This is a genomic window from Nocardiopsis tropica (assembly GCF_042660575.1).
Taxonomy (GTDB): Bacteria; Actinomycetota; Actinomycetes; order Streptosporangiales; family Streptosporangiaceae; genus Nocardiopsis; species Nocardiopsis tropica.
Genome location: NZ_JBHSUF010000003.1, coordinates 109,779 through 222,229 on the forward strand (window position 1 = coordinate 109,779; position 112,451 = coordinate 222,229).

At 72.0% G+C, this 112,451-nt stretch carries 101 protein-coding genes and 3 pseudogenes (2 of these 104 cut by a window edge); 49 read left to right on the forward strand and 55 right to left on the reverse strand.

Going from position 1 to position 112,451, the window contains the following annotated elements; all coding sequences use genetic code 11:
* Both ACFQBR_RS06115 and ACFQBR_RS06120 read right to left on the reverse strand, forming a co-directional pair.
* Nucleotides 1-1,374, reverse strand: the 5' portion of a protein-coding gene (locus ACFQBR_RS06115) for an ABC transporter ATP-binding protein (protein WP_344184260.1). Its footprint begins 459 nt before the window's first position; 1,374 of the gene's 1,833 nt are visible here — the first part of the coding sequence; its start codon is at nt 1,372-1,374; its stop codon lies off the left edge, out of view.
* Entirely contained in the window at nt 1,371-3,158 is a 1,788-nt protein-coding gene (locus ACFQBR_RS06120; protein ID WP_378552356.1) for an ABC transporter transmembrane domain-containing protein, read from the reverse strand. Before ACFQBR_RS06120 ends, ACFQBR_RS06115 begins: the two co-directional genes overlap by 4 nt.
* Before the next feature lie 295 nt (nt 3,159-3,453).
* On the opposite strand from ACFQBR_RS06120, the gene ACFQBR_RS06125 reads away from it, so the two are divergent.
* Both ACFQBR_RS06125 and ACFQBR_RS06130 read left to right on the forward strand, forming a co-directional pair.
* Nucleotides 3,454-4,224 (forward strand): siderophore-interacting protein, encoded by a 771-nt coding sequence (locus ACFQBR_RS06125; RefSeq protein WP_344184261.1) that lies wholly within the window; start codon nt 3,454-3,456, stop codon nt 4,222-4,224.
* A gap of 211 nt (nt 4,225-4,435) precedes the next feature.
* Nucleotides 4,436-5,443, forward strand: a complete 1,008-nt coding sequence (locus tag ACFQBR_RS06130) for an ABC transporter substrate-binding protein (protein WP_267949555.1) — start codon at nt 4,436-4,438, stop codon at nt 5,441-5,443.
* Nucleotides 5,444-5,566: 123 nt separating this feature from the next.
* On the opposite strand, the gene ACFQBR_RS06135 is transcribed toward ACFQBR_RS06130, so the two are convergent.
* Nucleotides 5,567-6,751: an alcohol dehydrogenase catalytic domain-containing protein gene (locus ACFQBR_RS06135; RefSeq protein ID WP_267949554.1), complete on the reverse strand. Its 1,185-nt coding sequence runs from the start codon at nt 6,749-6,751 to the stop codon at nt 5,567-5,569.
* 178 nt (nt 6,752-6,929) lie between these two features.
* Between ACFQBR_RS06135 and ACFQBR_RS06140 the strand changes: the two genes are divergently transcribed.
* The 3 genes from ACFQBR_RS06140 (at nt 6,930) to ACFQBR_RS06150 (ending at nt 9,076) form a co-directional block, all read left to right on the forward strand.
* On the forward strand, nt 6,930-7,571 hold the full coding sequence (locus ACFQBR_RS06140; RefSeq protein ID WP_267949553.1) for a TetR/AcrR family transcriptional regulator: 642 nt from the start codon (nt 6,930-6,932) through the stop codon (nt 7,569-7,571).
* Entirely contained in the window at nt 7,568-8,320 is a 753-nt protein-coding gene (locus ACFQBR_RS06145) for a DUF4097 family beta strand repeat-containing protein (protein ID WP_344184263.1), read from the forward strand. The genes ACFQBR_RS06140 and ACFQBR_RS06145 overlap by 4 nt, the downstream gene beginning before the upstream one ends.
* Nucleotides 8,321-8,590: 270 nt before the next feature.
* Nucleotides 8,591-9,076, forward strand: a complete 486-nt coding sequence (locus ACFQBR_RS06150) for a CarD family transcriptional regulator (RefSeq protein WP_267949551.1) — start codon at nt 8,591-8,593, stop codon at nt 9,074-9,076.
* Nucleotides 9,077-9,206: 130 nt separating this feature from the next.
* Here ACFQBR_RS06150 and ACFQBR_RS06155 read toward each other — a convergent pair whose 3' ends face one another.
* The gene (locus ACFQBR_RS06155; protein ID WP_267949550.1) at nt 9,207-9,773 is read right to left on the reverse strand and encodes a dihydrofolate reductase family protein; all 567 of its coding nucleotides are present in this window, start codon (nt 9,771-9,773) and stop codon (nt 9,207-9,209) included.
* A 338-nt stretch (nt 9,774-10,111) separates the two neighbouring features.
* Here ACFQBR_RS06155 and ACFQBR_RS06160 point away from each other — a divergent pair, with 338 nt between their 5' ends.
* Nucleotides 10,112-11,827 (forward strand): DUF885 domain-containing protein, encoded by a 1,716-nt coding sequence (locus ACFQBR_RS06160; protein ID WP_344184264.1) that lies wholly within the window; start codon nt 10,112-10,114, stop codon nt 11,825-11,827.
* Nucleotides 11,828-11,869: 42 nt separating this feature from the next.
* On the opposite strand, the gene ACFQBR_RS06165 is transcribed toward ACFQBR_RS06160, so the two are convergent.
* The 4 genes from ACFQBR_RS06165 to ACFQBR_RS06180 all read right to left on the reverse strand — a co-directional run bounded on the left by ACFQBR_RS06165 (nt 11,870) and on the right by ACFQBR_RS06180 (nt 15,345).
* On the reverse strand, nt 11,870-12,259 hold the full coding sequence (locus tag ACFQBR_RS06165; protein ID WP_344184265.1) for a type II toxin-antitoxin system HicB family antitoxin: 390 nt from the start codon (nt 12,257-12,259) through the stop codon (nt 11,870-11,872).
* Entirely contained in the window at nt 12,228-12,446 is a 219-nt protein-coding gene (locus tag ACFQBR_RS06170; protein ID WP_344184266.1) for a type II toxin-antitoxin system HicA family toxin, read from the reverse strand. The genes ACFQBR_RS06165 and ACFQBR_RS06170 overlap by 32 nt, the downstream gene beginning before the upstream one ends.
* A 316-nt stretch (nt 12,447-12,762) precedes the next feature.
* Nucleotides 12,763-14,244, reverse strand: coding sequence for a serine hydrolase domain-containing protein (locus ACFQBR_RS06175; protein ID WP_344184267.1), 1,482 nt, complete (start codon nt 14,242-14,244; stop codon nt 12,763-12,765).
* A gap of 147 nt (nt 14,245-14,391) precedes the next feature.
* Nucleotides 14,392-15,345, reverse strand: a complete 954-nt coding sequence (locus ACFQBR_RS06180; RefSeq protein WP_344184268.1) for a GlxA family transcriptional regulator — start codon at nt 15,343-15,345, stop codon at nt 14,392-14,394.
* Between the two features lie 100 nt (nt 15,346-15,445).
* Between ACFQBR_RS06180 and ACFQBR_RS06185 the strand changes: the two genes are divergently transcribed.
* Nucleotides 15,446-16,519 (forward strand): saccharopine dehydrogenase family protein, encoded by a 1,074-nt coding sequence (locus ACFQBR_RS06185; protein WP_344184269.1) that lies wholly within the window; start codon nt 15,446-15,448, stop codon nt 16,517-16,519.
* 37 nt (nt 16,520-16,556) lie between these two features.
* On the opposite strand, the gene ACFQBR_RS06190 is transcribed toward ACFQBR_RS06185, so the two are convergent.
* The gene (locus ACFQBR_RS06190; RefSeq protein ID WP_344184270.1) at nt 16,557-17,054 is read right to left on the reverse strand and encodes a MarR family winged helix-turn-helix transcriptional regulator; all 498 of its coding nucleotides are present in this window, start codon (nt 17,052-17,054) and stop codon (nt 16,557-16,559) included.
* 39 nt (nt 17,055-17,093) lie between these two features.
* On the opposite strand from ACFQBR_RS06190, the gene ACFQBR_RS06195 reads away from it, so the two are divergent.
* The gene (locus ACFQBR_RS06195) at nt 17,094-17,288 is read left to right on the forward strand and encodes a hypothetical protein (protein ID WP_344184271.1); all 195 of its coding nucleotides are present in this window, start codon (nt 17,094-17,096) and stop codon (nt 17,286-17,288) included.
* Between the two features lie 83 nt (nt 17,289-17,371).
* Here the strand turns inward: ACFQBR_RS06195 and ACFQBR_RS06200 are convergent, their stop codons facing one another.
* Nucleotides 17,372-18,022: a CatB-related O-acetyltransferase gene (locus ACFQBR_RS06200; RefSeq protein ID WP_267949544.1), complete on the reverse strand. Its 651-nt coding sequence runs from the start codon at nt 18,020-18,022 to the stop codon at nt 17,372-17,374.
* A gap of 444 nt (nt 18,023-18,466) precedes the next feature.
* On the opposite strand from ACFQBR_RS06200, the gene ACFQBR_RS06205 reads away from it, so the two are divergent.
* Nucleotides 18,467-18,976 carry a DUF2255 family protein gene (locus ACFQBR_RS06205; protein WP_344184272.1) on the forward strand — a complete coding sequence of 170 codons (510 nt, stop codon included), beginning with the start codon at nt 18,467-18,469 and terminating at the stop codon, nt 18,974-18,976.
* 244 nt (nt 18,977-19,220) lie between these two features.
* Entirely contained in the window at nt 19,221-20,135 is a 915-nt protein-coding gene (gene bla, locus ACFQBR_RS06210) for a class A beta-lactamase (RefSeq protein ID WP_378552368.1), read from the forward strand.
* 292 nt (nt 20,136-20,427) lie between these two features.
* On the opposite strand, the gene ACFQBR_RS06215 is transcribed toward bla, so the two are convergent.
* Complete coding sequence (locus ACFQBR_RS06215; protein WP_344178508.1) at nt 20,428-21,618, reverse strand: MFS transporter; 1,191 nt, start codon at nt 21,616-21,618, stop codon at nt 20,428-20,430.
* 142 nt (nt 21,619-21,760) lie between these two features.
* Here ACFQBR_RS06215 and ACFQBR_RS06220 point away from each other — a divergent pair, with 142 nt between their 5' ends.
* Nucleotides 21,761-22,243 (forward strand): YbaK/EbsC family protein, encoded by a 483-nt coding sequence (locus tag ACFQBR_RS06220; RefSeq protein WP_344178511.1) that lies wholly within the window; start codon nt 21,761-21,763, stop codon nt 22,241-22,243.
* Between the two features lie 71 nt (nt 22,244-22,314).
* Here ACFQBR_RS06220 and ACFQBR_RS06225 read toward each other — a convergent pair whose 3' ends face one another.
* The 3 genes from ACFQBR_RS06225 to ACFQBR_RS06235 form a co-directional block, all read right to left on the reverse strand.
* Complete coding sequence (locus ACFQBR_RS06225) at nt 22,315-22,935, reverse strand: maleylpyruvate isomerase family mycothiol-dependent enzyme (RefSeq protein ID WP_344178513.1); 621 nt, start codon at nt 22,933-22,935, stop codon at nt 22,315-22,317.
* 107 nt (nt 22,936-23,042) lie between these two features.
* Complete coding sequence (locus ACFQBR_RS06230; protein WP_344178515.1) at nt 23,043-23,768, reverse strand: class I SAM-dependent methyltransferase; 726 nt, start codon at nt 23,766-23,768, stop codon at nt 23,043-23,045.
* 183 nt (nt 23,769-23,951) lie between these two features.
* Nucleotides 23,952-24,647, reverse strand: coding sequence for a tectonin domain-containing protein (locus ACFQBR_RS06235; protein ID WP_344178518.1), 696 nt, complete (start codon nt 24,645-24,647; stop codon nt 23,952-23,954).
* Nucleotides 24,648-25,135: 488 nt separating this feature from the next.
* On the opposite strand from ACFQBR_RS06235, the gene ACFQBR_RS06240 reads away from it, so the two are divergent.
* Nucleotides 25,136-27,451, forward strand: a complete 2,316-nt coding sequence (locus tag ACFQBR_RS06240) for an FdhF/YdeP family oxidoreductase (protein ID WP_267949536.1) — start codon at nt 25,136-25,138, stop codon at nt 27,449-27,451.
* Nucleotides 27,452-27,544: 93 nt separating this feature from the next.
* Here ACFQBR_RS06240 and ACFQBR_RS06245 read toward each other — a convergent pair whose 3' ends face one another.
* Nucleotides 27,545-28,891: a TIGR01777 family oxidoreductase gene (locus tag ACFQBR_RS06245; RefSeq protein WP_344178521.1), complete on the reverse strand. Its 1,347-nt coding sequence runs from the start codon at nt 28,889-28,891 to the stop codon at nt 27,545-27,547.
* Nucleotides 28,892-29,070: 179 nt separating this feature from the next.
* Between ACFQBR_RS06245 and ACFQBR_RS06250 the strand changes: the two genes are divergently transcribed.
* Complete coding sequence (locus tag ACFQBR_RS06250; protein ID WP_344178523.1) at nt 29,071-29,706, forward strand: histidine phosphatase family protein; 636 nt, start codon at nt 29,071-29,073, stop codon at nt 29,704-29,706.
* A 94-nt stretch (nt 29,707-29,800) separates the two neighbouring features.
* Here the strand turns inward: ACFQBR_RS06250 and aroQ are convergent, their stop codons facing one another.
* Nucleotides 29,801-30,265 carry a type II 3-dehydroquinate dehydratase gene (gene aroQ / locus ACFQBR_RS06255; RefSeq protein ID WP_344178526.1) on the reverse strand — a complete coding sequence of 155 codons (465 nt, stop codon included), beginning with the start codon at nt 30,263-30,265 and terminating at the stop codon, nt 29,801-29,803.
* Nucleotides 30,266-30,480: 215 nt separating this feature from the next.
* On the opposite strand from aroQ, the gene ACFQBR_RS06260 reads away from it, so the two are divergent.
* A complete protein-coding gene (locus ACFQBR_RS06260; protein ID WP_344178528.1) occupies nt 30,481-32,277 on the forward strand; it encodes an acyl-CoA dehydrogenase in 1,797 nt (598 codons plus the stop codon).
* A gap of 156 nt (nt 32,278-32,433) precedes the next feature.
* Here the strand turns inward: ACFQBR_RS06260 and ACFQBR_RS06265 are convergent, their stop codons facing one another.
* The 3 genes from ACFQBR_RS06265 to ACFQBR_RS06275 all read right to left on the reverse strand — a co-directional run bounded on the left by ACFQBR_RS06265 (nt 32,434) and on the right by ACFQBR_RS06275 (nt 34,109).
* Nucleotides 32,434-32,811: a hypothetical protein gene (locus tag ACFQBR_RS06265; RefSeq protein ID WP_344178531.1), complete on the reverse strand. Its 378-nt coding sequence runs from the start codon at nt 32,809-32,811 to the stop codon at nt 32,434-32,436.
* A 126-nt stretch (nt 32,812-32,937) separates the two neighbouring features.
* A complete protein-coding gene (locus tag ACFQBR_RS06270; RefSeq protein ID WP_344178533.1) occupies nt 32,938-33,300 on the reverse strand; it encodes a hypothetical protein in 363 nt (120 codons plus the stop codon).
* The gene (locus ACFQBR_RS06275; protein WP_267949529.1) at nt 33,297-34,109 is read right to left on the reverse strand and encodes a MerR family transcriptional regulator; all 813 of its coding nucleotides are present in this window, start codon (nt 34,107-34,109) and stop codon (nt 33,297-33,299) included. Before ACFQBR_RS06275 ends, ACFQBR_RS06270 begins: the two co-directional genes overlap by 4 nt.
* Nucleotides 34,110-34,725: 616 nt before the next feature.
* On the opposite strand from ACFQBR_RS06275, the gene ACFQBR_RS06280 reads away from it, so the two are divergent.
* Nucleotides 34,726-35,247, forward strand: a complete 522-nt coding sequence (locus ACFQBR_RS06280) for a DinB family protein (protein ID WP_344178535.1) — start codon at nt 34,726-34,728, stop codon at nt 35,245-35,247.
* Between the two features lie 255 nt (nt 35,248-35,502).
* Entirely contained in the window at nt 35,503-36,342 is an 840-nt protein-coding gene (locus ACFQBR_RS06285; protein WP_344178537.1) for a phosphotransferase enzyme family protein, read from the forward strand.
* A 38-nt stretch (nt 36,343-36,380) separates the two neighbouring features.
* Here ACFQBR_RS06285 and ACFQBR_RS06290 read toward each other — a convergent pair whose 3' ends face one another.
* The 3 genes from ACFQBR_RS06290 to ACFQBR_RS06300 form a co-directional block, all read right to left on the reverse strand.
* On the reverse strand, nt 36,381-36,881 hold the full coding sequence (locus ACFQBR_RS06290) for a metallophosphoesterase family protein (RefSeq protein ID WP_344178539.1): 501 nt from the start codon (nt 36,879-36,881) through the stop codon (nt 36,381-36,383).
* Between the two features lie 38 nt (nt 36,882-36,919).
* Nucleotides 36,920-37,687 carry an enoyl-CoA hydratase/isomerase family protein gene (locus ACFQBR_RS06295; RefSeq protein WP_344178541.1) on the reverse strand — a complete coding sequence of 256 codons (768 nt, stop codon included), beginning with the start codon at nt 37,685-37,687 and terminating at the stop codon, nt 36,920-36,922.
* A 79-nt stretch (nt 37,688-37,766) separates the two neighbouring features.
* On the reverse strand, nt 37,767-39,605 hold the full coding sequence (locus ACFQBR_RS06300) for a serine hydrolase domain-containing protein (RefSeq protein ID WP_344178543.1): 1,839 nt from the start codon (nt 39,603-39,605) through the stop codon (nt 37,767-37,769).
* Between the two features lie 194 nt (nt 39,606-39,799).
* On the opposite strand from ACFQBR_RS06300, the gene ACFQBR_RS06305 reads away from it, so the two are divergent.
* The 5 genes from ACFQBR_RS06305 to ACFQBR_RS06325 all read left to right on the forward strand — a co-directional run bounded on the left by ACFQBR_RS06305 (nt 39,800) and on the right by ACFQBR_RS06325 (nt 44,853).
* The gene (locus tag ACFQBR_RS06305; RefSeq protein WP_344178545.1) at nt 39,800-41,428 is read left to right on the forward strand and encodes a sensor histidine kinase; all 1,629 of its coding nucleotides are present in this window, start codon (nt 39,800-39,802) and stop codon (nt 41,426-41,428) included.
* Complete coding sequence (locus tag ACFQBR_RS06310) at nt 41,425-42,081, forward strand: response regulator transcription factor (protein WP_344178548.1); 657 nt, start codon at nt 41,425-41,427, stop codon at nt 42,079-42,081. The genes ACFQBR_RS06305 and ACFQBR_RS06310 overlap by 4 nt, the downstream gene beginning before the upstream one ends.
* Before the next feature lie 217 nt (nt 42,082-42,298).
* The gene (locus ACFQBR_RS06315) at nt 42,299-42,751 is read left to right on the forward strand and encodes a MarR family winged helix-turn-helix transcriptional regulator (protein ID WP_267949521.1); all 453 of its coding nucleotides are present in this window, start codon (nt 42,299-42,301) and stop codon (nt 42,749-42,751) included.
* 173 nt (nt 42,752-42,924) lie between these two features.
* Entirely contained in the window at nt 42,925-44,199 is a 1,275-nt protein-coding gene (locus tag ACFQBR_RS06320; protein WP_344178550.1) for an MFS transporter, read from the forward strand.
* A gap of 195 nt (nt 44,200-44,394) precedes the next feature.
* On the forward strand, nt 44,395-44,853 hold the full coding sequence (locus ACFQBR_RS06325; protein WP_344178552.1) for a hypothetical protein: 459 nt from the start codon (nt 44,395-44,397) through the stop codon (nt 44,851-44,853).
* Nucleotides 44,854-44,957: 104 nt separating this feature from the next.
* Here ACFQBR_RS06325 and ACFQBR_RS06330 read toward each other — a convergent pair whose 3' ends face one another.
* Both ACFQBR_RS06330 and ACFQBR_RS06335 read right to left on the reverse strand, forming a co-directional pair.
* Nucleotides 44,958-45,293 carry a hypothetical protein gene (locus ACFQBR_RS06330; protein ID WP_267949518.1) on the reverse strand — a complete coding sequence of 112 codons (336 nt, stop codon included), beginning with the start codon at nt 45,291-45,293 and terminating at the stop codon, nt 44,958-44,960.
* 175 nt (nt 45,294-45,468) lie between these two features.
* The gene (locus ACFQBR_RS06335) at nt 45,469-47,172 is read right to left on the reverse strand and encodes a RelA/SpoT family protein (protein WP_344178554.1); all 1,704 of its coding nucleotides are present in this window, start codon (nt 47,170-47,172) and stop codon (nt 45,469-45,471) included.
* A gap of 332 nt (nt 47,173-47,504) precedes the next feature.
* Here ACFQBR_RS06335 and ACFQBR_RS06340 point away from each other — a divergent pair, with 332 nt between their 5' ends.
* Nucleotides 47,505-47,753 carry a PLDc N-terminal domain-containing protein gene (locus ACFQBR_RS06340; protein ID WP_267949516.1) on the forward strand — a complete coding sequence of 83 codons (249 nt, stop codon included), beginning with the start codon at nt 47,505-47,507 and terminating at the stop codon, nt 47,751-47,753.
* Nucleotides 47,754-47,830: 77 nt separating this feature from the next.
* Here ACFQBR_RS06340 and ACFQBR_RS06345 read toward each other — a convergent pair whose 3' ends face one another.
* The 6 genes from ACFQBR_RS06345 to ACFQBR_RS06370 form a co-directional block, all read right to left on the reverse strand.
* A complete protein-coding gene (locus ACFQBR_RS06345; RefSeq protein ID WP_344178556.1) occupies nt 47,831-48,322 on the reverse strand; it encodes a hypothetical protein in 492 nt (163 codons plus the stop codon).
* Nucleotides 48,323-48,609: 287 nt separating this feature from the next.
* On the reverse strand, nt 48,610-49,170 hold the full coding sequence (locus ACFQBR_RS06350; RefSeq protein WP_378552384.1) for a hypothetical protein: 561 nt from the start codon (nt 49,168-49,170) through the stop codon (nt 48,610-48,612).
* Nucleotides 49,171-49,247: 77 nt separating this feature from the next.
* Complete coding sequence (locus ACFQBR_RS06355) at nt 49,248-50,309, reverse strand: polymorphic toxin-type HINT domain-containing protein (protein ID WP_344178561.1); 1,062 nt, start codon at nt 50,307-50,309, stop codon at nt 49,248-49,250.
* Between the two features lie 218 nt (nt 50,310-50,527).
* Complete coding sequence (locus tag ACFQBR_RS06360; RefSeq protein ID WP_344178563.1) at nt 50,528-50,890, reverse strand: hypothetical protein; 363 nt, start codon at nt 50,888-50,890, stop codon at nt 50,528-50,530.
* 126 nt (nt 50,891-51,016) lie between these two features.
* Nucleotides 51,017-57,988 carry a polymorphic toxin-type HINT domain-containing protein gene (locus ACFQBR_RS06365; protein ID WP_344178566.1) on the reverse strand — a complete coding sequence of 2,324 codons (6,972 nt, stop codon included), beginning with the start codon at nt 57,986-57,988 and terminating at the stop codon, nt 51,017-51,019.
* Nucleotides 57,989-58,200: 212 nt separating this feature from the next.
* Complete coding sequence (locus ACFQBR_RS06370; protein WP_344178568.1) at nt 58,201-61,686, reverse strand: LamG-like jellyroll fold domain-containing protein; 3,486 nt, start codon at nt 61,684-61,686, stop codon at nt 58,201-58,203.
* Between the two features lie 530 nt (nt 61,687-62,216).
* On the opposite strand from ACFQBR_RS06370, the gene ACFQBR_RS06375 reads away from it, so the two are divergent.
* Nucleotides 62,217-63,203 (forward strand): tyrosine-type recombinase/integrase, encoded by a 987-nt coding sequence (locus tag ACFQBR_RS06375; protein WP_344178570.1) that lies wholly within the window; start codon nt 62,217-62,219, stop codon nt 63,201-63,203.
* The gene (locus tag ACFQBR_RS06380; RefSeq protein WP_378552561.1) at nt 63,173-63,334 is read left to right on the forward strand and encodes a hypothetical protein; all 162 of its coding nucleotides are present in this window, start codon (nt 63,173-63,175) and stop codon (nt 63,332-63,334) included. The genes ACFQBR_RS06375 and ACFQBR_RS06380 overlap by 31 nt, the downstream gene beginning before the upstream one ends.
* A 70-nt stretch (nt 63,335-63,404) precedes the next feature.
* Here ACFQBR_RS06380 and ACFQBR_RS06385 read toward each other — a convergent pair whose 3' ends face one another.
* From ACFQBR_RS06385 to gntD, 5 genes are all read right to left on the reverse strand, one after another.
* Entirely contained in the window at nt 63,405-63,767 is a 363-nt protein-coding gene (locus tag ACFQBR_RS06385; protein ID WP_344178572.1) for a hypothetical protein, read from the reverse strand.
* Between the two features lie 1,027 nt (nt 63,768-64,794).
* Complete coding sequence (locus ACFQBR_RS06390; protein WP_344178575.1) at nt 64,795-64,902, reverse strand: DUF5959 family protein; 108 nt, start codon at nt 64,900-64,902, stop codon at nt 64,795-64,797.
* An 11-nt stretch (nt 64,903-64,913) separates the two neighbouring features.
* Nucleotides 64,914-65,213 carry a DUF5959 family protein gene (locus ACFQBR_RS06395; protein ID WP_344178577.1) on the reverse strand — a complete coding sequence of 100 codons (300 nt, stop codon included), beginning with the start codon at nt 65,211-65,213 and terminating at the stop codon, nt 64,914-64,916.
* A gap of 25 nt (nt 65,214-65,238) precedes the next feature.
* Nucleotides 65,239-65,394, reverse strand: a complete 156-nt coding sequence (locus ACFQBR_RS06400; protein WP_344178579.1) for a hypothetical protein — start codon at nt 65,392-65,394, stop codon at nt 65,239-65,241.
* A 234-nt stretch (nt 65,395-65,628) separates the two neighbouring features.
* The gene (gene gntD / locus ACFQBR_RS06405) at nt 65,629-66,657 is read right to left on the reverse strand and encodes a guanitoxin biosynthesis L-enduracididine beta-hydroxylase GntD (RefSeq protein ID WP_344178581.1); all 1,029 of its coding nucleotides are present in this window, start codon (nt 66,655-66,657) and stop codon (nt 65,629-65,631) included.
* A gap of 247 nt (nt 66,658-66,904) precedes the next feature.
* On the opposite strand from gntD, the gene ACFQBR_RS06410 reads away from it, so the two are divergent.
* Entirely contained in the window at nt 66,905-67,294 is a 390-nt protein-coding gene (locus ACFQBR_RS06410) for a DUF2267 domain-containing protein (RefSeq protein WP_267949507.1), read from the forward strand.
* A gap of 122 nt (nt 67,295-67,416) precedes the next feature.
* On the opposite strand, the gene pepE is transcribed toward ACFQBR_RS06410, so the two are convergent.
* Both pepE and ACFQBR_RS06420 read right to left on the reverse strand, forming a co-directional pair.
* Nucleotides 67,417-68,175, reverse strand: a complete 759-nt coding sequence (pepE, locus tag ACFQBR_RS06415) for a dipeptidase PepE (RefSeq protein ID WP_344178583.1) — start codon at nt 68,173-68,175, stop codon at nt 67,417-67,419.
* A 9-nt stretch (nt 68,176-68,184) separates the two neighbouring features.
* Nucleotides 68,185-69,036, reverse strand: coding sequence for an IclR family transcriptional regulator (locus tag ACFQBR_RS06420; RefSeq protein WP_344178586.1), 852 nt, complete (start codon nt 69,034-69,036; stop codon nt 68,185-68,187).
* 214 nt (nt 69,037-69,250) lie between these two features.
* On the opposite strand from ACFQBR_RS06420, the gene ACFQBR_RS06425 reads away from it, so the two are divergent.
* From ACFQBR_RS06425 to ACFQBR_RS06440, 4 genes are all read left to right on the forward strand, one after another.
* A complete protein-coding gene (locus tag ACFQBR_RS06425; RefSeq protein ID WP_344178589.1) occupies nt 69,251-70,900 on the forward strand; it encodes an OPT/YSL family transporter in 1,650 nt (549 codons plus the stop codon).
* 14 nt (nt 70,901-70,914) lie between these two features.
* Nucleotides 70,915-71,622 carry an AroM family protein gene (locus ACFQBR_RS06430; RefSeq protein WP_344178591.1) on the forward strand — a complete coding sequence of 236 codons (708 nt, stop codon included), beginning with the start codon at nt 70,915-70,917 and terminating at the stop codon, nt 71,620-71,622.
* The gene (locus tag ACFQBR_RS06435; protein WP_344178593.1) at nt 71,619-72,260 is read left to right on the forward strand and encodes an aspartate/glutamate racemase family protein; all 642 of its coding nucleotides are present in this window, start codon (nt 71,619-71,621) and stop codon (nt 72,258-72,260) included. The genes ACFQBR_RS06430 and ACFQBR_RS06435 overlap by 4 nt, the downstream gene beginning before the upstream one ends.
* 139 nt (nt 72,261-72,399) lie before the next feature.
* Nucleotides 72,400-73,350 (forward strand): DUF1177 domain-containing protein, encoded by a 951-nt coding sequence (locus ACFQBR_RS06440; protein WP_267949501.1) that lies wholly within the window; start codon nt 72,400-72,402, stop codon nt 73,348-73,350.
* Nucleotides 73,351-73,504: 154 nt separating this feature from the next.
* Here the strand turns inward: ACFQBR_RS06440 and ACFQBR_RS06445 are convergent, their stop codons facing one another.
* Nucleotides 73,505-74,443, reverse strand: coding sequence for a serine hydrolase (locus ACFQBR_RS06445; protein ID WP_344178595.1), 939 nt, complete (start codon nt 74,441-74,443; stop codon nt 73,505-73,507).
* Nucleotides 74,444-75,155: 712 nt separating this feature from the next.
* Nucleotides 75,156-76,463: a pyroglutamyl peptidase gene (locus ACFQBR_RS06450; RefSeq protein WP_465264160.1), complete on the reverse strand. Its 1,308-nt coding sequence runs from the start codon at nt 76,461-76,463 to the stop codon at nt 75,156-75,158.
* A gap of 508 nt (nt 76,464-76,971) precedes the next feature.
* Here ACFQBR_RS06450 and ACFQBR_RS06455 point away from each other — a divergent pair.
* Complete coding sequence (locus ACFQBR_RS06455) at nt 76,972-77,241, forward strand: transposase (protein ID WP_378552398.1); 270 nt, start codon at nt 76,972-76,974, stop codon at nt 77,239-77,241.
* Nucleotides 77,223-77,705: a transposase gene (locus ACFQBR_RS06460; protein ID WP_378552401.1), complete on the forward strand. Its 483-nt coding sequence runs from the start codon at nt 77,223-77,225 to the stop codon at nt 77,703-77,705. Before ACFQBR_RS06455 ends, ACFQBR_RS06460 begins: the two co-directional genes overlap by 19 nt.
* Before the next feature lie 49 nt (nt 77,706-77,754).
* On the opposite strand, the pseudogene ACFQBR_RS06465 reads toward ACFQBR_RS06460, so the two are convergent.
* Nucleotides 77,755-78,902: pseudogene (locus tag ACFQBR_RS06465) on the reverse strand (IS3 family transposase).
* Nucleotides 78,903-79,182: 280 nt separating this feature from the next.
* On the opposite strand from ACFQBR_RS06465, the gene ACFQBR_RS06470 reads away from it, so the two are divergent.
* On the forward strand, nt 79,183-79,653 hold the full coding sequence (locus ACFQBR_RS06470) for a DoxX family protein (protein ID WP_378552403.1): 471 nt from the start codon (nt 79,183-79,185) through the stop codon (nt 79,651-79,653).
* Here ACFQBR_RS06470 and ACFQBR_RS06475 read toward each other — a convergent pair.
* Nucleotides 79,633-79,824, reverse strand: a pseudogene (locus ACFQBR_RS06475) (transposase); the annotation flags it as partial. The gene ACFQBR_RS06470 and the pseudogene ACFQBR_RS06475 sit on opposite strands and share 21 nt — an antisense overlap.
* A gap of 534 nt (nt 79,825-80,358) precedes the next feature.
* Between ACFQBR_RS06475 and ACFQBR_RS06480 the strand changes: the two are divergent.
* The 5 genes and pseudogenes from ACFQBR_RS06480 (at nt 80,359) to ACFQBR_RS06495 (ending at nt 83,963) form a co-directional block, all read left to right on the forward strand.
* The gene (locus ACFQBR_RS06480) at nt 80,359-80,586 is read left to right on the forward strand and encodes a hypothetical protein (RefSeq protein WP_267949494.1); all 228 of its coding nucleotides are present in this window, start codon (nt 80,359-80,361) and stop codon (nt 80,584-80,586) included.
* A gap of 246 nt (nt 80,587-80,832) precedes the next feature.
* Nucleotides 80,833-82,077 carry a serine/threonine-protein kinase gene (locus tag ACFQBR_RS06485; protein ID WP_267949493.1) on the forward strand — a complete coding sequence of 415 codons (1,245 nt, stop codon included), beginning with the start codon at nt 80,833-80,835 and terminating at the stop codon, nt 82,075-82,077.
* A gap of 256 nt (nt 82,078-82,333) precedes the next feature.
* Nucleotides 82,334-82,492: pseudogene (locus tag ACFQBR_RS33655) on the forward strand (transposase family protein); the annotation flags it as partial.
* A gap of 85 nt (nt 82,493-82,577) precedes the next feature.
* Complete coding sequence (locus ACFQBR_RS06490; RefSeq protein WP_344178600.1) at nt 82,578-83,147, forward strand: transposase family protein; 570 nt, start codon at nt 82,578-82,580, stop codon at nt 83,145-83,147.
* A 429-nt stretch (nt 83,148-83,576) separates the two neighbouring features.
* Complete coding sequence (locus tag ACFQBR_RS06495; RefSeq protein ID WP_344178602.1) at nt 83,577-83,963, forward strand: hypothetical protein; 387 nt, start codon at nt 83,577-83,579, stop codon at nt 83,961-83,963.
* A 139-nt stretch (nt 83,964-84,102) separates the two neighbouring features.
* Here ACFQBR_RS06495 and ACFQBR_RS06500 read toward each other — a convergent pair whose 3' ends face one another.
* Together ACFQBR_RS06500 and ACFQBR_RS06505 are read right to left on the reverse strand one after the other, a co-directional pair.
* Nucleotides 84,103-85,134 carry an SMP-30/gluconolactonase/LRE family protein gene (locus ACFQBR_RS06500; protein ID WP_344178603.1) on the reverse strand — a complete coding sequence of 344 codons (1,032 nt, stop codon included), beginning with the start codon at nt 85,132-85,134 and terminating at the stop codon, nt 84,103-84,105.
* A 29-nt stretch (nt 85,135-85,163) separates the two neighbouring features.
* Nucleotides 85,164-86,981, reverse strand: a complete 1,818-nt coding sequence (locus ACFQBR_RS06505) for a flavin-containing monooxygenase (protein WP_344178604.1) — start codon at nt 86,979-86,981, stop codon at nt 85,164-85,166.
* Nucleotides 86,982-87,205: 224 nt separating this feature from the next.
* Between ACFQBR_RS06505 and ACFQBR_RS06510 the strand changes: the two genes are divergently transcribed.
* The 6 genes from ACFQBR_RS06510 to folE all read left to right on the forward strand — a co-directional run bounded on the left by ACFQBR_RS06510 (nt 87,206) and on the right by folE (nt 95,122).
* Complete coding sequence (locus tag ACFQBR_RS06510; RefSeq protein WP_344178607.1) at nt 87,206-87,682, forward strand: MarR family winged helix-turn-helix transcriptional regulator; 477 nt, start codon at nt 87,206-87,208, stop codon at nt 87,680-87,682.
* 657 nt (nt 87,683-88,339) lie between these two features.
* Nucleotides 88,340-89,236 (forward strand): class I SAM-dependent methyltransferase, encoded by an 897-nt coding sequence (locus tag ACFQBR_RS06515; protein WP_344178610.1) that lies wholly within the window; start codon nt 88,340-88,342, stop codon nt 89,234-89,236.
* A gap of 104 nt (nt 89,237-89,340) precedes the next feature.
* Complete coding sequence (locus ACFQBR_RS06520; RefSeq protein ID WP_344178612.1) at nt 89,341-92,169, forward strand: AAA family ATPase; 2,829 nt, start codon at nt 89,341-89,343, stop codon at nt 92,167-92,169.
* 156 nt (nt 92,170-92,325) lie between these two features.
* Nucleotides 92,326-93,057, forward strand: a complete 732-nt coding sequence (gene queC / locus ACFQBR_RS06525; RefSeq protein ID WP_267949485.1) for a 7-cyano-7-deazaguanine synthase QueC — start codon at nt 92,326-92,328, stop codon at nt 93,055-93,057.
* Nucleotides 93,058-93,941: 884 nt separating this feature from the next.
* On the forward strand, nt 93,942-94,547 hold the full coding sequence (locus ACFQBR_RS06530; RefSeq protein WP_344178670.1) for a 7-carboxy-7-deazaguanine synthase QueE: 606 nt from the start codon (nt 93,942-93,944) through the stop codon (nt 94,545-94,547).
* Nucleotides 94,544-95,122 carry a GTP cyclohydrolase I gene (gene folE / locus ACFQBR_RS06535; RefSeq protein WP_344178613.1) on the forward strand — a complete coding sequence of 193 codons (579 nt, stop codon included), beginning with the start codon at nt 94,544-94,546 and terminating at the stop codon, nt 95,120-95,122. Before ACFQBR_RS06530 ends, folE begins: the two co-directional genes overlap by 4 nt.
* On the opposite strand, the gene ACFQBR_RS06540 is transcribed toward folE, so the two are convergent.
* The 4 genes from ACFQBR_RS06540 to ACFQBR_RS06555 all read right to left on the reverse strand — a co-directional run bounded on the left by ACFQBR_RS06540 (nt 95,097) and on the right by ACFQBR_RS06555 (nt 97,534).
* A complete protein-coding gene (locus ACFQBR_RS06540; RefSeq protein WP_344178615.1) occupies nt 95,097-95,408 on the reverse strand; it encodes a hypothetical protein in 312 nt (103 codons plus the stop codon). The genes folE and ACFQBR_RS06540 overlap by 26 nt on opposite strands.
* A gap of 433 nt (nt 95,409-95,841) precedes the next feature.
* The gene (locus tag ACFQBR_RS06545; RefSeq protein WP_344178617.1) at nt 95,842-96,114 is read right to left on the reverse strand and encodes a type II toxin-antitoxin system RelE family toxin; all 273 of its coding nucleotides are present in this window, start codon (nt 96,112-96,114) and stop codon (nt 95,842-95,844) included.
* Nucleotides 96,111-96,623 carry a type II toxin-antitoxin system Phd/YefM family antitoxin gene (locus ACFQBR_RS06550; RefSeq protein WP_344178619.1) on the reverse strand — a complete coding sequence of 171 codons (513 nt, stop codon included), beginning with the start codon at nt 96,621-96,623 and terminating at the stop codon, nt 96,111-96,113. The genes ACFQBR_RS06545 and ACFQBR_RS06550 overlap by 4 nt, the downstream gene beginning before the upstream one ends.
* 71 nt (nt 96,624-96,694) lie before the next feature.
* A complete protein-coding gene (locus ACFQBR_RS06555; protein WP_344178622.1) occupies nt 96,695-97,534 on the reverse strand; it encodes a helix-turn-helix transcriptional regulator in 840 nt (279 codons plus the stop codon).
* Between the two features lie 323 nt (nt 97,535-97,857).
* Between ACFQBR_RS06555 and ACFQBR_RS06560 the strand changes: the two genes are divergently transcribed.
* Together ACFQBR_RS06560 and ACFQBR_RS06565 are read left to right on the forward strand one after the other, a co-directional pair.
* On the forward strand, nt 97,858-98,802 hold the full coding sequence (locus tag ACFQBR_RS06560; protein WP_344178624.1) for an SDR family oxidoreductase: 945 nt from the start codon (nt 97,858-97,860) through the stop codon (nt 98,800-98,802).
* Nucleotides 98,803-98,842: 40 nt separating this feature from the next.
* Nucleotides 98,843-100,204 carry an MFS transporter gene (locus tag ACFQBR_RS06565; RefSeq protein ID WP_344178626.1) on the forward strand — a complete coding sequence of 454 codons (1,362 nt, stop codon included), beginning with the start codon at nt 98,843-98,845 and terminating at the stop codon, nt 100,202-100,204.
* A 229-nt stretch (nt 100,205-100,433) separates the two neighbouring features.
* Here ACFQBR_RS06565 and ACFQBR_RS06570 read toward each other — a convergent pair whose 3' ends face one another.
* The 6 genes from ACFQBR_RS06570 to ACFQBR_RS06595 all read right to left on the reverse strand — a co-directional run bounded on the left by ACFQBR_RS06570 (nt 100,434) and on the right by ACFQBR_RS06595 (nt 106,969).
* Nucleotides 100,434-101,852 (reverse strand): aspartate ammonia-lyase, encoded by a 1,419-nt coding sequence (locus tag ACFQBR_RS06570; RefSeq protein ID WP_344178628.1) that lies wholly within the window; start codon nt 101,850-101,852, stop codon nt 100,434-100,436.
* Nucleotides 101,849-103,048 carry a M20 family metallopeptidase gene (locus tag ACFQBR_RS06575; protein WP_344178630.1) on the reverse strand — a complete coding sequence of 400 codons (1,200 nt, stop codon included), beginning with the start codon at nt 103,046-103,048 and terminating at the stop codon, nt 101,849-101,851. Before ACFQBR_RS06575 ends, ACFQBR_RS06570 begins: the two co-directional genes overlap by 4 nt.
* Complete coding sequence (locus ACFQBR_RS06580) at nt 103,038-103,706, reverse strand: DUF1028 domain-containing protein (RefSeq protein WP_344178632.1); 669 nt, start codon at nt 103,704-103,706, stop codon at nt 103,038-103,040. Before ACFQBR_RS06580 ends, ACFQBR_RS06575 begins: the two co-directional genes overlap by 11 nt.
* Entirely contained in the window at nt 103,703-104,125 is a 423-nt protein-coding gene (locus ACFQBR_RS06585) for a RidA family protein (protein ID WP_267949475.1), read from the reverse strand. The genes ACFQBR_RS06580 and ACFQBR_RS06585 overlap by 4 nt, the downstream gene beginning before the upstream one ends.
* A gap of 7 nt (nt 104,126-104,132) precedes the next feature.
* Nucleotides 104,133-105,422 carry a flavin-containing monooxygenase gene (locus ACFQBR_RS06590; RefSeq protein WP_344178634.1) on the reverse strand — a complete coding sequence of 430 codons (1,290 nt, stop codon included), beginning with the start codon at nt 105,420-105,422 and terminating at the stop codon, nt 104,133-104,135.
* Nucleotides 105,423-105,652: 230 nt separating this feature from the next.
* The gene (locus ACFQBR_RS06595) at nt 105,653-106,969 is read right to left on the reverse strand and encodes an MFS transporter (protein WP_267949473.1); all 1,317 of its coding nucleotides are present in this window, start codon (nt 106,967-106,969) and stop codon (nt 105,653-105,655) included.
* Nucleotides 106,970-107,252: 283 nt separating this feature from the next.
* On the opposite strand from ACFQBR_RS06595, the gene ACFQBR_RS06600 reads away from it, so the two are divergent.
* Entirely contained in the window at nt 107,253-108,161 is a 909-nt protein-coding gene (locus ACFQBR_RS06600; RefSeq protein WP_344178636.1) for a LysR family transcriptional regulator, read from the forward strand.
* Between the two features lie 153 nt (nt 108,162-108,314).
* On the opposite strand, the gene ACFQBR_RS06605 is transcribed toward ACFQBR_RS06600, so the two are convergent.
* On the reverse strand, nt 108,315-109,136 hold the full coding sequence (locus ACFQBR_RS06605; protein WP_344178639.1) for an SDR family NAD(P)-dependent oxidoreductase: 822 nt from the start codon (nt 109,134-109,136) through the stop codon (nt 108,315-108,317).
* A 113-nt stretch (nt 109,137-109,249) separates the two neighbouring features.
* Here ACFQBR_RS06605 and ACFQBR_RS06610 point away from each other — a divergent pair, with 113 nt between their 5' ends.
* Both ACFQBR_RS06610 and ACFQBR_RS06615 read left to right on the forward strand, forming a co-directional pair.
* The gene (locus ACFQBR_RS06610; protein ID WP_344178642.1) at nt 109,250-109,858 is read left to right on the forward strand and encodes a TetR/AcrR family transcriptional regulator; all 609 of its coding nucleotides are present in this window, start codon (nt 109,250-109,252) and stop codon (nt 109,856-109,858) included.
* A gap of 616 nt (nt 109,859-110,474) precedes the next feature.
* Entirely contained in the window at nt 110,475-110,648 is a 174-nt protein-coding gene (locus tag ACFQBR_RS06615; protein ID WP_267949469.1) for a hypothetical protein, read from the forward strand.
* Between the two features lie 46 nt (nt 110,649-110,694).
* On the opposite strand, the gene ACFQBR_RS06620 is transcribed toward ACFQBR_RS06615, so the two are convergent.
* On the reverse strand, nt 110,695-112,098 hold the full coding sequence (locus tag ACFQBR_RS06620) for a GH1 family beta-glucosidase (protein ID WP_344178644.1): 1,404 nt from the start codon (nt 112,096-112,098) through the stop codon (nt 110,695-110,697).
* 217 nt (nt 112,099-112,315) lie between these two features.
* On the opposite strand from ACFQBR_RS06620, the gene ACFQBR_RS06625 reads away from it, so the two are divergent.
* Nucleotides 112,316-112,451: the 5' portion of a hypothetical protein gene (locus ACFQBR_RS06625; protein ID WP_344178646.1), read on the forward strand. The gene runs 38 nt beyond the window's last position; 136 of the gene's 174 nt are visible here — the first part of the coding sequence; its start codon is at nt 112,316-112,318; its stop codon lies beyond the right edge, outside the window.

Consider the following 112,451-nt stretch of genomic DNA (forward strand, 5'->3'; position numbering starts at 1 on the left):
CAGGCGCAGGTCCTCCAGGAGGGTTCCCGCGAACACGTGGGTCTCCTGGCTGACCAGGTAGACGTGCTCGCGCACCCGGCGCTCCCCGAGCTCGTCGAGGGGGACGCCGCCCAGGTACACCGTCCCCCGGCCGGGCGTGCGCAGCCCGCTCACGAGGGCGGCCAGCGTGGTCTTGCCCGCGCCGCTGGCCCCCACGAGGGCCACGCGCTCACCGGCCGCGACCTCCAGGGTCACGTCCTCCAGGGCTGGCGGGGCGCCGTTCCCGTAGGAGTGGGTGACGCCCTCGACGCGCACGGTGGAGCCCGCGGGCCCCTCCTCGGCGCCCGGGTCGCGCTCCTGCGGCAGGTCGACGACACCGGCGAGCCGGGCCAGGCTGGCCCCGGCGGACTGGACCTCGTTGAAGTTCATGACGAGGAAGATCATCGGACCGAACAGGCGGTGGAAGTACAGGGCCGCCGCCGTGACCATGCCGACCGTGGCGAGGTCGCCGCGCACCAGCCAGAACCCCGTGACCAGGACTGCGGTCAGCCCCACGCACTCGGCCCCGTTGAGGCGCGACCCGAAGCGGGTGAACAGGCGGAACACCTCGACGGTGATGTCCCTGGCCGCACGGGACCGCCGGGCGACCCGTTCCTCGTGCTCGTCCTCCAGGCGGTACGCGCGCACGGCGCCGCGCCCGCGCAGGGCGCCCATCATCGCGTGCGAGCGCTCGCCCATGGCGATCCGCTCACGGGCGTAGTAGGGGCCCGAGCGCGGCAGGTACCAGCGCAGGGCCATGGCGTACACGGGCAGCGCGCAGAGCCCGGCCAGGCCCAGGCGCCAGTCCAGGGCGGTCATGCCCGCGGCGGTGAGCACCACCGTGGCCAGGGCGATCACCACGTCGGGGCCGGTGCGCGCGATGCTGGCGGTGACCACGGCGACGTCGTCCCCGACCCGGGAGAGCAGGTCGCCGATGCGGACCCTCTCGAGCCGTGTGGCGGGCATGTGCAGCACCCGGTCCATGACCCGCTCGCGCAGCCGTGCCAGGACGGTCTCGCCGACCCTGCTGACCAGCCACGCGCCCAGGCCCACGAGCAGCCCGCCCACCACCGCGGCGGCGGCGATCAGCCCGGCCGAGCGCAGGACGGCGTCCAGGTCCGCCCCGGCGGAGATGTCGTCGACCATGGCGCCCAGCACCCAGGGGGCGACCAGTCCGGCGCCGCTGCCCGCGAGCACGGTCAGCAGGGCGAGGGGGGAGGCCCATCCGGTGGCGCGCACCCCCTCCCCGAGCACGGCCCAGGTCCTGCGTGCGCCGGCGGTGGGGAGCAGCTCCCCGCCCGCCGGGTCCTCGGCGGGCGGCGTGTCCGTCGCGCCCGTGGAAGTGGTCGCGCTCATCGGAGCACCGCCTCGCCGTAGTGCCGGTCTTCCTCGACCAGTCGTGCGTGTGTTCCGGTGCTGTGGACCCGGCCGCCGACGAGCACGACGACCCGGTCGGCGCGGGAGAGCAGGGCGGGGCTCGCGGCCACGACCAGGGTCGCCCCGGGGGCGGCGCGCCCGCTCCGCGCGGCGGCGACGCCGCGCGCGATGGCCTCCTCGGTGACCGCGTCCACCGCCGTGGTGGGGTCGTGCAGGACGAGCACGGGAGGGTCGGCGGCCAGGGCGCGGGCCAGGGCCACGCGCTGGCGCTGTCCGCCGGACAGGTTGGCGGCCTGGTCGGAGACGGGGCGGTCCAGGCCGTCGGGGTGGCCGAGGACCAGGTCCTCGGCGGAGGCCGCGCGCAGGGCGTCGAGCAGCCGCTCCTCGTCCGCGCCGGGGCCGGTGACCAGGTTGGAGCGCAGGGTGCCCTCGAACAGGGCCGAGCCGTGCTCCTCCACCAGGACCGCGGCCCGCAGGGCGTCCAGGTCCAGTTCGCCGACGGGCACCCCGCCCACGGTGACGGAACCCTCCACGCCCTCCGTGCCGGCCCTGCCCGAGAGCAGTTCCAGCAGTGCCTCGGCGTCGCGCGGGTCGGTGGCGAGCACTCCGACGAACTCGCCGGGGGCGAGCCTCAGGTCGACGTCGTCCAGTGTGCGGTGGGAGACCCCGGCCAGCTCGACGAGCGCGTTCCCGCCCGGGGAGCGGTCCCCGGGGGTGACGGCGTCGGGCGCGTTGAGCAGTCTGACCAACCGGTCGGCGGAGGCGCGGGCCGTGGCGAAGAGCTGCCCGACCATGCCCAGGCCCTGCACCGGCTCGGAGAGGAACTGGGCCAGGCCGATGACGATGACGAGTTCGCCGACGGTGAGCCGGCCCTCCAGCGCCATCCACCCGGCCGCGCCCGCGACGCAGGCGAGGAACACGGCGCCGGCCGCGGTGACCAGGCCCCGGTAGACACCGCTGCTGGCCGCGGCGCCGACCGAGGCGTCCAGGGCCCGCGCGCTGGCGGAGCGGTAGCGGAGGGCGGCGTTGTGGCGGGCGCCGATCCCCATGAGGACGCGCAGCCCGGTGACCAGGTCGGTGGCCAGGGCGGTCGCTCCGGCGGCCGTGGCCTGCTTGGCCTCGCTGCGCCGCGTGATGTGGGCCGCGGGGACGCGCAGGAGCAGCATGAGCAGGGGGACGCCGACGAGCACGCCGAGGCCGAGCGGGACGTCGACCGCCAGCAGGGCGACGGTGGTGACGACGATCGCGACCGTGACGGCGATCGCCGCCGACCAGGCGCGCACGTACACGGCCGCCTGCTCGGCGTCGGAGGTGGCCACGGACAGGACCTCGCCCGCGCGCAGCCCGCTGCGCTCGCCGCGCGGGTCGAGGGCGCGGCGCGCGGCCTCGACCCGGAGCAGGTGGGCCTCGTTCTCGACCGCCCGCAGGGTGAAGCGCGCCCCGGTGCGGTAGGCGAAGGCCAGGACGGTGAAGAGCAGGGCGATGCCCGCGACGCAGTAGGCCAGGGCGGTGACGTCCCCGGTGTCGACCGCCAGGTCGATGGTCAGGCCGATCGCGACGGGGACGAGGGCCTCGGCGACCTGGTGCAGGGAGAGGAGGACCACACCCAGGGAGACGTGGCGGCGGTTGCGCCGCAGGGTGCGCCGGCGCAGGGCCGGCGCGTTCCCGGGCGTCCCGTCGGCGAGGGGCCGCGGGGCGGGGGCCTCCGGAGCGGCGGGAGGAGCGGTGTCGGGGGCGCCGACCGTGCTGGTGGAGGCGCTCACCAGGTACTTCCTCTCTCTTCGGGGTGCGCGACCCCGTGCAGACGTGTACTCATCCGATGTCCTGTTCCCCCTGCTGTGTCGTGGCCTGGCCAGGCTAGTCAGGCCGGGCGCCCTCGCCGAACACGACCCCGGCCGCCCGGGCACACCCAACCTTGGTTAGGCTAACCTTCGCCCGCCGTGACGGCGACCCCGTCCGCCGCCGGAATCCCCGCAGCGGACCGGACGCGCCCGGCGAACCCCGCACCCCGAACGAGAGGCCTTTCCGTTGCGCATCAGGTATCCGAGTCGACGGAGCATGGTCCGGGTCAGGGTGGTGCGCACCGAGCGGACCACCGACAACTTCGTCACGGTGACGGTCGGGGGCGAGGAGCTGGCCGGGTTCGAGTTCATGGGCCTGGACCAGTGCACGCGGATCTTCTTCGCGCGGCCGGGCCAGGAGCGGCTGCACCTGCCCCACGCCTCCGCCGACGACGGCTGGGTGGCCGAGTTCCGCGCGATGCCCGAGGAGCGCCGGCCCCACGTGCGCAACTACACCGCCCGCCGGTTCGACCCCGAGGCCCTGGAGATGGACATCGAGTTCGTCGCCCACGGGGACGAGGGGCCCGCGTCCGCCTGGGCCCTGGGCGCGCGTCCCGGGGACGAGCTGGGGCTGCTGGCGGAGGGCATCTACCACCTGCCGCCCGAGGACGCCGACTGGCACCTGCTGGTCGGCGACGAGAGCGCGGTGCCCGCGATCCTCTCGATCCTGGAGCAGTCCCCGCGCGACCTGCGCGGGCTGGCGTTCCTGGAGGTGCCCTCCTCGGCCGACGTCCGCGAGGTCGACGCCCCCGCCGGGGTGGAGGTGCGCTGGCTGGCGCGTGACGGCGCGCACACGGTCCCCGGGCAGCTGGCGCTGGAGACGGTGAGCGGGGCCGCGCTGCCGGAGGGCCGCCCCTACTGCTTCGTGGCGGGCGAGAACGGGCTCCCCACCGGGCTGCGCCGGTTCCTGGTGAAGGAGAGGGGCGTGGCCAAGGAGGACATCGCGTTCATCGGGTACTGGCGCGCGGGCGCCGAGGCCTACGCCTGACCCGTCCCCGCGGCCGGGGGACGTGAACCCCGTCACCCGGCGCGCGGCACGGAGGCCTCCGGCGGCGCCGACACCCCCGCGCCGTCGGCGTCCTCCGCGGACCACACCTGCCCCCACCCGGGATGTCCGGTTTGCGCATCGGCTTCGCCTGCTCCACCATGAGACTTGCTTAGGTGAGCCTAAGCTCATCTCCTCGACCGAATGAGGCCCCATGAACCGCGGTCCGCTGACCCGCGGCGGCACGATCGCCGCCGGTGCGCTGTCCATCCTGATGCTCGCCGCCTGCGGCGGCCAGACCTCCGACGCCGGACAGGAGGGGACGGGCGAGGCCGCGGAGGGCTTCCCCGTCACCGTCGAGACCCTGTTCGGCGACGTGGAGATCGAGGACCGGCCGGCCAACGTCGCCGCCCTCGGCTGGTCCGACGCCGAGACGGCGCTGGCCCTGGGCGTCCAGCCCGTCGGCGTGGCCGACTGGCAGGGCTACGGCGGCGCCGGCGTGGGCCCCTGGGCCGCCGACCTGTTCGACGAGGAGCCGGTGCAGATCGGCACCATGGAGCCGAACCTGGAGGCGGTCGCCTCCCTGGAGCCCGACGTCGTCCTCGACACCCGCTCCGACCACACCCAGGAGCGCCACGACCTGCTCTCCCCCGTCGCTCCCGTGGTCGGCCCGCCGCCCGGCGTCGAGGTCACCTACGGCACCACCTGGCAGGAGCAGACCCGCCAGGTCGCCCGGGTGCTCGGCGAGGACGCTCGGGGCGAGGAGCTCATCGGGGAGCTGGAGGGCCGCTTCGCGCAGGCGCGCGAGGACAACCCCGACTTCGAGGGCACGACCATCGCGGTCGGCGCCTACTTCGACGGGCAGTACGGCGCCTACGTCCCCGGGGACGCGCGGGTCGACCTGCTGGAGGACCTGGGCTTCGAGAACAAGCCCGAGATCACCGAGATGGCCGAGGGCGCGTTCTACGTGGACCTGAGCCCGGAGCTGGTGGAGGTCCTGGACGCGGACCTGACCGTCGTCTTCCCCATCGGCGACGAGGAGACCACCCGCTTCCTGGAGGAGGACCCGGTGCTCCAGGGCATCCCGTCCGCCGAGGACGGCCGCCTGCTGATCATGGACGACCCGGAGCTGGCCAACGCCTTCTCCAGCGGCTCGACCCTGGGCGTCACCCACGCCCTGGAAGGGGTCGTCCCGCTGCTGCGGGAGGCCCTCGGGGGCTGACGCCCCCGGCGGTCGGCGCCCCGCCGGCCCCTCACCCCGAGGACCCCGCCGTGCGTTCGCACGGCGGGGTCCTCGGCGTTCGCGGGGACCCTCGTGCGGGCGCCGCGCCGCCGGTCCGCGCGGTCAGGGCCGGAAGACCACCTTGACCATGCCTTCCGCCTTCTTCTGGAACGCCTCGTACGCGTGCGGCGCGTCGTCCAGGGGCAGGTGGTGGGTGGCGAAGTCCTCCACCCCCAGCACGTCGGCGTCGTCCAGGAGCGGGAGGATCTCGGGCGCCCAGTGGCGCACGTTCGCCTGCCCCATCCGCAGCTGGATCTGCTTGTCGAAGAGGGTCAGCATCGGCATCGGGTCGGCCATGCCCCCGTACACGCCGATCAGCGAGACCGTACCCCCGCGCCGTACCAGGTCGATGGCGGTGTGCAGGGCGGAGAGCCGGTCCACCCCCGCCGTCTCCATCAGCTTCGCGCCCGCGCTCTGGGGCAGGAAGGAGGCCACCCTCTGGGCGAACCTCGCGGTCCCGTGCCCGGACGCCTCCATGCCCACCGCGTCGACGACCGCGTCCGGCCCCTCGCCGCGGGTGCGCTCGCGGATCTCCCCGATCAGGTCGTCGGTGCCGCCGGAGGAGTCGAACACCTCCACCCCCCGGGCGGCGGCGCGTGCGCGGCGCTCGGCCACCGGGTCCACGCCGAACACCTGTCCCGCCCCCAGGTGGCGGGCGACCCGGCAGCACATGTCGCCGATCGGCCCCAGCCCCAGGACCGCCACCGAGCCGCCCTGCGGCACGTCCGCGTAGCGGACGGCCTGCCAGGCCGTGGGCAGGACGTCGGACAGGAACACGTACCTGTCGTCGTCCCCCTGGGCGGGGACCGGGATGGCGTTGCTCTGCGCGCGGGGGACCCGCAGGTACTCGGCCTGCGCCCCGGGCACGGAACCGTACAGCGAGCTGTAGCCGTAGATCCGCGCGCCCATGCCCTGCTCCTCGACCCTGGTGTTCTCGCACTGGGTCTGGAGGCCGGTGCCGCACATGGAGCAGTGCCCGCAGGAGATCTGGAAGGGGACGACGACGCGGTCCCCCACCGACAGGGACGTGACCTGCGGCCCGACCTCCTCGACGACGCCCAGGGGTTCGTGGCCGAGCACGTCGCCCGGGTTCATGAAGGGGCCGAGCACCTCGTACAGGTGCAGGTCGGATCCGCACAGGCCCGAGCTGGTGACCCGGATGACGGCGTCACCGGGGTCCTCGATCCGCGGATCGGGGACGTTGACGGTGTTGACGTCCCTCGTGCCGTTCCACACGACTGCCTTCATGACTCCCCCTGGTGTCGCCTCCTGTGCGCCGGCGCCCGGGGCCCGTGCTGCCCCCGGGGGCGGCCGTGCCCGCCCACTACCCGTGGGCCCGCGCCGGAAAACGAGGGCGGACCGGAGGACACGGAAGTCTTCAGTACCTAAAGTATCCAATACTCATGGGTATGCTAACCTCGCTCCCATGGCCGACGACCCCGGGGGCCCGGTCCCCCGCACCCCCCGCGAAGAGGTACGGCGCCGCCTGCTGTCGGCCGCCGTGCGCGCGTTCGCCGAGCACGGCTACGCCGACAGCCGCCTGGAGGACATCGCGCACGCGGCGGGCTTCACCAAGGGGGCCGTCTACTCCAACTTCGGCGGCAAGCGCGACCTGTTCGGCGCGGTCCTGCGGGAGCGCTCCGACGCCGAGATCGACACCCTGCTCGCACGGATCGGCGAGTCCGCCGACCCCGCCGACGCCGTCGCGGACACCGTCCGCGGCGTGGCCCGGCGCATCACCGAGGACCCCGAGCGCGGCCGTCTGGGCCTGGAGTTCGCCGCCCGGGCGACCCGCGACGCGCAGACCCGCGACGTGGTCGGCCGGATGCGGCGCGCCCAGCGGGAGGCGGTCGCCGAGGCCGTCTCCCGGTTCGCCGCCCGGGGCGTGCCCCTGGGCGCCGACCCCGGCCTCACCGCCCTGATCCTGCACTGCCTGACCAACGGCCTGTCCATGGAGCACCTGGCCGACCCCGGGTCGGTCGACACGGAAACGATCGAGAGGGCGCTGGGCGCCGTCATCGCAGCCCTGGCCTCCGTGCCACCGCCCGACCGCGAGGAGCCGCAGTGAACACGAAACCGGCCGTCCTGGCCCCGGCGTGCGCCGCCGCGACCGTCCTGCTGCTGTCCGGATGCGCCTCCGCCGCGACGGTCGACGAGGCCGAGGCGCAGCACCGCAGCTTCTCACCGTCCTCCGACGTGCTCACCATCGCGGTCGGCCGGGGGGACCTGGAGGTTGTCCCCGCCGAGGTGGACGACATCCAGGTGACGCGGTGGGTGTCGGGCGGGGCGGTCGTCGGCCCGCCGCGCGCCACCTGGGAGCTGAACGGCGAGACCCTGTCGCTCCAGATCCGCTGCGGCCCGAGGGCCGGCTGCGACGCCCGCTACGAGGTGACCGTCCCCGAGGGGACCTCGCTCACGGTGGAGGGCGGCAGCGGCGACACCACGGCCACCGGCTTCGCGGAGCCGCTGGAGATCGGCACCGACAACGGGCAGGTGACGGTGGAGAACGTGTCCGGCCCGCTCGTCCTGCGCAGCGGGAACGGCGGGCTGCGCGCCCGCGGGATCGTCTCGCCCACCCTGGAGGCGCACACGGAGAACGGATCGATCGACGTGTCCTTCGCCAGGGCGCCCGACGACGTCCGGGTGAGCACGGCGAACGGGTCCGCGACGGTGGAGCTGCCGGAGGCGGGGTACGACGTGTCGTCCTCCTCCGACAACGGCGAGGTGGTGACCGACGTGGAGGTGGTGCCCGGAAGCGGCCACGTGATCGCCGCCGAGACGGAGAACGGCGACATCCGCCTGGTCCCCGCACGCTGACGCGCCGTGCCCGGCGCCCGGCACGGCGGGGCGTCCTCCCGCCGGGTCCGGCCCGTGGAACGGGAGGGGCGGACGCGTCCGGAGCGGGCTTTCCCGCATTTCACCTTGACCTGACGCGAGACTCCTATAGTCTCCGCCGGTGATCAACCGACTGAACGGGCACCATGAGGATGAATCGCGCCATTCTCGTGTTCCGGACGTGCGCGCGACAGTATTCCCCTCCGAACGGACGGCGGGCCGGGCCACGCTGGGAGAGGCGGTGGTGAACCGGTGGACCTGACCGTGGGACACGCCCTCATCCACCCCCGCCACGGGCTGGTGACCATCACCGGCCGCTCGACCCGGACCACCCCCGCCGGCGACGTCGAGTTCCTGACCCTGACCGTGCGCGCCTCGGCGATGGACATCCAGATCCCGGTGGCCAACGTCGAACTGGTGGGGCTGCGCAAGGTCGTCGACGACGAGGGGCTGCAGACGATCCTCGACACCCTGAGCCGGCCGCCGACGGACGACCCGCCCAACTGGTCGCGCCGGTTCAAGAACTACGAGACCAAGCTGGGCAGCGGGGACCCGCGCCAGATCGCCGAACTGGTCCGCAGCATCAGCGACCGGCAGCGCGCCAGGAAGGTCTCCGCGGGAGAGAAGCGCCTGTTCCTGAGCGGCAGGGAGATGCTCGTCAACGAGCTCTCGCAGCACCCCGGCGTCGGCGATGTCGAGAAGGCCGAGCGCCTGATCGAGGAGAAGCTCTCCTCGTAGCGCTCCGGCCCCGGCACGGGCCACCACGCGGTCGCCCGCGTCCGGGACGGCGGAGCGCCCGCCCCGCGTCCGGGGGCGTCCCCCGGCGGACGCTCCCGGACGCGGGGTACCGCGCCCTCCGGGCCCGGCCTCAGCGGACCACGTCGAAGACCTGCTTCTGGACGCCGTTGGAGTACGCCTCGTGCTCGACCAGCCTGAGCTTCTGGGCGTCCTTGTCCGTGTCGCTGAACAGCCGCTTGCCCGCGCCCAGCAGCACCGGGAAGACCAGCAGGTGGTAGCGGTCGACCAGCCCGGCGTCGGCCAGGGCCCGGCCCAGGGTGGCGCTGGCCTGGACGGAGATCGGCCCGCCCCCGGTCTCCTTCAGCGCGGCCACGTCCTCGACCGAGCGCAGGATCGTGGCGGGCCAGCGCGGGTCGTCCTTCTCCAGCGTGGTGGAGACCACGTACCGCGGCATGGCGTTGTAGCCGGCGAACTCCTCCACCATCGTCGGCCACACCGGGGCGAAGGCCTCGTAGCTGCGGCGGCCGACGAGCAGGGCGGTGGCCTCCTCCTGCTCGCGGGCCTTGATCCCGTAGGCGGCCTCGTCCATCTCGATGTCCTTGAAGGTCCAGCCCGCGTTGCGGTAGCCGGGCTCGCCGCCGGGGGCCTCCATGACTCCGTCGACGGACACGAACGCGGTGACGATCAGGGTGCGCACAGGTGACTCCAGGGTTGCTCGGTCTGCTTCCTCACCCACACGTCGATCGGGGCCGGCCCCGATCGACACCGGGGCGGAACTTTTTCCGGGAGGACCGGGCCGGTCCGGGAGGGGTCCCGGCCGGGTGCGGAGCACGCGGACGGCGGGGCGCGGGCCGCCCCCGGGCGGCCAGGGGAACACCCGGGAACTCGGTTGTGAGCGCGGCCTCCGCCCTCCGGTCGGACGAAGGCCGCCGCGCCCGGACCCGCACCGTGGTCCGCGCGGACCCGGGCCGTGCGCATGTGCTCCACCGCCGCGCCGGTGTAGCCTCCCCCACACACCGTCCCGGGGAGGACTCCATGGCCATCGACCGGCTCGCCGACGAACTCATGGACGCCCTGCTCGACACGGACCCGGTCAGGGCCTCGCTTCTGGGCGTACGCGACCGGGAGGACCGGCTGGGCGACCACACCGAAGCGGGCGAGCAGGCTTCGACGGCGAGAATCGCGGACGTCGCGGCGCGGGCTGCGGAAGTCGACCCGGACAGTCTCGGCGCCGATGACCGCGTCACCCGGGCCGTCCTCCTCCAGCAGGCGGGGGCCGAACTGGACCGCGTCGCCGCGCGCGGCGTCGAGTACACCGTCTCCGACTCCTTCTTCGACCCGGCCGTGGGCACGCTGTCCCGACTCGCGATGGTCGGCATCACCCGGCCGGAACACGCCGAGGGCTACCTGGCCCGTCTGGCCGGGCTGCCGAACCTGCTCGACACGATCGCGGAGAGGCTCCGCGCGGGCGTGGCCGCCGGGCGCACGCCCGTGCGGCGGTCGGCGGAGGCCGCCGTCTCCCACCTGACCCGCTACCTCGCCACGCCGGAGGAGGATCCGCTGCGCCGCCCCGGGCCGGTCGCCGACGGCTCCGCGGCCGCGGCCTTCCGGGCCGAGCGCGACCGGCTGCTCTCCGACGCCGTCTCCCCGGCTCTGGCACGCCACCGTGACACCCTCGCCGCAGACGCGGTACCGCACGGGCGTCCCGACACCAGGGCCGGACTGTGCTGGCTGCCCGACGGCGAGGGCCACTACGCCCGGCTGCTCCGGGGCCACACCACCACCGGACACACACCGGAGGAGCTGCACAGTGCCGGCCTCGACGTGCTGGAGGGGCTGGCGGCGGAGTTCGCGCCGGTCGGGATGAGGGTGTTCGGAACCGGCGAGCCGGGCGAGATCCTCGACCGGCTGCGCACCGATCCGGCGATGCGCTGGCGGGACGCCGCCGAACTGATCGGGGCGGCCCGGGCGGCCGTCCGCCGCGCCGAGCGGGCCGCACCCGGGTGGTTCGGACGGCTGCCGTCGCGGGGCTGTGCGGTGGAGGCGGTGCCGACGGCCGAGGCGCCGGGCGCCCCGGTGGCCTACTACATGCCGCCGGCCATGGACGGCAGCCGACCGGGCACCTACTTCGCCAACACCCACGAGGCCGACCGCCGCGACCGGTACAGCGCAGAGGCGATCGCGTTCCACGAGGCCGTCCCCGGCCACCACTTCCAGCTGGCCCTGGCACAGGAGCTGTCCGGTCTGCCGCTGCTGCGCAGGCTCGCATCGGTGACGGCGTTCGACGAGGGCTGGGGCCTCTACTCCGAACGCCTCGCCGACGAGATGGGCCTGTACGGCGACGACCTCTCCCGGCTGGGCATGCTCGGCGAGGACTCGCTGCGGGCCTGCCGCCTGGTCGTCGACACCGGGCTGCACGCCAGGGGGTGGAGCCGCCGACAGGCCGTCGACTTCATGGCCGCGCACACCGCCGCACCCCGGATGGAGATCGTGTCCGAGGTCGACCGGTACATCTCCTCGCCGGGACGGGCTCCCGCCTACATGGTCGGCCGGTGGGAGATCCAGCGCATCCGCGCGGAGGCGGAGACCGCCCTCGGCGACCGGTTCGACATCAGGGCCTTCCACGACGTGGTCCTGGGCAGCGGCCCACTGCCCCTGGGCGTGCTCGACGACGTGGTGCGGGCCTGGACCGCCAGCCGGAGCCGTCCCGGCCCCCGCCGGGACGCCCCTGGAGCCGGGCTCCGGCGCTGACGCGGCCCAGCGCGGACGGCCGGCAGGACGGGACGAGAGTTCTCAGGCGTCGACCGCGGAGGACCCGGCAGCCACCTGGGACACCCGCTGGTGCGACATGCCCAGCAGGCGGGCCGTGTCGCGCTGGCTGGCGCCCTTGGCCAGCAGCGCCTCGACCGCGCGGGCCTGGGCCGTACGCATGTGCTTCTCCGCCGCCGCGCGCTCGGAGCGGGCGGCGGCCAAGTCGGCCTGCAACTCCTCGGCTCCCTGGACCACCAGGTCCACACTCACCCTGTCGACTGGTACGTCCAGAACCCCGGCAATAGCGTCGCGCGCCATGTCCTCGGCATCGGCCAGCGTGGCGCCGAAGGTGTGCAGGCACAACTCCGGCACATCGACCGACCAGTGTCGGCCGTCCTTCTCACAGCGGGCCCGGTAGTGGTGTTCGCTCACGGTTCCTCCACTTCCCTGATGGCTTACGGGCCGTCATCTCGGGTATGTCGGCGTGTCGTGCGATGGGGAACCGGTAGTCGCCGACCTGGTAGATGTCGTGCCGTCCGCCCGAACGGACGAACTCCAGTTCCGTTCCCCGCTTGGCGGCGGCTTCGGCCAGCACCCTGAGGAGCGTGCGTCGCTTCATGAGCGTTTTTCTAGCGTACTAGACAGGCCTCGGCTAACTGAATAGACAAATTTTGCAGCCATGGTGACCTCCCCGGACTCCAGATGGACAGCCGATATCATTCCGGCCGTCCGCTTGTGGGGACAGATCCCGATCGACACCTGACTGCACGCCAGGTGGTGGAGCCGTCGGCAGGCCCTCGACTCCATGGCCGCGCACGCCGCACCCCGGATGGAGATCGTGTCCGAGGTCGACCGGTACATCTCCCCACCGGGACGTCCCTGGAGCCGGGCCCCGGCGCTGACGCGGCCCGGCGCGGACGGCCGGCGCCCCGGACTCAGGCCCCGCCCGCTCCCCGGGCGCCGTCGTCCAGGCGCGGGAGCGCGCGGGAGCCGTAGTGCGCGTAGCGCTCGCCCGTGGGCAGGGCGTAGAAGGTGACCGGGGCCCACGACCGCATACCGCCGGAGCGCACGACGTAGAACCCCTCCTCCACCGGGACCAGGACGTGCTCCTGCTCGGGCTCGGGGTCCACGTCGGCGAGGGGCCCCAGGACGGTGGTCCGCATCACGGTGTCGCCGTCCCTGGCGAACACCTCCATGCGCAGCGCGGCGTGCTCGTACGTCCCCAGGGCGGGGGCGGGGTCGACCTCGGCGGGGACCGGGGGCGGCGCCGGCCTGTCGGGAACCCCGATCCCGGCCAGGTCGCGGAAGACCTCGCGGTACAGATCGTGGTACAGATCGGACGCGTGGCCGCCGTTGGTGAGCAGGACCACGGCCAGGCCGGTCTCCGGGGACACGCGCAGGAACGCGGACTGCCCGATGGTGTTGCCGTCGTGGCCGACGAGCCGGTGCCCGTTCCAGTCGTGGCGGATCCAGCCCAGCCCCCAGGAGTCGCCCAGGGCGTGCGCGCCGGGCACGTCGACCTGGAACTCCGTCATGGCGCGCACGCCCTCCTCGCTCAGGACGCGTGTGCCGTCCTCGGCGAGTCCGCCGTCCAGGTGCATGCGGGCGAAGCGCAGCACGTCCCGCGCGGTGGAGGTGAGGAGCCCGGCCGGCCCCATCGACCGGGGCAGCCCCCACACCGGGGCGCGCACCGGGTCGGGGAGCCCCCGCACGTGTCCGACGGCCGCGCCGTGCAGCAGCGCGTCCTCCGGGAGCGTGCCGGTGTGCGTCAGGCCGAGGGGGGCGAACAGCGCCTCCCGCATCGCCGCGTCCCACGTGCCGCCGGTGAGCCTCTCGATGACGCGGCCCAGCACCGGGAACCCGGAGTTGCAGTAGGAGAAGGTCGCTCCGAGCGGGTGGATCAGCGCCGCGTCGGAGAGCAGGGCGACGTACCTCTCCAGGGTGTCGTCCCCCCTGCCGGTGTCGGTGAACAGGTCGCCGTCGATGCCGCTGGTGTGGGTCAGCAGGTGGCGCACCAGCACCCGCCCGGTCGTCGCGGGGTCGGAGAGCCGCAGTTCGGGCAGGACCTCCGCCACCGGGGTGTCGAGGGTGAGGCGCCCCTCGTCGACCAGCCGCATGATCGCGGTGGCGGTCCACACCTTGGTGATCGACCCGATCTGGAACACCGAACCCGTGTCCACGGGGTGGCCGGTCTCCGTGTTGAGCACGCCGCAGGCGGCGAGGGCGATCCGGTCGGGCTCCCGCCCCTCCCCCTCCGCGGAGGGGCGGCCCAGCGCCAGGATGCCGAGCTGGGCCCCGGGAACCCCGTGCTCGGCGGCGAGCACCCGGAGGCGTTCGCCCCAGTGCGCCTCGTCGACCGCGGTCAGGCGGGGTGCGGGGGTCGGCCTGTCATCCGGGCGCGGTGCCGTCGTCGTCACGGGTGCTCCTCCTGTGGTCGGGCGGGGACGCGGGCCCCGCCGCCGGTGCGGCGGCGGGGCCCGTGCTCGGATCCGGTCCTATCACCGGCCCGGCGGCGGGGGTCCGGCCGGGGGCCCGTTCGGGCAGGTCGGCGCCGGGCCTTCCCGTCAGCCGCGCCGGGGGACCCGGCCGCGGAAGGCGCGCCGGTAGGCGTCCGGGGGCACTCCCACGGTGCGGTGGAAGTGTCGGCGCAGCGTCGCGGCGGTGCCCATGCCCACGGCCGCCGCGATGGGCTCGACACCGTCGTCCGTGGTCTCCAGCAGTTCCTGGGCGCGGCGGATGCGCTGCTCCAGCAGCCAGCGCAGGGGCGTGGTGCCGGTCAGCGACCGGAAGTGGCGCGCCAGGTTGCGCGAGCTCATGTTCGCCCGGCGGGCCAGGTCCTCCACCGTCAGCGGTAGCTCCAGCCGTTCGGCCGCCCAGGGCAGCAGATCCGCGACCGGGTGGCCGTCCCGCACGGGGACCGGGGCGGCGACGAACTGGGCCTGGCCCCCGGGCCTGTGCGGGGGCACGACCAGGCGGCGGGCGGCGGCGTTGGCGACCGCCGAGCCGTGATCGACGCGGATCAGGTGCAGGCACAGGTCCACGGCCGCGGCCTTGCCCGCGGAGGTGAGCACCCTGCCGTTGTCGACGTAGAGCACGGCGGGGTCGACCTCCACCCGCGGGTACCGGGAGGCGAGCTCGCCGGTGTGGGCCCAGTGGGTGGTCGCGCGCAGCCCGTCGAGGAGGCCGGCCTCGGCCAGCACGAACGCGCCCGTGCAGAGGGAGACCACACGCGCTCCGGCCCTGTGGGCGGCGCGCACCGCGTCGACCAGCACGGCCGGCGGGCGCTCGTCCACGTCGGCCAGGGCGGGCACGACCACCGTCCCGGCACTCGCCAGCCGGTCGAGCCCGTGGTCCGGTTCCAACAGGAACCGTCCGGCCCGCACCGTTCCGGAGCCGCACAGGGCGATGTCGTACCAGGGGGCGGCCGTGCCCGGCGGCGCGGTGCCGAAGACCTCGCACGCGGCGGCGAGCTCGAAGTGCAGCATTCCGTCGGTGAGGGCGAACGCGATCGAGGGCATGTCCGAAAGTGTACGTATGGTGGCGTTCCGGACGCTGGCGGCGGTTCGCCGGCGCGGCCATGATCTTCCTGACGGACAGTTCGAGCCCCAGGGGGAACCGATGGGATCAGGATTCGCGGTGGCGGTGGTCGGCGCCTCCGGGCACACCGGGCGGTTCGTGGCGGCGGAGCTGCGCCGCCGCGGCCACACCCCCGTCCTCGTCGGGCGCGACGCGGGCAGGCTGCGGGACCTGCGGGCGTCCCACCCCGGGTCGCCCGCCCGGGCGGCGTCGATGGACGACCCGGCCTCCCTCGACCGGGCGCTGGAAGGCGCGGACGCCGTGGTCAACTGCGCCGGGCCCTTCGCCGTGACCGCGGCGCCGGTGGTCGGGGCGGCGCTGCGCGCGGGCGTCCCGTACGTGGACGTGGCGGCCGAGATCGAGGCGAACCGGGACACGTTCACGCACTTCGAGCAGGACGCCCGCGAAGCGGGGGTCGCGGTGGTGCCCGCCATGGCGTTCTTCGGCGGGCTCGGCGACCTGCTGGCCACGGCGGCGGCGGGTGGCTGGGGCGGGGCCGACGAGGTGCACGTCGCCTACGGGCTGAGCGGCTGGGCCCCCACGGAGGGGACCCGCGCCGCGGGACGGGTGTCCCGGCAGAGGAGGGACGGCCGGCGGGTCGTCTTCGCCAACGGAAGGCTGGAGTACCGCGACGGCGCCCCTCCGGCCGCCGAATGGGCGTTCCCCGAGCCGATGGGCACACGTGCGGTGGTCGGCGAGTTCACGATGGCCGAGGTCACCACGATCCCCCGCCACCTGGACGTCCGCGAGGTGCACACGTACATGACGGTCGAGGCGGCCACGGGCCTGTCGGCCCCGGCCGCGCGGACGCCGGCCGGGGCGGACGGTCCCGACCGGCCTGCGGAGACCTTCCTCGTGGACGTCCTCGTGCGCTCGGGCGGCGCCGAGCGGCGCGCGTTCGCCACCGGCCGGGACATCTACGCCGTGTCCGCGCCGCTCGCGGTGGAGGCGGTGGAGCGGATCCTCACCGGGCGGACCGGGGCCGCCGGTGTGGCCTCCGCGGGTGAGATGTTCGACGCGGCGGACTTCCTGCGCGCCCTGTCCCCGCACGTGGCGACGGGCCCGCTCCACGGAGAGCGGGCGCCCGGCGCGGAGCCCCCGGCCGCGGCGCCGTAGCGGCGGCCGGGGCCGGTGGCGGTCGCCCGGCGGGGACTCAGGTCCCCTCGATGCGCGACAACCAGGTGGCCAGCAGCGCTTCGAGCCGCTCGGCCTCCTCGGCGGTGAGGGTTTCCAGGAGGCGCCGCTCGTCCTGCATGTGCTCGGTGAAGGCCTGGTCGATGAGCGTCCTGCCCGCCTCGGTGAGCGTGACCGTCCGGCCCCGGCCGTCCCCCTCGGCCCGGCGGCGGGTGACGAGTCCGGCCTCCTCCAGCCGGTCGAGCCGCTTGGTCATGGCCCCGGTGGTGACCATCGTGAACCGGGCGAGTTCGCCGGGTGCCCGCTCGCAGGGCCCTCCCGCGCGGCGCAGCGCGGCGAGGACCTCGAACTCTCCCTCGCTCAGCCCGTGACGGCGGTAGACGACGCACAGGCGGTCGCTCAGGTGGGAGCCGATGCGGTGCAGCCTGCCGATCACCCCCTGCGGGGACACGTCCAGGTCGGGGCGCTCGCGTTCCCACTCGGCCTGGATACGTGTGACGCGGTCGTACTGCTCCATGCCCCCAGTGTAGCTTCCGAGGAAGCTACTATAGCTTCCATGGAAGCTATACGGCGGTGGGCCCTCGTGACGGCGGTCGCCCCCGTGGCCTGGGCGGACACGTCCCACGTGACGCGGCGCTTCCTCCCCGAGGGCCGCCCGCTGCACCGGTCGGCGCGCAGAGCCCTGCCCGCCGGGTCGCTGCTTCCCGCGGTGCGCCGAACGCTCCCGCACGCCCCGGCGGGGCGCCGGTGAACGGCGGTACCGGTGGGCCCCGGCCGTGCCCTGCCGCGGCACGGGGTCCGGCCCCCGACCGGCAGCGGCCCCCGTGCCGGGCCTCAACCGCCGGACCCGCCCGGCGCCGCGGCCTCCAGGTCGTCGACACTGCCCGACATGATCGTGCGCACGTGCTCGGTGATGTGCTCGGCGGGCCAGTCCCACCAGGCCACCGCCAGCAGGCGGTCCACGGTCCCGGCGTCGAAGCGGGTGCGGATGAGCCGGGCGGGGTTGCCGCCGACGATCCCGTAGTCGGGCACGTCGGAAGTGACGACTGCTCCGGAGGCGATGACCGCCCCGTGGCCGATCCGCACGCCGGGCATCACCGTCGACCCGTGGCCGAACCACACGTCGTGACCGACCACCGTGTCCCCCCGGCCCGGCAGCCCGGTGATCAGGTCGAAGTGCTCCGACCACGAGCCGCCCATCGTGGGGAAGGGGAAGGTCGAGGGGCCGTCCATACGGTGGTTGGCGCCGTTCATGATGAACCGGGTCCCGGTGCCCAGCGCGCAGAACCGGCCGATGACCAGCTTCTCCGGCCCGTAGTGGTAGAGCACGTTGCGCGTCTCGAACGCGGTCGGGTCGTCGGGGTCGTCGTAGTAGGAGTACTCCCCGACCTCGATGAGCGGGGACGTCACCAGGGGTTTGAGCAGGACCACACGCGGCTGCCCGGGCATCGGGTGGAGCACGGTCGGGTCGGCGGGCACGGGCATGGCGGGATATCCCTCGGGTCGTGGGGCGTCGGACCGCCCGATGATCCCAGCACGGGAAGCGCCGGTCCAGGCGTTTGCGACCTGCGGGTCCGCGCGGGCGCCCCCCGCGCGGGCGCCGCTCCGGGCCGGGACGGCGCAAGGGTGGGTGTGGCAGGGCCTCCCTCCGGAGGCCTCCGGATCCTAGCCTGGAGGGGCGCGGCCGGTCCGGGCGCCGTCAGCACCGCTCCCCCGGCGGGGAGCACGGCCCCCTGCCCCCGGGCGCCCTCCGGAACGCCGTACCGCACGCCCCCGCACCCGTCCGGCGCGGGGGACGGCGGCCGGCCGGGGAGCGGCCCCGCGGGGGCGCGGACCGTGCGCGGTCCACCGGATCTCGCCCCGCCACCGCGTACATGCGATTCCCCCCTGTAGGACACCTCGAACGGAAAGCGAGATGACGAGACGCCGATGACGTGGACTCCCGAAGAGTTGACGCTGTACTCCTCCACCGAGGAGATCGTCCTGACGGTCGCGCACGGCAGGCGTGTGCTGAGGCGCGGCCGGAGGGTCTGGGTGGTGCGCGAGGGGGACGACCTCTACGTCCGCTCCCTGGGCGGCCACGCCTCCGACTGGTACCGGAGCGCGCGGATCCACCGGAAGGGCACGGTCCGGGCCGCGGGCCTGCGCAGGAACGTCGTCTTCGAGCCCGCCGACCCCGGGACGCGTGAACGGGTCGACGCCGCCTACCGGCTCAAGTACGGCCACTACGCCGCGGCCTTCCTCGACACGGTGACCGGGGACCAGGCGGCCTCCACGACGCTCCGGCTCGTGCCGTGCGCCACGCGGACGCAGGCGCCGGTGTGCTCCGCGGCCGCGCTCCCGGCCGGCCGCGGCTCCCGGATCCGCTCCCCGCTGGGCCCGGCCGGGCGCTGGCACGCCCTGTTCGAACGTCCGCGCCGCCAGGAGGAGAAGGCCTGAGGCGGCCAGGACGGCCGAATCCGACCGCGGCCGACCGCCACAGGCTGGGTTCATGTCGTTTCCGCATGGGACTGGTCGTTTCCGTCTTGGACGGTATCGGCGTCCGGGCCCAGACTACGGACAGGGCCCGGAAAGGGGCAGGTCGCAGCGGGTCGTGTCCCGCCGTGTCCGCCCTTTCCGACCCTGTCCGTTCCGCGCCGCCCGGTCCTCCGGGCGGCGCGCACCAGACCACGAGGAGACGCACATGTTGTTCCCCACGGCCCGCAGGACCGGGCTCGCGGCCCTGGCCGCGCTCGCGCTCGTCCCCGCCGCGGCCTGCTCCGGCTCCGCCGCGCCCGCCGAGGCGGAGCCGGCGAGCGCGGAGGTGACGGCCGAGGACCTCTCCGGTGAGTTCGAGCGGCTGGAATCGGAGTTCGACGCCCGTCTCGGGGTCTACGCGGTGGACACCGGGACCGGGGAGGAGGTCTTCCACCGCGCCGACGAGCGGTTCGGCTACGCCTCCACCCACAAGGCGTTCACGGCGGCCCTGGTCCTGGGGCAGAACACCCCCGAGGAGCTGGAGGAGGTCGTCACCTACACCGAAGAGGACCTGGTCGACTACTCCCCCATCACCGAGCAGCACGTCGACACGGGGATGACCCTGCTGGAGGTGGCCGACGCCGCCGTCCGCCACAGCGACAACACCGCCGCGAACCTGCTGTTCGAGGAGCTGGGCGGACCCGAGGGGTTCGAGGAGGACATGCGGGAGCTCGGCGACGACGTGATCTCGGCGGACCGGATCGAGACCGAGCTCAACGAGGTGCCGCCCGGCGAGACCCGGGACACGAGCACGCCGCGCGCCATGGCCGGGAGCCTGGAGGCGTTCGTGCTCGGTGACGTCCTGGAGGAGGGCCCGCGCGACGTGCTCACCGAGATGCTCCTCAACAACACGACCGGTGACGAGCTGATCCGGGCGGGGGTCCCCGAGGACTGGCGTGTCGGTGACAAGACCGGCGGCGGCAGCCACGGTTCGCGCAACGACATCGCCGTCGTCTGGCCCCCCGAGGACGACCCCATCGTCATCGCGGTCATGTCCACCCGTGAGCAGGAGGACGCCGAATTCGACAACGCCCTGGTCTCGGGGGCGACCGAGGTCGTCGTGGAGGCACTGGCCCCGTAGGGCCCCGGCCCGCGCCCGGGCACGGCTCCCGGGCCGGGTCCGTCCTCCGCGAGGGGGTGCGGTCGGCGCCCGCGGGCGCCGACCGCACCCCCTCGCCCGTCGCGGAGCGCCGGCCCCGGCGCCGCCACGCGGGCTACGTCCCCCCGGCCCCTCGACCGCCCCGGGGCGCCCGGCACGCGGCGTGCGCGGGAGGGGTGGAACGCCGGGGAGTTCGCGGGCCGGGCCCTCCCGCGCCGGTTCCGTCGCGACACGGGCGGGCCCCCGGGCGGGACCTCCGGGCGGCCGGAGGGGATCACCCCCGGGTGCGCGAGCCCGGCGCCACCGCGACCGCGGCGGCCGAGAAGACCGCGCTCACCGCGAACACGGCGGGCAGCCCCGCGGTGGTGATCACCGCGGCCATGAGGACCGGCGTGAGCGTGGTGCTGACGGCCTGGAGCCAGTTCTGCACGGCCAGGGCCCGTCCGGCCCACGCGGTCCCGGCGATCTCGGCGACGGCGGTGAAGGTCAGGCCGTTGTGCCACATCGTCAGCACCAGGCAGGCCAGCAGCAGGGGCACGGCCGTCCTGTCCCAGACCCCGGGCAGGAGGGCGAGGAGGAGCAGGCAGACCCCGGAGACCGCCGCCAGCCACCGCACCGGCCGCATCCGGTCGCCGGTCCGGTCCGACCGGATCCCGAGCAGCAGGCGTCCCGCGGCGCCCGGCACCTGGGCCGCCGCGACCACCGCGCCCGCGGCGGGTGCGTCCCATCCCTGTTCCTGCACGAGGTAGACCACCGCGTACGTCATCAGCGCGACCTGTGGGACGCCGAGGAGCATGCTCACGCCGTGCACCCGCCAGATCGGGCGGCGCCGGTACGGCGACCCGGCGGCGGGAGGGGCCGCCTCCCCTCCTTCGGACGCGTGTCCGCGCGCGGGCCGGTGCGGGGGCGGGCCCGGCGCCACGGCCAGCAGGAGCGGCACCGCCAGGAGCGCGAGCACTGCCGGTAGCGTCATCGCCGCGACGAACCCCCACGCGTCGGCGGCGCCGGGCAGCACCAGGGCGGAGAGCCCCACGCCCAGCGGGAGCGCCGACTGGCGGATCCCCATGGCCAGGCCCCGCTCCCCCGCGTCGAACCGGGACAGGACCAGTCGGCCGCTGGCCGCGTTGACCGGGCCGCCGACCGCGCCCACGAGCACCAGGACCACTGCCGCGCCCCACACGTCCGTGACGAGCCGGAGCGCGCCGAGCGCAGCCGCCGTGAGGACCAGGCTCAGCGCCATCGTCGACCGCTCCCCGACCCGGTCGATCACCACGCCCCACAACAGGAGGGTGAGGAGCAGCCCCAGGGACGGGAGCCCCGCCAGCATCCCCGCCTGCGCGGTCGTGACCCCGAAGGCGTCCCTCAGCTGCGGGAGCACGAGGGGGACGCCGAACATGGCGGACACACTGGCCACCTGCGCCACCATGCTGACGGAGAGGACGGTCCAACGGTTCCGTACGCGCACCCCGACAGCCTAGGCGCGGGACGCCCGGGGCCGGGGTGTCCGGCGCCCCTTCACCGGTCGCCGGGACCGGCGGGGGCGCGCAGGCGTAGCCTGCCATCCTGGAGCACACCCTTTCCCACGGACCGAGTACGGGGAGATGCAGATGGCGGACGGGAAGAACCTGCCGGAGCGCAGTCGGCAGGTGGCCGAGGCGCTCGCCCGGTTCGGGGCGCGGGACCGGGTGCGGGAACTGCCCGCGTCGACCCGCACCGCGGCGGAGGCGGCCGAGGCGCTGGGCTGCGAGGTCGGGGCGATCGCCAACAGCCTGGTGTTCATGGCCGACGGGAGCCCGCTGCTGGTGATGACGAGCGGTCGGCACCGGGTGGACGTGGCCCTGCTGGCCGGGCGCCTGGGCAGGCAGGCCATCAGGCGGGCCGAGCCCGGGGAGGTGCGCGCCGCCACCGGCCAGGTGATCGGCGGGGTGGCCCCCGTGGGCCACCCGGCGCCCGTCGAGACGGTCGTGGACACCGCGCTGGAGGAGTACCCGCGGCTGTGGGCGGCCGGCGGCACCCCCAACACCATTTTCCCCACCGACTACGCGGAGCTGCTGAAGATGACGGACGGGACCCCGGTCGCCGTCAACTGACCGGGCGCGGAGCCTGGGCCGGTCCGGCAGCCGCCCGGCGACCCGGCCGACGCGGCTCGGGCGGGCCCGCCTCAGCAGCGTTCGCGCAGGACCGCGACGCCCTCGCCCTCCAGGTCGTCGCAGTACGCCGCGCGGCCGGTCATCGCCATGACGAGCGCCAGGGTCGGCCCGGAGACCGGGAGACCGGAGCCGGTGGCGAAGGGGCCGTCCGTGGCGGCCAGGCGCAGCCCGCCGATCCTCCCCTTGGCCACGACCACGAGATCGGTGCCGCTGTAGTACTCGGCCAGGCGCGTGAGCGTCTCGACGGGGTAGGCCCGGCCGATCCCCAGGGGGCGGCGGATGTCCTCCCCGTGGACGACGGTCTCGCCCAGGCACGCCACGACCGGGCCGACGGGGGTGGTCGTGTTGGCCGCCACGCGGCGGAAGTTCTCCAGGGTCTCGGCCGGACTCCCTCCGAGCTGTTCGGCCAGGCGCATCTCCACCTGCTTGTCGAAGTCGAACCGGCAGCGAATGACCCCCGCCATCCACCGGGCCCAGCTCAGCCCGGCGGCCGACGCCAGGTGGGCGAGGACCTCGCGGACGCTCAGCCCGGTGCACAGGGACTCCGTGGCCCACTGCCGGTCGGTGAGGTCCGCGAGGTCGGCGGCGAGTGCGGCCCGTTCGGTGTGCACGGTCGGCCAGAGTTCGTTCATGCGGGGAGCCTAGGATCCGGCACCGACATCCGGGCCGAGGCACGTCCCCGCGCAGCGGATCCTCCGGGCGGCCGTCCGGGCGCCGGGGGCGGGCCCGGGCGCGTTCCTCAGCCGCCGACCGCCCGGGCGACGGTGACGATGACGGTGCTCCCGACCGTGAACGGGCCCCGCGACCAGTCGCCGTGGCGCTCCTCGGCCTCCAGCCCGGCACCGCGCAGGAAGGCGTCGACGCCCTCCGGGCCGAGGAACCGCAGGCGTCCCCTGTCGACCCGGAGCGGCTCGCCCTCCCCGGTCGCGGTGGTCTCGGAGAACGTGACCACGTCGCCCTCCACGGACTCGACCCGGTGCGACACGCGCAGCGAGCGGCCCCGGTGGTCGACCACGTCGGCGGCGTTGTCCGGGGTCCAGCGCTCCCAGGCGCGGGCGAAGGGGTTGCGGGTGCCGAACACGAACCTCCCTCCGGGGACCAGCGCCCTCCGGATCGCGGCGAGCGAGGAGCGGAGTTCGCTGTCGGACACGAGCGTCTGGAAGGCGTTGCCGGCCATGACCGCGAGCTCGAACTCGCGGTCCCACGTCATGTCCTCGGCGCGGCCCCCGACCCAGGCGACGTCGTCGCGCACGCGCGCCCGGCCGAGCGCGGCGGGGTCGGGGTCCAGCCCGCAGAGCCGGCCGCCGTGCCCGTTCTCGCGGGCGCGGTGCAGCAGCGTTCCGGTGCCGCAGCCCACGTCCAGGACGGACGCGGAGGCCATGACGTGGGAGAGGTAGAAGTCGTCGCTCGGGTCCCAGGGGTTGAGGACGTCGTAGAGGGCGGCCGCGTCGGCGTCGGAGTACATCGCCGCAGTGTGCTGTCGGACGAGCCCGTTCCGCCAGGGGTTTTCGACCGGACCGGTCGCCGGAGCGGGAGCGTCCCCGCGTGCGCGGGGTGCGCGGCGTCCGGGCCGGTGGGGCCGCGGCGGCCCCGGGGTGTTCCCCGCGGCGGGCCGCCGCGGGGAACACCCGTCCGTCGCGCTCAGGCCCTAGGGCTGGTCACCGGTGTAGCGGTAGATGGCGCCGGCGGAGTTGACGCCCCACACCGTGCCGTCCGCGGCCGCGCTGATCTCCTTCAGCCCGCCGGGGATACCGACCCAGGGGTTGGCGTCGTCATTCGTGAAACGATAGATGCCACCGGCGGAGTTGACACCCCACACATTGCTCCGGGAACCGGCGGAGATTCCCGACAGGCCGCCCGAGATTCCCTTCCAGTGGGACGAACCCAGATCACCCGTGTAACGATAGATCTGGTTGTTCGCATTCACCCCCCACACCGTGCCGTCCGCAGCAGCACTGATGTCGACCAAACCCCCCGGAACATTGACCCAGGGGTTGGCGTCGTCATTCGTGAAACGATAGATGCCGCCAGCGGAGTTCACGCCCCACACATTACTCCGGGAACCGGCGGAAATCCTCGTCAGGCCGCCGGAGATACCCTTCCAGTGGGACGAACCCAGATCACCCGTGTAACGATAGATCTGGTTGTTCGCATTCACCCCCCACACCGTGCCGTCCGCAGCAGCACTGATGTCGACCAAACCCCCCGGAACATTGACCCAGGGGTTGGCGTCGTCATTCGTGAAACGATAGATGGCACCGGCGGAGTTGACACCCCACACATTGCTCCGGGATCCCACCGAGATCTTCGTGAGGTTACCGGGGATGTTCTTCCAGTGAGCCATGGAACTCATCTCTGTTCGCTTGGAATTCTACGACGAACCACTCGAGGAACTTCACTCCGCGACTGCCCGGAGCCCGGAGCGCATTTCGAATCCGCAGGGAGGGCGGCACATCCTCCGGAGGAACACAGGGGGCCGGAAACCTGCCTTTCCCTTCCCTTTTTCCTCCAGGCCCGGGACCGTCGCCCCACCGAGATGCCCGCCGCCGGGGAACCGCAATCCCCCCAGGCCCGTTCCGGCCAGTATCCCGAAAGGCACGGCCGGAGAAAAACAACCGTGATAGGGAGGCGACAAAAACACCGAACAAACAAAAACAGATGAAGAGCGAACTATATTGCCATGTCATGACAAATACTGCGGGCAGCACGTCCGCCCGGCGGCAGTACGGCCTCGCGGAGGCCCGTCTCCCCCTCGGGCTCGGAGGGCCGCACCGCCCCTGACCGGCCGGGCCGCTCCCCCGGCGTCACGGTGCCACGGGACGCGATGCCACAATGCGAAGTGTGAGACACCAGAACTCCGTACAGCACGATCCCGCCCAGGACTCCCCCACGGTGGGCCCGCCCAAGACCAGCGCGGCGGGCATGCCCGCCGTGCTCAACAGCGTCCGCCACGTCGGTGAACAGGCCGGGGTCCGGCGCGGGCTGCCGGCCATGCTCGCGATCAACCAGAAGCGCGGCTTCGACTGCCCCGGCTGCGCCTGGCCCGAGGGCGACAAGCGGCACACGGCGGAGTTCTGCGAGAACGGCGCCAAGGCGGTCGCCGAGGAGGCCACCTCCCGGGCCCTGACGCCCGAGTTCTTCGCCGAGCACCCGGTCGCCGAACTGGCCGAGCGCTCCGGCTACTGGCTGGGGCAGCAGGGCCGCCTCGCCCAGCCCATGTACCTGGCCGAGGGCGCCTCCCACTACGAGCCGGTGAGCTGGGACCGCGCCCTGGACCTGGTCGCCGAGGACCTGCGGGGGCTGTCCTCCCCCGACGAGGCGGTGTTCTACACCTCGGGCCGCACCAGCAACGAGGCCGCCTTCCTCTACCAGCTGTTCGCCCGGCAGCTCGGCACGAACAACATGCCGGACTGCTCCAACATGTGCCACGAGTCGTCGGGCTCCGCCCTCACCGAGACGCTGGGCGTGGGCAAGGGCAGTGTCTCCCTGGAGGACCTGCGCAAGGCCGACCTGATCATCGTCGCCGGGCAGAACCCCGGCACCAACCACCCCCGGATGCTCTCCGCCCTGGAGAAGGCCAAGCGCTCCGGGACCCGGATCATCACCGTCAACCCCCTGCCCGAGGCGGGCATGCGCGAGTTCCGCAACCCGCAGAAGGCGGGCGGCCTGCTCGGGCGCGGCACGGAGCTCACCGACCTGTTCGCGCAGATCCGCCTGGGCGGCGACCTCACCCTGTTCTCGGCGGTCAACCGGCTGCTGCTGCAGGCGCAGGAGCGCGGGGAGGAGGTCCTGGACCGCGACTTCATCGCCACCCACACGCACGGGTTCGAGGAGTTCTCCAAGGACCTGCTGGCCGAGCCGGACGAGGAGTTCTGGCCCCGGGTCGAGAGGGCCACCGGCCTGGAGCGGGAGCTCGTCGAGCGGATCGCGGAGATGGTCACCGGGTCGGAGCGGATCATCGTGTGCTGGGCGATGGGCCTGACCCAGCACAAGCACTCGGTGCCGACCATCCGCGAGGTCGTCAACTTCCTGCTGCTGCGCGGCAACGTGGGGCGCCCGGGCGCGGGCGTGTGCCCGGTGCGCGGCCACTCCAACGTGCAGGGCGACCGGACGATGGGGATCTTCGAGCGCCCCGCGGAGGCGTTCCTGGACGCCCTGGGCGCGGAGTTCGGGTTCGAGCCCCCGCGCGAGCACGGCCACGACACCGTCAACGCCATCCGCGCGATGGCCGACGGCGACGTGCGGGTGTTCTTCGCGATGGGCGGCAACTTCGTGGCGGCCACGCCCGACACCCTGGTCACCGAGGAAGCGATGCGCCGGGTGGGGTTGACGGTGCACGTGTCCACCAAGCTGAACCGCTCGCACGTGGTGACGGGGACGCGGGCGCTGATCCTGCCCGCGCTCGCGCGCACCGACCGCGACCTGCGCGACGGCGAGCCCCGGTGGGTGACCGTGGAGGACTCGATGGGCAAGGTGCACGCCTCCCACGGGGTGCTCCCGCCCCTGTCGGAGGGCATGCGCTCGGAGGTCGACATCATCTGCGACCTGGCCCGGCGGGTGCTGGGCGAGGAACCCGTGGCGTGGTCGGAGCTGTTCGACTACGACCGGGTCCGCGACCACGTGGCGGCGGTCGTGCCGGGGTTCGAGGACTTCAACGCCCGTGCGCGCAAGCCCGCGGGGTTCACCCTGCCGCACGCGCCGCGCGACGACCGGCGCTTCCCGACCGAGACGGGTCTGGCGAACTTCACGGTCAACGGCACGTACGCGCCGGAGGTGCCGGAGGGCCGGCTGCTGCTGCAGACGCTGCGCTCGCACGACCAGTACAACACCACCGTGTACGGCCTCGACGACCGGTACCGGGGCATCAAGGACGGCCGCCGGGTCGTGCTGGTCAACCCGGAGGACGCACGCGAGCTGGGGCTGGAGGACGGCTCCTACACCGACCTGGTGGGCGAGTGGCGGGACGGCCGGGAGCGGCGCGCGGCGCACTTCCGTGTGGTGCACTACCCGACGGCGCGCGGGTGCGCGGCCTCCTACTTCCCGGAGACCAACGTGCTGGTCCCGCTGGACTCCACGGCGGAGGTGAGCAACACCCCGACGTCGAAGTCGGTGGTGGTGCGCTTCGAGCCGGACTCCGGCGCCGCCTGAGGCGGAAAGGCTCCGGCACGGCGCGGGGGTGCGGCCCACGGGCCGCACCCCGCCCCCGGCGGGCGCCCGCCGGGGGGCGGCCGCGCCGCCGCCTCACACGGGGCGCTCCCGGCCGAAGAGGTGGGCGAGCGCCGCCTCCAGTCGCGGGTACCGGAAACGGTGCCCCGCCGCCTCCAGGCGGGCCGGGGCCACCCTCTGGTCCGCCAGCGCCACCTCGTCCGCGCCCTCCCGTCCCAGCAGGAGGGCCGGCCCCCAGCCCGGCACCGGCAGCGCCGCGGGACGGCGCAGGGTGCCGGCGAGCACGTCGGCGTGCTCGGCGCCGCGCACCGGGTTCGGCGCCACCCCGTTGACGGGGCCCGTCAGCGCCCCGTCCAGGACGGCGCGCACGTAGACGTCCGCGAGGTCGTCCACGCCGATCCACGACATCCACTGCCGGCCGTCGCCGATCCGGCCGCCCAGCCCCGCAGCGAACAGCGGGTACTGCAGCCCCAGCACTCCCCCGGCGGGGCTCTGCACGATGCCCGTACGCACCTGCACGCACCGGGCGCCGCCCCCGGCAGCGGGTTCGGCGGCCTCCTCCCAGTCCGCGACCAGGTCGGCCAGGAACCCCGTCCCGCGCGGACTGTCCTCCGTGAGGACCTCGTCCCCCCGGTCCGGCCCGTAGTAGCCGATCGCCGAGGCGGTCACGAACACGCGCGTCCCGCTGCGGGCCACCAGGCGGGCGAGGGCGCGCGTGGGGCCGACACGGCTGTCCCGCAGGGCCTCCTTGTGCTGCTCCGTGAACCGCCCGAACAGCGGCTCCCCCGCCAGGTGCACCAGGGCGTCGACGCCTTCGAGCAGGTCGGCGGCCGGTTCCCGGGGGTCCCAGCGCCGTTCGCCCGCGTGGGCGGGGTCCCCGCGCACCAGCCGGACCACCCGGTGCCCGCCCGTGGTGAGCAGCGAGCACAGGGAGCGCCCCACCAGCCCGCCCGATCCGGTGACCGCCACGGTCACCGGACGGTCGTGCCAGGCCCGCGCCCGGGCCCCGGCCGCCAGGTCGTCGGCGAGCTGGGCGTGGCGGTAGGCGAACATGGGCCGCAGCAGCGCCTCGGGGACGGAGGTGGCGACCCGGTCGACGACGCGGGTGCTCTCCCCTGTCTCCGCGACGAAGTCGTGGGCGTGCGTCCAGGACAGCAGCGCCGCCAGCGGCTGGGACACCAGCCGGTCCGCGAACCTGCGGGGCGGGTCGTACCGCTCCGGAAGGTGGCGGGCCTCCCAGCGCAGGCCGCCGGGGAACGAGAGCACGGCCACGCCGTCGGCGAGGGAGTCCGCCTCGGCGGTCAGGCGCACCGGCTGCCAGGGCGGGGCCAGCCGGGCGAACGCGCCCGGCCGCGCGTGCCAGTCGAAGACCTCGTCGCGCGGTGCGGGCACCACGCTCGAATACCGGAAGACCATGGTCATCCCTCCGTGTCGCGTGTGGCCACGGTAACGCGGAGGCGACCGGCTGCCGCGCGCCGCCGGGCCCGTCGCGGGTCGCTCCCGCGGTCGGCACCGCCCGCCACCACCCCGAACCGACCGGACGGTATGTCAACAGGGCCCCGGTGTGCCTGCGGTCCGGGGCCCGCTCGTACCCTGGGGCGATGCCAGCGATCTATCTCATCCGCCACGGGAAGGCCTCTCCGGAGGCCGAGGACTACGACGAGCTGAGCCCCACCGGCCACGAGCAGGCCCGGCTGCTCGGCGCCGAGCTCAAGCGGCGCGACCTCCGGATCGGCGCGGTCGCCACAGGGGCGCTGCGCCGCCAGCGCCAGACGGCGGCGGCCGCCCTCGCCGAGGCGGGCATCGACACCGCACCGGCCGTCGACCCCCGCTGGGACGAGTACGACCACCTCGGCCTGCTCGGCTCCCACCTCACGGGGACGGGCACGCTCCAGGAGCGCCTGGACGCGGCCCTGACCTCGTGGATGGGCGCCGGGGGGAGCGGGCCCGGCACCTGGGAGGGGTTCCGCGAGGGGGTGAACGCGGCCCTGTCCGATGTGGTCGCGGGGCTGGGGCGCGGGGAGACCGCGCTGGTGTTCACCTCGGCCGGGGTCGTCGCCGCGGTGTGCTCGACCCTGTTGGGCGCCTCTTCGGCCGGGTTCCTGGCGATGAACCGCGTGGTGGTCAACGGCTCGGTGAGCAAGCTGCTGCACGGGCGCGGCGGCACCCAGGTGCTGTCCTTCAACGACCACGCCCACCTGGAGCAGGGCGGTCCCGCTCTGATGACCTACCGCTGAGGTGCGCCCGTCCCGGCAGCGGGGCCGGTCGGCGCCGACCGGGTCCGCTGCCGGGGCCCCGCACCCTGCCGGGACGGGCGCACCGGGCGGAGCCTCAGGCGCGGCGCTCGGCGTCGCGCCGGAGCACCGCGCGCAGGGCGAGCTCGTAGCCGAACACCCCGCACCCCGCCACGTACCCGGCCGCGACGGGCGCGGTCACCGACGTGTGCCGGAACTCCTCGCGCGCGTAGATGTTGGAGATGTGCACCTCCACCACGGGGACCTCGACCGCGTCGATCGCGTCGCGCAGGGCGATGCCGTAGTGGGCGTAGGCGCCGGGGTTGAGCACCACGCCGGCCCAGTGGCGGGCGGCGTGGATCCGGTCCACCATGACGCCCTCGCTGTTGCTCTGCGCGCACACCACCTCCACCCCCAGCTCGACGCCGAGGGCGACCACCTGCCGCTCGACCTCGTCGAGGGTGACGGTGCCGTACTGCTCGGGGTCGCGGGTGCCCAACAGGTTGAGGTTGGGACCGTTGAGCAGCAGGACGGTGCGGGAGGGCTCGGCGACAGCGGACATGGGCCAGTGCTCCTTCTGGTTCGGTGGCCACCAGCCTAGGGCGTGTCCGGTGGATGCCCTCGGTGGACTCGGCGCTCACGCCGATCACCGCGGGCCCGGAACGACCCGCGGAACACGTCCCGGGACCCGGGCGGCCCCGTGACCCCGGTCACCGGGAAAGCCTCGGGAACGGATAGCATACCGACCAGTCGGTCAAACTTTCCGAGGAGGCGACCGTGGCGTCCACCCTGCTGTCCGCGCGTGACCTGCACTTCCTGCTCTACGAGTGGCTCGACACCGAGGCCCTCACCGCGCGCCCCCGCTACTCCGACCACTCGCGCGAGACCTTCGACGCCGCCCTGGAGCTGGCCGAGCGCGTGGCCACCGACCACTTCGCCCCGCACAACAAGGCCAGCGACGCCAACGAGCCGCACTTCGACGGCGAGCGCGTCCACGTCATCCCCGAGGTGCGCAAGGCCCTGGAGGTCTACGCCGAGACCGGCCTCGCCGCCGCCGGGATGCCCGCCTCCGTGGGCGGGGCCCAGATGCCGCAGGTCGTCTCCAGCGCGTGCGGCGCCTACTTCCAGGCCGCCAACCTGGGCACCTCCGCCTACCCCTTCCTCACCTCCGGCAACGCCCGCCTCCTCCTGGCGCACGGCAGCCCCGAGCAGGTCGACACGTGGGTGCTCCCCATGGTGGAGGGGCGCTTCACCGGCACCATGTGCCTGTCCGAGCCGCAGGCGGGCAGCTCCCTGGCCGACATCACCACCCGCGCCGAGGAGGACGGCGAGGGCGGCTACCGGGTGTTCGGCAACAAGATGTGGATCTCGGGCGGCGACCACGAGCTGACCGAGAACATCGTGCACCTGGTGCTCGCCAAGCTCCCCGGCGGTCCGCCCGGGGTCAAGGGCATCTCCCTGTTCGTCGTCCCCAAGTACCTGGTGGAGGCGGACGGGACGATCGGTGAGCGCAACGACGTCGTCCCCGCCGGGCTCAACCACAAGATGGGCTACCGGGGCACCGTCAACGCCCTGCTCAACTTCGGCGAGGGGGCGCACACGCCGGGCGGCCGGGCCGGCGCGGTCGGCTACCTGGTGGGCGAACCCCACCAGGGCCTGCGGTACATGTTCCACATGATGAACGGCGCACGGATCGGCGTGGGCGCCGGCGCCGCGGCCGTCGGCTACACCGGGTACCTGAAGTCGCTGGCCTACGCGCGCGAACGGCTCCAGGGGCGCCCGCTCGGCGACAAGGACCCCGCCCGGCCGCAGGTGCCGATCATCGGCCACACCGACGTGCGGCGGATGCTGCTCGCCCAGAAGAGCTACGTGGAGGGCGCCCTCGCCCTGGTGCTGTACTGCGCGCGGCTGGTCGACGAGGCGGCGAGCACCGACGACGACGCCGGGCGCGAGCGCGCGAACCTGCTCCTGGACGTCCTCACGCCGATCGCCAAGAGCTGGCCCTCCCAGTGGTGCGTGGAGGCCAACAGCCTGGCCATCCAGGTGCACGGCGGGTACGGGTACACGCGCGAGTACGACGTGGAGCAGCACTACCGGGACAACCGGCTCAACCCGATCCACGAGGGCACCCACGGCATCCAGGCCCTGGACCTGCTGGGCCGCAAGGCCGTCCAGGACGGCGGCGCGCGGCTGGCGCTGCTGGTGGAGACCGCGCAGCGGACCGCCGACCGCGCCCGGGAGCTGGGCGGGGACGAGGCCGTGTACGCCGGCCTGCTGTCGGCCGCCCTGGCGCGGACGACGGAGACGGCCGCCTCCGCCTGGGCCGGGGGCGACCCCGCGGTGGCGCTGGCCAACGCCACCCCCTACCTGGAGGCGGTGGGCCACGTGGTGGTGGCGTGGCTGTGGCTGGAGCAGCTGGTGGCCGCGCACGGCAGTGCGGGGGACTTCTACGAGGGCAAGCGCGCGGCCGCGGCGTACTTCTTCCGCCACGAGCTGCCCCGGACCGGACCGCAGTTCGACCTGGTGGCCTCCCGCGACCGCACCGTCCTGGACGTCTCGCCCGACGTGCTCTAGGACCCGTCGGAAGGGCGTCGACGGCCCTGGGAGCGCCCGCCCCCGCGCACGAGGCGCGGGCGGGCGCTCCCGCCGGGCACAGGGACCTGTGCCGGGCGGCGGCGACGGTGGCGCAGGCGCACGCCGACCGCGAGCAGCCTTCCGGCCGGAGGCCCTCTACACCCCCGTCGGGTACAGGCGGAGCTCCGCCGCGGTGAAGCGGACCCGGTCCCCGGCCGAGGGCACGGCCCCGCACGCCTCCAGCAGGAGGAGGCCGCCGCCCACCCGCAGGACCACGACTGTGTCCGCCCCCGTCCCGGCCTGCTCGACGCGCCCCGCGACCAGTACGGCCCCGGAGCCGTCCGGAGCGTCCTCGACGCGATCGCGCCCCGGCTCCGCGCGGGCGAACACGACCTCCTCGGCCACGTCCAGCTCCACATCGTGCTCCCCGGGCACGGGCGGCGCCGGGCCCGCCCACCGGCCCGTGGCCGCTCCGGCCGCGCACCGGAACCGGACCGTCGGCGCGCCGTCCACCTCGGTCACCGTGATCCGCATCCGCTCCCGCTCCCGCTCCTGGTCCGACGTCTCCCGCCGGGACGGACCCCGCGTCCGGTCCCGTCGGGCCCTCGGCCCGAAGGTACCGGCGGGGCGGGGTCCGCCGTCCTCCCGCCCGGCGGCGGCTCAGCCGCGGGCGGCCCTCAGGCGCCCCGGCTCAGGCACGTCCAGGACGAAGACGTGCCCGATGTCGGCCTCCTCGTAGCCGTGGTCGGCGTTGGCCACCCGCATGCGGTCGGGGCCGACCTCCACGATCCGCACGGCGACCGGCTCCTCCCGGCCCGGGAGGGTGAGCAGCCACGGCTCCGCCAGGTAGGCCAGGCCCAGGGAGTCCAGGACGGCGCGGGCGGCGCCCTCCTCCCCCTCCCTGCCCGCCGGATGGCCGAAGGGCGTGACGGGACGATATCCGCCCCCGTCCACGGGTTCGAGGTAGCCGAGCACCTCGCCGTCCTCCTGCCGCAGGTGGGGGCGCCAGTGCGCGGGGATCACGTGCGCGCCTCCCCTCGACCCGGGCCCCCGCCGCCCGTTTCGCGCCGGGCCCCGGGGCCGGCCAGCCGCTCGCGTGCGTAGACCGCCATCGCGTCGCGCTGGTACTCGGCCAGGCCCGGCGCGACGCGCTCGTACACCGCGCGCCAGGCGCCCTCCTCGGCGTAGACGCGGCCCAGGTTCTCGAACGCGCCCGCGTCGGGCGTCCACATCCGGCTCACCTCCAGAAAGTGGGCGTGCACCTCCGCCTGCACCGCCTGGTCGGCGGGCGGGGTTCCGGCGGCGAGGTGGTCGGCCATGCGCCTCATCCGCGCGGCGAGCTCCGCCTGCTGCCGGTCGCGGTCCTCCCCGGTCAGCGCCTCGGACGCCCGCCGGGCCTGCTCCCACTCGCGGGGCCACTCGGCGCGGGCCCGCTCGGCGTAGGCGGTGGTGTCGAACCCGGCGAACAGCTCCTCGGGCCTGTCGACGTCGTGCATGCCGTCGTCCTCCTCCAGTGCGCCGATGGTGCGGCGCACGGTGTCGACGAGGGTGTCGATGCGGTCCCGTTCGGCCAAGAGGTCGCGCAGGTGGGCGCGGAGTGCGTCCGCCTCGCCCGTCCGCTCGTCCAGGACCCGGGCGATGTCGGCGAGCCCCATGCCCAGCTCGCGCATCACGAGGATGCGCTGGAGCCGCAGGAGTTCGCCCCGACCGTAGTGTCGAATGCCGCCGGGGCCCGTCCGCTCCGGTTCGAGCAGCCCGATCCGGTGGTAGTGCCGCAGGGTGCGCGAGGTGACCCCGCTCATCCGGCACAGGTCCCCGATCGGCCAGGACATCGTGTCCCCCCCTCGTCGGGCCGGTCCGTCCGGCCCGCAGACGACGCTAGGAGTTGACGCTACGTCAACTGCAAGCCGCCAGGTCCCGGGGAGGTCCCTCCCACGGGACGTCCTCGCCGCCCTGCGGGCCGTCCCCCCGCGGCCCGGCCGGGAGGACCGGGGCGGGAATCCTCCGCCCCCGGTTTCCCGTGATCGCTCCTCCGAGGGGCCGGGCCCGTGCGGCCTTGCGCCCCCGGGGAGCGGCCACGGTGCGGAGGGGGCGGGGCCGGGAGGCCCCGAAAGACGCCTCGGGTGGAGGGGAGACCTCCTCGGCGCCCCCGGGGTGTCCGGTGGCCCGGGCGGGCGGGCCCGGGCTCCGGATCTCGGGCCCGTGGGGTGTTCCTACCCCGGCCACTACCCCGAGCATTCGCGGGGTGACTCCCGGCTTGCCGTCTGGCATTCCAGGTCGGCGGACAATGCGGTCAATACATCCGAAAACCCTTGGCAGGGGCCCGGGTGGGTCCGTTGCGCCGCCCCGACCGGTCCGCGCTCCGGCGGAGGAGGGGTTCCCGGTCCAGGGGCGGCCCGCCCGAAAACCGCTTCGGTCCGGAGGGCGTCCTGTGCCAGGGTGTTCCCCATGCCCGAGACACCCCGCGAACTGCTGCGCTGGCAGTTCGACCTCACCTGGTCGCTGTTCGAGTACCACCTGGAGCGCCTGGAGCCCGGCGACTTCCTCTGGGAACCCGGTCCCCTCTGCTGGACCGTCCGCCGTGGGGAGGACGGGGTGTGGGCCCCGGACTGGGCGGACACCGAGCCCGACCCCGTGCCCGTCCCGACCGTCGCCTGGGTCACCTGGCACATCGGCTGGTGGTGGTCGGTGACCCTCGACCACCTGCGGGGGCGCACCCCGCAGGACCGGGAGGACGTGGTCTGGCCCGGCGCCGACGAGGCCGTCACGTGGCTGCGCGGCCTGCGCACGGAGTGGCTGGAGGCGCTGGACGGGCTGGGGACAGAGGACCTCGACGCGCCCGCTCCCTTCCCGTGGCCGCCCGGCTCCGGCCTGACCGTCGCCCACACGGTCGCGTGGGTCAACGCCGAGCTGATGAAGAACGCCGCCGAGATCGGCCAGCTGCGCATGCTGCGCGCCACCCGGCCCTGACCCCGGCGCCCCGGCCGTGCGAGCGGCCCGTCCGGTCCCCGCCCGCACGGCGAGGACCGGTCGGGCGGCCGGAGTCCGTCCGACGCCGTGGCGGAGGGCCCGCGCCGAGCACCGTGTCCTCCTCCGGGCCCTTCCCCGGTGTCCGGCTGGACAGGGGCCGGGGGCTCGGGGAGCATCGGAGCGGTTTCCCCGCTCCCTGCGCCCCGGCGGCGGGCGAGCGGTCCCGCGTTCCCATCGGACCAACGGAGGCGCCCCATGACCGACCGGTTCCGCGACGAGCACGACGGCCGACCTGCCGAGCCCCTGGTCGGCGACGGCGTCACCCCCGGCATCGTGCGCGTGGGCGACACGGTCCGGCGCCCGGTCCGGCCGTTCACCGCCACGGTCCAGGCCTACCTCGCCCACCTGCACCGGGCCGGTTTCACCGCCGCGCCGGTGCCGCTCGGCGTCGACGGGCAGGGCCGCGAGGTGCTGACCTACGTCCCCGGCGACGTCCCACGGGAACCGCTGCCCGCCGCTGCCGCGGGCGAGGACGTCCTGGTCGCGCTGGCGCAGCTGATCCGGCGGCTGCACGGGGCCGCCGACGGCTGGGTTCCGCCGGCGGACGCGGTCTGGGGCGGCATCCCCGGAACCGCCGCCGTCGACGACGCCCCGGTGGAGGGGGAACCCGAACTGGTCGGCCACCGCGACTACTGCCCGGGCAACGTCGTCTTCCGCGAGGGCCTGCCCGCCGCCCTCATCGACTTCGACCTCGCCCGGCCCACCACCCGCCTCTACGAGATCGCCAACGCCCTCTACTGGTGGGTGCCGCTGCTCGACCCCCGGGACCGCGCCCCCGCCTTCGCCGGCCTCGACGCGGCCCGCCGGGTCTCCGTCTTCGTCGACGCCTACGGGGCGACCGGGCGCCAGCGCGCGGAACTGGTGCCCCTGGCGACACGGATGATCCACCGCTTCCACCGGAGGGCCCGGGCCGCCGCCGCGAGCGACCCGGTCTTCCGCCGCATGTGGGAGGAGGGCGTCAGGGACCGCATGCCCCGCGCCGAGGCCTGGATCGCGCGGGAGGGCCCCGCCATCGCCGGGCGGATCACCCCGTGACCGCGGACCGGGCGCCGGCCACGCCGGGCCGGCCCCGCTCAGGCGGGGTCGACCCGGTGCAGCCGGACCTCGGAGAGGACCCCGTCGGCCGCCTCCGCCGTCATGTAGGTGTGGTGCGGCTGGCGCCGGCGGTCCGTGGGAGAGCCCGGGTTGAGCAGCCGCAGCCCGGTCTCCGCGCGCGTGTCCCACGGGATGTGCGAGTGGCCGAAGACGAGGACGTCGGTGTCGGGGAAGCGCTCGGCGCACCGCTTCTCCCGGCCCGCCGCCTGCCCCGTCTCGTGGACGACCGCGAACCGGACGCCGCCCAGGGTCGCCCTCGCCACCTCGGGCAGGCGTGCGCGCAGTTCGGGGCCGTCGTTGTTGCCGTGGACGCCCACCACCCGCGCGGCACGCGCCTCCAGGGCGTCGAGCGCGTCGGGGACGCACCAGTCCCCCGCGTGGACGACCGCGTCGGCGCGCTCGACCTGCGCCCACACCTGCCGGGGCAGGTCGCGGGCGCGCTTGGGCAGGTGGGTGTCGGAGATGATGAGCAGGCGCATGGCACGCCAGGGTAGCCGTCCCGCCGTCCGGCGCGGCGCTAGCGCCCCGTGAACACGGGCGCGGTCCGCGCCAGCGAGGCAGCGATGCCGGCCTCGCTGTCCCCCGTCGCGAGCAGTCGCGTCTGCTCGGTGATCTCGCGCTCCATGGCCGCGCGGACCTCGTCCGTGTACCCCGCGCGCAGGGTCTCCCGCATCGACCGCACGGCCAACGGTGCCCCGGCGGCGATCTCGTGCGCGAAGGCCACGGCGGCCCCGCGCACCGCACCGTCCTCGACCAGCCGGTCGGCGAGGCCGAGGGCGAGGGCCCTCTCGCCGCCGACCCGCCGGGCGGTGTACAGCATCTCGGCGGCGCCCTGCGCGCCGATGATCCGGGGCAGGGAGGCGCTGAGGCCGAAGCCCTGGTGGATGCCGAGCGCCCCGAAGTTGGCGTGGAACCTGGTCGAGGGCGCGGCGACTCGGAAGTCGGCGGCGCACGCCACGCCGAGGCCGCCCCCGACGGCCGCGCCCTGCACCGCCGCGATCACGGGCACGGCGAGGGAGAACAGCCGCAGCCCCTCCGCGTAGACGGCCTTCAGGGTGGAGGCCGGGTCGGGCCCGACCCCCTCGCCGCCGAAGTCCACCCCGGCGCAGAAGTGCCGGCCCTCGGAGCACAGGACGATGGCGCGGCACCCGCGCGCGCCCTCCAGTTCGGCGGCGGCGTCCGCGAGGTCGCGCAGGAGCGCCAGGTCGAAGTGGTTGTTGGGCGGGCGCCGGAACTCCAGGACGCCGACGTGGCCGTCCACGCTCACGGACAGGTCGTCACTCACGGGTGCCCTCCCGGGTCTGTCGGTGCGGGGCCCGTCCGGCCCCGTCGACCGCCCGGCTCACCCCGCGTACGCGGTAGTTCTACCACCCGGTCCCCGCGGCGCCGTCGGCCGGGCCGGACGGGGCCGGGGCGTCGGTGGCGCCGACCGCTCCCGCGGGCCCCCTGGCAGTGCGGAGGAGCTGCACGGTCCGGGCGGCGAGAACCGCCAGGCACACCAGGGCGGTGGCGGCGACGAAGGCCAGTTCGGCCGGGATCCCGTAGAACCGCTGGAGCCAGGTGCCCTCCCGCCCGCCCATCACCCAGGTGAGGAGCGGGTTGACCAGGGGGAGCAGGAGGGGAGGCAGGGCGTAGGGCAGCAGCCGCAGCGCGGTCCGCCAGCGGGGCAGGACCGCCCGCCTCCCGGCCCAGGCCCCGGCCCGGCGCACCCCGAGCACGCCCAGCCCCGCCACGGTCAGCGTGGCCGCCCCGAAGGCGGCGTCGACCTTCCACAGGGACGAGTCCGCCACGGCGGGTGTCCTGCCCTCGGTCAGGTCGAGAACCCCCTCGACCAGGCCCCACGTGTCGTTCTCGGTGAGGGTGATCCCGCTGTTGAACAGCGCCACGACGCCGTATCCGGTTCCGGGGACGAGCACCTGGTAGGAGCTGTACGTGGACATCGCCCCGCCGTGCCAGACCTGTGTGCCGGAGGCGCCGTCGGCCGGTCCGCGCCGCATCCATCCGAGGCCGTACCGGCCCCCGGGCGCGGACGGGGTGTGCGTCAGCTCCACCGCTGCGGCGGAGAGCAGCCGTTCGCCCCCGGGCGCCCTCCCGCCGTCGGCCTGGAGGATCAGCCACCTGGCCATGTCCTCCGCGGTCGAGACGACGTCCCCGGAGCCGGTCCCGAACGCGGGCGGTTCGGCGACGGGGACGTTGGCGCCGAAGGCGCGGATGTGCCCCGGCGCGGGTTCGGGGCGCGCGCCGCCGGACGCCCCCGGGCCGGGGGCGTCCGGGGCGGAGGACCGGGTGTCGGCCATGCTCGCCGGGGCGAACACGTGCCGTTCCAGGTACTCGGCGAAGGGCTCCCCGGCCACGACCTCCACCAGGCGGGCCGCCACCTGGTAGTTGGGGTTGTGGTACTGCCACCGCTCCCCCGGCGCCGACGTGAGCTCGGCGTCGCGCAGGCGGGCCACCGCCTCGGTGAGGGTGGCGGGCTGCGGGGTTCCGGCGACGTCGGGGTGGCCCCGGTCGGACATGCCCGAGCTCTGGTCGAGGAGCCGGCGGACGGTGATCAGGTCGCTGCGCGGGTCGGCGGTGGTGAACTCGGGCAGGTGGTCGCGGACCGGGTCGTCCAGGCCGACGGCGCCGTCCTCCACCAGCTGCATGACGGCGAGGGCGGTCATCGACTTGCTGAGGGAGGCGATGCGCATGGGCGAGTCCGCGCGCAGGGGCTCGCCGTTCCCGTCGTGCCCGTAGCCGCCCGTGTGCACGACCCGGTCCCCGCGCGTGACCGCGACGGTCGCCCCCGGCAGGCCGACGCGTTCGAGGTGGGCGGCGATGAAGGCGTCCAGCTCCGCCGCGTCCACGCCGCCGGTCTCGTCATCGCCGGGGCCGGTGTCCCGGTCGTCGGCCTCCGCGGCCGGGTCCGGCCCGCCGGTCGGGTCCTCCGGGCCGCCGTCCGCGCTCCCGCCCGGAGCGGGACCGGATCCCAGCACCGGGTTCTGCGCCGCGACCGCCCCCTCGGGGACGCCGTCCACCGGGGCTGCGGCCGCGGGCCCGCCCAGGGCGAGGGCGGCGGCGGTGGCCAGGGCGAGGACCGCTCCTGCGCGAGAGGCCCGCCCCCGGCGGGGTCTCCGGTCGTGCGGTCCCACCGGTGCGGCCGGTGCCGCCGGGTCGCGGCCTCCCGCGTCCTGGTTCGCGGTGGTACCGCCGGTGTCCTTCATCGTGCTCTCCCGAGGCCGTGGTGCGCCCGCCTGTCGCGGACCAGTGGGACGTTAGGCCCCGTGCGGCCCCGCACACCTCACCCGAACGTGTCCGAACGCAGGGGCGGCCCCGCCCCCGACGTGGCGCCGGCCTCCCCGGAAACGGCACTTTCGGGTGAGGCCGTGCCCGCCGGCCGTTCTGTAGCCTGACCGCTGTGCGAAAGACGGCGGGACCCAGGACGCAGGACCCTGGTCACGGGGGCTGTGCGGGCGGTGGCGCGAAGGGCCGCGCGGCCCGGGGAGCCCTCCTGTCCGCCGTCGTCCTGGCCTCGGGTCTGAGCTGCCTCGTGCCGCTCACCGCCGCCACGGCCCTGGCCGGGAGCGGCGTCGCCCTGGCCGCGCCGGCGCTGGCGGCGGGCTGGAACCTGCGGGGGCGGGTGTCCGCCGGGGGCGTGGCGGTCGCGTTCCTGATCCAGCCGGCCGCCGTCCTCGCCCTGGGGCAGGACGCGACCTCCGCCCTGGCCAGGGGCGTGCTCGCGGTCGTGTGCGTGGTGCTGCCGTGGCTGGTGGGCCGGTACCTGCGGGTGCGCTCGGACTCCGCCGGGCTCGGCTGGCGGCGCGCCGAACTCCTCGAACGGGAGCGGTCGGTGGCGGCCGAGCGCGAACGCGTCCGGGAGCGCGAGCGGATCGCGGCGCGGATGCACGACTCCCTGGGCCACGAGCTCAGCCTGATCGCCGTGCGCGCCGGAGCCCTGGAGGTCGCGCCCGGGCTGGGCGCGGAGGACTACCGGCGCGGGGTGGCCGAACTCGGCGCGGGGGCGATCGGTGCGGTCGAGCGCCTGCAGGAGATCATCGGGCTCCTCCAGTCCGGGGACGCGGAGCCTGCCGAGCCCGGGACCGGCGACGGCGATCTGGCCGGTCTCATCGGGCACGCCCGGAACGCCTCCCTGGAGGTCGGCCTGGCCGGCGGGCGGCTGTGGGAGGGGATGCCCGCCGAGGTGCGCGCCCTGGTGTACGCCGTGGTGCGGGAGGGGCTGACCAACAGCGCCAAGCACGCGCCGGGCGCACCGGTGGCCGTGCGGGTGGACCGGCTCGGGCCGCAGACGTCCGGCGCCGACGCCCCCGGGGCCGCCGACACCGCCACCGACGAACCGGCTCCGGGCCCCGCTGAGGGCTACACGGTCTCCGTGGCCAACGGCCCCGCGACCGAGGTGCCCGTCCTGGCCTCCGGCGGATCCGGCCTCGCCGCGCTGCGCGCGCGGGTGCGCGCCGCCGGTGGAACCCTCGACTCCGGGCCGACGCGGACCGGCGGGCCGACGTCGACGGGCGCCGGGTTCACGCTCACCGCACGCCTCCCGGCCCAGCCCGCATCCCCTGGCCCGGACCTCCACTCCCCCGTCCCCGCCCCGGTGCCGCTCCCCTCCGCCCCCGAGTCCGCGCGGCAGCGGGAGCGGAGCCGGAGCCGCACCGGGAGGGCGCTGGCTGCGGCCGTCGCGATCCCCGCCGCCCTGGTGGCGGCCCTGGTCGTCGTGTGGGCCGGGTACTACGCCCTGGCCTCCTGCCGCGCGGTCCTGGACCCGGCCGACTTCGCGTCGCTGCGGGTCGGGGACCCGCGGTCCGCGGTCGCGCCGGTGCTCCCGCCGTCCACCATGCTCGACCCGCCGTCCACGGGACCGGTGCCGAGCGGATGGACCTGCGACCACTACCGCTCCCGGACGGCCCTGCCGGGCTCCGGGTCGGACGCCTACCGGCTGTGCTTCGCGCAGGGCCGCCTCGTCGACAAGGACGCGGTCCCGACGGGCTCCGGAGGCGGCACGGAGGACCAGGGGGGCGGTGGCCGGTGATCCGCGTCCTGCTGGCCGAAGACGAACCCCTCATCCGCGCGGGGATCACCGCCATCCTCTCCTCCGACCCCGGCATCACCGTCGTCGCGCAGGCCCGCGACGGGAACGGGGCCGTGGCGCTCGCCCGCCGCGAACGCCCCGACGTGGCACTGCTGGACATCCAGATGCCCGGCGCGGACGGCTTCACCGCCGTGGAGGCGATCCGCCGCGCCTGCCCTTCGACCGCGATCGCCATGCTGACGACGTTCGGCCAGGACGACTACGTGGCCAGGGCGCTGGACGGCGGGGCCAACGGCTTCCTGCTCAAGGCCGCCCCTCCGCGCGAACTCATCACGGGGGTGCGGACCGTCGCCGAGGGCGGCGCGTTCCTGTCGCCGAAGGTCACCGGCCGGGTCGTCGCGGGTTTCCGCAGCCGGAGGGAGTTCCGCGCGGAGGCGGCCGAGGAGCGACTGGGCGCCCTCACCCCGCGGGAGCGGCAGGTCCTGGCGCTGGTGGGGGCGGGGATGTCCAACGCGGAGGTGGGCCGCGCCCTGCACCTGGCGGAGGACACCGTGAAGACCCACGTCAGCGCGGTCCTCACCCGGCTCGGGGTGCGCAACCGGGTCCAGGCGGCCCTCATCGCCCACGACGCGGGGCTCACCGCCGATGGCTGACCCCGCGCCCCCTCCCCGGAGGCCGCCGCCGGGTCCGCGGCCGGTTCCGGACAGCGCGGGGCCCGGCCCCCGCGGACCGGACATCGGTCCCGATCGGACCGCGGGTCCCGCCACGTGCGCGAACGCGGCCACGGAGCCGCCGACCGCACCGACGCGCACCCGGCGCCGCCCTCCCGCCGTGGCGGGGGCCGGGGGCCGCGGCGGCTAGCCTGGCCGCGTGAGGAACAACGAGGGCCACGAGGACGACGAGGTCGCCGAGCTGCTGGTCCGCCTGATCAACATCAGCAACCGCCTCGCCCGCTACGCCGCCCACGCGACCGGGGAGCGCACCTCGCCCGCGACCTGGCGTGCGCTCAGCGTCCTGCGGGAGAAGGGCCCGCTGCGGCTGGGCGTGCTGGCCGACCACTGCCGGGTCCGCCAGCCCACCATGACGGTGATCGTCGAGTCCCTGCTCTCCTCCGGGTACGTCGAGCGCCGCCCCGACCCCGACGACGGGCGCGCCAACCTCCACGAGCTGACCGCCGAGGGGGAGGCGGCACTGGACGACTGGAGGTCCCGGATCGGCTCGGCGCTGACCCCGCTGTTCACCGACCTGTCCGAGCACGAGCGGACCCTGCTGGCGGACTCGGTGCGGCTCCTGGACGGCCGGCTGCGGCGCGGCGAGGCCTGAACGGGGCACTTTTCCCCTGGTCCGCGCCCCTCTCCCAAGCCCTCCTCCGCACCCTCCCGGCACGGGCGGGAATCTCCGAGGATTAACATAGGTTACCTATATGAATCCTCGAGAGGACCCCGACCGCACCGGCCGCCGTCCTCCCCACCGACGACCGACAGGAGTTCCGAAACATGGTGGCGGAGACAGACAACCAGCGCACCACCCCGCACGGGGCGGGTGACGCGCCACCCCGGACGGAGGGCTCGATCCTCCGGCAGCCGCGCGCGGTGTGGGCGGTGGCGTTCGCCTCCGTGATCGCGTTCATGGGCATCGGGCTGGTCGACCCGATCCTTCCCGCGATCTCCCGCAGCCTGGAGGCCACCCAGACCCAGACCTCGCTGCTGTTCACGAGCTACCTGCTCGTCACCGGCCTGGCCATGCTCGTGACCAGCTGGGTGTCGAGCCGGATCGGGGCCAAGCGCACCCTCCTGCTCGGACTGGCCCTGATCGTGGTCTTCGCCGCCGCCGCGGGGGCCGCGGGCGACGTCGAGTCCGTGATCGGCTTCCGCGCGGGATGGGGGCTCGGGAACGCCTTCTTCATCTCCACCGCCCTGGCCACCATCGTCGGCGCGGCCAGCGGCGGATCCTCCTCCGCGATCGTCCTCTACGAGGCGTCCCTGGGACTGGGCATCGCCACCGGACCGCTCATGGGCGGACTGCTCGGCAGCGTCAGCTGGCGCGGGCCGTTCTTCGGCACCGCCGTGCTCATGGCGGTCGGGTTCGTCACGATCGCCACCCTGCTGCGGAGCGACACCATCGCCAGGACGGCGCCGGTCCCGCTGTCCGCGCCGTTCACGGCGCTGCGCGAGCCCGCCCTCCTGGTGCTGGCGTTCACCGCGCTGTTCTACAACATCGGCTTCTTCGCGCTGCTGGCATACACGCCCTTCCCGCTGGGCCTGGACGAGATGGGGCTCGGGTTCACCTTCTTCGGCTGGGGGCTGGCCGTCGCCGTCACCTCCGTGTTCGTCGCGCCCGTCCTGACCCGGCGGTGGCGCCGCACGGGCGTCCTGTGGGCCACCCTGCTCCTGCTGGCGGCCGACCTGGTCGCCGCGGGCGCCCTCATCTCCTCCACGGCCGGCCTGATCACCTGCGTCGTGCTCGGCGGGCTGCTGCTGGGCGTGCTCAACACGGTGCTGACGGAGTCGGTGATGGAGGCCAGCGACCTGCCCCGGCCGGTGGCGTCGTCGTCCTACTCGGCGATCCGCTTCCTCGGCGGGGCGGCCGCGCCCCCCGCGGCCTCGGCACTGGCCGCGGCCCTGTCCCCGGGCGCCCCGATGTACGCGGCGGCGGGCTCGGTCGTCGTGGCCGCGCTGATCGTCCTCCTCGGAGGCCGGGTGCTGCGCAGGGTCGACGACGGCCCCGAGCCCGCCGAGGTCGAGGCACAGGCCATCGCCCTGGGCCGGTGACGGCCGGGCGCCGCGCCCGCACCGTGCGTCCGGTCCCACCCGAGGGGGAGCCACCGCGCTCCGGACGCGGCGGGGAGAGGCGGTCCGGGCCGTCGCGCCGGGGCCGCGAGGGCGGCTCCGAGGCCGCTTCTCGACGTACACGGGCGAGACCTGGCGCGGATGCCCCGGGGGAGCGTCTTCCCTAACGTCGGTGGCATGACCGAACAGAAGCGCTCCACCCTCGGCCTGCCCCTCATCGCCCTGATCGGGCTGGCCCTGCTCGCGGCGCCGCGTGTGGTGCTGCACGACCTCGGCCTCATCCAGGAGGGGACGTTCGTCAACGCGTTGTTCGTGTTCGTCCCGCTGGTCGTGTGGATCGCCGCGGCCGTGCTGGCCCGGGTGCCGAACCCGTTCCTGACCCTGCTCGTCGTGGGCGCGTTCTACGGCGTGTTCCTCGCGCTCGGACACCAGCTGCTGTGGAACGTCGCCTGGGAGGGCGACCCGCCGGCCCTCGGCGGCAACCTCGCCGACCTGCCGCCCCTGGCGCACGCGGTCGTCATCCGCGGCTTCGCCGTGGTCGGCAGCCTGGTGACCGGGGTGGTCGTCGGAGCGGTCACGGGGCTGGTCGCCTGGGGCCTGGCCAAGCTCCTCCGGCTCCGCGCCGCCGGGACCTGAACCGCGGCGCCGGGCGGGGCAGCGCGGCCCGCGACAGCGGCGCGCCCGCCCGGAAGGCTCCGGACGGGCGCGTCAACGGTGCGTGCGCGGAACGGCGGAACGCCTCACTGCGGGGCGTTCTCCGGAACGCGCCGGGCGGGCAGGGCCTCGGCCACCGGTTCCGCCTCGGGCGGCTCCCACCCCGTGAAGTGCCAGACCCACCGCGCGGTCCCGTCCAGCGGCCGGTACCGGGCCACCGGCGGATCGGGGCGCACGTCGCCCGGAACCACCAGGTCCGCGCCCAGGTCCTCCCACGGCACGCCGAGAATCTCGTCGCGGGTGAAGACGTCCTCCATCACCAGGCCGGACCAGGCACGCGGCCCGCCGACCAGGCACACCTGGATGGGATCGTCACCATCCTCGTACCCCCTGCCCTGACCTTCGTCCTGCTTGCTCTCCATGGGTACATCCTCCGACGCGCGGGCGCGTCACGGGGGACGCGGGAGTCCGGCGTGTCGCATGTCCGCGGGGCCGGGGCGGGCTCCCTGCGACGGTTCAGCGCCGGTCAGGGGGACGAGCGGACGCCGGCCTCCCCGCCGGGCGGTCCGCCGTGCCCGGAGCCGGGCCGCATCCCCCTCAGGACAGCTTGTCGGAGACGTCCTCGGGGGCGCGGCGCCCCTCCCCCAGGGCCACGTACAGGTCCTCCATGTCGGGGTGGCCCATGCGCCGGGCCACCCCGATCAGCTTTCCGGCGGCCTCCGCCTCGACCAGCCGGTCCTGCCCCAGCAGTTCGGCGAGCCGCCACCTCCCGTCCTCGGAGGCGCGCTCGCGGGCGCGGACACGGTGCCAGGCGGTGATGCCCACCCGCGCCTCGCCCGTCCTGACCGAGTCCAGCCACCCCCGGTCCGGGGCGGGCTCGTCGGTGGTGACGATCCGCACCGTGTCGCCCTCGCGGACCCTCGCGGCAGGCCCGGCCAGGCGGCCGTCGATCGTGGCCGCGGAGAAGTGGTTGCCGGTCTCCTCCCCCAGGGCATAGGCCACGTCCACGGGGGTCGCCCCCTCCGGGAGGGTGAGGACCCTGCCCTCGCCGGTCAGCACCGTGATCGTGTCGGCCAGGTCGGTGCGCGCCCCCGTGAGGAGGTCCTCGGCGCTGGCCTGCTCCTGCCAGCCGAGCAGCCGCGTCAGCCACTCGGGGTCGGCCCTGGTCCGCCCCTCCTGGAGGAGGCGGCCGTCCTTCGAGGTCTCCTGGCGGATCTGCGCGATGATCCCGTACTCCGACACCTCGCGGGCGTGGGGGTCGCAGATGATGATCTGGACCTGGCGGCCCGACTCGGTGACGACGGTGGTGTGCAGGGCCTTGTACAGGTTGTACTTGGGGGTCGCGATGAAGTCACGGAACCTTCTCGGCACCGGGCGCCATCTGCCGTGGACCGCCCCCAGGGCCAGGTAGGCGTTCTGCTCCCCGCCGCGCACCACGACCACGTACCGGACCGTGGCCACCGGGCCGACCTCCGAGCCCGCGCGCAGGCCGGAGGTGAACACGGAGTACAGGTGCCGCTCGCGCACCACGACCTCCGCCTTGACCCGGAACGCGTGCAGCACGTCGCGCAGGCTCACCCGCAGGGAGTCGATCTCGTGCTCGTGGGAGCGGCGCACCTGTTCGGTGCGCTCCCGCACGCGCTCGAAGTCCTCCGTCTCCAGGTACTCGAAACACAGGTCCTCCAGCTCCCGTTTGAGCTGGTACACCCCCAGCCGCTCCGCCAGCGGGATCAGCAGCTCCCGGGTGCCCCGGGCGATCTTGGCGCGCTTGTGGGGCGGCTGGAACTGGAGGGTGCGCAGGTTGTGGACCCGGTCCGCGAGCTTGATGAGGAGCACTCGAAGGTCGTCCTTGGCCGCGACGACCATCTTGCGGAACGTCTCGCCCGCCGCCGCGCTGCCGTACATGGACCGGTCGACCTTGGTGACCCCGTCCACCATGATCCCGACCTCGGCCCCGAACTCTGCGGCCAGGTGGGCGAGGCTGAAGGGGGTGTCCTCCACGGTGTCGTGCAGGAGCGCGGCGACCAGGGTGGCGGTGTCCAGCCCCATCTCGGCGAGGATCGTGGCGACAGCGAGCGGGTGGATGATGAACGGTTCGCCGCTCTTGCGCTTCTGCTCGCGGTGCAGGTGGTCGGCGACGGCGTAGGCGCGGCTGAGCAGCGCGACGTCCGCCTTGGGGTACCAGCGCAGGTGCTCCTTGACCAGCGGCTGCACCCTGGGCAGCGGGCGCCGGGCGGACATGGCCTCGTTCAGGCCCCGCCACCACTCGGACGACGCGGTCAGATCGGTCGACGCGGCCATGGACAGGACCCCTCACGCTCGGACATCCGACGGGATCACCCGATTCTAAGGTCAGGCCGGCGACTCCACGAGGGGAAGGGGCGAGTCCGACCCCGGGAGGTACGGGCGGGGCCGGCCCCGCCCGGGGCACGGCCACCGACGAAAGTCGGTGCGCGCACCGACCAAAGCACCCTGGGCGCCCGTGCCGGTACCGCTTTGGTCGCCGCAGCGGTAGGGCCCGCAGGTGGATGTGGGGAAGGCGACCCCGCACCTAGCGTGGAGAACGTTCCCCGGGGCCGACCGGTCCCGGAGGGACGGACCGACTTGAACCTCCACCCCCGAAAGGGCACGACATGACGCTGCTGGCACTGGCCGACGCGACCACCATGGAAACCGGCATCACGGCCTTCATCCTCATCATGGCCCTGCTGGTGGGCCTGGCCGTGGTCGTGTTCATCGTCGCCGCGGTGTTCAGCATCCTCGGATCGCGGGTGGACGGGGCCATGAAGATCGTCTGGCTCATCTTCGTGTGCATCGCCCCCTTCATCGGCGCCCTCCTGTGGTTCCTCATCGGCCGCAACCAGGGCCGCAGGTACAGGTAGCGCGCAGTCCCGGTCTGCGCCGCGGGACCGTCGTTTCCCGGAGCGGACCGGGGGCACCGCCCCGCAGACGGATCCGCCTACGCGAGCACGAGCCCGAGCAGATAGATCAGCGTGAAGGACACGAGCGCTGCCCCGAGCAGGAACCCGAGGTTCAGGTGCGGGGACGTCACCACCCTGTCGCCCTCCCCGACCTGCCGCTCGCGCTTCTTCGCCTCGGCGAAGGCTTCGATCTCCCGGGCACACCTCCGATTCGTGGGGAAACCGGCAAGGGCGCCGAGCAACGACCCGCCGAGGTTGATGCACCACCACTTGCTCCCGTCGACGAGAACGATGTCCACACCCCCCTCCCACAGAACCCGGGAAACCATCCGAGCAGGGAACGTGTGCTTCGTGAAGAAATTCTTCACAACCACAGAATCCCCCTTCAACTCGACATGCGTGAAGAACGAAACCTTCAAAAAGAACCAATAAAAAAGAGGGTGGAAAAGTGAAAAATAAAACCATTCCCAATTATACATGCCAACCTCGGCGCCAAAGGCATGCACAACCCCACCGAGCCAGGCGAGCATAAACAGGAAGGTTGCGGACAGCCCGAACGCAGCCGTCCATCGATTCCTCAGGACCATCGAAGGTTTTTCTCTCAAGATTCAATAAATACAACCAAGAAATCCAATTCAGCAATAAATCAGACCACTCCCCAATGCGACTCAACTTCGAAGATAATGACATCCAGAACAACTACGAGGCAGAAAACATTATCTGGATAAATGTGGCCACATCAAAACAGGCCACCCGTCAAACCTCCAGGAATACCGACAAAAATAATCCAGCAAGTTCACCCAATCCCGAATTTTCATCACCTTGCAAGGTAATCACTTAGAGCCAATCTTCTCCCCTCTCCAACAATCCGATCAGTGTGCCGAATATCTTCAATTTGATCAGCTTTATATCCCTCCAATACTCGACGCTGCATCTCAATCTCCTCAGCAAAAAGAGAAGATCCAGGGTTATTGCCATCAAACTGCCCCATGGCAGTAAGACAAACATGACCACAGCTCACAGCATCATCAATTCTACCCTCAGCACGCAAGAGGGCAGAATGAAGCGCTACAAGCACAGAATAGAAACAGAACTCCTCAACAGGAGAAGACACCTCCACCTCCTGAGGCTGGAGTTCTTCAAAGGACTCCAGCCTCCTTGCCGCTCGCTCAAAGGAGTCTGCGCCGCCGCCTATGATCCAAAACTGATCAAGAAGCTCCACAAAATAATCTAGATCTTCATCACGCCCACCAATCGAACCTCGAACATATATATACACCTGCACCATTCTCTCCACACAGCTCGCAGAGAAAATTTGCGCGTTCTCTGGTGGCCCCTTGCGGAGAAAATCGATAACTTCTGCTTCTACCAACATCACACAAACCCATCTTTAAGGGATTTCAAAACTTCGCTGTCGAGTTGTAGTATCCCCATTGCCCGGAAAAACCTGCCCCCTCATGGCACCACCAAAATTTTGCACCCACGGATGACACCGATCTCGGCACACATTTCGAGAAGTCCAGCCAGCGACGAGCGAATAATTATTCGCCGACATATAAAGAAAAATATTCTGTTCAGCACGCGTGCCGGGGATGTTCGGCACACGCATCTCCCCCGCCTAAGGGGAGCCGACATTTGCGCTGGAGTCAAACCACTACCACTGCCAGCGATCAAATCTACCTGCTGCCCTGTCGGAGTGCTAGCTCGAAATAAAGCAACTGTACTTACATTTTTTCTGACATATTCACTAGGTTCCGCCTTCCATATTTCCTTCGCACGATCAGAGAATTGACAATTGTGAACCAGGGTCGCAACGGCGCCTGTCATCACATAATACGTGTGCAGGTCCTGGACCGTGAGGTTGTAGACCCGCTCCGGTTCGGTCCAGACCCGGGTACCGGCGACCTGAACCAGAGTTCCCTCCGAGGACAGGAACCACATCCCGGGAACCAGGTCGACGGCGTCGACCCACTCGCCCAACAGCGGCACCCAGAAGGGGTGGCCATCGGTGGCGATGACCGCATCGCCCAGCACCGTCGGCCCAGGTCGGGACGGGCCGTCGGGCAAATCGCCCGGATCCAGGGTGCCGGCGTCGATCTGTGTCGCGGTGTCGACGGTGATCTCGACCAGGGTCTTGACACCCTCACCGACGATGGTGGCCAGAACCGTACGCGGCCCCTCCTCCCCCGTTTCGGGGTCCGAGGCCCACACCTGATCACCGATCTTGACGTCCTCGATCGGCTTGTGGGAGCCGTCGGCCATCAGGACCCGTGTGCCCCTGACGAAGCTGTTGCCCAGTGCACACGAAAGAGCGTCGTCCTTGCGGTCATCACGAAGGCTACCGACCAGGTTCGCCGCTCCCCGAGCTCCGCGAACCGCCCAACCACCCGGCACCAACAGTTCAGGAACAGCCTCGCCGAGCCTGTAGGCGCCAGAGCTCGAATCCGCTCCTAGTTGGGCATAGATCTCCTGCTGCGAAGGAAGGCCGATCTTCGTGAAAGCCCATTCGGTCACCATGGTTGCCGGGGAGAACGTATTGAGTGTCCTGTGCGCACCAGCCGTGAAGTTGAGGATCTTGTCGCGGTGGGGGACTCGCCGGTAGATACTCCGGACAGTGTTATAGGTCTTGTTGGAGAAGTTGGTAGCCCGCTGGCGTTGCCGTCACCGTTGCCGTCAAGCACCTGTGCAGCGGTAACTGACGCGCTGTCCGCGGTATGCGTTCCTCCTCCAATTCATCAGCGGTTTGAGCTGTCTCCGGAATTTCCGTAGACCACTTGATCCTGGGGGTCATACGCAGTCAGCCCGTGCGTCGACGCCAAGCCGAGCAACACCGAAGAGACTTCGCTGGAATGCGACCAAGAGATGGCGGCAATTACGCACTCTCCAGTGACATAGAGAGGAGAGGCCCACGGAGACTCCTCCATATTTTCTTCGCTTAGGTCTGGAAATACGGAGATCACAGATCGGTAGAAGTCCTCGATAGCTGAACTCTCTTCGACGATACCGACAACTCCATCCGTCAACTGATCGTAGATCTGAGCGGCCTCCCCTGATGTCGGGGCCACTTTTTGATACCAAAAAATCAGATCGAAACTCATCGTCACCATCTCTCCCGAAGTCGCGAGCCGTGGCCGACTCGCAGCACTGAGCTGCGGATACGGTACCGCAGTCCGGCCAGATCGTCTGTGGGGTCGACCCGATCGTCCGGGTCGACCCCACAAGCTCTACCGATCTATCCACACATCGTGGACCCCGAAAAGCCTTCGACCATCGCCAGTTGTGACCGTATTTCCAGGCGTATTGAGCCAATCATCGAATTGCCGTTGCTGAGGATTCTTCTTAGCAGTTCCGCCCTTAACCTCTATTCCGTACCACTGACCGTTAATCTCAACCGTGCCGTCATACTTGCGGACTCGCATTCCTGGTGCGGAAACTGCAGTTTCGTTGCGCATGACCACTGCGCCGTCCATTTCCAGCTGATCCCAGGCGTTTGCTTCATCCGCAGCGCCATCACGCCCAGGCTCGCCATTACGCTTCGAGAACTTGCCGTCCGCAGACCGCGGGGCCCCAGTTGGGCATCCCCCAGAATTGTGAACGAGTACCGGCGTCTCGCCTGCCATCACATAGTACGTGTGCAGGTCCTGGACGGTGAGGTTGTAGACCTGTTCCGGTTCGGTCCAGACCCGGGTACCGGCGACCTGAACCAGAGTTCCCTCGGAGGACAGGAACCACATCCCGGGGATCAGGTCGACGGCGTCGACCCACTCGCCCAGCAGAGGCACCCAGAAGGGGTGGCCATCGGTGGCGATGACCGCATCGCCCAGCACCGTCGGCCCAGGTCGGGACGGGCCGTCGGGCAAATCGCCCGGATCCAGGGTGCCGGCGTCGATCTGTGTCGCGGTGTCGACGTTGATTTCGACCAGGGTCTTGACACCCTCACCGACGATGGTGGCCAGAACCGTACGCGGCCCCTCCTCCCCCGTTTCGGGGTCCGAGGCCCACACCTGATCACCGATCTTGACGTCCTCGATCAGCTTGTAGGAGCCGTCGGCCATCAGGACCCGTGTGCCCCTGACGAAGCTGTTGCCCAATGCACACGAAAGAGCGTCGTCCTTGCGGTCCTCGCGAAGGCTGCCAAACAGGTTCGCCGCTCCCCGGGCTCCGCGGGCCGCCCATCCACCTGGCACCAACAGTTCAGGAACAGCCTCGCCGAGCCTGTAGGCGCCAGAGCTCGAATCCGCTCCTAGTTGGGCATAGATCTCCTGCTGCGAAGGAAGACCGATCTTCGTGAAAGCCCATTCGGTCACCATGGTTGCCGGAGAGAACGTATTTAGTGTCCTGTGCGCACCAGCCGTGAAGTTGAAAATCTTATCGCGGTGGGGAACTCGCCGGTAGATACTCCGGACAGTGTTATAGGTCTTGTTGGAGAAGTTGGTAGCCCGCTGGCGGATGTTGGACCTGATGTTGCGGAAGGGCTTGGAATTCCACGTCCGGCGCGCACCGTTACTGACCTTGTTCTTCATCGAACTGAAGCGGCTCTTCAAGCCGGACAGGAACTTGCGGACTTTCAGGCCGTCGGGGTCGGTGTAGGTGACCGGGTTGTTGTTGGCGTAGGCGTACCCGTGCATCTGCTGGGGGTCGGTGAGGTCCAGAACCGGGTCCACCGAGATGAACCGCCCGATCGCCGCATCGTAGGCGCGGGCTCCCAGCTGGGTCAGCCCCGTGGACTCGTCGTTCGTGCCACCCACGAATCCACGCTCGTCAGGCCACTGACCCGTGCCGCCGCCGCGGTCGTCACCGAAGGCGGTGAACCGGCGCTGGGTCACCTCCCCGGTGGCGGAGTCGATGGCCAGCTGCCCGGTGCCGTGGTGGTCTCCGTAGATCCACGACACCTTCCCCTCGGAGTCGCGTACCGCAACCGTCTCGCCGGCGTGCTGGTAATAGCGCAGTGCTGTGCGCAGCAGGCTCTGCCGCTCGAAGTGCAGTTCCGTGCCCGGCAGGTACAGGGTGGTGGTGGTCGGGCTTCGTCGGATCAGCCGCTGGCCGTCGGCGTCGTACAGGTAGGTAGTGATCCCCAGGTCGGCGTCGCCGACGGTGGTGAGCTTGCCTTCTGCGTCCCATTCCAGAACCTGGTCCGCCGAGGCGGTGATACGGGAGACCATGTTCCCGGAGTCGTCGTAGGCATACTCCTCCAGGCGTCCGCCGGCCGGGCCCTGCTCCTCCACCTGGGTCAGGGCATGTGGCTGGGGCTGTCCCGCGTCCGGCCGGGTGTAACTGCGGGTAGTCTCCCCGCCGATGCCGTGCTTGGTCTCGGTGACGCGGTTGCCGATGGCGTCGTAGGTGTAGGTGTGCCAGTAGGGGGCGGCTCCACCCAGACCGGCCACGGTGGGATCTGCCACACAGGCGTCCTCACCAGTGGCGTCGGGAGTCCACACCTGGTCGAGCTGGCGCCGGTGGTCGTAGGTGTAGCACTGGACATCGGAAGGGCGGTCGGGGTCGGAGGGCTCATCCCGGATGGACAGGATGTTGCCGGCGTCGTCGTAGGAGTAGTGCTGATGCAGCAGTGATCCGTTGCCGATCTCGGGGACGACGCTGGCCCACTTCACGCGGTTGGTTGCCTCGTCGTAGTCCCAGGTTGCCCAGGTCTTACGATCCCGGGTACCTTCCCGATGGAAAGAGCGCTGGGCGAGGTTTCCGATGCTGGAGTAGTGGGCGGAGTCGATGTAGGTGCCCTCGCCTGCGACTCGGGTCATCTGCCCGAGGACGTTATAGGCGTAGGAGACGTTCTCCACGTCCAGGCCACCCACGGCCGGCATGACTTGGTTCCTGATACTGCCGTCGGGGTTGTAGCGGGTGGTGAACCGGTAGGTTCCCGCGACTCCTGTCTCGGCAACGGGGATGATGACGTCACTGGTGACGGGACGATACAGCTGGTCGTAGGCGACGACCCGGGTGGTGTAGGCGTTGCCCTCGTCGTAGCGGGTGGCTGACGTGAGCTCTCCCTTGGCCAGGGTGTCGTAGACCCAGTCCGCGCGCTTGTCCCCCTCTGGCGAGTCGTCGTGCAGGGAGACTGTGCGGCCCAGGGCGTCGTGGACGTAGGCCAGGGTGTGGTCCCGAGCGTCCGTCCTGGAGACCAGACGGTCCAGTTCGTCGTAGGCGAAGGCGGTGGTGCCGGTGTCCGGGTCGGTGGTGGAGACCTTGCGGCCCATGAGGTCGTAGGTGTTGCTCCAGGTGTTGCCTTCGGCGTCGGTGACCGTGGCGAGGTCGTTGCGAACGTTGTAGGTGTAGGTGAGCTCGTCGTAGCCGCCGACAGGTTCACGTCCGTGGTGGTGGCGCAGTTCGGTGGTGTTGCCGCGGATGTCGGTGACGGTCGTGGTGCCCACTCCGCCTTCAGGAGCGGTCATCAGGGTCTGTTCGCCCTTGTACTCCGTGGTGATGCGCCACTGCTCGACACCGCGGGACATGCTGATGGCATGGACGGGACGCCCGGCACCGTCGTGGACGGTCCGCTCCCACCGGGGGACGTCGTCGGTGTTGTTGACGGTAACGATGTCGCCGCCGGGTTCGCCTCTGGTGGGGTAGGCGGTGCGACTCTGGGTCTGCAGGCCCCGGTGGTCGTGCAGGGTGTCGCTGACCAGGCGACCTCCCTCGTTGGTCGGCGCCTGTGTCTGTCGTGGGCGCAGGAGGCCGTCGTAGATCTGGTAGGCGGTGGTGTAGCCGCCCTGGGGGTTGAGGGTGCTGGTGGTGGCGTAGGACGCCTTGTCCTTGTTGATGTGGTACGCGAACTTCAGGCTGGGGTCCACACCACGGGAACGGTCGCGGTCCGCAAGCCAGACCTGGGTGAGGCGGCCGAGCGGGTCGTAGGAGAGCTCGGTTTTCCTGCCATTGGCGTCGGTTTCGGTGACGGGCAGGGACCGGGCCGGTTCCATCTGGGTGGTGGCAACGTGCCCCAGCGGGTTGGTGACCTTGAGGGTGGTAGCCGGACCGCCGGTCACAGCCGAGGCGAACTCGTAGGCGATGGTGTTGTCATCGGCGTCGGTCTGGGTGAGCTGACGGCCGTAGGAGTCGTAGGTGGAGGTCTGGACGGTCTGGTAGACGGGAGTCCCGTCGGTGTAGTCCTCCACCCGCTCACTGCGGGTGTCGAGGCCACGGGTCGGCTCGGTTCCGACACTGCCCCCGTCGTAGGCGGTGCGGATGTCGAGGATGAGGTCGTCGGGATAGCTGGGGGTGGAGTCGCAGCCCACGGCGAGGGCTTCCTGGCGGGAGACCAGGCCGAGCATGTTCTTGCCGGTGTTGCGCACGTAGGTCGTGCGGGAGCACTGTTCATCGCCTGCGACGGAGGTGTCACCGTGGTCGAAGACCTCGGTGGGCATGCCGAGGGTGTCGTGGGTGGTGTCCATGCGGTGCTGGCGCCAGCCGCCGTCGGCCGTGGGGGTGTAGGTGCGTTCCGAGGCCGTGCGCACGATGTCGGCGGTCAGGGTGCCCCAGGAATAAGTGCGTGACGCCGTCCGGTGGTGCCAGGGGATGGCGATGGTCTTCTCCACCACCTCGCCCCCGGGACCGTTGCGGGTCAGGGTCTCCAGGGTCTGGCCGTACAGGTGGTCGTGGTCGGTGTGCTCGGTCCCCTCCGAGTCGGTGACCTCGACGCTGCGGGTGCCAGAAGGTTGTTTGTCACCGTGCATGCCGCGGAAGAAGCGGTGTTCTTCCTCGCTGCGTGTCTGGCCTTCCACACCGGTGTTGACCAGGACGGTCTCATAGCCGCGCCACTGGGACCAGGTGCGTCTGTCGTCCTTGGTGAAGCCGTCGGCGTCCGCGTGCCGCCAGGCGGCTCCGCCCTGGTAATCGTAGGTGGTGACGATGTCGGGCTGGTCGGTGACCAGGTCGACTTCGGTTACCTGGGTGACGGTGTACTTGTGGAACCAGTCGGTGATGTCGTCGTCTCCCCTGCCCGAGGGCACCCACCGGACGGGGTAGCAGAGCTTGGTGTTGCTGTGCGGCTGGGGTGTCTCCCCCGGCGCGCACTCCGGCTGGGAGTACAGGACGTCGAGCTGTCCCCCGGACTCGGAGTAGACGGCGGTGATGCGCCATTTGTTCATGGGAGCGACACCGTCGGAGGTGGAGTCGACCCGGTTGGGCATGGGGGTGCCGGCGAAGGTCAGAGCCGGGGTCGCCAGGTTTCCGCCGACATGACCGGTGTGCGTGATGGAGTCCAACCACAGGGCGGGGTCGGTTCCGTCCCCGGGGGCGGGGAACTTGTGGGTCAGCGCCCAGGAGTCGATGGGCACGTACTCGGTGCCGTCGTGGTACTGGGTGGTGACCTTGTCGAGTTTCTTGGTGCTCCAGATGGTCGGTGAGTAGTTGCCGGTGCACTTCTTCCCGGACTCGCACTCCTGGTCCTGGGGCACGTCGGGCCAGCGGGTGGCGTTGGCCTTCTCGCGCTTCTCGGGGGCGCAGTCGAAGGAATCCGTGGCCAGACAGCGTTCACCGGTGGTGAAGACGACCCGGGCCGGCGCGGTGGCGTACACGTCGTCGCTGCGTAGGCCGTAATCGATGCGGCGCAGGTAGCCGCCCCGGTCGTAGGGGGTGGAGACAGTGCCCATGTTGCGGGCGTAGTGGTTCTTCTCCTTGGCGTAGTTCAGCGTCATGACGTTGCCGTGGACATCGACGACGTAGTCGAGGTTCCACCGCCAGGCCTGCTGGCACCAGGAGTCGGAGAACGATGACTTGTGGCAGGGCTCACCGGAGTCGTTGCCGTAGACCGGGACGGTCCAGGCCGAGTCGGTCTCGGGATCTCCCGAGGTCCAGCCGGGCAGGCGGTTGCGGCCGAAGAAGTACTGGGTGCCGTCGGGGGTGGTGACCTTCCAGTACTCGCCGTCGTTGTCGCCGTTGGTGGCACCGGTCAGGCGCTCGACCTTGGAGCCGTCGTCGCTGCGCAACCGCCAGGTGTCGTCCTCGTCCAGCAGTAGTTCGCTGGACATGCCGTTCAGCGACAGAGTGGCGTTCTGGCGGCGCCAGCACTGGTCGCCGGTCTTGTTCGGGTCCTTCTGTCCGTCCTCGGCGCAGGGGATGTAGGAGCGTTCGATGAACCCGGGGTGGTAGTTGAAGCCCTCGCCGATCCAGGAGGCCTGGTTGTTGGTGGAGGCGGTGCGCCCGTCAATGGATCCCGAGGAGTAGGACAGGGCCATGCTGGGTGCCAGGCCCCCGGCCACGTCCGGGGTGTCCAACGGGTAGGACCAGGAGAAGTCGCCGGTCTGCAGGCCCACTTCCCAGGATGCGGACGGGGCCAGTTCGCTGGCCTGGTAGTTGCCGCTGTTGCCGTCGGCCTCGGGAACCGCGGCCAGGGTGACCCCGGAGGACGTGGCCGGGGCCACGGCGCTGAGGGTCTGGGCGGAGAATTCGTTGACCGACCCCAGGTCGTAGGCGGCCCGGCAGTCCTCGGAGGGTTCGCTCTCCAGAGCGCACTCGTCCAGGGCGATCAGGCGCAGGCGCGCCCCGTAGTCACCGCCGAAGGCGCTGGCGAAGTCGCCGTAGTCAAGTTCCACCTCGACCGGGCCGGGCGCCTGTACATCATCGGTGCGGGTCAGACGCATCGCCAGGCCGTTGATCCCGGCCGCTTCGGCGGTCTGGGGGTCGAGAATCTCCAGGGCCGCGTCGACGACCGGCTCTGGGGCCACCGGAACGGGTTCGTCCTGGAGTGCGGTCTCCTCAGAACCCTCGTTCCGGCCACCGTCCTGTTCCGGGGACTCTTCGACCTCGGTTTCCGGGCTCTGCCCAGGCTCATGCGGCGTGGAGCCCTCCGGGGCGTCGTCGGCTCCTTCGGGCTCTGTGGGAGGCCTTGCCGGATCGACCCACGGTTCGGGCTCGGTGTGCAGACGGTTCTCCGCAGCGGTTTCCTCGTCCGAGGCGGTGCCCTGCTGTAGGAACGGGGGGACCTCCCACTCCTGGAACTGCTCTTCGGACACAGGGGTCAAGGAGACCGCTGTATCTCCGGAAGAGGGGGTCTCCAGGTCGACCGTGCCGGTCTCGGGCCAGGCGGCTTCGTCGAGTTCGGTGATCGCAGCGTCGTCGACGGCCGAGTCCTCCTCGATCGCCTCAGCGACGAATTCGCTGGTTCCCAGCCACTCCTCGTCCGGCACGTCGGGCTGTGCATTGACGGATTCGGCCTGTGCTGACGAGACCGACAGCAGAGCGACCATGACGGCAGCGGAAACGAGCCCGGAGAGCCATTTACGAAGCTGGGTAGCAAGCCGCTTCGGCCGTTCTGACTCGTTGGGAATCGCGTTGAAATCGTCAGTGGAAGGGGTTGCAGACACAGGGGCCTCCGAACCCGATGGTCGTCGCTGCCATCGGGTTGCTTATCTCAAAGAAAAGGGGGTGGTGTTGTGAGAGTTCAGAAATGCGTCACATTTCAGAAAGCCCCTGTCGGAATCAGACCGTCGTAGACGTTGTTGATATCAGCTTGAGACAGCACACCCTGGTAGAGGTGAACGTCGCTGACATCACCCATCCAGGCGTCGGCGAACTGCTGCTCGAAGCGTCCGCCGCCGATGACGACCGGCCCGTCGGCGTGCCAAGCGGCCGGCACTTCCGCCGTGCCGTTCTCGACCCCGTCGACGTAGAGGGTGATCTCGCGCGAGGTGTGGTCGTAGGTGGCGGCCAGGTGGGTCCAGCGGCCGAACTCGGGGGCGTGATCGGACAGGGCCCGGTGCCACCCCGTGGCTCCCGTCCGGTCTTCGGGGGGCAGCTTCATCACCCAGTTGTTCCACTCATAGGTGTGCTGGTAGGCGAGGGTGAACCCGCTGTGGTCGTTGCCGTCCTGGGCAACCGCGGCGGTGTTCGCGCCGACCTCGTCCAGGCGGACCCAGGCCGCCACGCTGTAGCTGCGATCGGTGCGGACGGCCGGGCCTTCGGTCGCGATGTGCTCCTGTGCCCCGCGGTCCAGGCTCACGCCGGGCGCGAAGGTCACGTCGTTGAGTGCGTGGTTCCAGGCGGTGAGCGGGTCACCGTGGAGTGTGCCGTCCAGCCCGTGGTCGGAGGAATCGGCGACCACGGTGCCGTCGTACTCGTCCAGTTTCCAGCGCCCTTCCAGGGCGGCCGGGCGGTTGGCCAGCTCCCAGATCTCCGATCGCGCGTCCTCTGTCTCCTCCGGGACCTCGTCGGTGAGAACACGGTCCCAGACACGGACGTCGTCGATGGCTCCGGGCCAGAAGTCGTGGTAGGTGCCCCGGTACAGGGCGCCGCCGATCACGAACGGCCCCTGGGCGTTCCACGCGGTCTCCTGGATGTGGGTGCCCTGTTCGACGCCGTCGACGTACAGGGTGAGCTCGCCGCTTGCGGGATCGTAGGTGCCCATCAGATGGGTCCACACCCCGACCTGGGCCGGTTCCAGGGACAGAACTCTTTCGGAGATGGGAGTGCCGTCGCCGTCGTAGGGGGCCTGTTTGAAGATCCAACGGCCGCCGTCGGTGTGCTGGTAGCCGAGGTAGAAGCCGCTGTGCCGGTCTCCGGCCTGGGCGAGGGCGGTGTAGGCACGGCCGGGCTGTACGTCCAGGCGGACCCAGGCGGAGACCGTGAAGGCGTCGTCGGTGTCGATAACGGGATCCTCGGTGGTCAGCCGTTCACCGCTGACGGTGTCCAGGCCGGCGTTCTCTAGCCGGTAGTTCTGTCCACGGCGTTCACCGACGCGCCCCCGGGTCCAGTCCACGGCACCGGATGCTGTGGCAACGCGGCCGTCGTGCGCGAGGTCCGCGGCCGTGGTGCCCTGCCCCTCGTCGAGGGGGAAGTGGGCAACGGGGTTCGAGGGCGGCGCAACGGTGAAGGTGTACACGAGCACGCACCCGGAGGAGTTGCCGAAGGCGTCGGTGGTGCGGGCATGCAGCAGGTTGGGACCGTCTCGGCGCGGAGTGATCGGCACGGTCACGGTCGCGCCCGGGGTGTCGAGGTCGATCCGGATGGAGCAGGAGGCGTCGTTGAGGCTGTAGTGGTAGGCCACTGCTTGGGCGACGCCGTTGTTGGAGAACGTGAAGGCACCGGTACGTCCCACCGCTCCGTGGACGATGTCCCCCGCCGGGTAGTCGGTGGAGACCACAGCGGGTCCGCTCTCGGGTTTGGTGGTGTCGATCGTCAAGTAGCACCAGGAGGACCACGGCCCCCAGTTCGACTGGTCGTGTCCCCGTGCCCGGTAGGCGATCAGCTCGTTCTCGGGCAGGCCCGCTGCCGTCACCGACCGGTAGCTGCCGCCGGACCACTTCGCGACGGTGACGTAGGCCGAGTCCGAGGTCCCCAGGTTCGTCTCGGCGCCGTCGACCTTCCATTGGAACTGGCCCTTGACCTGCTGGCCGACCCAGTAGGAGTCACGGTCGCGGAACTGGCCGCGCAGGGTCGCCTCGGTGCTGTTGACCAGCCGGGGGTTGGTCTTGTCCGTCGAGCAGGCACCGCCGAGGGAGTCGGACAGGGTCGAGGTAACCGGCTTCTCGGGCGGGTGGTTGTAGTTGATCACCAGCACCGGAGGCGTGCTCTTGGTGTTGATGCGTCGCCACGCGGTGGTGCCGGCCTCGCTGCGTTCCTTCAGCCGCAAGTGGATGTGGGAGGCATTGTTGTCCAGGCCCCACTGGTAGGCGTTGAGCGCGTCGAATTCCACCCCGCTGTTCTTGGGGCAAGTGGCCCAGCCTCCCTTGACGTTCTGGGTGTCCTGGAGAGTGCGGGTCGTGGGCTGGTTGTTCCACGTGGTCCTGCTGTTGAACGCGTCCACCCGGTGTAGCTCGATGTAGGAGTTGCTGGTGCAGTCCCATCCCCACTCGACCTGGGCGCGCAACGTGACCGAGTTGATGATGGTGTTCGGGTGGTCGGTGCGGGCCATGACCGAGAACTGGAAGAACAGGCGTTTGGTGTAGTCCCGGTCCCATTCCACACGGCCGACGCCGACGTCGGCCTCCTTGGTGTTGTAGTACGCCACGGAGGGGTACGCCTTGTCGACATAGGCCCAGTTGGGGCGGCTCGCGCTGACCGAGGGGTCGATGTAGACCGGGAACTCGGTGGTGTCGTCGACCAGCATCTCCTGGTCGGGGACCAACCGGATGGAGTCCACACCGATCGAGGTCTCGACGAGGGCGGTGCGCGCTCCGCTGGTGGGGGCCACCATGGGGTCTTCACCGAGAGCTTCGTCGTGGCCGGTGGAGTCCCACATGGCCGGGGCCTGGACGATGAAGACGCTGTGCCCGCCCTCGTCACCGAGGGCCTCGATGTTGCCGTGCTCATCAGCGCTCATCGTGACGCCGTCGGCGGCCAGGGCGAGTTCCAGCTCGGCCAGGTCGGGGGAGGTCGCGGCCTCGGGGGTGTGCACAACGAGGACCTGGGTGAAGCCCTCGGTCCCGGCGGTCAGCACCAGGTCGACGTCGGGGAGGACGTCGGCGTAGGTGGCCCGGTCCTCCTCCAGTGTGGGGGTGGGAAGGTCGCCGTTCCAGTCGAGTGCGACGCTGTTGGAGCCGATCCCGATCCTGGCCATCGGGGCGTCGCCGCCGCCGGAGAAGGCGATGTCCATACCCGCGGCCCTGGGTCGGACGAGCCCGTCGTCGGTGGCGACCAGGGTGGTGTCGACGTCGACCCAGCCGTCCGCGGAGCGCACCCGTACCGGGACGGCGTGGGTCTCGGCGGTCAGGGAACCGTCGGGGTTGGCGAAGTGCTGGGTCTTCTCATCCGTCAGCGACGGGATCTCCACCCGCTCCCCGGTCTCCCGGGCCAGTGCCAGGGCGTCGAACTCTTCGCCCGGGGAGTTCTCACCGGCGGCCGTGGTGGGGTCGTCCTCGTCCGCTGCCGCGGGCAGTGCTGTGAGCAGTGACAGGGCAAGGATCGCGGCAGCGGTGACCGCCGTCGCCCGGGTCAAGGGGGGATGCATGGGGGATGCCTGTCTTTTGTTGTCCAACGGGACACCGCACCACGCGGGACCCAGTCACAGCTACCTCAAACGAGACAGAAGCTACTGGAGCCCTCAGATCCAAACAAGTGCCTCAGAGTCCACCAGAGCACCCGAAGCTTCGCGTCCGCGATTTTCGAGGGCTTGAGCTGGCACCAAACCTGTTTGGCCGGATCCGGCCACTATGACCCAGAGTGACTCCGCACATCGACGCCGACGGCGAAGCCTCTGTCGACACTTCCTGAAAGAGGAACCACGAGAAACCGGAAATCGCAGGCCGGACCGCCGACTCACCACCCCGACCCACCGAGGCGGCACCACTCGAACAGTCCACACCCCGAGCCTCGAAGCTGCCGAACCTCCAAGCCATAACCCTCGGTCATCAACAAAGAGCGTTATGCGAGCATCTCCGGTACGTCTTCACATCTGAGGCAACTTCTCGCCGCTCCACGTCAACGGATCAGACGCCTCACTCGTCACCTCTGTGCACATATGAGCCTCCTACCCCTTCCGTGCTCCTCGAGGGCGACCCCGCCCTGCGCTCCCTGCCCCTGGACGGCGCCGAGCTCCTGGGCCGGGTCGTGGACCGATTCACCGCCTCCCGGGCCGCGGAGCACAACCTGCGCCTGGTCACCGACGCCCTCAAGACCGCCGGGGTCGACTACTTCCTCGTCCGCGGCAGGTCGGCGCTGCGCCATGTCGTCGGTGTCCATCGCTCCGAGCGCAAGCGGTTCCTGGACTCCATGCGCGCCCTGTACGGGACCAGCGCCGTGTACGCGGTCAAGCCCGGGGCCAGGGGCAGCGTCGCCGCCTTCTCCGCCTACGTCGACGGCGCGCTCGCGGCGCCGATCAAGTCCAGGCTCGTCATCCGCTTCGCCGAGCAGCTGCTCTCCCCGCTGACGCCCACCTACATCCACTCGGTGCTCAAGTCCGCCCTGGAACACGCCGTCCGCGAGGGAGAGATCCCGCGCAACGTCGCCCGCACCGGCACCCCACGGCCCCGACGCTTCGAACCCCTCACCGCCGACGAAGCCCGCCAGTGCCTTACCGTCGTGCGCAATCACTGGCTGCACGCCCTGTTCGAACTCGCCCTGCGCACCGAACTCCGCAAGGGCGAACTCCTCGGCCTGCGTTGGGAAGACCTTGACCTCACTGGCGGCACCGCCACCATCCACTGCTCCCTCCAACGCACCCGCAGCCAGGGTCTGACCGTCCTGAACGCCAAGACCCTGGCCTCCGAGCGCCGCATCGTCCTCCCCACCGAATGCATCAACTCGCTCGAGATCCACCAGGAACGGCAGGCTGGACGGACAACGGACTCATCTTCACCACCCCGAAGGGCAGGCCGCTCGACCCCACCAACATCACCCGCCGCTTCCACCGCCCAGAACTCCGGACGATCCGCTTCCACGACCTCTGACACTCGACCGCCACCCTGCTCCTGGAACAGGGCATCGACCTCGTCGTCATCAAGGAACTTCTCGGCCACGCCCACATAGGCGTCACCGCCGGTGTCTACGCCCACGTCCGGCTCCGCCTCCAGCGCCGGGCCATCGACATCCTCGGCAACGCCCTCCGGCCCACCGGCAACGACCCCGACGACCCACCAGTCTCAGCCGTCGTCCGCTGACGTTGCCGTCAAGCACCTGTGCAGCGGTAACTGACGCGCTGTCCGCGGTATGCGCTCCTCCGCCAATTCATCAGCGGTTTAAGCTGTCTCCGGAATTTCCGTAGACCACTTGACCCTGGGGGTCATACGCAGTCAGCCCGTGCGTCGACGCCAAGCCGAGCAACACCGAAGAAACTTCACTGGAACGCGACCAGGAGATGGCGGCAATGACGCACTCTCCAGTGACATAGAGAGGAGAGGCCCACGGAGACTCCTCCATATTTTCTTCGCTTAGATCTGGAAATTCGGAGATCACAGCTCGATAGAATTCCTCGACAGCTGAACTCTCTTCGACGATACCGGCAACTCCATCCGTCAACTGATCGTAGATCTGAGCGACCTCCCCTGATGTCGGGGCCACTTTTTGATACCAAAAAATCAAATCGAAACTCATCGCCACCACCTCTCCCGAAGTCGCGAGCCGTGGCCGACTCGCAGCACTGAGCTGCGGATACGGTACCGCAGTCCGGCCAGATCTCCTGTGGGGTCGACCGATCCATCCACGCATCGTGGGCCCCGAAAAGCGTACGGCCATCGCTAGTTTCCACTGCATTGCCAGGCGCATTGAGCCAATCATCAAATTGCCGTTGCCGAGGATTCTTCCTGACAGTTCCTCCCTCAATCTCTATTCCACACCGCCGACCGTTGATCTCAACCGCGCCGTCATACTTGCGGACTCGCATTCCTGGTGGGGAAACTAAAGTTTCGTTGCGCATGACCACTGCGCCGGCCATTTTTAGCTGATCCCAGGCGTTTGCTTCATCCGCAGCGCCATCACGCCCAGGCTCGCCATTACGCTTCGAGAACTTGCCGTCCGCAGACCGCGGGCCCCAGTTGGGCATCCCCCAGAATTGTGAATGAGTACCGGCGTCTCGCCCACCACCACATAGTACGTGTGGAGGTCCTGCAGGGTGAGGTTGTAGTCCCGTTCCGATTCGGTCCAGACTCTGGTGCCAGTGACCTGGACCAGAGTTCCCTCCGAGGGCAGGAACCACACCCCGGGGATCAGGTCGACGGCGTCGGCCCACTCACCCAGCGGGGGACCCGGAAGGGGTGGTCGTCGGTGGCGATGACCGCATCGCTCAGTACCGTCGGCCCAGGTCGGGACGGACCGTCGGGCAAATCGCCCCGATCCAGGGTGCCGGCGTCGATCTGTGTGGCGGCGTCGACGGTGATTTCGACCAGGGTCTTGACACCCTCACCGACGATGGTGGCCAGGACCGTACGCGGCCCCTCCTCCCCCGTTTCGGGGTCCGAGGCCCACCAGAAGCACGAAAGACCTTTTCCTGATCCTCCTCAGACAGGGGCACTGCGGCCCGTGGGAACCGCGGTGCAGTTATGGACCAGCTCCGGAATCCGGACTCGGGTGGCCGGCAATGTTCCCGGCACGCGCCGCCTCTCTCCAGGAGAGCGGCGGCGCCTCACCGCCCGACGGCCTCGCGGACACGGTCAAGCCGCGCCCGGTTCTCCTCCAGCCAGTCCTCGGCGGCGTCGATCGGCATGCGCACCGCGATCTGCGTCGAGGGCATGTCGTGCACGGTCACCTCCACACCGGGTCTGCGGGGACCACCTCCAGCCAGGCGGTACGGTCGCCCCTGGGCCATACGGCCCGCTTCTCCGCGTGGAGGTCGTCCAGGCAGCGCTCCCAGTCGTCCAGGTCCCCGGACGACAGCGCCAGTGCGAGCCGACCGTTGACGAAGCCGCTCTCCAGCACGAGGCGGGCGCCGAGGAAGCACTCCTGCCCCCCTTTCCGAGGGGCCGGGAGCTCGACCTCGACGGCGACGCCCTGCACCGGGTCCGCGAAACGGAAGAGTTCGAGGACCCGCACTTCTCCTGTCACCACTGCTCCCCTGCCGTTCGACGGGTCACTCCGTGCCGTGGAAGCTCGCCCCGGTGTCGGGGCCCGTGCAGTCCTCGACGTCCCGGGCGTCGTCGTCGCCGTGGTCGGTGCGGACCAGCGGCATGCCGTGCACGCGCACAGCGTCGTCGACCGGGGGCAGGGGCGGGGCGGGAAGGCGCATCGGGTGTACCTCACGACGGTCGTGGAACGCGGATCCGTCCGTTGTATCCCACGGCGACGACACGGGGCCGATCGCTCCGGGCGGTTCTCCGCCCCCTTCTGGCGGTGGTACCCGACCCGTTTCACGCAGGGCACGGCCGACGGCCCCGCCGCGTACGCGGCGGTCCCCAGGACCGCTGACGGGGATGCGCGCACGGCCGGAAGGCGGGGCGCGCGCTCCCGGCGGCCCGGCCGGTCAAGCCAGGACCCTGCGGCTCTGCGGCATCCTGTGCGCGGCCGACCTGCGGATGTCGCGGCTCACGATCATCCGCTTCAGCCAGCGGTCGGTGCCGTCGTAGCGGCTGCGGAACGGCTTGCGGCCGTGGACGGCCAGGTAGTTGTCCACCACCATCAGCGTCCCGGGGCCGACGACGACGGAGTGCTGCACGCGCTCCAGCTCCTCCATGAGGTCGTCGAGCGCCCGCTCGGCGACGGGGTCGTCGCCGACGCAGCGCATGAATGGCCGGTCGATGCGCAGGTACGGCGCCGCGTCCGCGCCGAACAGCACGGGGACGGGCTGGGGCCGGTCCCGCATTTCGAGCACGCGCTCCAGCGCGGGGTGGTCGGGGTGGTGCGTGCGCAGCTGCCGTACGTGCTCGTCGTCGGGCATGATCAGGAAACGCGGCTCGGAGAGCACACGGGCGGTCGCGGCGTCCAGCTTCACGTCCCGCACCGAGGACAGGACCGTCGGGACGTCGTCCCGGTTGCGGATCCCGAACAGCAGCAGGTAGTCGGCGCGGCCGGGGTGGAACCCGTCCTCGGTGTGGAACTCCAGGAGGGCCTCGCTGCCGTGGCCGCTCTGGCGCAGCTCGTCCCCCCGGACCGGGAAGATGTCCTGGACCATCCTGCCCTCCTGGAGCGCGGCCCAGGTGAAGGGGTCCCCCAGGGCCAGGGCGCACACGGCCAGAAAGAGCTCCTGCGGGCGGGTCGGGCCCGCGTCCGCACTGCTCCAGTGCCGGGGCGTCGGGCCGACGGTCCCGTCGTCCACGGGGAACCCGTGGACGCAGCAGGCCGCGGCCTCCTCCGTGCGTCGGAACCGCTCCAGGAACAGGCGGAGCCCGCGGGGCAGGGAGTCGTGGAGCGCCCAGTTCCGCTCGTAGAACGCCGGGTCCGTGGGCGAAAGCCCGCAGGGCTCGGCCTCCCGCAGGGCCGACCCGATCTCGTCGGCCTCGGCGGGCGTCAAACGGTAGTGGACGGCGATGCCGTCCGTCGGCGTGGTGCTCACCGTCTCCTCCAGGTGGTCTGCGCGCCCGGCGGCTCCCGCCCGTCCGCGTGACGCAGGACAAGCATCACCCGGAACAGCGGAAGACCGGGCGCGCAACGCCGCGGTTCGGGGCCCGGTCCCGCCCCCGGCCGGCCCGTACCCGGTGCGGAGCGAGCGCGCGGAGCGAAGGCGGTTCGGCCCCCGCCCGCCCGGGCAGGGGCCCGTACAGGGAGAACAGTTCCGACTCCGATGTGAGGCGAGGTGGACCATGCGCTACGACGAGTTTGTGGCCGAGGTACGCGAGCTCGGGGAGTACCAGGACAACCGCGAGGCGGCGCAGGTGACGGAGGAGGTGCTCGCCGTGCTCGCGACCCGCCTGCCGGACGAGTCCGTCGACAAGCTGGCCGCGCAGCTCCCGGACCCGCTGGGGGCGGAACTCCGGGAAGCCGGGCAGCCCGGGGCCCACGCCTTCGGAACCGAGGAGTTCTGCCGCCGCGTCGCGGAGCGGACCGGCTCGCGGGAGGACACCGCGAGGCACGACGCGGGGGCGGTCCTGACGGCGGTGGCCGAGAACGTCTCCGGCGGGGAGCTGAACCAGCTCCTGAGCCACCTGCCGTCCGGCTACGCCCCGCTGTTCGGCAGGGCCGGTCTGGCCTGACGGCACGGGCCGCGCCCGCCGCCGGGCGTGCGTGCCGGGCGGCCCGCCGGCAGCTCCTCCGCCGCCGGTCGGGGCCCGCCCGGTGTCAGGTAAGCGGCGGAGGAGCCCCCGCGCCGCCCGCCTCAGACAGGGTGGTCGAAGCGGGGCGTGCGGGCGAACAGGTCGGTCACCTCACCCGACACCTCGAAGGGCTCCGTGCCGCGGCGGAAGACGATCGCCGGGCCCGGAGCGTCCGGCTGCACCGCGGCGCCGCCGAGGGTCGCCCGGACCACGTCCGTCCCCGCGCCCTCCACCCGCAGGTGGACGCCCTCCCGCAGGCCGAGCACGTCGACGTCGTTGACCTCCAGGAACTCCGTCAGCCGGGTCAGGCGGGTCTCGCCGTTGTGCGTCGACCGCGGGTCGGCGTCCAGGTAGTGCGGGTTGATCTGGAACGGCACGAACCCCAGCGCGGCGAACGACTCCGGCTCGACGATGGGCATGTCGTTGGTGGTGCGCAGCGTGGGGGCGGTGATGTTGGTGCCCGCGCTCGCCCCCATGTAGGGCAGGCCCGCCAGGACGCGGTCGCGCAGTTCCCCCATGATCCCGGTGCGCTGGAGGGTGGCCACCAGGCGGAACGTGTTGCCGCCGCCCACGAAGACCGCCTGCGCGCCGTCGAGGACGCGCGCGGCCCCGGCGTCGGCCGGAACCCCGGTGACCCGGACCCCGCGGGCGGCGAAGGCCTCGGCGACCCGCGCGGTGTAGGCGTCGTGGTCGCCCCCGGCGAACGGCACGAACGCGACCTCGTCGCGGCCGTCGAGGAAGGCCTCCACGTCCGTCCACGCGTGGTCGAGGTAGTCGCGGCCGTGGTTGGTCGAGTTGGAGAGGAGCAGCAGCTCGGGCATGGTCCCCCTTCAGGGAGCGGTCGGGCGCGGGGAGGGGCGGGAGCCGTGGCCCCGCCTCCACCTGCGGGTGGGCGGTGCCGGGCGCCGGTTGGAGAGCAGCCCGGTGAGCTCGTCGGCGGAGGCGCGCAGCGGCGCCAGGTGGTCGAGCAGGTCGTCGTCGTGGTCGGAGTACTTGTTCTCCACCAGGGACACGGAGCCGACCGGGCGCTTGCCGCCGAACACGGGGACGGCGAGCGCGCGGGAGGCGGCGTCGTACTCGCCCTGGGAGAGCGCGTACCCCTCCTCGACGGCCGTGTCGAAGAGCCCCTCGACCTCGTGCTCGTCGAACGGCGTGAGGTCGGAGAAGCGGGCGGACGGGCGGCCCGCCAGCAGGGCCCTGCGCTCGGCCGGGTCGAGGAAGGCGAAGTAGGCGCGGGAGGTGGCTCCCGCGTGGGCGGGGTAGAGCTCGTCGACGAAGGGGTGTGACCGGCGCGGCCCCTCGGAGCCGCTGACGGCGGCGATGCAGCGCACGTGGGCGCCGTCGGGGACGCAGAACAGGGAGGTCCGCCCGCTGGTGCGGGCCAGGTCGGCGAGCAGGGGCTCGGCCAGGGCGGAGAGCCCGCCGGACCGCTCCCACAGCCCGGCCATGCGCCACATGGCGGGGCCCATGCCGTAGCGGCGGGTGTCGGGGTCGGCGCGCAGGAACCCCTTGCCGGCGAGGGAGGCGAGGAGCCGCTGGGCGGTCGACCTGGCCAGGCCGAACTCCTCGGCAAGTTCCATGACGCCCCAGCTCGTCCGGTACTCGTCGAAGCTGAGGAGGACGTCGAGCGCGCGGTCGACCGTCTGGAGGGGGCCGGTGCGTTCCGTGGGACCGGTGGACATGGGGCTCACCCTATGCGCGCCGCCGGGCCGGGGACCCTGTCCCAAGGGATCGCAATGTGATCTTAACTCCCACATAGTGGGAAACCTTTGCCCCGGCGGGTGAACGGGGGGCAGCCTGTGCGTGACGGGCCGGGGCGCGGCATCCGCGTCCCGCAGGCCTTTGACCAGCGACACTCCGTCCCCGCCGGACGCGAGCCATCCCCGAAGGACACACATGGAACCCTCGGCACACGGTTCGTCCACAGAACCGCAGACTTCGGAGGGCGCGCGCCATCCGCGGGCGTTCGAGCCCGTCGTCGTGATCGTCACCGTCCTGGTGAGCCTCCTCGGAGCGGTCATCGGCATCCACATGATCACGACGCTCGGCGTCTCCCCCAACACGAGCGTCATCGGCGCCGTCGTCGCCATGCTCATCGGCCGGGCCGGGTTCCTGGGTCTGCGGTCGTTCCGCAACACGCACCGGCAGAACCTCATCCAGTCGTCGATCTCGGGCGCGACCTTCGCCTCGGCGAACTCGCTGCTCACCCCGATCGCCATCCCGTTCCTCTTCGGCCGTCCGGACCTGGTGTGGCCGATGCTGCTGGGGGCGTCCCTGGGCCTGCTCATCGACGTGTTCGTGCTGTACAAGGCGTTCGGCTCCCGGTTCCTGCCGGCCGATGCCGCCTGGCCCCCCGGTGTCGCCGCCGCCGAGACCATCAAGGCCGGGGACAAGGGCGGGCGCCAGGCCGCCGTCCTGGTGGGCGGCGGCGTCGTGGGGCTCGGGGCGTCCTTCCTGGGCATGCCGATGTCGGCGGCGGGCATCGCGATGATCGGCAACGTCTGGGCGCTGCTCATGTTCGCCGTGGGCCTGCTCGTCGCCCAGTACTCCCCCGCGGTGATCGGGGTCGACCTCAACGCGGTCTACGTGCCGCACGGCGTCATGATCGGCGCGGGCGTGGTCGCCCTGGTGCAGATCGTCGTCATCCTCGCCGGACGGCAGGGCCGCCGGGAGGCCGAGCGCGAGGCGGCCCGCGAGCGGGCGGCCCAGGACGACCCCTCCCTGGCCTACACGGTCGACCGGGCCACGCTGGGCCGGGCCCTGGGCTCGGGCTACGTCCTGTTCGCCCTGGGCGCCCTCGTGCTCGCGGTCGCCGGCGGCATCTGGTCGGACATGAGCTGGCTGGGCATCGTCGGGTTCGTCCTGTTCGCCGCCGTGGCCGCCCTGGTCCACGAGCTGATCGTCGGCCTGGCCGCCATGCACGCGGGCTGGTTCCCCGCCTTCGCGGTCACCCTGATCTTCCTCATCCTGGGCCTGGCCCTGGGCATCCCGGGGGTCCCGCTGGCCCTGCTCGTCGGCTACTGCGCGGCCACCGGCCCCGCCTTCGCGGACATGGGCTACGACTTCAAGGCGGGCTGGGTCCTGCGCCGCGACCGCCGCCCCTACACCGCCTACGAGCTGGACGGGCGCCGCCAGCAGCTCTTCTCCTCCATGATCGGGTTCGCCGTCGCGATCGGCATGGTCGCGCTGCTGTGGCAGGGCCTGTTCGCGGACGGCGCCGTGCCGCCGACCTCGATCGTCTACGCCGACACCATCGAGGCCGGCCTGACCGACCCCTCCGTCCTGCTCCAGCTCGCGCTGTGGGCCGTGCCCGGTGCCGTGGTGCAGTTCCTGGGCGGGCCCCGCAGGCAGATGGGCGTGCTGCTCGCCACCGGCCTGCTCGTGGCCACGCCCAACGCCGGATGGCTCGTCCTGGCCGGGCTGGCGATCCGCCTCGTGTGGGAGCGCCGCCGCGGCGAGAAGGGCGAGCAGGAGATCGCCCTCGTCGGCGCCGGCCTCATCGCCGGCGACTCCGTCCACTCCGTCGGCACCATCTTCAGCCGCTGAAACCTGGAGGAACCATGACACGCCTCGGAGTCCTCACCATCGGCCAGGCGCCGCGTCCGGACCTGGTGCCGGAGCTGACCGCCCTGGTCCCGGGGGCCGTCGTCGTCGAGCGCGGGGTGCTCGACGGCCTCACCCGCGCCGAGATCGAGGCGCGGCCGGTCGCGCCGGACGACCACGCCCTCACCACCCGCCTGGCCGACGGCTCCTCCGTCGTCCTGGGCGAGTCACTGGTCATGGAGCGGCTTCCCGGCGTCCTCGCGGACCTGGAGCGCGGGGTCGACGCGGTGCTGCTCGCCTGTACCGGCGCCTTCCCCGAGCTGGAGCACGCCAAGCCGCTCTTCGTGCCGGACCGGCTGATCGCCTTCGGAGCCGCGGCCCTGCTCGGCGACACCGGGTGCGTGGGCGTGGTGTGCCCCCTGCCCGAGCAGCGGGCGGACACCGAGGCGAAGTTCGGCCGCCGCCTCCCCTCCGGGGCGCGGGTCCTCACCGACGCCTGCTCCCCCTACACCGGCACCCCGGAGGAGCTCGCCGCCGCCGCGCGGCGCCTCGCCGAGGGGGGCGCCGACCTCCTGGCGCTGGACTGCATCGGCTACACGGAGGAGATGCGCGCCCGAGCGGCCGCCGCCTCGGGCCTGCCGGTGGTCCTGGCACGGTCGGTCTGCGTGCGCCTGGCCGCAGAGGTCCTGGACTCCCTCGACGCGCGGGCGGAGGCGGCGGTATGAGGATCGGCGTCATCCGGGTGGTCACCACCGACGACGGGGAGCGGCTGGACGACCACGGCCGCGTCATCCGGGAGGAGCTGGGCGTGGGCACCGTCTCGCGGTGCCTGCCCGACCAGCCGGACGGGGTGCACGACGACGCGACCTTCGCGCTCGCCTCGGCCAAGGTCGCCGACCTGGCCGTGCGCATGGAGCGCGAGGACGGCGTGGACGCGCTGCTCGTCAGCTGCGCCGCGGACCCGGGGCTGTCCCGGGCGCGCGCCGCGGTCGGCGTCCCCGTGGTCGGCGCCGGGGAGTCCGCGGCCCGCAGGGCCCTGGAACTGGGCTCACGGGTCGGCGTCCTGGACCTGACCACCCGCACCCCGGAGTCGGTCACCGCCGTGCTCGGGTCCGCGCGCGTGGCCGCGCTCGTGCCCGAGGGCGTGCGGCGCACCCACGACCTGGCCACCGCGGCGGGGTTCGCCGCCTCGGTCGAGGCCGCCGAACGCCTGGTCGCCATGGGCGCGGACACCCTGATGTTCGCGTGCACCGGCATGACCACCATCGGCCTGTACGCCCGGCTCGCCGACGAGGTCGGCGTCCCCGTCGTGGACGCCGTCCGCGCCGGGGCGCGGGCCGCCGTACGGGCCGCGGGCGGCTGACCCCGCCCCGCACAGTCCCGTCGGCCGCGCTCCGGACGCGCGGCCGGCGCAGTCCCGAAGGACCGCCGCGACCGGTGTCCGCACCGGTCGTACCGCCCGCCCGGGCCAGGCGGCCCGCCACCGACCGAGAGAGGCACCCATGTCCTGGAGCCACGTCATCGAGACCCACGACCTGCTCGACACCCCGACCGCGGACGGGGCGTCCGTCGCGGAGTACCTGCGCCGCCACGGGGCGGCCGACGGCGAGGTCGCCGTCGAGACCGTCGCGGGCGAGGGGGGGTCCACCGACTTCGTCCGGGTGACGATCCCCGGCACCGACGGCGCGTCGTCGGGCGGTTCGGCCCCCACCCTGGGCATCCTCGGCCGCCTGGGCGGCCTGGGCGCGCGCCCGGAGCAGATCGGCTTCGTCAGCGACGGCGACGGCGCCCTGACCGCCGTCGCCGCGGCCGCCAAGCTCCTGGACATGCGCCGTCGGGGCGACACCCTCCCGGGCGACGTCGTCGTGGCCACCCACATCGACCCCGACGCCCCGACCCAGCCCCACGACCCGGTCCCGTTCATGGGGTCGGTCGTGGACCAGGACGTCAGCAACCGGCACGAGGTCCTGCCCGCCATGGACGCGATCCTGTCCGTGGACACCACCAAGGGCAACCGGGTGTGCAACCACCACGGCATCGCCATCACCCCGGCCGTGGTCGACGGGTGGATCGTCCGCGTCCCGGAGACCCTGCTGGACATCGTCTCCCGCACCACCGGCCGCGCCCCGGTCGTCATGCCGCTGACCATGCAGGACATCACCCCGTACGGCAACGGCGTCTACCACGTGAACTCGATCCTGCAGCCGGCGACGGCCACCGCCGCGCCGGTCGTGGGCGTGGCCATCGTGACCGAGACCGCCGTGGCCGGGTCGGCCACCGGGGCCACCGACCTGCGCAGCGTGGAGACCGCCGTGCGGTTCGCCGTCGAGACGGCCAAGGACTACGGCCGCGGCATCGCGCACTTCGTCGACGCCGAGGAGGTGCGGCGGCTCCAGGACCTGTACGGCAGCATGTCCCACCTGCGCGGCGCGGGCGCGCCCGCCGGTTCCTGAGGGGAGACGGCGCCGCCCTGCCCGTGGGGAGCACGGGCAGGGCGGCTTCCGGGGCCGTGGCCGGTCGCGGTCACGGCCCCCGTGGTCCGGCCCCGCTCGCCCGGACCACGCCTCGGCTCCGCGTCCACCGTCCAGGAGGTGCGGAGCCGGAGGCTCAGGCCCGGTCGGAGCCGTCGGAGACCGCTTCGGGGGTCCGGGGCGGCTGCGACAGGGTGCTCATGCCCTCGCCCGACAGGACGGAGTGCACCCCCACGGCGACGGACCCGATGGTGTCCACGCCGTACTGCATGCCGTCGTTGCCGTCGGTGAGGACGACGACGTCGTAGTCCCCGACCGGCGTGTCCCGGAACCCGCCGATGCTGTTGATCCGCCAGGTGTCGGTATTGTCGTAGGGCAGCCAGCCGTTCTTCAGGTAGACCTCGGCGCCCGACGGAGCCCCGGTGGGCACGCCCCAGCGCTGCTCCTCGGTCACGTCGCCCATCAGGCCGCGGGCGTAGGCGCGCTCGTCGGCCCCGAGCACGTCGTTGTCGCTGCCGAGCACGTCGAGCAGGGTCAGCTGGTCCCCGACGTTGATCTTCATCAGACCGACGTACCCCTCGGGGTGCAACTGGGTGTCGTCCATCCCGGCGAGGTCGAGGAAGCCCTGGATGCGCTCCGGGCCGAGCTGGTTGCGGAGCTCGACCGCGGAGTCGTTGCCCGACACGGTGATCATGTCGGTCGCGAGCTCGTGCTCCCGTGCGGTCAGCTCCCTGCCCTCGTCCATGGCCGTGCGCAGGAGCGCGCCGAGGACGACGACCTTGCCGACGCTGGCGGCGTCGAACCGGGTGTCCGCGCCGAGCTCGCAGACGAGGTCCCCCTCGAAGGCGGAGACCCCCACGGCGATGGTGCCCTCCCGTAGGGCGGCCTCCTGTCTGATCCGCTGGTCGAGCCGTTCGGCGGTCTCGGGGTGCGCCTCGGAGGTGCAGACGGGCGAGGGCCCGGTGCCGGCGGCGGCGGTCGCGGGCAGGACGACGGCGAGTCCCGCGGCGAGCAGGCCGGTGAGCGCCGCTGCTGTGGCTCGTCGGGGGGCCGCACTCGTTCGGTCAGCGGACATCGTGTGTCTCCTCAGGATGATCGGACGTTCTGTGGTCGGATGTCGGTGGCCAGGGGCCCGGATCGGGGCGGAGCATGAAAGGGAACGCCGGAACGACGACCGGCACGTCAGGAACACGCCTTCTTCACGGACGCCCGGTCCGAGCCGATGTTCATCTCCGTTTCACTCTCCGATCACCTCGCATGGACAAGGGGACAGGGAACGACATCTACGCACGTCGGGTAAACCGCTGAACCCGACCGCGCATTCGACTTACCCACCTTTTCACCGGGACCGGAAGAATTTACCAAGACCTCACCCAGGGGTCGAAGCCGGGTCCTGCATGCCCACAACCGCAGGGCTTCCAGAGGGAACCACATCCCCCGGAACGAAGTCCGGGTGAGGAAAAACACGGCTTCCGATGCTCGGGAAACTCACAGTTCAGAGCGGAACGCATAAGCATCCTGCCCTCCGCGCGCACTGCCGGTCAATGCCCTCATGAAACGCACACATCTTCTTCACAGTGCACTGAGGACGGAGCCGTTCCGTTCCTCCGGGGAAATGTCCGGACCGGGTCCCGGACCGCCTCCCCGTTTCGCCGGTGGGAATCTCCTGGTGAACGTCCTGCGAAAAGCGTCAGTCGTCCGTCCCGCCGCGCAGCCCCCACGACGGGACGGACGGCGGTCCGGGGGTCGCGGGGGCGGGCGCCCGTGGCGACGCCCGCCCCCGGCGGTCACGGTCGGACGGCGGCCGCGACGATGGCCTCGACCTGGCCGGAGATGGCCGCGCGGTTCTCCTCGAACTCGGGGTCGGTGACGCCGCCGCCGGGCCCGAAGTGCAGGATCGGCGTGTGCACGTGCCCGGCCGGGATGTCCAGGCCGGTGGCGTCGCGCAGCAGGGTGTTGCGGTAGGCGATCTCGTTGGAGAGGTAGTTGCCCCCGCCCCCGGCCCGCGCCTCGGATCCGGGCGTGGGCCCGTCCGGGCGCACCACCGGCGTGGTCCCGCCCGCCGGGATCTCGGTCACCTGGGTGTTGTCGACCACGGGGAAGGGCTCCCCGCCGGTCTCCCCGATGATGGACGGGTGGTCCAGGGAGGAGTCGGACCACTGCGGCTGGGGGGTGACGGTGGGGACGCCGTCGGGGATGGGGGCCGTCTCCGGCGTGCCGACCGACTCGTTGTCCGCGGCGCCGCCGCGCCAGGCGCCGTTGTGCGCCTCCAGGTCGAACCGGCCGTCCCGGCCCTGGCTGACGGTGATGACCGCGTCGGCCGGCCGGTCGCCGGTGTAGTGCGGCAGGAGGGCGTGCTCGACCATGCCGTCGGTGAAGTCGCGCCAGCGCACCGGGAAGAGCATCGCCTCGACGACCGCGACGCCGTCGCCGGTCTCGATCACCGCTCCGTCCAGGGCGAGGGCGGCCGCACCGGAGGGGTTGGCCTGGCGGATGTCGTTGTCGAGCTGGAACGGGTCGAACCCGGTCACGACGACGCGGGACACCCCGGGGCCGCCCGGGTCCCCGGCGAAGCCGGCGTCGTCCTGGCCGCGGGAGCGGCGGTCCATGTCGGCCACGAGAGCCTCGCGGTCGGCCCCGGCCAGCTCGAAGCCCGGTTCCCAGCGGTGCAGGGCCGAGGTCATGCCGAGCCGCGCCCAGTAGAGCGGCCGGTCGTCCCCGGCGCTGAGGTCCCCCTCGACGACACCGGTCCCGCGGACGCGGTCCACCGCCTTGCGCCAGAGCGCGTCGGCGTGGCGCGCGACGATCTCGCCCGCCTCGTCCGTGTCGGAGGCCGCGCACAGCTCCTCGGTGAAGCGGTCCACGTCCGCGGCGAACCCGGATCTGGCCAGGATCTCCTGCGGGACCTCCCCGGCGATCCGCGCCTCCTCGACGGTGGCGCCCTCCTCACCGAGGCATGCGGGCGTCGGCTCGGCCTGCGCCGGGGCGGCCAGGGCGAGGGCGGGGGCCAGGATGAGCGCCGAGGCGGCGACGCGGGGGCCCGCCTGCCGGATACGCGCGCCCGCTCCGCTGCGGCTCTGTGACCTGTTCGACAAGATGTCCTGTTCCTTCCGGTCGTTCCACTTCCTGGTGCCACACCACGCTAGGGAACGGACCGGTGCGGGTCATCGGCCGGGGGTACCGGGACGGCCGTACCCGGACGTCGGCCCTGCGCCGGCCGGGGCCGACGCAGGCCGGGGGCGGCGCCGCGCGGTGCGCTACGCCGCGGTTCCCTGGGCGAGCGGCTCGGGGTGGAACCGCTCGAAGCGGTCGCGCCCGGTGTACATGTCCCAGTAGTGCAGAGCGGTCGGGTGTTGTCACAGGTCGGACCGCATACGGCTTCTTCCTTGATGGGAGCACCCATCGTTCAGCCATCACCGACTCCCACCTAGTAGTACTTCGTTGAGTATCTGATTTCTCGGCTCGGTCCCGCCATCATGGACGCGTGGATCCGGCCGCTGTAGAAGAGCTGCGCGAGGACCTCGATGCGTTCTGCGCCGAGGTCTTCGCGTCCATCCCCGCAAGGACTCCCGGGCCTGGGGCAACTGCTACCTGCGCGGTCTGATGCTGGACGGGCGGCGCAAGTCCATCCAGCCCATAACCGAGCGCCTCCCGGACGGCAACATGCAGGCCCTGCAGCAGTTCGTGGGCCAGTCCCCGTGGGAGCACACCCCCGTCCAACGACGCCTGGCCACCAAGGTGAGTAAGGCGATCACCCCGGATGCGTGGGTGATCGACGACTCGGGCCTGCCCAAAGCCGGCGCCGAGTCGGTGGGGCGGCCCACCAGTGGTGCGGGGCCCTGGGCAAGCAGGCGGTGTGCCAGAGCGCGGTGAGCCTGCACGCGGTCACCGATGCCGCCTCCGTCCCCCTGGCATGGCGGCTCTACCTGCCCAAGGACTGGGCAGACCCCCAAGAGCCGCGTCGGGCCAAGACCGGGGTGCCCGACCAGGTCGACCACCGGGAGAAATGGCGGCCGGCCCTGGACATGGCCGATGAGACCCGCTCCTGGGGGCTGGCCGACCAGGTGGTGGCGGCGGATGCCGGCTACGGGCAGTTCCATGGCTTGCGCCACGGGTTGGCCGAGCGGGGCCTGGACTACGTGGTCGCGGTGCGCGGTGATCTGAACGCCCATCCCGGTGGGGCGGTGCCCCAGGCGCCCGAGCGGTCCGGGCCGGGGCCGCGTCTGCCGTGCTACCGGACCCCGGCCCGCTCGTTGAAGGACCTAGCCCTGGGACAGGGGGCGCGCCGCGTTGCGTCGGTGCACGTGGCGGCAGGGCTTGTTTCGTGCCGGGTGTGATGGAGGCTCTGGCATGTACCGGCTTCGGTGGAGCCGTGTTTTCGGATTCTCAGGCCACGGTGCTCGGTAGTCTCTTCTCGAACTCTACGGGTGTCAGCCAGCCGATCGCCGAATGCCGCCGTTGCCGATTGTGGAAGATCTCCAAATACTCGAAGATCGCGTTGGCCAACTCCATGCGGGTCCTCCACCTGCGCCGATCCAGCAACTCGACCTGCATACGCGACCAGAACGACTCGATGACGGCATTGTCGTAGCAGTCCCCGATCGATCCCATCGAGGGCACCAGCCCGGACTCCTTGGCCCGACGCGTGAAGGCCCACGACCCGAACTGCACGCCATGATCGGAGTGAATCACCGTCCCCGGGTTTGGTTCACGGTTGTCGATGGCCATCCCGAGCGCGTTCGTGGTCAACGCCGCCGTAGGCGAGGAATCGATCGCCCACCCGACCACACGCCGCGAGCACACGTCCAGCACCACCGCGCAGTACACCTTGCCCTGGCGGGTGGGATGCTCGGTGATATCGGTGACCCACAGCTGATCCAGGCCCTGGCGGGCGAACCGGCGATCCACCAGGTCGGAAGAGACCAGGTCTGGACGCGCACGCCGCCACTTCGGGCGGCCGGCGATCCCCTTGACGCCGGCCCGGGACATCAGCATCGCCACCGTCCCATGCCAGACGCGTAGTCCACGGCCCAAGGTGAGTTCGGCGTGCACCCGCCGCACCCCGTAGACGCCGTTGGATGCGGCGTGGATCTGGCGGATGGTGTCAGTGAGCAGCACATGCCGGACCGAGCGGGCCGAGGGTCCGCGGTCGCGCCAGGCGTAGAACCCCGACTCGGACACCCCCAGGACCCGGACGGCGACCTGGACCGGATGTCCCTCGGTGGCCGTCACCGCGATCGCCGCGAACCGTCTTTTGGGGGCACCACCTTCCCCAACAGCTCACTGGCCCGGCGGTGGATGGCCAGTTCGGTCTCCAGTTCGGCGATGCGCTTGTTGGCCGCGGCCAGCTCGGTCTTCTCGGTGCTGGTCCTGCCCGGGGCCAGGCCTTGGTCGATGCGGTCCTGGCGCCGCCAGGCGTAGATCGTCTCGGTGCTGATGTCCAGATCGTGTGCCACGTCCGCGACGCTGCGTCCGGCCCAGGCCAGGTCCAGGACCTTGCGGCGGAACTCGGCGGGGTATCCACGACGTCCCACGATGCCCTCCTTCAAGGGTCACGTGGTCCCAGGATCCAGAAATCCGACTCCGAAAAACGCAGGACACACCATCATCTGACCGATGCCGAACTGCCCGGTCATTAGCCTGTTCTGCTCTGACCTGGTCAAGTGCTCGCCACGCACCAGGAGGCGAGCTTTCTCCACTTCCCTCGGTGCGGGCCTTGAGTATGCCGCAGCGGCACGGTTTCTAATTTGTTGCGCCACCTCACGACTTCAGACCGGGACACGGTCGACCACGACAGGAACCGACATGCCCACGATGACACCCTCAACCCGTCCCCGACCCCGACCCGTCGCCGGCACAGTCACCCTCTGGACGTTGCAGGTGCTGCTGGCCGTCGTATTCGCGTTCATCGCCCTCCCGAAGGCGATGGCCGACCCCATCGCCGTCGCGCCGTTCGAGCTGATCGGACTCGGCATCCCCGGCATGGTCGTCGTCGGCTGGCTGGAGCTCGCCGGGGCGATCGCGCTGCTCATTCCCCGGCTGTGCGGCCTCGCCTTGTTCTGCCAGATCCCGCTGATGATCGGCGCGACGGTCCTGAGCGCCATCGCGACCCCGGACCTGGTCGCCATCCCGGCGGCCACCCTGGTCCTCGTCTGTGTCGTGGCCTGGTTCCGCCGACACGACACCGCCGCCCTCGTCCGGACGGTGCGTCGCTGGCTCGGGGCAAACCAAGGCGAATTCCAGGAGTCGTCGCAACACGTGAGGTCAGTTGGTTGCGGCGAGTAGCTTAGCGAGGCGCTCGGCTGGGGTTTCCCAGCCGAGCGTTTTGCGTGGGCGGGAGTTCAGCTCGACAGCGACCGCGTCCAGGTCCTCGCGGGAGTGGACCGACAGGTCCGTGCCCTTGGGGAAGTACTGACTGAGCAGGCCGTTGGTGTTCTCATTGGAGCCGCGCAGCCAATTGCGCCACGCCACGAAAAGCCCCGGCGCACCGAAGCCCCGAAGCCCCGAACACGACTTTCCGTGATCGTTCAGCATGAACGGCCACAAAATGGGCGATACCCGGATACGCGCTCCCGCTAGGCATGGAACCACCGAAGCGGCGCCTGCGTTTAAAAGGGTGGGGACAAGAACAGTAGGAGCGTGGCGATGAAACACCGAACCCACCTCGGTCTGACACTATTAGGACTTTCCATCTCATGTGCTATTCTTGCGCCTCTTGCGTGGAGTATGGTGATTTGGTATCTCGGGGCTGCGTTGTGGGTTGGGGCCGCGGCCTTCTTCTGGCAGGCAGCTCGGTCCTTGTGGGGCGGGGCTGCAAGCAGGCTGCCAGCAGGGCATACGCCGGACTCTCCCAACCTTCGGCCGACAGCGGCCTCCCACCTCCCGGGTATCGCGCCGCCCGACGCCGGGCCGCGGGCAGCGGCGGAGCGAGCGGAACAGAAAGAATTTACGGACGAGTTGCACGAATCCGTTGCGGGCGTCTTTGGGATCATGAAGACCGTCGTGGTTGTGTGCACGATCGCCGTCCTGGGACTGATCGCCCAGTTCTCCGTGCTCCTGGGGATCTGGGCCTTCTCCAGAAGCAGCCTCCTTGAGGGTTTTTTCTTGTTCGGCTTTGTCGGCTTCCTGACCTGGTATGGCCTGGGCCCCCTGCGGAAGTTCTGGAGCCCGCAAAGCATGCTCAACCAGGACGGAGATGATGGTGGCGGAGGTGAGTGAGGCTTCCGCGGGGAACTCGCGGTAGCCGAAGGTGGCGTGGATCTGCCAGGTGTGTCAGTGGGCCGGTTCTCCCGAAGCCACGGGAGCCGCAAGGTAGCCCGGGGCGAGGATAATCGCTACATGATTTAGCGGTAGACCCCACCAGGGTTCGCCAACGATCCGATAGCGCCTTCGCTCGCATCTGTCTAGATTGGTTGAGCAAGGAACGGCGAACAATTGGGAGCAGCGGTGGGTGGGGGCCAACACGTGGGCGGGTTCCGTCTGGTGCGGGAGCTGGGCTCGGGCGGGTTCGGCACGGTCCACCTGGGCCAGGACGCCGTCGGGCGGCGCGCGGCGGTCAAGCTGCTCCACCCCCACCTGGCCAAGGACGCCCAGGTGCGCCGCTACTTCTCCCAGGAACTGGTCAACGCCCGCAAGGTGCAGGGGTTCTGCCTGGCCCAGATCGTGGACGCCGACGCCGAGGCCGACCGGCCCTGGATCGCTACCGAGTACATCGAGGGCCCCACCCTGTCCCAGGCCGTCCGGCAGGACGGCCCCCGCACCGGCGGGGACCTGCAGCGCCTGGCGGTGCAGACCATCACCGCGCTGAGCGCGATCCACGCCGCCGGGGTGGTGCACCGCGACCTCAAGCCCGCGAACATCCTGCTGGGTCCGGACGGGCCGCGGGTGATCGACTTCGGGATCGCCCGCGCCCTGGACGCCGCCGAGACCTCCACGGCCACCCGGATCGGCACCCTGGGCTACATGGCCCCCGAGCAGATCGAGGGCACCACCCTGGGGTCGGCCGCGGACCTGTTCGCCTGGGGTGCGGTCATGATTCACGCGGCGACCGGTTCGGAAGCCTTCCCCGGCCCCACCCAGGCCTCACGCATCAACCGGGTCCTCAACCACCCGCCCCAGACCGGGGACCTGGCCGACCCGCTCCTGGGCATCGTGCTGGCGTGCATGGCCAAGGACCCCGACCAGCGACCCACCGCACGCCAGATCCTAGACATGCTCCTCACCGGCCGCACCACACCCCCTCGCCTCGAAACACCCGCCACTCTCTCCGAAGATGACGAAGATCCCCGACTGCGCCACGCCGCCGAGGGCGGCAACACCCGCGCCATGAACAACCTCGGCATCCTGCTCCAGGAGCAGGGCGAGAAGGATGAGGCCGAGGACTGGTACCGGCGCGCCGCTGAGGGCGGCAACACCCGCGCCATGAACAACCTCGGCATCCTGCTCCAGGGGCAGGGCGAGAAGGATGAGGCCGAGGACTGGTTCCGGCGCGCCGCTGAGGATGGCCACCCCCGCGCCATGAACAACCTCGGGTACCTGCTGAAGGGGCAGGGCGAGAAGGATGAGGCCGAGCAATGGTACCGCCAAGCCATTGCCGAGGACGGCAACTACACCCGCGCCATGAACAACCTCGGGAACCTGCTGAAGGAGCGGGGCGAGACGAGGGAGGCGGAGGCCTGGTACCGCCGCGCGGCTGGGGCGAAGGCATAAGCGCTTCCCCGGCCTGATGTGCTCTTCAGCTCGGTGCGGGTGGCTGGATGGCCTTGTTGGGGGCTAGGAGGAACGCTCCAGGATTTACGAGCTGGTGCGTGATAGCGGGTGAAGCTCCGCTGAAGAGTCGTGACATGCTCTGGCTGTGGCGATCAAGCTCAACCGCGCGGTCCTGGCCCACCCCTGGTTTACCGGTATCTCCCGTCACCACCTGGCCGCGCTCGTCGAGGAACTGGCCCACCCCTGGGAAGTGGCCGTGGAAAACCACAAGAACCAGGTCCGGGGCGGGTCGAGGAAACGGACAGCTGGGGCGGGTGCCCGGCACCGCCTGGTCTTCGTCGACCGCCTGGTGGCCACTCTGATCCACCTGCGCCATGACCTGCCGCACGCGGTCCTGGGCCTGCTGTTCGGGGTGGACCGCTCCACTCTTCCCCCGCGCCGTCGGCCAGATCCGCACCCTGCCGGCCGAGCGTGGACACGCGGTCCCGAACCGCCCGGGGGTGCGTCTGCGCACCTTGGAAGACGTCTTCGCCCACGCCCACGCCGAGGGTGTGGAACTGCGGCTGGACGCCACCGAGATCCAAGTCCGGCGGCCACGCGCGGGACGGGGCGGCCGGCGGGCGTTCGTCTCGGGCAAGAAGAAGCAGAACACGATGAAGGCCACCGTCGTGGCCGACCACCACGGGCGCACCTTGTGGACCGACACGATGCGCCCAGGTCGGATGCACGACGCCACCGCGGCACGCATCGAGGGCATCGACTCCTGTTTCCGGTTCTTCCCGCAGGTAGAAGTACTACTGGATGACGGTTATCCGGGTCTGCGACGTGACCACCCGCAGCAGGCCCGCACTCCGCCGCGCAAACCGAACAAGAGTGCCCTACCCGAGTTCCATGAGCAGTGGAAGCACCACCGCCACGCGCATTCGGCAGATCGAATCACCGTCGAGCACGCCCTGGCCGACCACAAGCGCTGGAAGCAGTTGACGCGCTGGACCCATCGGCGGGAGAACCTTCCGGCCACCTACCGGGCCATCGCCGGGCTGGTCTGCGACCGCACCGCGAACACCTGACCAGCACCGCGGACGGGTCCACCATGCCTCACCCGCTATCACGCACCAACTCGTAAGGCCTGCTGCCTTCACTGGGAGGCCGCCCGGGGACCGCTCCCCCACCCGCCGCTGAATCCGCGGCAGACGTACGAGGTGATGGGCGGACTCGCCGGCACACGGTAGCGGGGCAACCGGGCGCCGACACCCGGCCGCGAGCCGGACCGGCTGCGGCCGCCCGGCCCGTGTGTCCGGCCCCCGACCGGCCACCCGGCCAACAGTGCACGGATGCGAGTCTCCTCGCTCCGGCGGCCGGCCATACACCTGCAACCGGGGCCACAGGTCCGCCCGTTCGGCCTCGAGCGCAAAAATGGAATCGGCGCGAGATCCCAGGGCGGCACAACCCCCGGCACGCCGACCCGCGCAGACGCCTACCGTGGAGAATTTTCCCTGATGCCCACCATTCATTCGAGCGACCCCGACTTCCGCGTGTGCCGGATCAGTTTCCCCACCCTGCTCGAAATCCAGCTGGAGGCGGAGGAGCGGGGGTGGGGAACCCGGTGGAGCTCAGAGCATGCGCTCCGCAGGCAGGTGAAGGAAGAAGACGTCCTCCTCCAATCGTTCATGCGCGAGGAGCGGGGAGGGGTCGTGCGGTCCTACCGGTGCCTCCTGATCTTCTCGACCCCCGAGGGAGGAGGCGGCGGCATGACGACGATGGACCTCAACCCTCCAAGATTTTTCTCACTGGAGAGAATCGACCGCGACCCCGACGTGAGGAAGGTCTTCGTCCGGTTGTTCTCACTCGCCATGAGCGGCATTTCCATGACCGCCAAGCAGTAACAGGACGAACCGGCTTCCGGTGAACGCCGAGCCCCTGCCCCCAGGCCCTGCGAGGCGGCTTCCCCGGGCCGGGGCCTTCACGCGAAGGCCCCGGCCCGTACCCCGGAGTCGGCGGGGCGGTTGCCCGCCCCCGCGGTGGTCAGCCCCCGTTGGACTGGCGGATCCCCTCGCCCAGGGCCTCGAACGAGTAGACGAACCCGCCGTCCTCGCCGCTCACGGTCATGTACGCGTCGGTCGTGCCCGGTGCGATGGCGACGTTGGTCGCCGACTCCAGGCCCTCGGCGTCGTCGGACGGCACGCTCACCGTCGCCAGGTGCTCACCCGTCGAGCTGTACACGAAGATGCTCGGCTGGCCGTGGACCGCCTGGTAGAGGTTGCCCTCGGCGTCGACGGCGATGGAGTCGATCCGGCTCGTGCCGCCGTCGAAGTGGATGGCGGCGTGGGAGGTCACCACCGAGGTCCCGTCCTCGTCGAGCTCGTAGTGGTCGACGCGGTTCGCGGCGTACTGGCCGACCCAGAGGCCCCCGAAGTCCTCCCTGAACGAGATGCCGTTCGGTGCCGGGAGCTCGTCCGCCAGGACGGTCGCCTCGGCCGTCTCCCCGTCGATCCTGACGACCCGGCCCCGGGGCTCCCAGGCCGGATCGCCGAACCCGGTCGAGTCGCTGACGTACATGTTCCCCGCCTCGTCGAAGGCCAGGTCGTCCGGCTGCATGGGCGTCCCGTCGACGTCCCCGGAGAAGAACGTGGTGTGGTCCTCCCCCTCCGGGGTGATGCTGTCGATCCTCCCCCCGGCGAAGTCCGTCAGGTACAGCCGGTCGTCGAGCGGGCTGAACTGGGCCGACGTGTACGCGCCGTCCCCGTGCGTGAAGACCGGTTCCACCTCGGCGGAGCCGGTGTCCACCCTGAGCACCTTGGGCTCCCCGGCGGGTGCGGTGACGTCGACGACCAGGAGGCCTCCGTCCGGGGCGAAGGTCGGCCCCTCCAGGAGGGTCATCCCCGTCTCCTCGTGGACGGAGGTGACCTGGACGAGCAGCTCGGCCGTCCGGTCCCCCTCGCCGTCCGTGCTGGTGGCGGCGGCGTCGGCGCAGCCCGTCGCCGCGACCGCGAGGACGAGGGCCGGAAGCGCCCGGGCGATCACCGTGCGTCGCGTGGTGCGGCGGTGCGGTTCCATACGGTTTCCCTTCGGTCGGGGCGGACGGGTCACGGCTTCGCGCCCAGGACGTCGCCGATGCTGCTCTTGCGCCAGTCCCCGAGCAGCCGGTGGAAGGCGACGGGGCCGGGGCTGTAGGAGGAACCGCCGTGGACGCCGGCCCCCTCGCGGTTGTAGTAGCCGGGCGTGCACTCGGCCTGGAACGCGGAGTTGTCGTGCGCCGTCTCCCGGACGGTCCGGCCCCACTCGTCGGCCGCCTCCTGCGAGGGCTCGACCACGGGAACGCCGCTCTTGCGGGCCTCGGCGACGACGGCGGCGATGTGCTCGGCCTGCTCCAGCAGGATGTGAGCGAAGTTCACGGAGTTCGCGTTCTGCAGTGCCCCCAGGTGGAAGAGGTTGGGGAACCCGTTGCTGTAGAAGCCGTGCAGCGTGCTGGGCCCGCGGCTCCACGACTCCAGCAGTCCCCGACCGCCGCGCCCGCGCACCGGCAGCGTGCCGGACATGACCCCGGAGCGGCCCACGTCGAACCCGGTGGCGAAGACGACGCAGTCGACGGGGTACTCGGTGTCCCCGACGACGATCGAGTCCTCGGTCATGCGCGTGATGCCGCCGTGGTCGGCGGTGTCGACGAGGGTGACGTCGGGCCGGTTGAAGGTCTGGAGGTAGTGGTCGCTGAAGCAGGGCCGCTTGCACATGTAGCGGTACCAGGGCTTGAGCAGTTCGGCCGTGGCCGGGTCGTCGACGACCTCGTCCACGCGGGCCCGGATCTGGTTCATCTTCCGCGCGTCGACGAGTTCGTCGATCCTCTCGCGCTCCTCCGGGGGGAGGCCGGTGTCCAGCGTGCCGGTGATCATCTTGCGCTGGAGCCGCGCCGTCGACGTCCAGCCGTCCCGGGTCAGGTCGGTCCCGACCTGTTCGCCGGAGACGATCGCGAGGAAGTTCTCCATGCGCTCGCGCTGCCAGCCCGGGCGCAGGGACGCCGCCCACTCCGGGTCGGTGGGCCGGTTGTCGCGCACGTCCACCGAGGAGGGGGTCCTCTGGAACACGTACAGGTGCTGCGCGTCGCGGCCCAGGTGCGGGATGACCTGGACGCCCGTGGCCCCGGTGCCCACGACCGCGACCCTCTTGTCCGCGAGGCCGTCGAGTCCGCCCTCCTGGTCGCCGCCCGTGTAGCCGTAGTCCCACCGGCTCGTGTGGAAGGTGTGGCCCCGGAAGGTCTCGATGCCGGGGATGCCGGGCAGCTTCGGCTGGGTGAGCGTGCCCGAGGAGGTGATGACGAACCGGGCGCGCATGCGGTCGCCGCGGTCGGTCTCGACCACCCACTCGTCCGCCTGCTCGTCCCACTCCAGGCCGGTGACCCGCGTGTGGAACAGCGCGTCGCGGTACAGGCCGAAGGTCTCGGCGATCGCCACCGCGTGCTGCCGGATCTCCTCCCCGGGGGCGTAGCGCCACTTGGGCACGTAGCCGACCTCCTCCAGCAGGGGCATGTAGGAGTACGACTCGATGTCGCAGTGGATGCCCGGGTAGCGGTTCCAGTACCAGGTCCCGCCGAAGTCGCCCGCCTCGTCCATCATCCGGAGGGACTCGACGCCCGCCTGCCGCAGCCGCGCCCCGGTGGTGAGCCCGCCGAACCCGCCGCCGATGACGAGCACCTCCACGGTGTCCGTCAGCGCCTCCCGCTCGGTCCGCGGGGTGTACGGGTCCTTCGCGTAGTAGCCGAACTCGCCGGCGGCCGTGCGGTACTGGGTCGCTCCGTCGGGGCGGATGCGGCGGTCGCGCTCCCGGGCGTATCTGGCCCGTAGCGCTTCGAGGTCCACCTCTTCGATCTGGTCGTCGATGTTCGAGGTCGCGCCGGAGGCTGTGGTCATGTGCCGTCCTCACTTCGTTGCCGACGTGTCGCAGCGGGGCGGCGGGCGCGGGGCCGGAGGTCCTCTCGGGGGCGGCGGCGCCGCCCGACGGGGCTCCGCGGGGGATCGGGGCGTTCGTCACGCGCTGCGACGGAGGTGTCTGTGAACCGTGCTCAAAAAGGTTAGCATCGTCCTAAGTATTGGAGTCGGGGGGTGGCCCGCGCGCGGCGATCTATCATGGCGGTATGCCACGAGAGGTGACTGAACAGGGCGAACACGAACGCGAACGCATCGTGAACGAGATCCAGACCCTGAACGGATCCATGGAGGAGGCCGTACTGACCGCCCTCCTCCAGAACCTGCTCTCGATGGACCTCACGATCCAACAGCTCAAAGTGCTGATGATCCTGGTCACCACCGAGGAGGGGGCGACGGGGAGAAGCCTGTCCGCCTCGTTCGGCGTCTCCATGGCGTCGATGTCCGGCCTTCTCGACCGGCTCGTGGGCCAGGGCGTCGCCACGCGTTCGACCGACCCCCACGACCACCGCGTCCGCCGCGTCCACGCCACCCCCCTCGGCACCTCGGTCGTACGGCGCCTGGCCGTGGCACGCCCGTTCCGCAGGGACATCCTCATGGGCCTGCGCATGGAGGACCTGCGCGCCCTCGAACAGGGCTTCCGGGCGGTCAGCGAGCAGATCTCCCTCATGGGCGAGCGGGACTGACCCCCTGCGGGTTCCCTTCTTGCCATACACCGCTTAATTCGACCGGCAATATACACAAGAAGACCGATTTGTTCTTGAGGCGGCCCCGGGAAAAACAACGGGCAGCCCGAAATTTTCGCTCTTTCGTGCGACCGCACCGCTTACCGGAGTCCCCCGTTCGACAGTCGGGTCCGCTCCGGGATTCCCGCACAAGGGAATTCCGGCGAAGCCGGAAAGGGGACCCCCGGACCGCCTCAAACAGGGCCATCACCCCAGGCGCCACCTGCGACAGTCCTTGCCACACGGGCTCTCGGACGGGGCCGGCGCGAGGCCGCGCCGCCCCCGGTTTCCGACCCTCCGCGCGCACGCTCGGGAAACACATCGCCCGCCCGCCATTCCCACCGGGGGAAATCCCTTTCCGGCGGCCCCCGGGTCGGGAGCGGGAAAACCGGAGGGGGAATTCCACCACCCCGCGGTTTTCCCCTCCACCTCACGGGGATACCTCCCCATGCGGTCGGCGCCGGGACCGGCGAACCACGGCGGCACGGTCCGTTCCGGGACGTTCGAGGACGGGGCTCCCGCCCGCGGTCGGCGCCGCAGGCGACACGGGACCGCGGAGAGGGCCGCACTTCCCCGGACACGGCCCCCTCCCCCACGGCTAAGAGAGGTGCGCAGAGCATGACCGAAGCACGAGCGGATGCACCGGCACACGGCAGCACCCCCCGGGAACCCGGGGGCACACGGCTCACCCTCGCCCAGGTCCTGGAGCACCCCGCGCTGGGGCCCCGCGACCTGCTGCCCGCCCGGTTCCGCGGCCCGCGGAGGGTGACCGGCGACGGATGGGTGGGGTTCGCGACCAGGCTCGAACGCGGTGAGGAGCTCTCCCTCGTCCAGAGCCTCATGGCAGCCAACCGTCACGTGCTCGACGTCGGCGGCGGCATCGGGGAGCTCTCCCGCGCCGTCGCCGCCCGGATCGGGCACTGCACCACCGTCGAGCCGCACGCGCAACTGGTGGAGTCGATGCGGGACGAGGCCGCCGAGGCCGGGGTGAGCGTCTTCGCGGGAACCGCCGAGGACCTCCCCTTCCCCGACGCCTCCTTCGACGCCGTCTACGGCGCGTGGGTCCTCCCCTTCGTCGACGACGTCGAGAAAGCCGTCACGGAGATGGTCCGGGTCTGCGACCCGGGCGCCCCGGAGGCGAAGATCGTGCTGATCGTCGGCGGAGCCGACAGCGAGGTCCTGGGGCTGTTCAACGACGTCTGCGCCCCGGTCTCCGGCGACCCCCGCGACCACCACGGCTACCTGCTGGCGACGGCCGCCCGCCTCCTCGCCGAACGGGGCTTCGGGGAGTTCTCGCTGCACCGCACGGAGGCCTCGGTCCGCTTCGCCGAGGAGGAGCCGGCGAAGCGCGCCGCGGCGGCGGCGACCGTGCTGACCGACTTCTGGTACCAGCTCCACCCCGGGGCCGACGAGGTCAGGGCCGCCCTGGAACCGGCCCTGGAGCGCCACTTCGCCGCCCGCCCCCACGGGATCGGCGACCAGGGCGCGGTCCTGGTCGCCCGTCCCGGTTCCTGACCCCCGACAGCCGTGCCGGGGCGGCACGGACGCCTCCGTCCGCCCCGGACCACGGCCCCGACGGGGGCTCCATCGGTTCGGTTTCTCCGATCACGAGGACGACGATGCTGGACACGCCGACACGGCACGGTGAGATCGCGGGCAGGGCCGAGCTGGTCGCGAGACTGCGGTCGGCCCACCACCACAGCAGGCGCACGGGGCTCACCTCCCACGTGGTCACGGGGGAGCCCAAGGTGGGACGGACCAGTCTTCTCGCCTCGGTGTGCCGTCCCGCACCGGGCCACGACGGCCGCGCGGCGTTCATCGCGTGCTCCCGGCACGCGAACCGGCTGGTCGCCGCGCTCGCGGACGACCTGCTCCGGCTGGCCGCCGACCACCGCCCCGCGGAGCCGCAGGGGCCGGAGGACGCCGCCGCGCGCCCGCGGGCCCGCGTCGACCCGGGTGGCGCGCCCGCGCGGGAACCCGCCTCGGACGGCGTACCGGCCGGGTTCCGGGAACTGGTGGAGTCGCTGACCCGGGACGCCCCCCTGCTGATCGCGCTGGACGACGTCGACCTGGCGGGCCCGGCCTCGCTCGTCCGGCTCCGGGACGCCCTGCGGGACGTCGCGCACCTGCCGGTGACCCTCGTCGCCTCGACCAGGAGCGGCGAGCCCCCCGTGGCGCCCTCCGAGCTCGCGGACCTGCTGCTCGGCGCCCGCACCGCCACCCTGACCGGCCTGTCGGTGCGGGAGACCGGCGCGCTGCTGCACGAGCGGCTCGGCCGCCGCCCCGACGCCGGCCTCGTCGACACGTGCCACCGGATCACCGCCGGCAACCCGTTCATGGTCGGCGCCGTGGGCGACTGGATACGGGCCCAGGCGGTCCCTCCACGCACGGCGGCCTCACTGCGCGAGGCCGTGATCCCCTCCGTGGCCGAGGCGGTCATCGGACGGGCCAACCGCGTCGACCACCGGGCCCGGCGGGTGGCCGAGGCGATCGTCGTGGCGTCCACCTCCGGCGAGGCCGACCCGGCGCTCGTGGCGCGCCTCAGCGGCACCCCCCTCGAGGACACGCTGGCCACACTCGACCTCCTGGTCCGGATGCGCCTGGTCACCGACGACCACGCGGTGGCGCTCCGCCACCCGCTGCTGGGCACCGCGCTGCTCGGCTCGATGACCGTGATGAGCTGCAACGCCGCCCACCTGGCCGCCGCCACCTTCCTGCACCGGCGCCGCGACGCCGGGCAGCGGCCGGCCCGGCACCTGGCGGCGTCGACGGTCCCCCTGGACACCCCCTGGTCGGCGACCGCCATGATCACGGCCGCCCGGGCCCCCGACACCTCCGCCCGGGACCGGGTCCGCTACCTGGAGTACGCCGCCCAGGCCGGGACCGAGGACGCCTGGGCCCGCGTCGCGCCCGAACTCGCGTCCGCCCGGATCGCTCTCGACCGGAGGACGGGGCTGCGCGCCGCGGTGGAGATACTCGGCCGCACCGCCGACGCGTCGGTCCGCCGCCGGCTGCTCGGCCTGATCGGCGCGACGCTGTGCGAGGACGACCGCCGCGACGACGAGCGCGCCGTCCTGGACGCGGTGCGGGACGTGGTCGCCGGCACGGAGCGCGAGGACTGGCCGCGGTCCTTCCTGGCCTACGGCCGGTCCATGGCGCCCGTGCCGACGGCCCCCGCGGCGGGCGCCCGCGGCGCCGGCGGCGCGGCTCGCCCTCCCGCCGCCACGGCCATGGGGGCGCTGTCCTCCCACCAGCTGGACGGGGTGCCCGCGGTCGCGCTCGCCGAGGCGCGCGAGGCCCTGGACCACGACCTGGACGACCTCCTGCTGCACCCGGCGGCGCTCCCCGCCGCGCTGTCGGTGCTCGTCGGCTGCGGCCACCAAGCCGAGGCGTTCGCGCGCCGGCGCGCGCTCGTCGACGACCTGGACCGCCTCCCCCGCTGGGTGCGTGCGGAGGTCGAGCTCGCCGAGGCCGCCGGGCACTACGCCGCGGGCGACCTCCAGGCGGCACGGCACGTGCTCACCGAGCGGCTGTCGGACCTGCCGGCCCACGCGGGCCACGGCTACGGCAGGTTCCGGACCCGCCTCGTCGGCCTGCTGGCCAACGTCCAGCTCGACCTGGGCGACCCCGCCGGGGCGGAGGCCCTGCTGCGCCGCCACCACCACGAGGGCCACGTGCCGCCCGCCTGGTACGACGCCGACGTCCCGCTCGCCCGGGCGAGGCTGCGCGTGAGGGCCGGTGAGCTGACCGAGGGCGCCGAGGAGCTGCTGGGGATCGTCCGCCGCCGCGAGGAGGCGGGGGCCGCGGGGCCGGGGACGCTCTGCTGGCGGAGCGAGGGGGCCGTGCTCCTGGCCAAGACGGGGGCACGCGACGAGGCGCTGCGGGTCGCCCGCAGGCAGCTGGAGTTCGCCGAGGGGACCGGCTCGCCGCAGGAGCGCGCGCGGGCACTGCGCGTGTGGGGCTCGCTCTCCGGGGGCCCCGCGGCGCTGGAGCTGCTGCACTCGGCGGTCGACCTGCTCCAGGGCACCGGGCACGACCTCGAGACGGCGAGGACCACAGCCGAACTGGGGACGGTGCTGGCGCGGCTGGGGCGGCACAAGGAGGCGGTGGCCGCGCTGAGCCGGTCGGCGGGGCTGGCCGTCGACCGGGGGGCGCGCGACCTCGCCGACCGCGTACGCCTCCAGCTGGTGGCCCTGGAGGGGCGCGCCCCGCAGGACGTGTCGGTGCGGGGCATCCTCGCCCTGACGCCGCGCGAACGGGAGATCCTGATCGACGCGCTCCTGGGCCAGGCCAACAAGACGATCGCCGGCAACCGGCACATCACCCGCCGCACCGTGGAGCTGCACCTGTCGAGCGCCTACCGCAAGCTCGGCATCTCCGGCCGGGGCGAGTTCGGCAAGGTCCTCGGCGGTCCCGGGACGTGGGAGATCCTGGTCGGCGGCCCCTGACCGGGTCCGGCGCCACTTCGGTACCGCGCGAGAACATTTCGGTCGCGGGCCGTGATGTGCCCCGGTCGCGCCCGCACGACACTGTGACCACATGACAGCCGCCGGGGCCCGGGCGCCGCCCCGGCGCCGAGCCGCCCCATGGGGATGGAGATGCCGATGGAAGCACAGGACGCGTTCCACGACGATGCCGCGCGCGACCCCTTCACCGCGGTCGTGGTGTTGTCCGGGGGGATGGACTCCACGACACTGCTGGCGCACTTCGCGGCGCTGCGGTTCAGGTTGGTGGCCCTCACGGTCGACTACGGGCAACGGCACCGGAAGGAGATCGACTCGGCACGGGAGATCGCCCGCCACTACGGTGCGGAACACCACGTGCTGGACCTGTCGGGACTGGGGTCGCTGCTCACGGGCTCGGCCCTCACCGACGACCGGGTGACCGTCCCCGACGGGCACTACGCGGAGGAGGCCATGCGCGCCACGGTCGTCCCGAACCGCAACGCCGTGCTCGCCAACCTCGCCGTGTCGATGGCCGTGGCCCGCCGGGCCGACACGGTGGCGCTCGGGATGCACGCCGGCGACCACTTCGTGTACCCGGACTGCCGCCCGGCCTTCGTCGACGCGCTGCGCAACCTGGTGGCGGTCGCCAACGAGGGGTTCACCGCACCGCGCGTCGAGACCCCCTTCATGACGTGGTCCAAGGCCGACATCGCCCGGCACGGCGTGCGCCTCGGCGCGCCGCTGGGGCTCAGCTGGTCCTGCTACAAGGGGGGCGACATCCACTGCGGGACGTGCGGGACCTGCTACGAACGGGCCGAAGCGTTCCGGGAGGCGGGCCTCACCGACCCCACCGAGTACCTGGACGGCGACGCGCGCTTCGCCGCGCCCTGACCGCTCCCCGCACGGAGCGGTCAGCCGCCGGGACGGGCGTCCGGGCCCCCCTCCGCGACGCCGCCCGGGGCCTCCTGACCGGGCCGCCCGGGCCGATCCGGGCCTGATCCGCGCGAGACCGCGCGTCCGGGGCCGTGGCACGCCGTGCCACGGCCCCGACGCGTGTGCGCGGGGGCGCCCCCGGGCCCGCGGCCCGGAGGCGGAGGGGCGCGGGCCCGGGGGTTCCCGCCCGGGTCCCGGGGCGGACCGGCCCATGGGGACGCCGGAGCCGGCCGCGGACCATCCTTCGTCGGCGCTCCGCAGATCTCTCGGTGGTGACCGTGATGCGCTTGGGGAGCGTCGCGCCCATCCTCGGAGTCAGGGAGGTTCATCCATGCCCTTCGGTTTCTCGACACGGCGCGCGTTCCCGGCGGGCCGCCGACCCGGCGGTCCGGGACCGGACCACACGCGCGCCCGCCCCCGCGGCCGTGACCACGCCGTGGGACCGGCCCTCCCGGCCGGCGCGGAAGCACCGGGCGCGGAGGCCGCACGGGACCGCGGCGGCCTCCTGGAGTCCTCCCACCGGGCGGGCCAGGAACTGGACCACCGGTATCCGAACGACGCCGTCACCCCCGGCCCCACGGCGCGGGACCCGCGCCGCCGGGTGTCCGGACGGTGGGCGTCCCGCTATCCGGAACCGGGCGCGGCACGCGCCCCGGGGACGGTCAGGACATGGGCGGTGTACAGGCCATGAGCACGGCTTCTCGCTCGAACACGGAAGGGGGTGAGGCCATGGACACGCCGAATCTCGTGGTGAACGAGATCTTCGGCCCCACTAGACCCTCCAGGGGGAAGGGCCTTCACTGGGACGTCGTTGCGCCTTCGTCAGGCTGGGCGGGTGCAACCTGTCCTGCAGCTGGTGCGACACTCCCTACACCTGGGACTGGACCGGGAAGGGCGATACGGGAATCGCCTACGACCCCAAGAAGGAACTGCAGAAGATCCCCTACACGCAGGTCCGCGACCGCCTGGTCGCCTACGGGGTTCCGCTGATCGTCGTCTCCGGCGGCGAACCGCTGAACCAGCAGACCAGGCTCTACCCGCTGGTGCGGGACCTGCGCGACTCGGGGCACGACGTCGAGATCGAGACCAACGGGACGATCGCCCCGGACGCCCGGCTCGCGGAGCTGGCGCGGTTCAACGTATCGCCGAAGCTGGCCCACTCGGGGGACCCGCTGCGCAAGCGCATCGTCGGACGGGCCCTGGAGGCCCTGGCCGCGGTACCGGGGACCGCGTTCAAGTTCGTGTGCCGCACCGAGGCCGACCTCGCCGAGGTCGGGGCGGTCGTCGAGCGGTACGGCATCGGCTCGGTCTGGGTGATGCCCGAGGGACGGACCCAGGACGCCCTGGACCGGTCCCTCGCCCAGATCCGGGACCCCGTCCTGGCACGCGGTTGGAACCTGACCACCAGACTGCACATCACGTTGTGGGGCGATCGGAGAGGCGTATGACGCTGGCAGACCTTCCTCAGGAGTCCACCGTGCGCGATCCGCTGGAGAGCGTGGCACGGCAACTCCTCGTCGAGATCGGCGAGGACCCCGACCGGAGCGGACTGGAGGACACCCCGCGGCGGTTCGCCCGGTGGTGGCGGGAGTTCAGCAACTACCAGGCCGGCCGGGTCGAGACGCACTTCCCGCTGCGCACCGACGGGCAGATCGTCATGATCTCGGACATCACCGTGTGGTCGCTGTGCGAACACCACCTCCTGCCGTTCTCGTGCGTCCTGACCATCGCGTACAAGCCCGCGGACCACGTGCTCGGGCTGTCCAAGTTCGCCCGGATCGCCCACCGCCACGCGCACCGCCTCCAGGTCCAGGAACGCCTGGTACGCGACATCGCCGAGGACATCACCAAGGTGACGGAGACGGACGACGTCGCCGTCATCGGCCGCGGCGAGCACCTGTGCATGACCATGCGGGGCATCCGCACCCCCGCGCTCATGACCTGCTCGGTGTTCGAGGGGGTCTTCCGCGAGTACGGACCGCCCCGGGAGGAGTTGATCAAGATCGCCTTCCCCGGGAACTGACCGCCCCCGCCCGATCCTCCCGGTACCGGGAGGACAGACCGCACCGTCGGGGCCCGGCCGTTCCGGGCCCCGGCGCCGGACAGCCCCGAACCGTCAGCGAACGCATCCGGCGGTCGGCGGCGTCGTAGGCGGTGTGGCCCACGATCAGCGCCTCCGGCAGGACGGGCTCCCCCACCATGTCCCACCACAGGTCCGGGTCCCGCTCGATCCGCGTGCTCCGGACGACGTCCCCGGCGGCGTCGGCGCGCAGGATGTGGGCGGGGTCGTGGTCAGCGTGCCGACGCACCACCACCGCTTCGGAGGTGTCGATCGCCAGGGTTCGGTCCCCGGCCCCCCGAGCGTCCGGGGGCGAGCCCGGACGGGTTCGCCGGCGGCCAGGGCGAAGAGTCCGACCCGGGCCAAGACCGCCAGAAGAAGTCACGCTGGTCAGCGCGGGGCAGGCGTTTCCCACCTCTCGGAGGTGGGACCCGAGAAGGTCGACGTTGGTCTGACGTCTGTACCAGGTCCGGACGCGCTGCAAGAGGTGCTGCTGTGCTGGACAGGCGTGTGTTCCACCTGTAGGCGTCGCCTCGCTCAGCAGCACCCGCCCGACACGAGTTGACGAAGTACTGCTGGACCACCTGCCGACGGGGCGACGCTTCAATTCGGCCACCCCGGACACGCCGAAGCTCCGCACCAGCCCTCTCCGGTGCGGCATCACGGAGCTACTGAATGCGGGGTCACAGGTCCCGGTAGACCTCGCGGCGGAGCGCCACGCTCAGCACGAGAACCAGGAGCCGACCGTCGTGGACCGTGTACACCACCCGGTAGTCACCCACCCGGACCCGCCAGGCATCGGTGTCCCCCTTCAGCGGGATGCTCCCCGCCGGGCGCGGGTCCACCGCCAGCTCCCGCACCGTGCGGAATATCCGCATCCGGACCGGCTTGTCGAGCTTGGCGAGCTGCTTGAGCGCCTGGTCCTCGAAGGCCACTTCGTAGGAATGGTGGTTCACGGGCCGTCCAGGTCTTCCTCGGTCAGTCCGAGTCGGCTCATCGCCTCATCGAGCGGTACCACCTTGGAGCGCCCTGCCTCGATGTCGGCCAGGCGCTCGGCGGCGATCCGGGCGTCCCGCTCGTCCAAGAGCTCCTCGTAGTGGTCGACCAGGTCGGCCGGGACGATCGCGGCAGCCCTGTGGTGGTTGCGTCCGCGGGTGACGAAGGTGACCTCCCCGCCGTAGACGGCCCGGTTCACGCGTTCGGAGAAGTGGTCGCGGGCCTCGGTGACGGACAGCTCCACCTGTTCGGTGTCGGTTCTCATGTCCACGATCATCCCCCATATGAGCGCCAAACTGGCGTTGTTGGCGTGTTTATTTACCTTCGGCGGCGAACACCTTGATCCCAGCGCCACCACCACGACGGGGGCGCGTGTGAGCACGCCTTCGAGGCTCAGCCCCTGGGCGGACCGGTCGTGGGAGTGCGCCGCGAGCACGATCCCGACCGCGCCGACGGGGTGGGCGTCCACCGGTGACCGGAGGCCTCCCGGGCCGGGTGCCCGCCGCCCGGCAGCGGCCGGAGACGGAGCCCGCCGGGGCCTCAGTGGAGCGACTGGGCCCCGATGACGGAGAGCAGGCGCAGCTTCTCGTGGCTCTCGCTCCCGGGGTCGGCGGTGTAGACGAGCAGCGAGTGGGCCTGGCCCGGGTCGAGCAGTCTCTGGCAGTTCAGCGTCAGGGGGCCCACCTCGGGGTGGACGAAGTGCTTGACGTCGTGGGGGCGCACACCGATCTCGTGGTCGCCCCACACCCGCCGGAACTCCTCGCTCCGGTCGAGGAGCAGCTCGGCCAGGTGTGCGGCCCGTGAGTCGGGTCCCCGCAGGGTGAGGATCTGGCGCAGGCCCGAGGCGTACATGCGGGTGAGGAACGCATGCTCCTCGGGGGCGTAGAAGTCCCGCACGGAGGGGTCGGTGAACCACCGGTACCCGGCGCTGCGCGCGGGCCCGGTGTACCCGGTCGTGTCGCCGGTGAGGGCGACGCCCATCGGGGTCTGCCTGAGGGTCTCGCCGAGTTCGGTGACGATCTCCGCGGGGGTGTCGTCCAGGCGGTCGAGGATCCGCAGCAGGCCGGGGCCGACGTGGTCTCCGACCCCGCCGCGTGCGGGCGGGTTGTGTCCGGCGAGGCGGAACAGGTGGTCCCGCTCCTCCAGCGACAGGTGCAGCCCCTGGGCGATCGAGGCGAGCATCTGGAGCGAGGGCTGCGGCCCGCGCTCCCGTTCCAGCCGGGAGTAGTAGTCGGTCGACATGTGGCACAGCGACGCGACCTCCTCGCGTCGCAGGCCCATGGTCCTGCGGCGCTGCCCGCGCGGGAGCCCGACGTCCTCGGGTTGCAGCGCCCCCCTGCGGTTGCGGAGGAACTCCGCCAGCCCGGTGCGATCGATCACAGCATTCCTTCCAAGGTCATGCTCTGTGTCTACCGTCCGCGCGCGAGTGTAGCCACGGACCGCCGATCCCCCCTTCCGGCCGCCGGCCCGAGGGGTGGACCCGCGAGCCTGGGATCGGGAGGCCGTGGTTACTCCCCCGCCGAGGACCGAGGATCGCTCTTGCGCACCGGGAACGGAAGCGGGGCGGGTCGGTGACCGGCCCCTCCCGTTCCCGGCCTGCGCGGTCCGGTGACCCCTATCCGCCCCTGCCCCCGGCGGAGGGGAACACCCGGACCCCTCCCACGCCCCCGGCGTGAGGGATCGACTACCCAAGGAGCAGAGCAATGCCACGTCGAACCATCGACATCACCGCGCCCGACCTGACCGGGAAGCTGGTGGTCGTGACCGGCGCGAGCGACGGCATGGGCCTGGGAATGGCCGAGTGGCTGGCCGCGGCCGGCGCGGAGGTCCTCCTGCCCGTCCGCAACCCCGCCAAGGGGAAGAAGGCGGTCGAGAAGATCCGCCGCAACCACCCGGGCGCGCGGGTGTCGACCCGCAGCCTCGACCTCTCCTCACTGGCCTCGGTCGCCGCCCTGGGCGACACGCTCCGCGAGGAGGGCCGCCCGATCCACATCCTCATCAACAACGCCGGCGTGATGCGGCCCCCGAACCACCAGACCACGGTCGACGGGTTCGAGCTGCAGTTCGGCACCAACTACCTCGGCCACTTCGCCCTGGTCTGCCGGCTCCTGCCGCTGCTGCGCGCCGGCCGGGCACGGGTGACCTCGCAGATCAGTGTCGCCGCGCGCCGCGGCTCCATCAACTGGGAGGACATCAACTGGGACCGCTCCTACGACGGGATGCGCGCGTACAGCCAGTCCAAGATCGCGTTCGGGCTGTTCGGCCTCGAACTGGACCGCCGCAGCAAGGCTCACGGGTGGGGCATCACCAGCAACCTCTCCCACCCCGGGGTGGCCCCCACGAGCCTCCTGGCCGCCCGCCCCGAGCTCGGCCGCAACGAGGACACCCCGCACATCCGCCGGATCCGGGCCCTGTCGGCCCGCGGGATCCTGCTGGGCACCCTCGAGTCGGCGAAGCTGCCCGCGCTGATGGCCGCGACCGACCCCGGTTCCAAGCCGGGTGCGCTCTACAGCCCCAGCGGCTTCGGAAGGCTGGGCGGCCCGCCCTCCGAGCAGCGACTGTACCCGACGCTGCGCAGCGCGGAGGAGGCGGCGCGCGTCTGGCAGGTCTCCGAGGAACTGGCCGAGGTCTCCTTCCTCGCCGCCTGACCGCCGTTCGCACGACCGCCCCACTACCTACGGAGTCCGCATGAGCACTGTCACCCCCCGCGCAACGAGACCGAGAAGCCCCTGGTGGGTGGTGATCGGCGGTGGCACCTCCAACGCCGTCGGCCCCCAGATGTACCTGGCCACCATCGGCCTGTTCGTGCTGCCGATCGTCGAGGAGACCGGCTTCAGCCGCACGACCGTGACCGGGGCGTTCTCGGTCGCGGCGGTCGGCATGGCGATCGGCCTGATCATCGTCGCGCAGCTCGTGGACCGCTTCGCCGCGCGCTACATCCTCGTGCCGGGGTTCGTGCTGTTCGCGGCCTCGATGGCGCTGGTCGGGCTGGTGCCGCCGGTCGAGTGGGTCTACTTCGTCCCGTGCTTCTTCGTGGGGTTCTTCGGGGCCGGAACGGCGGTGCCCGCCACCAGGGCGGTGGTGAGCTGGTTCGACAACAACCGCGCCCTCGCCGTCGGCGTGGTGACGGGCATCATCGGGCTGGGCTCGGCCCTGGCCCCGCTGCTGGCCGGAACGCTCATCGAGAACGTCGGATGGCGGATGACGTACGGCGTCATGGCGCTGATCTCGGTCCTGGTGTCGGTCACGATGGTCACCCTGTTCGTGCGGGCCCGCGCGGAACGGCACGTCCGCGGACGGCTCGTCCAGGAGACGCAGGTGCAGGGCCGCGACGTCAGCCTCCAGCTCCCCGGCCTGACGGTCCGCGAGGCGTTCCGCACCCGGCAGTTCTGGGGCATCGCGGTCGGGTTGGGCCTGGTCGGGGTCGTCGTCTACGGCCTCCAGGTCCACCTCGTGCCGATGATGACCGACCGCGGGCTGAGCGCCGAGCAGGCGGCCACCCTGCTGGTCGTCTTCGGCCTCGCCTCGCTGGTGGGACGCGTGGCCGGCGGCTTCATCGTCGACCGCGTGCCCGGAACGATCATCGGCCCGATCGTGATGATCGCCCCCATCGCGGGCATGTTCTTCCTGTACCCGCCGTTCGGCAGCGCCGCCGTCGCGGTCGCCTTCATCGGCGTCGCCTTCGGCATCGAGGGCGATCTGCTCGCCCTGCTCATCAGCCGCTACCTGGGCACGCGCTACTTCGGCCGGATCCTGGGCGTGGTCCAGGCCGCGTTCCTCCTGGGCACCGCCTTCGGGCCGCTGCTCCTCGGGCTGGGCTACGACCTGCTGGGCTCCTACGACCCCGTCATCCCCGTCCTGATGGGCATCCTCGTCCTCGGTGCGATCCTCATCGCGACCCTGGGCCGCTACGTCTACCCCCCGGTCACCGGCTTCGACCGGCTGGCCGCGCGCGACGAGCTCGCCGCCTCCGAGGTGCTGAGCGGCATCGCCGAGGGCGGCGACGCCCCCGGTTCCCCCGACAGGCCGAAGGCCGGGGCCCACGGCTGACCGTCCCGGGCCGGCACGCCGCAGGGCCGCCACGGGCCCGCTCCGTCCGCCCGGGGCAGGGGTCTCCCCCCACCCCGGGCGGACGGACCGCAATAGCCTTCCATGGAGGCCCCGGCCGGGCAGGACCCTGCCGCGACCGCGGCCCCGGACCGTGGAACGGGGCGGCCTCGACGCCGGAACCGTCGGAGCCGCCCCTGAGGCGTGACCGCGGGCACGGCCGTGCGGGTGGCTAGAGGACGACGGTGCCCTCACCGGTCAGCCTCTCCGGCGCGAGCACGGCATCGAGCTGCTCCTTATCGAGCAGGCCCCGTTCCAGGACCAGCTCGGCCAGTGCGCGGGGCCCGTTCAGCGCCTCCTTCACGAGAGCCGCCGTGGGCGCGTACCCGAGGAGCGGCACCAGTCCGGTCGCGACGGCGAGGCTTCCCCTGGTCAGCGCGGTGACGGCCTCGCCGTCGGCGCGGATACCGCTCACGCAGCGCCCGGTCAACAGGTCGGCGGCGTTCGTCAGGAGAGCCGCCGAGTCCAGGAGGGAGGAGGCGATGACCGGCCCGAAGGCGTTGAGCTGCAGCTGCCCGGCCTCGGCCGCCATGGTCACGGTCGTGTCCGCCCCCACGACGAGGAACGCCACCTGGTTCACGGTCTCCGGGATGACCGGGTTGACCTTTCCCGGCATGATCGACGATCCCGCCTGCACGGCCGGGAGCACGATCTCCCGCAGCCCTGCCTGCGGACCGGAGGCGAGGAGCCTGAGATCGTTGCAGATCTTCGACAGCTTCAGCGCGCAGCGCTTCAGGAGCCCGGAGGCCGAGACGAACACACCGGTGTCGGAGGTCGCCTCGATCAGGTTGTTCGCCGAGGCCAGCGGATACCCCGTGATCTCGCTGAGCTCGGCCACCACGCTCCGCCGGTATCCGACGGGGGCGGTGATGCCGGTCCCGATCGCCGTGGCGCCGAGGTTGACCTCACGCAGGTGGGGCAGGAACTCCTCCAGTCGGGCTGCGTCCTCCCGGATCGTCTCCGCGAAGGCGGCGAACTCCTGCCCCAGGGTCATCGGCACGGCGTCCTGCAGCTGTGTGCGACCGATCTTGACGATGCCGCGGAAGTCCGCCGAACGTGCCTCGAACTCGGCGGCGAGCCGGAGGAGCGCGGGCACGAGCCGCTCGATGGCGCGGTGGACCGCGATCCTGACCGCGGTGGGATAGGTGTCGTTGGTGCTCTGGCTGCGGTTGACGTGATCGAGCGGGTCGATCACCGCGCGGGTCCCCGGCACGAGGCCGAGGATCTGCAGTGCCCGGTTGGCCACCACCTCGTTCACGTTCATGTTGGTGCTGGTCCCCGCCCCGCCCTGGACCCGGTCGACGAGGAGCTCCCCGTCGAGGCCGCCCCGCATGAGCTCGTGGCAGGCCGCGGCGATCGCCCGCTCCTGGGCGGGGTCCAGCAGCCCCTGGCGGGCATTGGCGCGGCAGGCGGCGAGCTTGACCGCCCCGTAAGCCCAGACGAGGTCGCGCAGTTCGCCCCAGGGGCGGCCGGTGACGGGGAAGTTCGCCCTGGCGCGTGCGGTGTTGATCCCCCAGAGCGCGTCCGCCGGGACCGACACCTCGCCGAGCGAGTCGGCCTCCGTCCTCTCCACGGGGACGTCCGCGCTCATGCCGGCCCTCCTCCCGACCGTCGCCGGGCGACGGACGTGCTCCCCGCCGGGTCGGCGTCGGCGGGGCCGGGTTCCCGCGCGAAGTACTCGTGCGCCGTACGCGCGAGCAGCGTGGCGCCGTCCCCGATGACCCGGTTGGCCGCCTCCCCCACGCAGACGGCGGCGAACTCCGGCTGGTGGTTGCTCACCGGGAAGCAGTCCAGTCCGATGTAGGGGTGGATGGCGGGCACGTGCTGGGAGACGTTGCCCATGTCGGTCGAGGCGCGGTTCATCGTCCGGTGTTCCACGGGCGCGTCGAGCCTGCGCCCGATCGCGAGGGCGTGACGCGTGTAGATCTCCAGGGCGCGCTCGTCCGTGCGGAACTCGGAGTAGGGCCGGGACTCCGGTGTGAACTCCACCGCGGTGTCCGTGGCCAGCGCTCCCGCCTCGAAGCACTGCTCCACCCGGCGGCGCAGCGGCTCCAGCTGGGCCAGGCTCTCGGCCCTGGTGTACCAGCGGCCCTCGGTGGTCCCGGGGATGGCGTTGGGCGCCTGGCCGCCCACCGTCTGGATCCCGTGGACGCGGGTGCCCTGCGGGAGCTGCTGGCGCAGCAGGCCGAGGGCCACCTGGGCGATCACGAAGGCGTCGTTGGCGTTGCGGCCCTCGTGCGGGTAGGCGGCCGCGTGGGCGGACCGGCCGGTGAAGCGGACGTGGTCGTGGGCGACGGCGTAGGGCTCGGCCCGCGGGGCGTCGACCGGGCCCGGGTGGGCCATCAGCGCCAGGTCCAGATCCCGGAAGGCTCCGGCGTCGAGCAGTTCGATCTTGCCCCCGCCGCCCTCCTCGGCCGGGGCGGCGATCACGTCGATGCGCAGGTCGAGCGGGTCCGCCCACGCCCGGAGCGCGATCGCGGCGCCCGCCGACATCGCGGCGATGAGGTTGTGCCCGCAGGCGTGGCCCAGGCCCGGCAGCGCGTCGTACTCGACGACGAAGCCGACCCGGCGCCGACCGGACCCGTAGGTGGCGTGCACCGCGGTGGGGAAGCCGAGGTAGGCGGTCTCGACGTCGAAACCGAACTCCTCGAGCAGCTCCGCCGTCCACCGTGCCGCGCGGTGCTCCTCCCAGGCGGTCTCCGGGTGGGCGTGCAGGGTCTCGGAGTAGGTGATCAGGCGTTCCAGGTGCTCCGTGGCACCGGGCTGCCCGCCGGGTTCAACGGTCATCGCCGGGCACCCCGTATCCGGGCGAGGCCGCCGGTTCCAGGCCGCGCCGGACGTAGTCGTCGCGCTGCGGGAGCCAGACCCCGAGCAGCCCCCGCAGCGCCTCGATCGGGTCCTCCTGCCAGTCGACGCGCAGGTCCGTGTCGCGCCAACCGTTCGCGGACACGGTGGACAGACCCGCGGAGTACACCGGTCCCGCCTCGCCGCCGGCGGCCAGCCCGGCCGCGAGCGCGGCGAGGAGACGCTCCTCCAGCTCTCCCCCGGCGGAGCCGAAGGCCTCGCACATGGCCTCGGGGACACCGGGGCGGGAGAGCATGTTCCCCGCGGCCGCGCAGTGCGGTCCGGTGGCCTCCCCGTGGACGCCGAGGGTGAGCGCGCCGCTGTAGGTCGCCGCCGCCCCGGAGGCGTCCACCACGGTGAGCTGCCGGTAGTCGATGTCCGGCTCGCCGTCGACGACGGAGTCGAGCGCTTCCCGGGGGCCCGCGCCCGCGGCGAGCCCGTCCAGCAGCGCCGTTCCCAGCCTCGGGTCGGTGATGTTCTGCGAGGCGACAGCGCCGACGGAGTCGCGCAGGTGCACGACCCGTGCCGCGACCGCGGGAGAGGACGAGGCGGCGGCGATGCCGAACCGGCCGTCCTGGTGGGCGGCGATGGAGAAGGTCATTCCCCGCCTCCCGAGATCACGGCCGTCGCGTCGATCTCCACGAGCCACTCCGGACGGGCCAGGGCCTGGACGACGATGCCGGTGGAGACCGGGTGGACGCCCTTGAGCCAGCGCCCGATCTCGCGGTAGACCTCCTCGCGGTAGCGCGGGTCGACGAGGTAGATCGTCACCTTGACGATGTCCCGGAGGTCGCTCCCGGCCTCCTTGAGGAGCAGGTCGATGTTGGCCATGGCCTTCTCGGTCTGCGCGCGGACGTCGCCGATGCCCACGGATTCCCGGGTGTCCAGGTCCTGGCCGATCTGGCCGCGCAGGTAGACGACGCCGCCGGCCACCACCGCCTGGCACAGGTCGTTGTCGAGGTTCTGCTCGGGGTAGGTGTCCTTGGTGTTGAACGGGCGGATGCGCTTGTGCGTGGTCATGGTGTGGTCACTCCTGGATGCGGGCTCGGGTGTGGGACGGGCGCGGGTTCGAGTCGTTGTGTTCCATGTAGCCGCGCTGGATCGAGATCTGGTCGGCGACGTACTTCGCGTCGTGCCAGGCCCCCCAGAGGAAGCTGGAGCCGCGGCGGGACTGCCACGGAAGCCCCATGAAGTACACGCCGGGCTCGGAGGAGACCCCGCGCTGGTGCCTGGGTCTGCCGTCCGCGTCGAAGGCGTCCACCTGCAGCCAGCCGTAGTCGGCGGTGAAGCCGGTGGCCCACAGGACGGACGTGATCCCGGCGGCGGCGAGGTCGAGTTCGAGGACGGGATCGGTCACCGACTCCGGGTCATCGCCCAGGATCCTGGCCTCCGGCTCCTCGGGGAGGTCGAGGCCGTTGCGCTCGACGTAGGCGTCGGCCTCGTCCAGCAGGGACAGGTAGTTGGCGTCGCCCCGCGCGATGTTGTCCCGCAGGTCGGGCGCGAAGCGGAGGGTCCCGGCGTCGAAGGACTCGGTCCGGCCGACCAGGGTGATGCCGCGGTCGGCCAGCGTCCGGAAGTCCACGGTGCGGCCGCCGTGTGCGCCGCTGACCGCGATCGTGACGTGTTCGGCGCCCTGCGGAGGGGAGGACGCCTCCCACTTGCCGAGCACGCCCAGCCACCAGACGAAGTCGTGTCCGCGGTACCTGCGCGGGGGGCGGTCGTGCGGTCCGACGGAGAGGTGGACCCGTCGGCCGGCGGCACGGAGCTCGTCGGCGATCTGGACCCCCGAGGAGCCCGATCCGACCACGAGCACGGCGCCCTCGGGCAGTTGGGCGGGGTTGCGGTAGGCGCTGGAGTGGATCTGGACCAGGCCCGCCTCCTCGGGGATGATCGGCGGGACGGCCGGGCGCTGGAAGGGGCCGGTGGCGGCCACCACGTAGCGGGCGTCGAAGTCCCCGTCCGAGGTCCGGACCCGGAATCCCCTGCGGCCGGTGTGCCTGCGCACGGACGTCACCTCGACACCGCAGCGGATCGGCGCACCGATCTTCTCCGCGTAGGCGGCCAGGTAGTCGGCCACCTGCTCCTTGGAGGCGAAGTCCTCCGGGCCGAGGCCGGTGAACTCCAGTCCGGGGAAGCGGTCGTGCCAGACGGGCCCGTTGGTGACCAGTGAGTCCCACCGCTCCGAGCGCCAGCGCTCGGCGACGCGGTTCCTCTCCAGGACGACGTGCGGCACCCTGCGTTCGTTGAGGTGCTCACTCACCGCGATCCCGGCCTGCCCCCCTCCGACGACGACGACCTCGATCTCTTGGACTGACATGCGAAACCTCCAGGGTTCGGTCAACGCGTGTGGTTCCGCGGCGGCGGACGCGCTCTGCGTGCTTTCTCCGTGGACCCGGCCGGCGCACCGGGGCGGTGTCCGCGGAGTCCGCCGGGCCGGGCCGCTCCACGGGCCCGTCCGCCGGGCGGATGGATCTGTTCTCGGGCGGGCGGACCGGGACGCCGGCCGGGCGCGGAGCGCACACGGACGGCCCCCGGCCCGCGTACTGCTCAGCGCGGGGCCCGGTCGCTCTCGTGCAGCAGGTCGGAACCGCTGGTCTCGGGCATGGTGCGCAGTGTGACCGCGCCGATGACGCCGATCACGATCATGGTGAACGCCGGGACCATGGTGCTTCCGGTGAGCGAGATCAGCCAGGTCATCAGGTACGGCAGGGTTCCGGCGAAGAAGGCCCCCGCGACGCTGTAGGCCATCGACAGGCCGCTCTGCCGGGTCCGTGTCGGGAAGAGCTCCGCCACCGTGGACGCGTGTGTGCCCAGGATGATCGCCAGGATCGCGGCCAGGCCGAAGGTCGCGGCGAACGCCGCCCAGGACGTGTTCACCTGCATCAGCAGGAACAACGGCACGGCGGCGACGATCAGCAGTGCGGCGGCGGTGTAGAGCACCGGCTTGCGGCCCACGCGGTCGGACATCCTGCCCGACAGCGGGATGATCCCCATGGCGACGACCGAGGCCGCCGCGGAGAGCAGGGCCGCCCGGTCGGCGGGCACCCCGACGATCTCCTCCTGGTAGGTGATCAGGTACACGAGGACGATGTAGAAGGTCGAGTTCATGAAGGTCTCGATGCCGACCGTCTGGAGGAACTGCCTGCCGTTGGAGCGGAACACCTCGACGACCGGCTGGCTGGGGACGTTGTTCATGTCCTCGAGGGCGCGGTACTCGGGCGTGTCCTCGATACGCAGGCGGATGTAGAGGCCGACCGCGGCCATGGGCACCGTCAGCAGGAAGGGGATCCGCCAGGCCCAGTCGAGGACGACCTCCGCCGGGAAGGCCGCGTGCAGGGCCCAGACGGCGATCGACGCGCACAGGAACCCGCCGACCGAGCCGAACTCGATCCACGAGCACCCGAATCCACGGCGCTTGGGCGGCGAGAACTCGGCGAGGAAGGCCGCGGCGGAGCCGAACTCCCCGCCCGCGGCGAGCCCCTGGATGATGCGGGCGACCACGAGCAGGATCGGCGCGAGGATGCCGACGGACTCGTAGCTGGGCAGCAGCCCGAGCATGAGCGTGCCCGCCGCCATGGAGATGATGACGATCGACAGTGTGGTCTTGCGGCCGAACCGGTCACCGAGGTGGCCGAAGAGCACCGAGCCGAGCGGACGCACGAAGAACGCGACGGCGAAGACCGCGAAGACCGAGAGCAGGCCGGCGGTGCCGTCCTGTTCGGGGAAGAACACCTGCGCCATGGTGGTGGCCAGGTACGCGTAGACGGCCCAGTCGAACCAGTGGACGAAGACGCCCACCGCTCCGGCGAACACACTCCGCCGCAGGTCCTTCTTGTCTACCTGCTCCGAGATCTCACTCGTCATTTCTCCTCCTGGGATCGTGTCCTCGCACGCGCCGAGGCCCCGGAGGCGCCGGTGGCCCCCAGCGCGCCGGAACGCTCTGGTGAATGATCAGGAGGTCGCTCGTTCGCGGGAGTGTGGAGTCGAGCGCCTTGCGGGGGCGCGGTAGAGCCCCCGGTGTTGTCGGCATCCGACCTGCCTGTGTCATGGGTCACCACTATCCAGGCGGAAGATAGGATCTGTAAAACACATAGATCCAAAGAACGCCTTCGGAAAAACCGATGGCTCCGGCAGGAGGGTCGAACCGGTGGGTGACGTGAGCCTGCGGCAGCTGGAGTACCTGAGGGCCATCGCCAGGCTCGGCTCGGTGACGGCGGCGGCGCGGGAACTGTTCGTGTCGCAGTCGACGGTGTCGACGGCGTTGACCGACCTGGAGTCGGCGCTGGGGGTCACCCTCTTCGTCCGTTCTCCGAAGGGGATGCTCCTCACGGCGTCGGGGCAGCGCGCCCTGGCCGTGGCCGACAACGTGCGGGCCAACCTCGAACAGCTCCGGGAGACGGCCAGCCGGGAGCGGGAGGAGGTCGAGGGGGACCTCACCGTCGGCTGCTACGCGACGATCGCGCCGATCCTCCTGCCGAAGGTGATCGCCGAGTTCTCGCGGCGGCACCCGCAGGTGCGGCTCTCCTTCGTCGAGGCGGCACACGGGACGCTGTTGGACGACCTGCTCAACACCCGGATCGACCTCGCGATCACCTACCACTACGAGCTCGACTCCGTACGCGCCATGAGCGGGGTGACAGCGCAGACGCTCCGGTCGGACCCGCCCTACGCGCTCGTCCCCGCGGACAGGGCATGGGACACGGAGGGCCCGCTGAGCCTTGCCGCCCTGGCCTCGGAACCGCTGATCCTGTTCGACCTGCCGCCCGCCGGCGACTACTTCCTCGGCCTGTTCGCCAAAGCCGGCCTGGTCCCGAACGTGCGCTTCCGTACCGCGAGCTTCGAGATGGTCCGCGCCCTGGTGGCCCGCGGGCTGGGCTGCGCGCTGCTCACCCAGCGCACCGCGCTCGAACGCAGTTACGAGGACCTGCCCTATGTGACCAGGGAGCTCGACCTCGAGTCCGGGGGGCTCGGGATCGAGGTCATCGAGCCGACCGACCGCAGACCGGTGCGGCGGGTGCAGGCCTTCGTCGACGTCTGCCGGGAGATCATCGTCTGACCCCCGGCGCGGAACCGGCTCCGCCGCAGCCGATACGTGCCGGGGCTCCGAAGAACCAGGCGGGACACCGGTCTGCCCCCCCCGCGCACGCGGGGACGGCCCCGACCGCCCGACCGCCGTGTGATGCGCCCCCGGAGGCGAGGCGGGACGCGGTCAGCCCGGGGCCGTCCGGCTGAGGTTCTCCCAGGACCGGTACAGTTCCGTTCGCTCCCGGTCCATCTGAAGGACGTGGTCGAAGGACCGGCTGCCGACGATGAGCCTCCGGGGCGGGTCCGGCAGTGCGACCAGCTCCATGACGGTCGGAGCGGCGGTGTCCGGTCCCGGAGCGACGGCGTCGCCCCACATCGCCTCCATCTCGGTGCGCAGGGGCTGGTACCGCGCCAAGGGTTCCGTGGCCGTGGTGCCGGCGGTGAACAGGCCGGTCTCGTAGCCGCCCATCTGCACGACGGTGACCTTGACGCCGAACCCCTCGACCTCCATCGCCAGCGCCTCGCTGACCGAGTCCAGGGCGGCCTTGCCCGCGCCGTAGAGGCCGACGGTGGCCATGCCGCCGCCGCTGCCCATCGAGGTGACCTGCAGGAGCCGTCCCCCGCCCCGGGCACGCAGGTGCGGCAGGACCGCCTGGGCCACCCACACGGCGCCGAAGAAGTTCACGTCCATGTGCGCCCGGATCTGCTCCTCCGTGGCCTCCTCCACCATGCCGTAGAGCATGGCGCCGGCGTTGTTGACGACCACGTCCAGCCCGCCGAACGCGGCTGCCGCCCGCTCCACCCCCTCGAACACGCCTCGGCGGTCGGCGACGTCCAACGCGAGCGGGACCAGGCGCTCGGGGTACTTCCCGGCCAGCTCCTCCAGGGGCCCGACGTCGCGGGCGGCGGCCACCACCCGGTCGCCGCCTGCCAGGGCAGCCTCCGCGAAGGCTCTTCCCAGGCCGCGGGATGCCCCGGTGATGAGCCAGACTCGTGCGTCCGCCATGACACCTCTTTCTCACAAAGGAAACGGTCCGTCTCGTTTCCTGTGAGTGTAGGACACTCCACCCGACCTCGCAATACGGCCCGTCTCGTTTCTTTTACGGATAGGCTGGACGCATGTCCAACGCGAAGGGGCCGGACCACTCCCGGCGCAAGGAACGGTCCCGGCAGGTCATCCTCTCGGCCGCCCGCTCCCTGGTGGCGGAGCAGGCCTACGACAAGGTCACGGTCGAGGCCATCGCCGCCCGCGCCGGCGTCGGGAAGCAGACGATCTACCGGCGGTGGCCGTCCAGGAGCGCGGTCGTCTTCGCCGCCGTCCTGGCCCTGAGCGAGGGCGCGGACGGACAGTCCGTCGCACTGCCGGACACGGGCGACCTGGAGTCCGACCTCAAGCTGGTCATGCGTGCCACGGCGGAGGAGTTCGCCGACCCGTCCTTCGACAGGCTGCTCCGCGCCCTCAACACCGAGATCGCCAACGACGCCGCGCTGGCGGCCGAGTACCGCGAGAAACTGGCCCGCCCGCTGGACGAGGCGAAGAAGGCGCGTCTGCGCAGCGCCCAGGAGGCCGGCCAGCTCGATCCCGACGCCGACCTCGACCTGGTCCTGGAGGTGCTCTACGCCCCCCTCTTCCAGCGGTGGCTGCACCGCGGCGGCCCACTGACCCCCGCGTACGCCGACGCACTCGTCGACGCGACCCTCAGGGCTTTCGGCCCGGCCCGCCCCTGACCCCCGGGCGTCCGCCGTCGAGCGTTCCGGCGCGGAGCCACAGGCGGTGACGCCGGGTCCGGAACGCCTGTGGCGCAGGACTTTCCGGGCATTGGTGACCGGTTTCGGCGTTCGCCGGGCGGGTCGGCGGAAGCGTCCCTAGGCTCGCCCGGAACGACCCCGAGGAGCCATGATGCCCACCCCGGCGGCGCGCCGCCTCCCCCGAGCCCGTGCGGCGACCCGGTCCCGGCCTCCTTCCCCGCCCCGTCCGGGCGGCGGCCCGCCAGTACGCGCGGGGGGACGGGACGACCGCCCCCACCGACCGGTGCCGCCGCACGCCGGAGCAGGGATCCGGCCACACCCCCGGGGCATGGCCGGTTCCGGCCAGTGCACCGTGCCTCCGATGCCGCCCCCACCCCGCCGCGCCGGTGATATCACTGGGATTGCTCCCCGCGCACACCGGAACGGACCCCGGAGCGTGACAGGGCTGGGTACCCGGCCCGGGAAACAGTGGACCGCCCTGCCCCAGTGGCGCCGTTCCCGCTCGGTTGTACCCGGCCCCGGCCGTAGTGAGGGTTGACGCATGTCCATATGGTCCCGCGGTGACCGTACAGGAAGGGTCGAAGAGGCCCTGTTGATGTTGGAGGGACAGGGGATCATCGACGGGTTGGAGATCCTGCCCGCCGAGCCCAAGCCCTACCGGGTGCGCGTTCCGGCCGGCATCGTCCACATGGACGAGGACGAGGCGTCGATGTTCGCCCTGGGCGCCGTCGTGGGGGCGTTCGGCGGCGTCGCGCGCCAGCACGCCTGAGCACCGCCGCGCCCCGCCGTCCGCGGGGCGCGGCGGAAGCCGCCCCTTACGAGCCCTGTCGGACGGCCTCGCCGGCCCTGCGGGCCCGGTGGGAGGTCAGGAAGTCGCGGTACCAGTGGTAGCTGTCCTTGGGGTGGCGCTCCAGGCGTTCGTAGTCGACCCGGACCAGGCCGAAGCGCCGGTCGTAGCCGTAGGCCCACTCGAAGTTGTCCAGCAGCGACCACACGAAGTAGCCGCGCACGTCGACCCCGGCCTCGATGGCCCGCGCCAGGGCCGCCAGGTGGTCCCGCAGGTAGTCGACGCGACCGGTGTCGCGGACGCGCCCGGTCTCGTCGGGCCGGTCGTCCTCGGCCGAGCCGTTCTCGGTGATGAGGATGGGCGGCAGGTTCGGGTAGCGGCGGTCGAGGTCGATGAGCAGGTCGGCGAAGGTGTCGGGGAGCACCGGCCAGCCCATGGTGGTGTGCCGTACCCCCTCGAAGTCCACCTGCTCGGTCCGGATGTCCACGGCCGTGCGGGCGGAGATGTCGGCCTCGGCGTGCGGGGCGTCGCGGAGCATGATCGGCCGGTAGTAGTTCACGCCGAGGAAGTCCAGGGGCTGGGCGATGATCTCCAGGTCCCCGTCGGCGCGGTACGAGCCGTCGGCCATGTCTCCCCAGACCTCGTCCTCGTTGTCGGGGTAGGCGCCCTTGAAGACGGGGTCGAACCACACGCGGTTGTGGAGCGTGCGTGCGCGTTCCACGGCGGCGCGGTCGGCGTCGGAGTCCGACGCGGGCAGCAGGTGGTCGGGGTTGAGGGTGATGCCGACCTCGCCCGCCGCGGCGGCGCGCAGTTCTCCGGCGGCCATGCCGTGGGCGAGGAGGAGGTGGTGGGCCGCGGCGAGCGCGGGGGTCCCCTCGCGGGTGCCGGGGGCGTGCCGGCCGATTGCGTGGCCGACGAAGGCCGAGCAGAACGGCTCGTTGAGGGTGATCCAGCGGTTGACGCGGTCGCCGAGGCGGTCGGCGACGATGCGGGAGTACTCGGCGAAGCGGTGGGCGGTGTCGCGCACCCGCCAGCCGCCCTCGTCCTCCAGGGCCTGGGGCAGGTCCCAGTGGTAGAGGGTGAGGACGGGTTCGATCCCGGCGCCGAGGACGGTGTCGACGAGCCGGTCGTAGAAGGCGAGGCCCTCGGGGTTGGGGCGGCCCCTGCCCGTGGGCTGGACGCGCGGCCAGGCGACGGAGAAGCGGTAGAGGTCCACTCCGAGGTCGGCCAGCAGGGCGACGTCCTCGCCGTAGCGGTGGTAGTGGTCGCAGGCGACGTCGCCCGTCTCGCCGCGCGCGACGCGTCCGGGGGTCCGGCAGTAGGTGTCCCAGATGGACGGTCCGCGCCCGCCCTCGTGGACTCCCCCCTCGACCTGGTAGGCGGCGGTGGCGGTACCGAACTGAAGGTGTGCGGGCAGTGTCGGGGCATCCATGGGGAGTCCTTTCTGGGAGCGCTCCCATCGTAGGTGATGTGACCCCTGACACCAAGACCTTCTCCGTCACACCGCGAACACCGGGAGTGCACAGAAACCACTCCTTCCACTCCTCTTCCTCTCGATCGGAGAAATCCGGAACCCGCGGCCCGACGGAGGCGTCACACCTCGCGGCGCGCCCCACCGTCTCCGGGCGCGCGACGGAAGGAACCGGGACATGGGCAGCAGCTGGACCGACCACGCGCACGACCGCAGGACCCGGGAGCCGGAGGAGACACCGGACTCCGCCCGCTCCCGGACGGCGGCCCCCCGGTGCTCCGCCGCCCCGGAGCGGAGCACCGCCGGGGCCCGAC

Coding starts and splice junctions, on each gene's coding strand:
- ACFQBR_RS06160 (WP_344184264.1), top strand. CDS start 10,112: ATGGCCATCGACCGGCTCGCCGACGAACTCATGGACGCCCTGCTCGAC.
- ACFQBR_RS06470 (WP_378552403.1), top strand. CDS start 79,183: ATGACACCCTCAACCCGTCCCCGACCCCGACCCGTCGCCGGCACAGTC.
- ACFQBR_RS06230 (WP_344178515.1), bottom strand. CDS start 23,768: ATGTACTCCGACGCCGACGCGGCCGCCCTCTACGACGTCCTCAACCCC.
- ACFQBR_RS06355 (WP_344178561.1), bottom strand. CDS start 50,309: ATGGTGACCGAATGGGCTTTCACGAAGATCGGCCTTCCTTCGCAGCAG.
- ACFQBR_RS06190 (WP_344184270.1), bottom strand. CDS start 17,054: ATGGAGCAGTACGACCGCGTCACACGTATCCAGGCCGAGTGGGAACGC.
- ACFQBR_RS06580 (WP_344178632.1), bottom strand. CDS start 103,706: ATGACCTTCTCCATCGCCGCCCACCAGGACGGCCGGTTCGGCATCGCC.
- ACFQBR_RS06125 (WP_344184261.1), top strand. CDS start 3,454: ATGGTCCGGGTCAGGGTGGTGCGCACCGAGCGGACCACCGACAACTTC.
- ACFQBR_RS06440 (WP_267949501.1), top strand. CDS start 72,400: ATGTCCTGGAGCCACGTCATCGAGACCCACGACCTGCTCGACACCCCG.
- ACFQBR_RS06400 (WP_344178579.1), bottom strand. CDS start 65,394: ATGCGCCTTCCCGCCCCGCCCCTGCCCCCGGTCGACGACGCTGTGCGC.
- folE (WP_344178613.1), top strand. CDS start 94,544: ATGACGCTGGCAGACCTTCCTCAGGAGTCCACCGTGCGCGATCCGCTG.
- ACFQBR_RS06390 (WP_344178575.1), bottom strand. CDS start 64,902: ATGCCCTCGACGCAGATCGCGGTGCGCATGCCGATCGACGCCGCCGAG.
- ACFQBR_RS06480 (WP_267949494.1), top strand. CDS start 80,359: ATGAAGACCGTCGTGGTTGTGTGCACGATCGCCGTCCTGGGACTGATC.
- ACFQBR_RS06220 (WP_344178511.1), top strand. CDS start 21,761: ATGGCGGACGGGAAGAACCTGCCGGAGCGCAGTCGGCAGGTGGCCGAG.
- ACFQBR_RS06245 (WP_344178521.1), bottom strand. CDS start 28,891: ATGACCATGGTCTTCCGGTATTCGAGCGTGGTGCCCGCACCGCGCGAC.
- ACFQBR_RS06445 (WP_344178595.1), bottom strand. CDS start 74,443: ATGTCCGCTGACCGAACGAGTGCGGCCCCCCGACGAGCCACAGCAGCG.
- ACFQBR_RS06610 (WP_344178642.1), top strand. CDS start 109,250: ATGTCCAACGCGAAGGGGCCGGACCACTCCCGGCGCAAGGAACGGTCC.
- ACFQBR_RS06425 (WP_344178589.1), top strand. CDS start 69,251: ATGGAACCCTCGGCACACGGTTCGTCCACAGAACCGCAGACTTCGGAG.
- ACFQBR_RS06135 (WP_267949554.1), bottom strand. CDS start 6,751: ATGAAGGCAGTCGTGTGGAACGGCACGAGGGACGTCAACACCGTCAAC.
- ACFQBR_RS06320 (WP_344178550.1), top strand. CDS start 42,925: ATGGTGGCGGAGACAGACAACCAGCGCACCACCCCGCACGGGGCGGGT.
- ACFQBR_RS06205 (WP_344184272.1), top strand. CDS start 18,467: ATGACGTGGACTCCCGAAGAGTTGACGCTGTACTCCTCCACCGAGGAG.
- ACFQBR_RS06520 (WP_344178612.1), top strand. CDS start 89,341: ATGCTGGACACGCCGACACGGCACGGTGAGATCGCGGGCAGGGCCGAG.
- ACFQBR_RS06275 (WP_267949529.1), bottom strand. CDS start 34,109: ATGTCCTGGCCGATCGGGGACCTGTGCCGGATGAGCGGGGTCACCTCG.
- ACFQBR_RS06285 (WP_344178537.1), top strand. CDS start 35,503: ATGACCGACCGGTTCCGCGACGAGCACGACGGCCGACCTGCCGAGCCC.
- ACFQBR_RS06170 (WP_344184266.1), bottom strand. CDS start 12,446: ATGAAGCGACGCACGCTCCTCAGGGTGCTGGCCGAAGCCGCCGCCAAG.
- ACFQBR_RS06595 (WP_267949473.1), bottom strand. CDS start 106,969: ATGACGAGTGAGATCTCGGAGCAGGTAGACAAGAAGGACCTGCGGCGG.
- ACFQBR_RS06140 (WP_267949553.1), top strand. CDS start 6,930: ATGGCCGACGACCCCGGGGGCCCGGTCCCCCGCACCCCCCGCGAAGAG.
- ACFQBR_RS06330 (WP_267949518.1), bottom strand. CDS start 45,293: ATGGAGAGCAAGCAGGACGAAGGTCAGGGCAGGGGGTACGAGGATGGT.
- ACFQBR_RS06360 (WP_344178563.1), bottom strand. CDS start 50,890: ATGAGTTTCGATCTGATTTTTTGGTATCAAAAAGTGGCCCCGACATCA.
- ACFQBR_RS06570 (WP_344178628.1), bottom strand. CDS start 101,852: ATGAGCGCGGACGTCCCCGTGGAGAGGACGGAGGCCGACTCGCTCGGC.
- ACFQBR_RS06240 (WP_267949536.1), top strand. CDS start 25,136: ATGCGAAGTGTGAGACACCAGAACTCCGTACAGCACGATCCCGCCCAG.
- pepE (WP_344178583.1), bottom strand. CDS start 68,175: ATGCCCGAGCTGCTGCTCCTCTCCAACTCGACCAACCACGGCCGCGAC.
- ACFQBR_RS06455 (WP_378552398.1), top strand. CDS start 76,972: ATGCTGGACGGGCGGCGCAAGTCCATCCAGCCCATAACCGAGCGCCTC.
- ACFQBR_RS06130 (WP_267949555.1), top strand. CDS start 4,436: ATGAACCGCGGTCCGCTGACCCGCGGCGGCACGATCGCCGCCGGTGCG.
- ACFQBR_RS06290 (WP_344178539.1), bottom strand. CDS start 36,881: ATGCGCCTGCTCATCATCTCCGACACCCACCTGCCCAAGCGCGCCCGC.
- ACFQBR_RS06180 (WP_344184268.1), bottom strand. CDS start 15,345: ATGCCCTCGATCGCGTTCGCCCTCACCGACGGAATGCTGCACTTCGAG.
- ACFQBR_RS06590 (WP_344178634.1), bottom strand. CDS start 105,422: ATGTCAGTCCAAGAGATCGAGGTCGTCGTCGTCGGAGGGGGGCAGGCC.
- ACFQBR_RS06370 (WP_344178568.1), bottom strand. CDS start 61,686: ATGCATCCCCCCTTGACCCGGGCGACGGCGGTCACCGCTGCCGCGATC.
- ACFQBR_RS06200 (WP_267949544.1), bottom strand. CDS start 18,022: ATGCCCGTGCCCGCCGACCCGACCGTGCTCCACCCGATGCCCGGGCAG.
- ACFQBR_RS06335 (WP_344178554.1), bottom strand. CDS start 47,172: ATGGCCGCGTCGACCGATCTGACCGCGTCGTCCGAGTGGTGGCGGGGC.
- aroQ (WP_344178526.1), bottom strand. CDS start 30,265: ATGTCCGCTGTCGCCGAGCCCTCCCGCACCGTCCTGCTGCTCAACGGT.
- queC (WP_267949485.1), top strand. CDS start 92,326: ATGGAAGCACAGGACGCGTTCCACGACGATGCCGCGCGCGACCCCTTC.
- ACFQBR_RS06510 (WP_344178607.1), top strand. CDS start 87,206: ATGCCACGAGAGGTGACTGAACAGGGCGAACACGAACGCGAACGCATC.
- ACFQBR_RS06420 (WP_344178586.1), bottom strand. CDS start 69,036: ATGTCCACCGGTCCCACGGAACGCACCGGCCCCCTCCAGACGGTCGAC.
- ACFQBR_RS06620 (WP_344178644.1), bottom strand. CDS start 112,098: ATGGATGCCCCGACACTGCCCGCACACCTTCAGTTCGGTACCGCCACC.
- ACFQBR_RS06605 (WP_344178639.1), bottom strand. CDS start 109,136: ATGGCGGACGCACGAGTCTGGCTCATCACCGGGGCATCCCGCGGCCTG.
- ACFQBR_RS06280 (WP_344178535.1), top strand. CDS start 34,726: ATGCCCGAGACACCCCGCGAACTGCTGCGCTGGCAGTTCGACCTCACC.
- ACFQBR_RS06265 (WP_344178531.1), bottom strand. CDS start 32,811: ATGCGGATCACGGTGACCGAGGTGGACGGCGCGCCGACGGTCCGGTTC.
- ACFQBR_RS06225 (WP_344178513.1), bottom strand. CDS start 22,935: ATGAACGAACTCTGGCCGACCGTGCACACCGAACGGGCCGCACTCGCC.
- ACFQBR_RS06435 (WP_344178593.1), top strand. CDS start 71,619: ATGAGGATCGGCGTCATCCGGGTGGTCACCACCGACGACGGGGAGCGG.
- ACFQBR_RS06235 (WP_344178518.1), bottom strand. CDS start 24,647: ATGGCTCACTGGAAGAACATCCCCGGTAACCTCACGAAGATCTCGGTG.
- ACFQBR_RS06615 (WP_267949469.1), top strand. CDS start 110,475: ATGTTGGAGGGACAGGGGATCATCGACGGGTTGGAGATCCTGCCCGCC.
- bla (WP_378552368.1), top strand. CDS start 19,221: ATGTTGTTCCCCACGGCCCGCAGGACCGGGCTCGCGGCCCTGGCCGCG.
- ACFQBR_RS06385 (WP_344178572.1), bottom strand. CDS start 63,767: ATGAGTTTCGATTTGATTTTTTGGTATCAAAAAGTGGCCCCGACATCA.
- ACFQBR_RS06585 (WP_267949475.1), bottom strand. CDS start 104,125: ATGACCACGCACAAGCGCATCCGCCCGTTCAACACCAAGGACACCTAC.
- ACFQBR_RS06340 (WP_267949516.1), top strand. CDS start 47,505: ATGACGCTGCTGGCACTGGCCGACGCGACCACCATGGAAACCGGCATC.
- ACFQBR_RS06495 (WP_344178602.1), top strand. CDS start 83,577: ATGCCCACCATTCATTCGAGCGACCCCGACTTCCGCGTGTGCCGGATC.
- ACFQBR_RS06195 (WP_344184271.1), top strand. CDS start 17,094: ATGGAAGCTATACGGCGGTGGGCCCTCGTGACGGCGGTCGCCCCCGTG.
- ACFQBR_RS06560 (WP_344178624.1), top strand. CDS start 97,858: ATGCCACGTCGAACCATCGACATCACCGCGCCCGACCTGACCGGGAAG.
- ACFQBR_RS06500 (WP_344178603.1), bottom strand. CDS start 85,134: ATGGAACCGCACCGCCGCACCACGCGACGCACGGTGATCGCCCGGGCG.
- ACFQBR_RS06185 (WP_344184269.1), top strand. CDS start 15,446: ATGGGATCAGGATTCGCGGTGGCGGTGGTCGGCGCCTCCGGGCACACC.
- ACFQBR_RS06410 (WP_267949507.1), top strand. CDS start 66,905: ATGCGCTACGACGAGTTTGTGGCCGAGGTACGCGAGCTCGGGGAGTAC.
- ACFQBR_RS06430 (WP_344178591.1), top strand. CDS start 70,915: ATGACACGCCTCGGAGTCCTCACCATCGGCCAGGCGCCGCGTCCGGAC.
- ACFQBR_RS06575 (WP_344178630.1), bottom strand. CDS start 103,048: ATGACCGTTGAACCCGGCGGGCAGCCCGGTGCCACGGAGCACCTGGAA.
- ACFQBR_RS06345 (WP_344178556.1), bottom strand. CDS start 48,322: ATGCTCGCCTGGCTCGGTGGGGTTGTGCATGCCTTTGGCGCCGAGGTT.
- ACFQBR_RS06300 (WP_344178543.1), bottom strand. CDS start 39,605: ATGAAGGACACCGGCGGTACCACCGCGAACCAGGACGCGGGAGGCCGC.
- ACFQBR_RS06325 (WP_344178552.1), top strand. CDS start 44,395: ATGACCGAACAGAAGCGCTCCACCCTCGGCCTGCCCCTCATCGCCCTG.
- ACFQBR_RS06515 (WP_344178610.1), top strand. CDS start 88,340: ATGACCGAAGCACGAGCGGATGCACCGGCACACGGCAGCACCCCCCGG.
- ACFQBR_RS06365 (WP_344178566.1), bottom strand. CDS start 57,988: ATGGTCGCTCTGCTGTCGGTCTCGTCAGCACAGGCCGAATCCGTCAAT.
- ACFQBR_RS06565 (WP_344178626.1), top strand. CDS start 98,843: ATGAGCACTGTCACCCCCCGCGCAACGAGACCGAGAAGCCCCTGGTGG.
- ACFQBR_RS06250 (WP_344178523.1), top strand. CDS start 29,071: ATGCCAGCGATCTATCTCATCCGCCACGGGAAGGCCTCTCCGGAGGCC.
- ACFQBR_RS06505 (WP_344178604.1), bottom strand. CDS start 86,981: ATGACCACAGCCTCCGGCGCGACCTCGAACATCGACGACCAGATCGAA.